The organism is Exiguobacterium sp. s56 (genome assembly GCF_018618255.1).
In the GTDB taxonomy this organism is placed as follows: domain Bacteria; phylum Bacillota; class Bacilli; order Exiguobacteriales; family Exiguobacteriaceae; genus Exiguobacterium; species Exiguobacterium chiriqhucha.
This window is the reverse complement of sequence record NZ_JACSLR010000010.1, coordinates 1-113,635: the sequence shown is the minus strand read 5'-3', so window position 1 is coordinate 113,635 and position 113,635 is coordinate 1. Positions and strand designations below refer to the sequence as shown.

The 113,635-nt window shown below is 49.5% G+C and carries 121 protein-coding genes, 2 tRNA genes, 2 rRNA genes, 1 pseudogene and 2 riboswitches (1 of these 128 cut by a window edge); of the genes and pseudogenes, 40 read left to right on the top strand and 86 right to left on the bottom strand.

The features are described from left to right. A protein-coding gene (locus KNP71_RS10760) for a VanW family protein (protein ID WP_029596119.1) crosses the window boundary here: on the top strand, positions 1–744 show its 3' portion. The gene continues 90 nt to the left of window position 1, outside the view; only the last 744 of its 834 coding nucleotides appear in the window; its start codon lies off the left edge, out of view; it ends in the stop codon at positions 742–744. Positions 745–764: 20 nt separating this feature from the next. Here KNP71_RS10760 and KNP71_RS10755 read toward each other — a convergent pair whose 3' ends face one another. The 6 genes from KNP71_RS10755 to KNP71_RS10730 all read right to left on the bottom strand — a co-directional run bounded on the left by KNP71_RS10755 (position 765) and on the right by KNP71_RS10730 (position 9,117). Beyond that, positions 765–2,126: an NCS2 family permease gene (locus KNP71_RS10755; protein ID WP_035385692.1), complete on the bottom strand. Its 1,362-nt coding sequence runs from the start codon at positions 2,124–2,126 to the stop codon at positions 765–767. 88 nt (positions 2,127–2,214) lie between these two features. Beyond that, positions 2,215–2,316, bottom strand: a riboswitch (purine riboswitch). 137 nt (positions 2,317–2,453) lie between these two features. Beyond that, complete coding sequence (guaA, locus tag KNP71_RS10750) at positions 2,454–3,977, bottom strand: glutamine-hydrolyzing GMP synthase (protein WP_029596121.1); 1,524 nt, start codon at positions 3,975–3,977, stop codon at positions 2,454–2,456. 111 nt (positions 3,978–4,088) lie between these two features. After that, positions 4,089–4,189, bottom strand: a riboswitch (purine riboswitch). Positions 4,190–4,228: 39 nt separating this feature from the next. Continuing rightward, positions 4,229–6,325, bottom strand: coding sequence for a transglutaminase domain-containing protein (locus KNP71_RS10745; RefSeq protein WP_029596122.1), 2,097 nt, complete (start codon positions 6,323–6,325; stop codon positions 4,229–4,231). After that, a complete protein-coding gene (locus KNP71_RS10740; RefSeq protein WP_021065164.1) occupies positions 6,322–7,389 on the bottom strand; it encodes a DUF58 domain-containing protein in 1,068 nt (355 codons plus the stop codon). The genes KNP71_RS10745 and KNP71_RS10740 overlap by 4 nt, the downstream gene beginning before the upstream one ends. Then, complete coding sequence (locus KNP71_RS10735) at positions 7,386–8,339, bottom strand: AAA family ATPase (protein WP_021065165.1); 954 nt, start codon at positions 8,337–8,339, stop codon at positions 7,386–7,388. Before KNP71_RS10735 ends, KNP71_RS10740 begins: the two co-directional genes overlap by 4 nt. 172 nt (positions 8,340–8,511) lie before the next feature. Further along, a complete protein-coding gene (locus KNP71_RS10730; protein WP_214830695.1) occupies positions 8,512–9,117 on the bottom strand; it encodes a flavin reductase family protein in 606 nt (201 codons plus the stop codon). Between the two features lie 261 nt (positions 9,118–9,378). Here KNP71_RS10730 and KNP71_RS10725 point away from each other — a divergent pair, with 261 nt between their 5' ends. Beyond that, positions 9,379–11,217, top strand: a complete 1,839-nt coding sequence (locus tag KNP71_RS10725) for an ATP-binding protein (RefSeq protein ID WP_241764612.1) — start codon at positions 9,379–9,381, stop codon at positions 11,215–11,217. Positions 11,218–11,419: 202 nt separating this feature from the next. Next, a complete protein-coding gene (locus KNP71_RS10720) occupies positions 11,420–11,737 on the top strand; it encodes a hypothetical protein (RefSeq protein ID WP_125318027.1) in 318 nt (105 codons plus the stop codon). A 61-nt stretch (positions 11,738–11,798) separates the two neighbouring features. Here KNP71_RS10720 and KNP71_RS10715 read toward each other — a convergent pair whose 3' ends face one another. Next, positions 11,799–13,061, bottom strand: coding sequence for a helix-turn-helix domain-containing protein (locus KNP71_RS10715; protein ID WP_021065169.1), 1,263 nt, complete (start codon positions 13,059–13,061; stop codon positions 11,799–11,801). Between the two features lie 269 nt (positions 13,062–13,330). Between KNP71_RS10715 and KNP71_RS10710 the strand changes: the two genes are divergently transcribed. The 3 genes from KNP71_RS10710 to KNP71_RS10700 all read left to right on the top strand — a co-directional run bounded on the left by KNP71_RS10710 (position 13,331) and on the right by KNP71_RS10700 (position 15,848). Then, on the top strand, positions 13,331–14,008 hold the full coding sequence (locus tag KNP71_RS10710; RefSeq protein ID WP_081637888.1) for a hypothetical protein: 678 nt from the start codon (positions 13,331–13,333) through the stop codon (positions 14,006–14,008). 62 nt (positions 14,009–14,070) lie between these two features. Next, positions 14,071–14,322, top strand: coding sequence for a hypothetical protein (locus tag KNP71_RS10705; RefSeq protein WP_021065171.1), 252 nt, complete (start codon positions 14,071–14,073; stop codon positions 14,320–14,322). A 197-nt stretch (positions 14,323–14,519) separates the two neighbouring features. After that, positions 14,520–15,848 (top strand): N-acetylmuramoyl-L-alanine amidase family protein, encoded by a 1,329-nt coding sequence (locus KNP71_RS10700; RefSeq protein WP_051627752.1) that lies wholly within the window; start codon positions 14,520–14,522, stop codon positions 15,846–15,848. Positions 15,849–15,871: 23 nt separating this feature from the next. Here KNP71_RS10700 and KNP71_RS10695 read toward each other — a convergent pair whose 3' ends face one another. Further along, positions 15,872–16,396, bottom strand: coding sequence for a GNAT family N-acetyltransferase (locus KNP71_RS10695; RefSeq protein WP_058765662.1), 525 nt, complete (start codon positions 16,394–16,396; stop codon positions 15,872–15,874). Positions 16,397–16,431: 35 nt separating this feature from the next. Next, on the bottom strand, positions 16,432–17,274 hold the full coding sequence (locus KNP71_RS10690) for a CPBP family intramembrane glutamic endopeptidase (protein ID WP_214830694.1): 843 nt from the start codon (positions 17,272–17,274) through the stop codon (positions 16,432–16,434). A 161-nt stretch (positions 17,275–17,435) separates the two neighbouring features. Here KNP71_RS10690 and KNP71_RS10685 point away from each other — a divergent pair, with 161 nt between their 5' ends. Beyond that, complete coding sequence (locus KNP71_RS10685; protein WP_051627753.1) at positions 17,436–19,793, top strand: bifunctional diguanylate cyclase/phosphodiesterase; 2,358 nt, start codon at positions 17,436–17,438, stop codon at positions 19,791–19,793. Positions 19,794–19,869: 76 nt separating this feature from the next. Here KNP71_RS10685 and KNP71_RS10680 read toward each other — a convergent pair whose 3' ends face one another. The 7 genes from KNP71_RS10680 to glmS form a co-directional block, all read right to left on the bottom strand. Next, positions 19,870–21,015: a mannitol-1-phosphate 5-dehydrogenase gene (locus KNP71_RS10680; RefSeq protein ID WP_214830692.1), complete on the bottom strand. Its 1,146-nt coding sequence runs from the start codon at positions 21,013–21,015 to the stop codon at positions 19,870–19,872. After that, the gene (locus KNP71_RS10675; protein ID WP_214830690.1) at positions 21,015–21,446 is read right to left on the bottom strand and encodes a PTS mannitol transporter subunit IIA; all 432 of its coding nucleotides are present in this window, start codon (positions 21,444–21,446) and stop codon (positions 21,015–21,017) included. Before KNP71_RS10675 ends, KNP71_RS10680 begins: the two co-directional genes overlap by 1 nt. A gap of 44 nt (positions 21,447–21,490) precedes the next feature. Further along, positions 21,491–22,912, bottom strand: coding sequence for a PTS mannitol transporter subunit IIBC (locus KNP71_RS10670; RefSeq protein WP_034781590.1), 1,422 nt, complete (start codon positions 22,910–22,912; stop codon positions 21,491–21,493). Between the two features lie 166 nt (positions 22,913–23,078). Further along, positions 23,079–25,106 carry a BglG family transcription antiterminator gene (locus tag KNP71_RS10665; RefSeq protein ID WP_214830688.1) on the bottom strand — a complete coding sequence of 676 codons (2,028 nt, stop codon included), beginning with the start codon at positions 25,104–25,106 and terminating at the stop codon, positions 23,079–23,081. Further along, entirely contained in the window at positions 25,096–25,365 is a 270-nt protein-coding gene (locus KNP71_RS10660) for a PTS sugar transporter subunit IIB (protein WP_021065180.1), read from the bottom strand. Before KNP71_RS10660 ends, KNP71_RS10665 begins: the two co-directional genes overlap by 11 nt. Before the next feature lie 211 nt (positions 25,366–25,576). Further along, positions 25,577–26,617 carry a YaaC family protein gene (locus tag KNP71_RS10655; RefSeq protein WP_214830685.1) on the bottom strand — a complete coding sequence of 347 codons (1,041 nt, stop codon included), beginning with the start codon at positions 26,615–26,617 and terminating at the stop codon, positions 25,577–25,579. Between the two features lie 79 nt (positions 26,618–26,696). Next, positions 26,697–28,493, bottom strand: a complete 1,797-nt coding sequence (gene glmS / locus KNP71_RS10650; protein ID WP_214830683.1) for a glutamine--fructose-6-phosphate transaminase (isomerizing) — start codon at positions 28,491–28,493, stop codon at positions 26,697–26,699. A 411-nt stretch (positions 28,494–28,904) separates the two neighbouring features. Here glmS and KNP71_RS10645 point away from each other — a divergent pair, with 411 nt between their 5' ends. Further along, on the top strand, positions 28,905–29,240 hold the full coding sequence (locus tag KNP71_RS10645) for a hypothetical protein (protein ID WP_021065292.1): 336 nt from the start codon (positions 28,905–28,907) through the stop codon (positions 29,238–29,240). 32 nt (positions 29,241–29,272) lie between these two features. Here the strand turns inward: KNP71_RS10645 and KNP71_RS10640 are convergent, their stop codons facing one another. From KNP71_RS10640 to KNP71_RS10610, 7 genes are all read right to left on the bottom strand, one after another. Next, a complete protein-coding gene (locus KNP71_RS10640; protein WP_214830681.1) occupies positions 29,273–30,031 on the bottom strand; it encodes an endonuclease/exonuclease/phosphatase family protein in 759 nt (252 codons plus the stop codon). A gap of 131 nt (positions 30,032–30,162) precedes the next feature. Further along, the gene (locus KNP71_RS10635) at positions 30,163–30,573 is read right to left on the bottom strand and encodes a P-loop nucleotide/nucleoside kinase family protein (protein ID WP_214830679.1); all 411 of its coding nucleotides are present in this window, start codon (positions 30,571–30,573) and stop codon (positions 30,163–30,165) included. 32 nt (positions 30,574–30,605) lie between these two features. Then, positions 30,606–31,076: a hypothetical protein gene (locus KNP71_RS10630; RefSeq protein ID WP_021065295.1), complete on the bottom strand. Its 471-nt coding sequence runs from the start codon at positions 31,074–31,076 to the stop codon at positions 30,606–30,608. After that, complete coding sequence (locus tag KNP71_RS10625; RefSeq protein WP_021065296.1) at positions 31,069–31,578, bottom strand: hypothetical protein; 510 nt, start codon at positions 31,576–31,578, stop codon at positions 31,069–31,071. The genes KNP71_RS10630 and KNP71_RS10625 overlap by 8 nt, the downstream gene beginning before the upstream one ends. Next, positions 31,579–32,022 (bottom strand): hypothetical protein, encoded by a 444-nt coding sequence (locus tag KNP71_RS10620; RefSeq protein WP_029596141.1) that lies wholly within the window; start codon positions 32,020–32,022, stop codon positions 31,579–31,581. It abuts the gene before it with no gap. A gap of 4 nt (positions 32,023–32,026) precedes the next feature. Next, on the bottom strand, positions 32,027–32,455 hold the full coding sequence (locus KNP71_RS10615; protein WP_214830677.1) for a hypothetical protein: 429 nt from the start codon (positions 32,453–32,455) through the stop codon (positions 32,027–32,029). Then, positions 32,452–32,895: a hypothetical protein gene (locus KNP71_RS10610; protein WP_058765651.1), complete on the bottom strand. Its 444-nt coding sequence runs from the start codon at positions 32,893–32,895 to the stop codon at positions 32,452–32,454. Before KNP71_RS10610 ends, KNP71_RS10615 begins: the two co-directional genes overlap by 4 nt. Positions 32,896–33,093: 198 nt before the next feature. Here KNP71_RS10610 and KNP71_RS10605 point away from each other — a divergent pair, with 198 nt between their 5' ends. From KNP71_RS10605 to KNP71_RS10580, 6 genes are all read left to right on the top strand, one after another. Next, positions 33,094–33,804 (top strand): GntR family transcriptional regulator, encoded by a 711-nt coding sequence (locus KNP71_RS10605; RefSeq protein WP_214830675.1) that lies wholly within the window; start codon positions 33,094–33,096, stop codon positions 33,802–33,804. A gap of 151 nt (positions 33,805–33,955) precedes the next feature. After that, positions 33,956–34,303, top strand: coding sequence for a PTS lactose/cellobiose transporter subunit IIA (locus tag KNP71_RS10600; protein WP_214830673.1), 348 nt, complete (start codon positions 33,956–33,958; stop codon positions 34,301–34,303). Beyond that, the gene (locus KNP71_RS10595; RefSeq protein WP_021065302.1) at positions 34,300–34,608 is read left to right on the top strand and encodes a PTS sugar transporter subunit IIB; all 309 of its coding nucleotides are present in this window, start codon (positions 34,300–34,302) and stop codon (positions 34,606–34,608) included. The genes KNP71_RS10600 and KNP71_RS10595 overlap by 4 nt, the downstream gene beginning before the upstream one ends. 15 nt (positions 34,609–34,623) lie before the next feature. Beyond that, complete coding sequence (locus tag KNP71_RS10590) at positions 34,624–36,030, top strand: GH1 family beta-glucosidase (protein WP_058765650.1); 1,407 nt, start codon at positions 34,624–34,626, stop codon at positions 36,028–36,030. An 11-nt stretch (positions 36,031–36,041) separates the two neighbouring features. Continuing rightward, complete coding sequence (locus KNP71_RS10585) at positions 36,042–37,370, top strand: PTS sugar transporter subunit IIC (RefSeq protein ID WP_214830671.1); 1,329 nt, start codon at positions 36,042–36,044, stop codon at positions 37,368–37,370. Between the two features lie 74 nt (positions 37,371–37,444). After that, complete coding sequence (locus tag KNP71_RS10580) at positions 37,445–37,594, top strand: hypothetical protein (protein WP_158001049.1); 150 nt, start codon at positions 37,445–37,447, stop codon at positions 37,592–37,594. A gap of 37 nt (positions 37,595–37,631) precedes the next feature. Here the strand turns inward: KNP71_RS10580 and KNP71_RS10575 are convergent, their stop codons facing one another. The 8 genes from KNP71_RS10575 to KNP71_RS10540 form a co-directional block, all read right to left on the bottom strand. Next, entirely contained in the window at positions 37,632–38,081 is a 450-nt protein-coding gene (locus tag KNP71_RS10575) for a WapI family immunity protein (RefSeq protein ID WP_029596146.1), read from the bottom strand. A 2-nt stretch (positions 38,082–38,083) separates the two neighbouring features. Then, complete coding sequence (locus KNP71_RS10570) at positions 38,084–38,326, bottom strand: hypothetical protein (protein ID WP_125318028.1); 243 nt, start codon at positions 38,324–38,326, stop codon at positions 38,084–38,086. A 101-nt stretch (positions 38,327–38,427) separates the two neighbouring features. Further along, the gene (locus KNP71_RS10565) at positions 38,428–39,780 is read right to left on the bottom strand and encodes a GH1 family beta-glucosidase (RefSeq protein WP_021065308.1); all 1,353 of its coding nucleotides are present in this window, start codon (positions 39,778–39,780) and stop codon (positions 38,428–38,430) included. A gap of 24 nt (positions 39,781–39,804) precedes the next feature. Next, entirely contained in the window at positions 39,805–40,731 is a 927-nt protein-coding gene (locus tag KNP71_RS10560) for a carbohydrate ABC transporter permease (RefSeq protein ID WP_214830669.1), read from the bottom strand. Positions 40,732–40,734: 3 nt separating this feature from the next. Beyond that, positions 40,735–41,634 carry a carbohydrate ABC transporter permease gene (locus KNP71_RS10555; protein ID WP_021065310.1) on the bottom strand — a complete coding sequence of 300 codons (900 nt, stop codon included), beginning with the start codon at positions 41,632–41,634 and terminating at the stop codon, positions 40,735–40,737. Positions 41,635–41,696: 62 nt separating this feature from the next. Continuing rightward, the gene (locus KNP71_RS10550) at positions 41,697–43,007 is read right to left on the bottom strand and encodes an ABC transporter substrate-binding protein (protein WP_029596151.1); all 1,311 of its coding nucleotides are present in this window, start codon (positions 43,005–43,007) and stop codon (positions 41,697–41,699) included. A gap of 198 nt (positions 43,008–43,205) precedes the next feature. Beyond that, positions 43,206–44,219, bottom strand: a complete 1,014-nt coding sequence (locus KNP71_RS10545) for a LacI family DNA-binding transcriptional regulator (protein WP_214799826.1) — start codon at positions 44,217–44,219, stop codon at positions 43,206–43,208. Between the two features lie 146 nt (positions 44,220–44,365). Beyond that, a complete protein-coding gene (locus KNP71_RS10540) occupies positions 44,366–45,238 on the bottom strand; it encodes a TetR/AcrR family transcriptional regulator (RefSeq protein ID WP_021065313.1) in 873 nt (290 codons plus the stop codon). A gap of 155 nt (positions 45,239–45,393) precedes the next feature. On the opposite strand from KNP71_RS10540, the gene KNP71_RS10535 reads away from it, so the two are divergent. After that, the gene (locus KNP71_RS10535; RefSeq protein WP_214830667.1) at positions 45,394–46,887 is read left to right on the top strand and encodes a DHA2 family efflux MFS transporter permease subunit; all 1,494 of its coding nucleotides are present in this window, start codon (positions 45,394–45,396) and stop codon (positions 46,885–46,887) included. A 43-nt stretch (positions 46,888–46,930) separates the two neighbouring features. On the opposite strand, the gene KNP71_RS10530 is transcribed toward KNP71_RS10535, so the two are convergent. Both KNP71_RS10530 and KNP71_RS10525 read right to left on the bottom strand, forming a co-directional pair. Then, complete coding sequence (locus KNP71_RS10530; RefSeq protein WP_029596155.1) at positions 46,931–47,389, bottom strand: hypothetical protein; 459 nt, start codon at positions 47,387–47,389, stop codon at positions 46,931–46,933. Between the two features lie 93 nt (positions 47,390–47,482). Then, a complete protein-coding gene (locus tag KNP71_RS10525) occupies positions 47,483–48,127 on the bottom strand; it encodes a plasmid pRiA4b ORF-3 family protein (protein WP_214756886.1) in 645 nt (214 codons plus the stop codon). 337 nt (positions 48,128–48,464) lie between these two features. On the opposite strand from KNP71_RS10525, the gene KNP71_RS10520 reads away from it, so the two are divergent. Together KNP71_RS10520 and KNP71_RS10515 are read left to right on the top strand one after the other, a co-directional pair. Beyond that, entirely contained in the window at positions 48,465–48,974 is a 510-nt protein-coding gene (locus KNP71_RS10520) for a glucosaminidase domain-containing protein (RefSeq protein ID WP_251128757.1), read from the top strand. A 173-nt stretch (positions 48,975–49,147) separates the two neighbouring features. Then, a complete protein-coding gene (locus KNP71_RS10515; protein ID WP_214799828.1) occupies positions 49,148–49,690 on the top strand; it encodes a GNAT family N-acetyltransferase in 543 nt (180 codons plus the stop codon). 20 nt (positions 49,691–49,710) lie between these two features. Here the strand turns inward: KNP71_RS10515 and KNP71_RS10510 are convergent, their stop codons facing one another. After that, positions 49,711–50,724: an ABC transporter permease gene (locus KNP71_RS10510; RefSeq protein ID WP_214830665.1), complete on the bottom strand. Its 1,014-nt coding sequence runs from the start codon at positions 50,722–50,724 to the stop codon at positions 49,711–49,713. Beyond that, positions 50,717–51,445 (bottom strand): ABC transporter ATP-binding protein, encoded by a 729-nt coding sequence (locus KNP71_RS10505; protein WP_214830663.1) that lies wholly within the window; start codon positions 51,443–51,445, stop codon positions 50,717–50,719. Before KNP71_RS10505 ends, KNP71_RS10510 begins: the two co-directional genes overlap by 8 nt. Before the next feature lie 171 nt (positions 51,446–51,616). Between KNP71_RS10505 and KNP71_RS10500 the strand changes: the two genes are divergently transcribed. Further along, entirely contained in the window at positions 51,617–52,219 is a 603-nt protein-coding gene (locus KNP71_RS10500) for a TetR/AcrR family transcriptional regulator (protein WP_214799831.1), read from the top strand. A 123-nt stretch (positions 52,220–52,342) separates the two neighbouring features. After that, on the top strand, positions 52,343–53,845 hold the full coding sequence (locus tag KNP71_RS10495) for a phytoene desaturase family protein (protein WP_214799832.1): 1,503 nt from the start codon (positions 52,343–52,345) through the stop codon (positions 53,843–53,845). Positions 53,846–54,090: 245 nt separating this feature from the next. Here the strand turns inward: KNP71_RS10495 and KNP71_RS10490 are convergent, their stop codons facing one another. The 3 genes from KNP71_RS10490 to KNP71_RS10480 are packed head-to-tail and all read right to left on the bottom strand — an operon-like array spanning position 54,091 to position 55,621. Continuing rightward, positions 54,091–54,576, bottom strand: coding sequence for a hypothetical protein (locus KNP71_RS10490; protein ID WP_214799833.1), 486 nt, complete (start codon positions 54,574–54,576; stop codon positions 54,091–54,093). A gap of 15 nt (positions 54,577–54,591) precedes the next feature. Continuing rightward, complete coding sequence (locus KNP71_RS10485; protein ID WP_214799834.1) at positions 54,592–55,071, bottom strand: hypothetical protein; 480 nt, start codon at positions 55,069–55,071, stop codon at positions 54,592–54,594. 58 nt (positions 55,072–55,129) lie between these two features. Then, on the bottom strand, positions 55,130–55,621 hold the full coding sequence (locus tag KNP71_RS10480) for a hypothetical protein (RefSeq protein ID WP_214799835.1): 492 nt from the start codon (positions 55,619–55,621) through the stop codon (positions 55,130–55,132). A gap of 77 nt (positions 55,622–55,698) precedes the next feature. Between KNP71_RS10480 and KNP71_RS10475 the strand changes: the two genes are divergently transcribed. Beyond that, the gene (locus KNP71_RS10475; protein ID WP_214799836.1) at positions 55,699–55,902 is read left to right on the top strand and encodes a hypothetical protein; all 204 of its coding nucleotides are present in this window, start codon (positions 55,699–55,701) and stop codon (positions 55,900–55,902) included. Here KNP71_RS10475 and KNP71_RS10470 read toward each other — a convergent pair. The 9 genes from KNP71_RS10470 to KNP71_RS10430 form a co-directional block, all read right to left on the bottom strand. After that, a complete protein-coding gene (locus KNP71_RS10470; protein ID WP_214830662.1) occupies positions 55,899–56,372 on the bottom strand; it encodes a DMT family transporter in 474 nt (157 codons plus the stop codon). The two genes, KNP71_RS10475 and KNP71_RS10470, sit on opposite strands and share 4 nt — an antisense overlap. Before the next feature lie 12 nt (positions 56,373–56,384). After that, positions 56,385–56,978 (bottom strand): Crp/Fnr family transcriptional regulator, encoded by a 594-nt coding sequence (locus tag KNP71_RS10465; protein ID WP_251131513.1) that lies wholly within the window; start codon positions 56,976–56,978, stop codon positions 56,385–56,387. 77 nt (positions 56,979–57,055) lie between these two features. After that, positions 57,056–57,481, bottom strand: a complete 426-nt coding sequence (locus tag KNP71_RS10460) for a DMT family transporter (protein WP_214716089.1) — start codon at positions 57,479–57,481, stop codon at positions 57,056–57,058. Positions 57,482–57,496: 15 nt separating this feature from the next. Beyond that, on the bottom strand, positions 57,497–58,435 hold the full coding sequence (locus KNP71_RS10455; RefSeq protein WP_214830661.1) for a DMT family transporter: 939 nt from the start codon (positions 58,433–58,435) through the stop codon (positions 57,497–57,499). Between the two features lie 112 nt (positions 58,436–58,547). Further along, positions 58,548–59,033, bottom strand: a complete 486-nt coding sequence (locus tag KNP71_RS10450; protein WP_214799839.1) for a hypothetical protein — start codon at positions 59,031–59,033, stop codon at positions 58,548–58,550. Further along, positions 59,033–59,488 (bottom strand): hypothetical protein, encoded by a 456-nt coding sequence (locus tag KNP71_RS10445; RefSeq protein ID WP_214799841.1) that lies wholly within the window; start codon positions 59,486–59,488, stop codon positions 59,033–59,035. Before KNP71_RS10445 ends, KNP71_RS10450 begins: the two co-directional genes overlap by 1 nt. A gap of 17 nt (positions 59,489–59,505) precedes the next feature. Continuing rightward, entirely contained in the window at positions 59,506–59,988 is a 483-nt protein-coding gene (locus KNP71_RS10440; protein ID WP_214799843.1) for a hypothetical protein, read from the bottom strand. A gap of 11 nt (positions 59,989–59,999) precedes the next feature. Beyond that, a complete protein-coding gene (locus KNP71_RS10435) occupies positions 60,000–60,461 on the bottom strand; it encodes a hypothetical protein (RefSeq protein WP_214830660.1) in 462 nt (153 codons plus the stop codon). Positions 60,462–60,473: 12 nt separating this feature from the next. Next, positions 60,474–60,929 (bottom strand): hypothetical protein, encoded by a 456-nt coding sequence (locus tag KNP71_RS10430; RefSeq protein ID WP_214830659.1) that lies wholly within the window; start codon positions 60,927–60,929, stop codon positions 60,474–60,476. 160 nt (positions 60,930–61,089) lie between these two features. Here KNP71_RS10430 and KNP71_RS10425 point away from each other — a divergent pair, with 160 nt between their 5' ends. Continuing rightward, positions 61,090–62,295 (top strand): MFS transporter, encoded by a 1,206-nt coding sequence (locus KNP71_RS10425; protein WP_214830658.1) that lies wholly within the window; start codon positions 61,090–61,092, stop codon positions 62,293–62,295. A 14-nt stretch (positions 62,296–62,309) separates the two neighbouring features. Continuing rightward, complete coding sequence (locus KNP71_RS10420) at positions 62,310–62,741, top strand: MarR family winged helix-turn-helix transcriptional regulator (RefSeq protein WP_241764615.1); 432 nt, start codon at positions 62,310–62,312, stop codon at positions 62,739–62,741. 44 nt (positions 62,742–62,785) lie between these two features. Here KNP71_RS10420 and KNP71_RS10415 read toward each other — a convergent pair whose 3' ends face one another. From KNP71_RS10415 to KNP71_RS16045, 4 genes are all read right to left on the bottom strand, one after another. Then, positions 62,786–63,826, bottom strand: a complete 1,041-nt coding sequence (locus KNP71_RS10415; RefSeq protein ID WP_214830657.1) for a flavin monoamine oxidase family protein — start codon at positions 63,824–63,826, stop codon at positions 62,786–62,788. A 662-nt stretch (positions 63,827–64,488) separates the two neighbouring features. Continuing rightward, on the bottom strand, positions 64,489–65,244 hold the full coding sequence (locus KNP71_RS10410; RefSeq protein ID WP_214830656.1) for a nucleotidyltransferase domain-containing protein: 756 nt from the start codon (positions 65,242–65,244) through the stop codon (positions 64,489–64,491). Next, positions 65,244–65,612 (bottom strand): hypothetical protein, encoded by a 369-nt coding sequence (locus tag KNP71_RS10405; protein WP_353049149.1) that lies wholly within the window; start codon positions 65,610–65,612, stop codon positions 65,244–65,246. Before KNP71_RS10405 ends, KNP71_RS10410 begins: the two co-directional genes overlap by 1 nt. Continuing rightward, complete coding sequence (locus KNP71_RS16045) at positions 65,579–65,776, bottom strand: hypothetical protein (protein WP_353049150.1); 198 nt, start codon at positions 65,774–65,776, stop codon at positions 65,579–65,581. Before KNP71_RS16045 ends, KNP71_RS10405 begins: the two co-directional genes overlap by 34 nt. A gap of 134 nt (positions 65,777–65,910) precedes the next feature. Between KNP71_RS16045 and KNP71_RS10400 the strand changes: the two genes are divergently transcribed. Continuing rightward, positions 65,911–66,138: a hypothetical protein gene (locus KNP71_RS10400; protein ID WP_214720099.1), complete on the top strand. Its 228-nt coding sequence runs from the start codon at positions 65,911–65,913 to the stop codon at positions 66,136–66,138. Positions 66,139–66,259: 121 nt separating this feature from the next. Beyond that, positions 66,260–66,532 (top strand): hypothetical protein, encoded by a 273-nt coding sequence (locus KNP71_RS10395; RefSeq protein WP_214830653.1) that lies wholly within the window; start codon positions 66,260–66,262, stop codon positions 66,530–66,532. Between the two features lie 26 nt (positions 66,533–66,558). Here the strand turns inward: KNP71_RS10395 and KNP71_RS10390 are convergent, their stop codons facing one another. Continuing rightward, a complete protein-coding gene (locus tag KNP71_RS10390; RefSeq protein ID WP_214830651.1) occupies positions 66,559–67,029 on the bottom strand; it encodes a hypothetical protein in 471 nt (156 codons plus the stop codon). A gap of 72 nt (positions 67,030–67,101) precedes the next feature. On the opposite strand from KNP71_RS10390, the gene KNP71_RS10385 reads away from it, so the two are divergent. After that, complete coding sequence (locus KNP71_RS10385) at positions 67,102–67,530, top strand: DUF4279 domain-containing protein (protein WP_214830649.1); 429 nt, start codon at positions 67,102–67,104, stop codon at positions 67,528–67,530. A 288-nt stretch (positions 67,531–67,818) separates the two neighbouring features. Here the strand turns inward: KNP71_RS10385 and KNP71_RS10380 are convergent, their stop codons facing one another. From KNP71_RS10380 to KNP71_RS10365, 4 genes are all read right to left on the bottom strand, one after another. Beyond that, positions 67,819–69,012, bottom strand: a complete 1,194-nt coding sequence (locus KNP71_RS10380; RefSeq protein WP_214830647.1) for an MFS transporter — start codon at positions 69,010–69,012, stop codon at positions 67,819–67,821. A 347-nt stretch (positions 69,013–69,359) separates the two neighbouring features. Continuing rightward, positions 69,360–69,788: a hypothetical protein gene (locus KNP71_RS10375; protein WP_214799865.1), complete on the bottom strand. Its 429-nt coding sequence runs from the start codon at positions 69,786–69,788 to the stop codon at positions 69,360–69,362. Beyond that, positions 69,785–70,093: a nucleotide pyrophosphohydrolase gene (locus KNP71_RS10370; protein WP_214830645.1), complete on the bottom strand. Its 309-nt coding sequence runs from the start codon at positions 70,091–70,093 to the stop codon at positions 69,785–69,787. Before KNP71_RS10370 ends, KNP71_RS10375 begins: the two co-directional genes overlap by 4 nt. Next, positions 70,090–71,739, bottom strand: a complete 1,650-nt coding sequence (locus KNP71_RS10365) for a DUF2075 domain-containing protein (protein WP_214830697.1) — start codon at positions 71,737–71,739, stop codon at positions 70,090–70,092. Before KNP71_RS10365 ends, KNP71_RS10370 begins: the two co-directional genes overlap by 4 nt. Positions 71,740–71,861: 122 nt before the next feature. On the opposite strand from KNP71_RS10365, the gene KNP71_RS16040 reads away from it, so the two are divergent. From KNP71_RS16040 to KNP71_RS10340, 5 genes are all read left to right on the top strand, one after another. After that, positions 71,862–72,848, top strand: a complete 987-nt coding sequence (locus KNP71_RS16040) for a LytTR family transcriptional regulator DNA-binding domain-containing protein (RefSeq protein ID WP_214830643.1) — start codon at positions 71,862–71,864, stop codon at positions 72,846–72,848. Positions 72,849–72,979: 131 nt separating this feature from the next. Continuing rightward, a complete protein-coding gene (locus KNP71_RS10355; protein WP_029596188.1) occupies positions 72,980–73,828 on the top strand; it encodes an ABC transporter ATP-binding protein in 849 nt (282 codons plus the stop codon). Continuing rightward, positions 73,825–74,532 (top strand): ABC transporter permease, encoded by a 708-nt coding sequence (locus KNP71_RS10350; RefSeq protein WP_029596189.1) that lies wholly within the window; start codon positions 73,825–73,827, stop codon positions 74,530–74,532. Before KNP71_RS10355 ends, KNP71_RS10350 begins: the two co-directional genes overlap by 4 nt. A 1,310-nt stretch (positions 74,533–75,842) precedes the next feature. Then, positions 75,843–77,738, top strand: a complete 1,896-nt coding sequence (locus tag KNP71_RS10345) for a sensor domain-containing diguanylate cyclase (RefSeq protein WP_029596190.1) — start codon at positions 75,843–75,845, stop codon at positions 77,736–77,738. A 253-nt stretch (positions 77,739–77,991) separates the two neighbouring features. Next, complete coding sequence (locus KNP71_RS10340; protein ID WP_214799873.1) at positions 77,992–78,804, top strand: IS30 family transposase; 813 nt, start codon at positions 77,992–77,994, stop codon at positions 78,802–78,804. Between the two features lie 172 nt (positions 78,805–78,976). Here KNP71_RS10340 and KNP71_RS10335 read toward each other — a convergent pair whose 3' ends face one another. From KNP71_RS10335 to groES, 8 genes are all read right to left on the bottom strand, one after another. Then, positions 78,977–80,869 (bottom strand): DUF2075 domain-containing protein, encoded by a 1,893-nt coding sequence (locus tag KNP71_RS10335; protein ID WP_214799875.1) that lies wholly within the window; start codon positions 80,867–80,869, stop codon positions 78,977–78,979. A 3-nt stretch (positions 80,870–80,872) separates the two neighbouring features. Then, positions 80,873–82,147 carry a TIGR02679 family protein gene (locus KNP71_RS10330; protein ID WP_214799877.1) on the bottom strand — a complete coding sequence of 425 codons (1,275 nt, stop codon included), beginning with the start codon at positions 82,145–82,147 and terminating at the stop codon, positions 80,873–80,875. Continuing rightward, a complete protein-coding gene (locus tag KNP71_RS10325; protein WP_214799879.1) occupies positions 82,144–86,238 on the bottom strand; it encodes a TIGR02680 family protein in 4,095 nt (1,364 codons plus the stop codon). The genes KNP71_RS10330 and KNP71_RS10325 overlap by 4 nt, the downstream gene beginning before the upstream one ends. Next, a complete protein-coding gene (locus tag KNP71_RS10320) occupies positions 86,235–87,389 on the bottom strand; it encodes a TIGR02678 family protein (protein ID WP_214830642.1) in 1,155 nt (384 codons plus the stop codon). The genes KNP71_RS10325 and KNP71_RS10320 overlap by 4 nt, the downstream gene beginning before the upstream one ends. After that, positions 87,386–88,861 (bottom strand): TIGR02677 family protein, encoded by a 1,476-nt coding sequence (locus KNP71_RS10315; protein ID WP_214799882.1) that lies wholly within the window; start codon positions 88,859–88,861, stop codon positions 87,386–87,388. Before KNP71_RS10315 ends, KNP71_RS10320 begins: the two co-directional genes overlap by 4 nt. Positions 88,862–89,049: 188 nt before the next feature. After that, positions 89,050–90,468 carry an RNA-binding domain-containing protein gene (locus KNP71_RS10310; protein WP_214830641.1) on the bottom strand — a complete coding sequence of 473 codons (1,419 nt, stop codon included), beginning with the start codon at positions 90,466–90,468 and terminating at the stop codon, positions 89,050–89,052. Positions 90,469–91,002: 534 nt separating this feature from the next. After that, complete coding sequence (gene groL, locus KNP71_RS10305; protein WP_058765593.1) at positions 91,003–92,643, bottom strand: chaperonin GroEL; 1,641 nt, start codon at positions 92,641–92,643, stop codon at positions 91,003–91,005. Between the two features lie 41 nt (positions 92,644–92,684). Further along, positions 92,685–92,969, bottom strand: a complete 285-nt coding sequence (gene groES / locus KNP71_RS10300) for a co-chaperone GroES (protein ID WP_021065365.1) — start codon at positions 92,967–92,969, stop codon at positions 92,685–92,687. A 213-nt stretch (positions 92,970–93,182) separates the two neighbouring features. On the opposite strand from groES, the gene KNP71_RS10295 reads away from it, so the two are divergent. The 4 genes from KNP71_RS10295 (at position 93,183) to KNP71_RS10280 (ending at position 95,036) form a co-directional block, all read left to right on the top strand. Beyond that, positions 93,183–93,878 carry a CPBP family intramembrane glutamic endopeptidase gene (locus KNP71_RS10295; RefSeq protein WP_251131514.1) on the top strand — a complete coding sequence of 232 codons (696 nt, stop codon included), beginning with the start codon at positions 93,183–93,185 and terminating at the stop codon, positions 93,876–93,878. A 16-nt stretch (positions 93,879–93,894) separates the two neighbouring features. Further along, on the top strand, positions 93,895–94,104 hold the full coding sequence (locus KNP71_RS10290; RefSeq protein ID WP_021065367.1) for a YdiK family protein: 210 nt from the start codon (positions 93,895–93,897) through the stop codon (positions 94,102–94,104). Between the two features lie 129 nt (positions 94,105–94,233). Continuing rightward, positions 94,234–94,665 carry a hypothetical protein gene (locus KNP71_RS10285; RefSeq protein ID WP_214799887.1) on the top strand — a complete coding sequence of 144 codons (432 nt, stop codon included), beginning with the start codon at positions 94,234–94,236 and terminating at the stop codon, positions 94,663–94,665. Positions 94,666–94,757: 92 nt separating this feature from the next. Further along, positions 94,758–95,036: a hypothetical protein gene (locus KNP71_RS10280; protein ID WP_214830640.1), complete on the top strand. Its 279-nt coding sequence runs from the start codon at positions 94,758–94,760 to the stop codon at positions 95,034–95,036. Between the two features lie 33 nt (positions 95,037–95,069). On the opposite strand, the gene bsh is transcribed toward KNP71_RS10280, so the two are convergent. The 3 genes from bsh to KNP71_RS10265 all read right to left on the bottom strand — a co-directional run bounded on the left by bsh (position 95,070) and on the right by KNP71_RS10265 (position 96,722). After that, complete coding sequence (gene bsh / locus KNP71_RS10275) at positions 95,070–96,044, bottom strand: choloylglycine hydrolase (protein ID WP_214830639.1); 975 nt, start codon at positions 96,042–96,044, stop codon at positions 95,070–95,072. 118 nt (positions 96,045–96,162) lie between these two features. Then, positions 96,163–96,567, bottom strand: a complete 405-nt coding sequence (locus KNP71_RS10270; RefSeq protein ID WP_214799889.1) for a hypothetical protein — start codon at positions 96,565–96,567, stop codon at positions 96,163–96,165. Beyond that, positions 96,564–96,722 carry a hypothetical protein gene (locus tag KNP71_RS10265; RefSeq protein ID WP_214799891.1) on the bottom strand — a complete coding sequence of 53 codons (159 nt, stop codon included), beginning with the start codon at positions 96,720–96,722 and terminating at the stop codon, positions 96,564–96,566. The genes KNP71_RS10270 and KNP71_RS10265 overlap by 4 nt, the downstream gene beginning before the upstream one ends. A 118-nt stretch (positions 96,723–96,840) precedes the next feature. Between KNP71_RS10265 and KNP71_RS10260 the strand changes: the two genes are divergently transcribed. Further along, positions 96,841–97,176, top strand: a complete 336-nt coding sequence (locus KNP71_RS10260) for a TM2 domain-containing protein (protein WP_214799892.1) — start codon at positions 96,841–96,843, stop codon at positions 97,174–97,176. 39 nt (positions 97,177–97,215) lie between these two features. Here KNP71_RS10260 and KNP71_RS10255 read toward each other — a convergent pair. Beyond that, positions 97,216–97,803: pseudogene (locus tag KNP71_RS10255) on the bottom strand (NADPH-dependent F420 reductase); the annotation flags it as partial. Between the two features lie 156 nt (positions 97,804–97,959). Here KNP71_RS10255 and KNP71_RS10250 point away from each other — a divergent pair. Continuing rightward, a complete protein-coding gene (locus tag KNP71_RS10250; RefSeq protein ID WP_029596204.1) occupies positions 97,960–98,142 on the top strand; it encodes a PspC domain-containing protein in 183 nt (60 codons plus the stop codon). 32 nt (positions 98,143–98,174) lie between these two features. Here KNP71_RS10250 and KNP71_RS10245 read toward each other — a convergent pair whose 3' ends face one another. The 6 genes from KNP71_RS10245 to KNP71_RS10220 form a co-directional block, all read right to left on the bottom strand. Further along, positions 98,175–99,521 carry an FAD-dependent oxidoreductase gene (locus KNP71_RS10245; RefSeq protein WP_214756779.1) on the bottom strand — a complete coding sequence of 449 codons (1,347 nt, stop codon included), beginning with the start codon at positions 99,519–99,521 and terminating at the stop codon, positions 98,175–98,177. A 225-nt stretch (positions 99,522–99,746) separates the two neighbouring features. Beyond that, a protein-coding gene (locus KNP71_RS10240) for an IS3 family transposase (RefSeq protein WP_214830638.1) occupies positions 99,747–101,317 on the bottom strand; the annotation gives its coding sequence in 2 pieces (ribosomal slippage) (positions 99,747–100,678 and positions 100,678–101,317; 1,572 coding nt in all). Positions 101,318–101,402: 85 nt separating this feature from the next. Continuing rightward, a complete protein-coding gene (locus KNP71_RS10235) occupies positions 101,403–101,696 on the bottom strand; it encodes a YesK family protein (protein WP_058765573.1) in 294 nt (97 codons plus the stop codon). 124 nt (positions 101,697–101,820) lie between these two features. Next, positions 101,821–102,609 (bottom strand): twin-arginine translocase subunit TatC, encoded by a 789-nt coding sequence (tatC, locus tag KNP71_RS10230; RefSeq protein WP_058765572.1) that lies wholly within the window; start codon positions 102,607–102,609, stop codon positions 101,821–101,823. A gap of 2 nt (positions 102,610–102,611) precedes the next feature. Further along, complete coding sequence (locus KNP71_RS10225; protein ID WP_214830696.1) at positions 102,612–102,797, bottom strand: twin-arginine translocase TatA/TatE family subunit; 186 nt, start codon at positions 102,795–102,797, stop codon at positions 102,612–102,614. A 32-nt stretch (positions 102,798–102,829) separates the two neighbouring features. Beyond that, positions 102,830–103,486, bottom strand: a complete 657-nt coding sequence (locus KNP71_RS10220) for a redox-sensing transcriptional repressor Rex (protein ID WP_029596207.1) — start codon at positions 103,484–103,486, stop codon at positions 102,830–102,832. Between the two features lie 149 nt (positions 103,487–103,635). Here KNP71_RS10220 and KNP71_RS10215 point away from each other — a divergent pair, with 149 nt between their 5' ends. After that, positions 103,636–105,537 carry an ABC-F family ATP-binding cassette domain-containing protein gene (locus tag KNP71_RS10215; protein ID WP_214830637.1) on the top strand — a complete coding sequence of 634 codons (1,902 nt, stop codon included), beginning with the start codon at positions 103,636–103,638 and terminating at the stop codon, positions 105,535–105,537. Further along, on the top strand, positions 105,534–105,941 hold the full coding sequence (locus tag KNP71_RS10210) for a hypothetical protein (RefSeq protein WP_029596209.1): 408 nt from the start codon (positions 105,534–105,536) through the stop codon (positions 105,939–105,941). Before KNP71_RS10215 ends, KNP71_RS10210 begins: the two co-directional genes overlap by 4 nt. A 47-nt stretch (positions 105,942–105,988) precedes the next feature. On the opposite strand, the gene KNP71_RS10205 is transcribed toward KNP71_RS10210, so the two are convergent. From KNP71_RS10205 to KNP71_RS10175, 7 genes are all read right to left on the bottom strand, one after another. After that, positions 105,989–106,555, bottom strand: coding sequence for a hypothetical protein (locus tag KNP71_RS10205; RefSeq protein ID WP_131472770.1), 567 nt, complete (start codon positions 106,553–106,555; stop codon positions 105,989–105,991). Between the two features lie 14 nt (positions 106,556–106,569). Then, a complete protein-coding gene (gene tsaD, locus KNP71_RS10200; RefSeq protein WP_029596211.1) occupies positions 106,570–107,592 on the bottom strand; it encodes a tRNA (adenosine(37)-N6)-threonylcarbamoyltransferase complex transferase subunit TsaD in 1,023 nt (340 codons plus the stop codon). Further along, positions 107,589–108,050, bottom strand: a complete 462-nt coding sequence (rimI, locus tag KNP71_RS10195) for a ribosomal protein S18-alanine N-acetyltransferase (RefSeq protein WP_131472768.1) — start codon at positions 108,048–108,050, stop codon at positions 107,589–107,591. The genes tsaD and rimI overlap by 4 nt, the downstream gene beginning before the upstream one ends. Next, positions 108,043–108,699, bottom strand: coding sequence for a tRNA (adenosine(37)-N6)-threonylcarbamoyltransferase complex dimerization subunit type 1 TsaB (tsaB, locus tag KNP71_RS10190; protein ID WP_131472766.1), 657 nt, complete (start codon positions 108,697–108,699; stop codon positions 108,043–108,045). Before tsaB ends, rimI begins: the two co-directional genes overlap by 8 nt. Then, positions 108,696–109,145, bottom strand: coding sequence for a tRNA (adenosine(37)-N6)-threonylcarbamoyltransferase complex ATPase subunit type 1 TsaE (tsaE, locus tag KNP71_RS10185; RefSeq protein ID WP_029596214.1), 450 nt, complete (start codon positions 109,143–109,145; stop codon positions 108,696–108,698). The genes tsaB and tsaE overlap by 4 nt, the downstream gene beginning before the upstream one ends. Before the next feature lie 106 nt (positions 109,146–109,251). Beyond that, positions 109,252–109,328 (bottom strand) — tRNA-Met (locus tag KNP71_RS10180). Between the two features lie 25 nt (positions 109,329–109,353). Further along, positions 109,354–109,430: transfer RNA gene (locus KNP71_RS10175), tRNA-Met, on the bottom strand. Positions 109,431–109,569: 139 nt separating this feature from the next. On the opposite strand from KNP71_RS10175, the gene KNP71_RS10170 reads away from it, so the two are divergent. Further along, complete coding sequence (locus KNP71_RS10170; protein WP_131472764.1) at positions 109,570–110,352, top strand: sporulation protein; 783 nt, start codon at positions 109,570–109,572, stop codon at positions 110,350–110,352. Here KNP71_RS10170 and KNP71_RS10165 read toward each other — a convergent pair. Further along, positions 110,347–110,979: a uridine kinase family protein gene (locus tag KNP71_RS10165; RefSeq protein ID WP_131472762.1), complete on the bottom strand. Its 633-nt coding sequence runs from the start codon at positions 110,977–110,979 to the stop codon at positions 110,347–110,349. The two genes, KNP71_RS10170 and KNP71_RS10165, sit on opposite strands and share 6 nt — an antisense overlap. A gap of 51 nt (positions 110,980–111,030) precedes the next feature. On the opposite strand from KNP71_RS10165, the gene KNP71_RS10160 reads away from it, so the two are divergent. Next, positions 111,031–111,408 (top strand): HIT family protein, encoded by a 378-nt coding sequence (locus tag KNP71_RS10160; RefSeq protein ID WP_029596217.1) that lies wholly within the window; start codon positions 111,031–111,033, stop codon positions 111,406–111,408. Between the two features lie 9 nt (positions 111,409–111,417). Here the strand turns inward: KNP71_RS10160 and KNP71_RS10155 are convergent, their stop codons facing one another. The 4 genes from KNP71_RS10155 to rrf (KNP71_RS10140) form a co-directional block, all read right to left on the bottom strand. After that, complete coding sequence (locus tag KNP71_RS10155; RefSeq protein ID WP_131472760.1) at positions 111,418–112,356, bottom strand: coiled-coil domain-containing protein; 939 nt, start codon at positions 112,354–112,356, stop codon at positions 111,418–111,420. After that, a complete protein-coding gene (locus tag KNP71_RS10150; protein WP_131472758.1) occupies positions 112,349–113,203 on the bottom strand; it encodes a GNAT family N-acetyltransferase in 855 nt (284 codons plus the stop codon). Before KNP71_RS10150 ends, KNP71_RS10155 begins: the two co-directional genes overlap by 8 nt. 104 nt (positions 113,204–113,307) lie before the next feature. Continuing rightward, a 5S ribosomal RNA gene (gene rrf, locus KNP71_RS10145) occupies positions 113,308–113,423 on the bottom strand. 114 nt (positions 113,424–113,537) lie between these two features. After that, positions 113,538–113,635: ribosomal RNA gene (gene rrf / locus KNP71_RS10140) — 5S ribosomal RNA — on the bottom strand; the annotation flags it as partial.

The window sequence follows — 113,635 nt, the reverse complement described above, 5'->3', positions numbered from 1 at the left end:
ACGGATAAGAAGCGGTACACTTCTAAACGAGATACTGCACCACTGCCCCACCTCATCTATGAGCACCGCACCCCACTCTACCGAAAATTACGAGATATCGATCTCAAAATGCAACAGAATAAAGTCATTAATCTTAATATCGCCATTAAACAGTTAAATGGCATCATCGTTTCTCCAAATGAAGTGCTCTCATATTGGAAAGCCATCGGGCGACCTACAAAACGAAAGGGCTATGTGGACGGAATGATTTTGCATTACGGAAAGGTCACGACTGGAACCGGGGGCGGATTGTGCCAATTATCCAACTTGATTTATTGGATCACGCTCCATAGCCCACTCACAGTGACCGAGCGTTACCGCCACAGTTATGATGTCTTCCCTGATTCACGAAGGGACCAACCTTTTGGGAGTGGCGCCACATGTTCCTACAACTATTTAGACCTTCAAATCACCAATCGGACGGCACAGACGTTTCAACTCCTTCTATATATAGAGGGGGATTATCTCGTAGGGCAATGGCGGTCCAATATCCCACCAACCGTTCAATATGAGATATATGAAGAAAACCACCACTTCACGAATGAATGGTGGGGTGGAACAGTTCGGCATAACCAAATATTTAGAAGCGTCTTCTCCCAAGATGGCACATTCATCCGAAATGAGTTCATCACAGAAAACCATGCTTTAACCATGTACGACCCCTTCTTACCTGAAAACACTGCATACAAAAAAGCCGACTCATAAACCGAGTCGGCTTCATTTCATTACGCGTGCGGCAAGAATATAAAGTAAGCCAAGAAGATCACTAACATGCCGTACATGATTGGGTGAATCTCTTTCGTCTTCCCTTTCGCGACCATCATGAGCGGATACAAGATGAATCCGAGCCCAATCCCCGTCGCAATCGACGAAGTGAGGGGCATCATCAGAATCGTCATGAATGAAGGAATCGCGATTTCTAGCTTTCTCCAGTCGATATCGAGTAAAGCCGAAGCCATGAGTACTCCTACGATAATCAATGCAGGGGCTGTGACCGCCGATGTGACGACTGCCAAGAGTGGCGAGAAGAAGAGCGCCAATCCGAAGAACAAACCTGCGAATACAGCCGTCAAGCCCGAACGACCACCGGCCGCTACACCAGCCGACGATTCTACATATGACGTCGCAGTCGATGTCCCAAAGATTGCACCTGCCACTGTTGCTGTTGAGTCAGCCATGAGCGCTTTACTCGCACGTGGCACTTTGTTGTCTTTCATGATTCCTGCTTGACGAGCTACCGCTACGAGCGTACCCGCTGTATCAAAGAAATCAATGAAGAAGAACGTCAAGATGACGACTAGCATTTGGACCGTGAAGACTTCTGAGAAATTGATGAACGCTTGTCCGAACGTCGATGACATGCTCGGTGGTGCCGAGATGATGTCTGAGATGGCAGTCGGTGTCGGTACAAGATTGAAGATCATCCCGACAATTGCTGTGAGAAGCATCCCGATGAAGATACCACCTTTTACATTTCGAACCATTAACAATGCTGTCACTACAAGACCGAACACCGAAAGGAGTGTCGTCCCTGTTCCGAGTGAACCGAGACCGACGAGCGTCGCTTCGTTGGCGACGACGATACCTGCATTTTTCAAACCGATAAAGGCGATAAAGAAACCAATCCCTGCCGCGACCGCCATTTTGAGTGGTCCCGGAATTGCGTTGACGACTGTCTCACGAATACCTGACAGTGTTAAAACGATAAAGAACAAACCAGAAACGAGAACCCCAGATAGTGCCGTCTGCCATGGAATACCCATGCCGAGAACTACACTGTACGCGAAGAAGGCGTTAAGCCCCATACCCGGAGCGATCGCAATCGGATAGTTGGCGAACAAGCCCATCATGACAGAACCGACGAGGGCGACAAGACCGGTTGCCACGAAAACGGCGCCCATGTCCATTCCTGCTGCACCTAACACGTTCGGGTTAACGAACAAGATGTAAGCCATTGCCAGGAACGTAGTGAATCCTGCAATCAATTCCGTTTTGATGTTCGTTCCAAGTTCATTCAACTGGAAGTAACGTTCAATCCGGTTTCCTGATGGTTGGTGATTTGGTTCTTGCTTGAGCTGTGTGCTCATTGGTTTTCCTCCTTGGCTCGCCGTAAAACGAGAAAAGGTCCCCGATTGATAACCGGAGACCCCACGCGAAACATACAGGGACATACGTCCCTGATCTATGTCTCGCCGTAGTGAAATCATTTAAGGTGATTTCGTAGAGACTCTCGGGCCATATTCCCGATATTATACGGCAAAATAATTTTTAATTGTTCGGATATGATAAGAACGTTTTTATCTTAACAACGGAAAAATCGAATGTCAACACAAATGACGGATTTTAATCAAATATTTCGATCTATTGTTCGGATTTACCAAATAAAAACAGAGGGGATTTCTCCCCTCTGATGGTTATTCCCACTCGATTGTTGCTGGTGGCTTCGATGTGATGTCGTACAGGACACGGTTGACGTGACTGACTTCATTGACGATACGAACCGAGATTTTCTCGAGTACATCCCATGGAATGCGGGCCCAATCTGAAGTCATTCCATCAATCGAGGTGACGGCACGTACGCCGACCGCATAGTCATACGTCCGCTCGTCGCCCATGACACCAACTGAACGAATTGGTGTAAGGACCGTGAAATATTGCCAAATATCACGTTCGAGACCGGCTTTCTTCACTTCTTCGCGCAGAATCGCATCTGACTCACGCACGATTTCAAGTTTCTCTTCTGTGATTTCACCGAGAACACGAATGCCAAGACCTGGTCCCGGGAACGGTTGGCGCCAAACGATATAGTCCGGTAAACCGAGTTCAGTCCCGAGTTCACGCACTTCATCTTTAAAGAGCGTGTTAAGTGGCTCAATCAACGTGAAGTTCATGTCTTCTGGTAGTCCACCGACGTTATGGTGCGACTTGATTGTTTGAGCCGTGTCCGTTCCACTCTCGATGATATCCGTATAAAGCGTACCTTGGGCAAGGAAGTCCATGTCCACAAGTTTAGACGCTTCTTCGTCAAACACGTAGATGAACTCATTGCCGATGATTTTTCGTTTTTGTTCTGGATCTGAAACGCCGGCAAGTTTCGCCATGAAACGCTCCTGCGCGTCAATCTTGATGACTTTCATATTGAAACCGTCCGCGAACGTCTTCATGACGCTGTCCGCTTCATTTTTACGAAGCAAACCATGGTCGACGAACATACATGTCAATTGGTCGCCGATGGCACGATGAACGAGCGCTGCGACAACCGATGAGTCGACGCCACCTGACAACGCGCAAAGAACTTGCTTGTCACCGACAATCTCGCGAATCTTCTCGACTTCGATATCGATGAAGTTCTCCATCGACCACTCACCTTTGGCACCACACACTTCATAGATGAAGTTTTTCAAGATGTCGTTGCCGTACTCAGAGTGACGGACTTCCGGGTGATACTGTACACCGTACATTTTGAGTTCATCACTCTTGATTGAAGCGACCGGACATGATGGGTTCGTCCCATCGACGATAAATCCTGGCGGTGCTTCCATGACGAGGTCGCCATGGCTCATCCAAACCGTATGTTCCACTGGGAGACCTTTGTAGAGCGCCGACGCTTCCGGTGTCGAGAAGAGCGTCGCTTTTCCGTATTCGCGATGTGCCGCTCGTTCAACACGTCCACCGAAGTGATGCGTCATAAGTTGCATGCCGTAGCAGATTCCGAAAATCGGAATGCCAAGTTCGAAAATTTCCGGGTCACAGCGATATGCGCCTTCCGCGTACACACTGTTCGGTCCACCCGAGAAAATAATCCCGGCCGGAGCCAATTCACGAATCTCAGCAGCGGTCATCTTGTGGGAATGAAGCTCACTATATACGCCAAGGTCACGCACACGACGTGTGATCAACTGGTTGTACTGGCCTCCAAAGTCGAGCACCAAAATCATCTCTTGTTCTATTTTCACAAAATCTCCACCTTTCTGCCTTCTTCTCAAAAAAAGAGCGAGCTTCTCCTACGGATTCACTAAACCGAAGAAGAAGCACGCCCTTTTCTGTGTATACGAAACGTGCTCCTTCATAGTCGGTCCATTTACGGTGGTCCGGTAGAGACTCTCGCGCCAATTCGCGAGTATATACGAAGGAATGCTGTTCAATTATCTAACTAATGCGTCTATCTTACTGTATGCATCCGCCTACTTCAACTCATAATTCGACGAATCATGATTTTCCAATATTCTTTATATTTTGAATTCGGCGTTTTTTCGGCATAGATACTTTGTTCAAACAAACGGGTCAATCTCGTCATTTCCGTCGATTCATAATAAGCATCGACCTCTGCGGCGAGTTCGGACGGCGTGCGCCCGTCGACTTTGAAACCTGCTCCGCGGAGTCGTTTCACTAGATATCGATGCATGGCGACAAGTCGATTTTCATTCAATGGACGCCGTGTCCACCAAAGCATCATGACGAGGCGTTCAATCGATTTTCGGTTCCATACGAGAACGGCGACCGTAAAGACAATCACAATCCAACCCCACACCGGCATATTCCAGTTCTCCGTTGCCGCCTCTCCCGACGTCACATCATCGAGTGCCAAATCTTCTTGCGGACGATTCGTCGGCTCGTCGTCTTGCGACGCTTGTGGATCATTGGCCGCTGGATCGTCTGCATTCGCTTCGTCCTCCGTCTCGACTTGAAGCAAGTTGGCGTCCGAGAAACTGATGGTCGCCTCGAGCGGGACCCAGCCTGCGCCTTCCACGAAATATTCTACCCATGAGTGAGCGTGACGGTTCCGGACCGTGTATTCTTCTTCCCCTTGGATAATCCCGCGAGCATCACCCATCGTGAAACCTTTGACCCAACGCGTCGGCACTCCGCTCGCCCGGAGAAGGACGGCAGCCGAGGTCGAGAAGTTGTCACAGTACCCGATTAACGTATCGAACAAAAATTGATCGACGTAATCCGTATCACCTTCCGGGACGGCTACATCTTCCGTATTGTATTGGAAATCTCCAGATTGGAAGTAGGCTTGGACTGCTTGGGCTTGGTCGTAAGGTGTCTCACTGTCGCCCGTGATATCGGCCGACAAGTCGCGGACCCGATCCGGAAGTGAATCCGGCAATTGTAAGTACGCCTGCCGCTCTTCTTCCGTCAACGTCGTCACCGGCTCATTCAACGCCAGTTGCTCTTCTGTGAAGGAAGGGACACTGTAGCGAAGTTGAATCGTCTGAGGCGTCGTTTGCCCGTCATTGTCGAACACGATTTTCCCGGACGGTCGGATGTGAATCGTCTCGTTCGGAAACGGTTCTTCGATATTCCCGACTCGGAATTCGGTGCCATTGTCCGTCTCCGTCGCCTGTGGGTATTCTCCACCATACGGGACGAACGTTTGGCGCCGGTCAAATCGGAGCAACGCCTGTTCCGGTGTCGTATCGACAGCTTGGTCGACGAGTTGTCCGCGGTTATATTCGGAATCGAGGACCGGGGACTCGACCCAGCCTTTCCCCGTATAAATCTCTTTTGACTCGATGCGCCAATAGCGCGCCGGCACACCACGGGCGATGAAGACGATGCCGTCATCTTGCTCAAACGGTCCGCCGAGTTGTTCATCGTTCACCCCATAGCCGACTCGACCGCTGCCTGAGCCTTCATCGTTCCCAGCATTTTGGAAACTCGTCGTCAACCGATCGGACCAATCCCCTTCAATTGTCGGCGACACGCTCGCGAGCGCCAACACGACCGAAGCGAGGAGCGCGATACTGACATAGCGGACGAGCGATTTGCTCGGTCGTTTCGCCAGGTCGGTGACGAAGAGCAATAAGAGCGATGCTAAAATTGCGAGTAAAATCTTCCCTTCCCCGTCATAAAGCGTCCACGTGTCAAAGTAAGCCATCAGTCCGAGCGTCGAAACGATCATCCCGAGAACGAAGCCATAGCTCGGATACGTGCGTCCGACCAGGATGGCGAACAGTACCCCGATGAGTGCCATCGCCGAGAAGAAAATCGCCTCTTCCGGCAAAGCCCCGCTCAGTACCCCGCTCAAATCCTCTAACCATAGACCGAACCAATCCAGGATACTCCCGTGGTACACGTACAAGACGATAAAGAAATTGAAGACGACCACACCAATGAAACCATACCAAGGCAACAAGCTCGCAAACATCGGAACGAGAAGCAGGAACAAGAACGGCCAATTGACATCAAATGTCGTACTGCCCACAATCGGCTCGACCCAAAATGACAACAAGTAGGCGGCAAGCGCCGTATAGACGATTCGTTTCAACCATGTCGTCATGTCGTCACCTCGTTCGCCGTGTACAAATGATAGCTGCCTTGTGTCTCATTCATGATCTCACGCACCCATTTCGTCTCGAGTGGGCTAATCAAAATCAAGTTCCCCACTTCTTGCGGCAGGTTGCGCTTCACTCGTTCGACAAGGCGCCCTTCCGGCTCCGGTGTCGCTGTCAGCAAGTAATGGCCGACCTCTGCGCTTTGGTCCGGCAAATGGAACAGACGGACCTGCTCTTCGATGACATACAGTTCGAACGGCAGATTTTTCCGCTCGAGTTGTCGGATTGCACCGACGAGAAGCGACAATGAACGTTCGAACGCTTCTTCATGCCCAGCCGTTGTCGATGGGACAAAGACAAGCGACAGTTTCTTCTCCTGCTCTTGGTCGAACGTTTTCGTCATTAAGTTTCCGCGTCGAGCCGAGGCTTTCCAATCGATTCGACCGATGCGGTCCCCGGCCGCATACTCACGGACACCACTCGTCGTATTGGCAACCTCGGTATATGTGCGCGTGCGGCGATACTGTTCGCCTCGCCCACCGACTTGCTCGTCACGCGGTAAGTCGAACGGAAGTTCAGCAGGTGAGACTTCAACGACCGTCTCGAGTCGCAACGTCCGTTTGCGGTCGAACAATCCGAACACGTCTCGCACGTGAAGGACAGTCCGATCGAACACGTGGATGCCGCGTCGAATCTGTTCGATTTCGTAATGGACCGTCTCTGTCCGTCGAAAGAAACGATCGACCGTGGTAATGATGACATCAGTGGATGTCGCGAGTCGCGGCGGCGGTGTCTCTTCTAACGTGACGACCCCGACAAGAAACGGGTATTTCCGCTCCACTTGCAGTTCCACGTCCATCGTTTGGCCCGAGACGAGTCGTTTCGTCGTCACACGGCGCGACACGTTCGCGGCTGTGACCGGATAAATCATGAAAATCGTCCAATAGGCGGCCAGGACGAAAAATGACCACCAGAGCGTCGACGCGACGATACTCCCTTCAATCCGGGCGAATGCGTAAAGTCCGAATGCCGCCGCCCACACAAGGAACAGCTTCATCCAATTTTTCATACTTCTTTGACCTCACGATCCATCGGGACCGGAAGTGTGTCGAGCCAACCTTTGACGAGCTGTTCGGCCGTCTTCCCTTTATAGCGCGCTTCTGCCGTCAGTAAGATGCGATGACCGAGCACACTACCGGCGAGCGCCTTCACGTCATCCGGTAGCACGAAGTCACGGTTGTGGATATACGCCCACGCCTGTGCCGCCTTCATCAAAGCGAGTGTCGCCCGTGGACTGCCCCCGAGATACGTGTTCGGGTCGTTGCGCGACTCGTGAATCAAGCGGACGATATACTGTTTGACGGCACTCGAAACGTGTACATCGCGCACTTCGCGTTGCATCTGTTCGACTTCATGTTTCGTAATGACACTCTGTAACGCCTCAAGCGGTTCTGCTTTCTCAAACCGCGTCAGCAGTGCAATCTCTTCATTGAAAGATGGATAGCCCATCTCGATTTTAAGGAGGAATCGATCCAATTGAGCTTCCGGGAGCGGATACGTCCCTTCATGTTCAATCGGGTTTTGCGTCGCCATGACGAAGAACGGGGACGGTAAAATTTTGACTTCACCGTCGACCGTCACGCTGCGCTCCGCCATCGCCTCGAGCAAGGCCGATTGTGTTTTAGGAGAGGTCCGGTTGATTTCATCGGCCAAAACGATATTACCCATCAATGGACCCGGCCGATATTCGAACTCTTTCGTCTTTTGGTTATACATTGAGATTCCGGTCAAATCAGAAGGCAACATGTCCGGTGTGAATTGGACACGTTTGAAATCCAAATCGATGGCTCGACTGAACGTCCGGACGAGCATCGTTTTCCCGACGCCCGGGACATCTTCTAACAACACGTGCCCTCCGGCAAGTAAAGCAGTCAAACTCTTTGCGATGACATCTTCTTTTCCGACGATCACCGTCTCAATGGCATTGATGATCGATTGAATGGCTGGACGATATGACATAGCCGACTCCCCTTTTTTCTCTGATCGCTGACGCGTTAGAAATTAGAATGTTCTGACTTTATTGTGACACATTCGAGCGCTCGTGTGAAAGAAAACCATCATGCCAATGGGCTCTCCATTCTTTACCCGAAAAAAGGCGCCACTTCTCCGATTCGAGCAGGCGCCATGGCATTTATTTCGGTCGTTCGATTTCGAACGTTTCACCGAGTGTCGCATAAAAGTTTCCGGCGAGTCGACTGACCGGTGCCAATCGTTCGGCGTCGATACGTCCGGCTTCATAAAGCGCCGGGTCAATATGGAACCGCACGACTCGCGCGATCAATAAGTCGGCCGTCACTTTCCCGTCATGCTCAATCGGAACGTGATGGTGCAGTTTACATTCCATCCGGATTTTGGCTTCTTTCACGCCTGGCGTCTCGATGATATCACTCGGTGTGGTCGTGAACGTCGTCCGATCGAGCTCACTTTCCGCTGGCCCTAAATTGGCCGCGGTCTCGTTGACGAGAGCCACGTTCGTCTCATCGACGATATGGATGACGAGTTCTTCTGTCGCGACCGCATTGCGGGCTGTGTCTTTCATGACACCGTTCTTCCGTTGAACCGATATCGATAGTAGCGGCGGCTCGGACGCCACGATGTTAAAGTAACTAAACGGCGCAGCATTGATTGTGTCGCCGTTTCGAGTCGTCACGAAAGCGATCGGCCGCGGAACGATACTCCCGATTAAAAATTTGTACGTGTCTCGCTCGGTTAACGCTGAAGGTTCAATCGATAGCATAAGAGCACCTCTTCCATAGTCATTTCTTCTCTTTCAAGCTATCCTGTTCCCTTCGCATGTGTCAATCGGAAGCACATTTGAATGTGTAAGATGCTGAAATCCGGGGTATATCCGTCTAGATATGATATTTAAACAGAGAATGCTTGATGGCACATTGTTTGAGCAATTCGGTGTTCATCTAATTTTTCTTTTTGTATATTTCCGTTATACGACAATGGAATTGGAGTTGGTTTTTAGTTAAGGAAGGAAGTAGAGTGTATTATGGGCAAGTGGATTGAACAATTGAACAGTCGTCAAATTCTCGGCATCCTTTATGGTGTTTGTATCACCAGCCTCGTTTTAACAGCAATCGGTGCTTGGTTCGTTCGGGACGATACCGTCTCACCGACCGAACTTCTGACGTTGCGTTGGATCTGGATGACCGGGCTAGTCATGTTTATCACTGCTATTTTATTAATTGGACGTCCTTTGATTACACGAATGGTCAGTCAAAACGAAAATATGCGCGCGAAGCAAACAGAGATGCAGTCCGTGCTCGAGGCGTCGAAACAAAACGAGACCAAACTGCAGTATCGTAACGAATTGATTGAAGTACTCGCTTCGAAGGAATCGTTACTCGACTATTCGGCTGTCATCGAAAAAATCGTCTGGTTGACCGAGGCCGAGTTCGGGGCCGTATTGCTCGTCAAAGACGATGAAATCACGTCCGTCGTACCGAAAGGGATGACCACTGAACAACAAGAAGATTTGAAAGTACAGTCGCTCTTACTCAAACGCGTTATGATTTCAAGAACGCTAGAGGCGAGTTCAAAAAAAGTGGCCGACCAGCTTCACGGCTACCCGTACTATATCCATGAGACCGTCATCCCGGTAAAAGATCCATCAGACGGAACGATGATCGGTTGTTTATATTTGGCCTGTTACGATAAGCCGTTCGATGCGAGTGAAACATCAGAGTTGAACGCGTTCGCGAACCAGTTGGCCATTTCGCTCTTACGGACGCGGCTTTATCGCCAGATGCAACAGGATCGTAAAGAGACGGCACAATTAATCAACTCGGTCCGTGAAGCGATTCTTTATTTCAACTATGAAGAAGACACGATTGTCGGCAACCGCGCCTTTATCCGCATGTTCGATGAACTTCAATTCGAATACGCCGGTTATGAGGAACTGACAACGTTATCGATTGATATCGAACCGTTTGCCGAACGTGTCGATCAACAAGACCTTTTCATCAGTTATATCGAACGTGTCTTCGACCAAGAGCCGCCGGAAGACGGTTTATCGATTTCATTGGATCAAGGCGATTGCTTCCTCCAAGTCTATGCAGAGAGTATTTACCGAGACGGGAAGATTCACGGCACGATGCTCGTCTTGCGCGATGTGACGGCCGAAACTGAAATTGACCGAATGAAATCAGAGCTTGTCTCGACGGTATCTCACGAATTGAGAACGCCGCTGTCATCGATCTATGGATTCACAGAGTTGATGCTCGAGCGTGATTTGAAGGCAACCCGCCGCGAATTGTACTTGAAGACGATTCACGATGAGGCGAAACGTCTCTCGTACTTGGTCAACGACTTCCTCGACCTTCAAAAGATGGAGGCCGGAAAACAGACGTTCGAGTGGGAGACGGTCGATTTGCTCGAGCTCGCCCGCGACAGTATCAGCTTTTATCAAGAGACGACCGATTCGCATCATCTACACCTTGATGCCGATGTCGGACAAGACTTTAAAATCGAGGCCGACTTGGAAGGGATGCGACAGTTGCTCGGTAACTTGCTCAGTAACGCCATCAAGTATTCCCCAGAAGGCGGCAACGTGCTCGTCTCGTTGGAACGACTCGAAGGACAAGTCGTCATGAAAGTCCGCGACAACGGGATGGGTATCCCTTCTTCCGCCTTGCCGAACTTGTTCGGCAAATTTTACCGGGTCGATAACTCAGACCGTCGTAAAATCGGAGGGACAGGACTCGGTCTCGCCATCTGTAAAGAAATCGCGAAAGCGCACGACGGACATTTACACGTTGAATCGATTTACGGGGAAGGTAGCACATTTATTTGTGAATTGCCGACATCGAAAGAAGCGATTCATCAATGAACACGACCGGAGTCGTTCCGGTCGTGTTTTTTACGCCTTAGCTTCTATTTTTAGCAGGAATGTTTTGGGATAATCTAGAAAAAGAGTAACATCGAGAAACGAAGGCAACATCGATTTACCCTTCCCATTTTTCTCGCAGGTTAAGTCTAGAAAAAGAGCTATACTAGTAAGGAAGAGACAGACAAGATTGGAGGTCATGAAGTTGGATCACCGCGACCCACCGTTTTCAGAACTAGGCGACTTTAAACAATGGGGACGTTTTGATATAAACGTGCCACTTCAAGGCGGGCAAGCCGAACTGCAAGCTGCCGTATCGATTGTTAGACATCATATTCCTTTGCGGTTGGGTGGGTTTTATATCATCGCGAGTGAAGATGGGATTTTGCGAAGCGGCTCTCACGATGCCAATTTGCAAAAACATATCATTCACCTGCTCCAACAAGTTCAAACGGGCCATGTGGAAGACGAAGCATTGATGAACGAACCGATTTGGACGATTCATTATTTCACCACTCCATAAACGACAAGAGACGATTCGGGCGTCTCTTTTTTTGTGCAAAAAAAGAACGCCTGAGGAGGCGTTAATCTGCTTGGGAGCGTATAGATATAACTTTTTCGTAATATTCGGTAGCGAGTTTATATTTACCATTTTCTCTAAGTTCACGCGCCAACCAAAGAGCATATTTTTCAATATAAACGTAATCGTCGTAGAGTTCGAAATATTGAACTGCCTTTTTTAACGTGTTAATCAATTTGATTTTATCTTGTTCTTGATAACAGTTTTTATAAATTTCGAAATGATGATCAAATTCTTCTAAACCTTCTTTATCGCCTTTTAGTTCATATCCCTTTTGGAGCCAATTTAATATTTCACGTTTATCATTATAATTCGTGTAGCCCTCGATTAAAGAAAGTACGCTAAATAATTTACTTTTAACTTCAATCTTGTATTCAAAACTGCGCATAAAGTACTCGAGTGCTTTTTCTTGGTCTCCGAGAGAAGAATAAACTTCCCCCATATTGTTGTAGAGCATACCATTATAATTTTTTAAATCAGTTGCACTAATAACCTTTACTGCCCGTTGATAATAGGAAAGCGCTTCTGAAAATCTCTTTCTCCGCTTATGTGATAATCCAATTAACAAATGACATTCTACTATTCGTTCTAAATAAAAGTGATCTTGAAAATAATCAAGACCGATTTTGACATTTTCAATAGCTTGTAAGTAATCTGCACATCTATAATAAAGTCCGCCCATAATATACCGCATATCAGCAACTTCCCAGTCAGGGATTCCTGTATTGACCATTTGTTCATTCAATCTTTCCAGAGCATCTAAACCTGCCTCTTTTTCATTTGCTTGAAACAATTTAAGACACTTCAGCAAGTCATACCTGAGCATGTTATCACGGTCTAACTGATCTTCTATCCACCCGATTTCCGTAAAGTATCTGCCTTCTCTACCTGGCATTACGTCAAATCTAGCTAGGACTAGTAATAAACAAATGTATACTTCCTTTGATTGATTCACCACTGGATTAGAAAGATATTTCTCCACTTCTTTTTGTTTATCTATATCTTTTCGAGTTAAAATTGCTTCTTTTAGTAGCCCTTGAATTTCTAATTTCACTTTCTCTATTTGTTCACTTAAGTCATAGTAGAGCGGAACATCAATATTTAACCTGTCAAATATCATTTCTAGTACTTCTTCACTAGGAGAAGTTTGATTATTTTCGATTTTGCTCAAATAAGAAATCGAACAAACTCCTCTGGCTAGTACCGATTGCTTCATATTCCTACGCATACGCTCGATTTTTATTAAGTTACCGTAGTTATATTCCATCTTATGCGATAGCCCCTTCGTCCTAATATCCAATGGTTTTTCATATAATTTTTAGTGAAAATGCAAGTAATCAGGAAACTTTATCTAGAAATCAATTAAAAAACGTGTTTCTCGGCTCCGATTTTCCCAATCAACAACAGTTCGATGGGCGTATTATTCATGATAAGATTTAACTATAAACAGTTAATAACAATGTGATTATTAGGTATAAGGAATCAGCTTAAGTATTTCCAATAAATAATTCATTTATTATGGAGGTGAATACGACAATGGGGAAATTAAATTTTTTACTCGCTGAAGATTACATTAAACCTAAAATCTATTTTCAATCTAAACAAACACCTACATTTAATGCATCTTATTCGTACGCTGATCGCAATCAGTTTGAGGGGTTAGAGCATTTGACCCAATTGTTATTTTCATCAAAAGGATTCATTATTAATGCATTTCAAATCGATTATTATCAAACTTTGCCACAACTAATTACAAGAACCCTTAAAGAAAATCGTTCATATAAAAAACTATACATTCTTGGACCTGAACTGTCTCTCTCTATTCTAAAGCGCAGTTCAAAAACCGTCTATGAGAAACACTTTCAAGAATTCGGCTATATCAATGTGGAACGAGAATTCCAAGGAGTTCTTCGCCAATGCTTAGCTTTATTGCAGGAAGGGCATATCTTATATATTCTTCCGGAAGCATCGATTTGCTGGCGACCAGAATCTTTTCAATCATTAGAAAATCAACTCTCTCCTCTATGCAGCACATTACTCAGTCAAGAAGCACACGTTCCAATCTTATCCTCTTCGACCAAAGAAGGGTCTGACAAAGTCGTGTTACATGAACCGAATGTACCACAACAATATGTCGGAGATTTGGAATCACGTGTTTACCAACAATCAGAATCGGTATATAATTTACTAGAATCTCCAGTTTCTGACTACTGAGTACTATCACACTAGGAATTGAAGCTTTCAACACAATATTATATTTAGCGGAGGGATTCATGATGAAAAAGATTACAGGTCTATTATTTATCGTAGCAGCAGTCTTACTATTAGGTAGTTCAATTAAACCAATGGGTGAAGAACTACCTCGCCTTGGTAAATTTGATGTACAAATTCAACCATTCGGCGAAGAGCTTCCACGTTTAGGTAAACTTACAGTACCAGTAAAGCAATTTGGTGAAGAATTACCTCGTCTTGGAAAAGTAGAAAGTACAATCAAACCACTTGGCGAAGAACTTCCACGCCTCGGATAATTTTTTAGAAAGAGACGCCCTCGTGCGTCTCTTTTTTATTTCCGAAACCCTGGAAATAAACTTATCGAAAAAAAGTCAAACAATTTACATATTAACCTCCATTTTTTTCTTGTTTCCTTATATAATAACGGAGACATGATGACGATTTCATTTCACAGCTACTTCACCTATCTTATGAATAAAGGAGCGGATCTCGATTGAACCAAACGAAATCATCTTGGAACTTGAAACTGTTGCTTAGCTCTTCCCTCGTCATTGGTGGCATGGCCATCGCCCCATTCGACTTGACGCCGAACGGTTTCGAATCGAGCCGAGTCGAAGCTGCCTCTACATACACGACGACAGCGAACTTGAACCTTCGTTTAAGTGCCGCCACATGGAGTCCTGTCCTTTTAACGATTCCAAATGGGGCGACCGTCAAATATGTTAGCAAGTACGGCTCTTGGTACAAGGTCAGCTACGGTGGCAAGACCGGCTACGTCGCTTCGCAATACGTGAAAGTTTCGACTCCCTCGACGATGACGCCGAGCTCAGCCTCGTACTACAAAACGACGGTCAATTTAAACTTGCGATTGACGGCAGCCTCGTGGAGCTCGGTCTTGACGACGATCCCGAACGGCGCCACCGTCAAGTATGTCAGTCGTTATGGCTCTTGGTATAAAGTCAGTTACAACGGAAAGACGGGCTATGTCGCTTCGCAATACTTAACAGCCACCGGAGCCCCGACTACGACGACTTCTACCACGTCCTACCAAACGACGGTCAACTTGAACATGCGCTTGACGGCAGCCTCGTGGAGCACGGTGTTGCTGACTATCCCAAACGGTGCGACCGTCAAGTACGTCAGCAAGTACGGCTCTTGGTATAAGGTCAGTTACGGCGGCAAGACGGGTTACGTCGCTTCGCAGTATTTGAAGCCGGCCACGACGACGACACCAACAACATCAACCGGTTCAGGTCGGACGATCGTGATCGATGCTGGACACGGCGGGAATGACCCAGGGGCTGTGTACGGATCAGTGTACGAAAAAGTCATCGCTTTCGATATCGCCGCACGTCTCGCGAGTACGCTCTCGAATACATATGGCTATAACGCACGGATGACGCGCTCGAACGACGTGTACTTGTCGCTCGCACAACGCGTCGAATTGACAAAATCGTATAAAGGTAGCGCCTTCGTCAGCATTCATAACAACTCGTCGACGAATACGTCTTACCACGGTCACGAAGTCCTCGTCCCGACCGGTGAAAGTTATACGACGAACCCATACATCTCGGCTAGCCGTAGTTTAGGGGCAGCCATCAACCGTGAACTCGGTGTCCGAATCCCAACGATTCGTAACCGTGGTGTGAAATATCAAAACGTTTATGTCGTCGGCAAGAACAGCGTCCCATCGACCCTTGTCGAATATGGTTTCATCAGCAACTCGAACGACCGCTCGCACTTGACGAGCACCACATACCGGCAACGGATGGCAGATGCCACCGCTTCTGGGATTCATCAATTTATGAGCACTTATAAATAAGCAAGAGACCTGATCGCATGCGATCAGGTCTCTTTTTCATTGGCGGGACAACGCCAAATTTTATGATGCGCCCCCGGACCCCAATAGTGCTCAATCGTCACGAGCGGCGGGCCGAGCCGTTTCTCCCAATAGGCTTGTGACGTTGGAAAACCGGCATCCAAATAAAATGCCGTTTGTTGATTCGCCACGAGTTGCCGTCTCATATTGTCTATCAAGAAACGACCGACACCTTGGCGTTGGGCACCAGGTGCGACGTACATGCATCCGATTTCAGGAACGTTCGGCTCGATGTCGACGTGTGCGGTAATGATGTCATTCGGAGGCAAAATCGCGGCCGTCCCTACGATGACGTCGTCTTGGAGCACCACGAAAATTTGAACGGTCTCGTCCTCGAAACTGTCTTGAACGGTCGTATTCAACCGTTCGACTTCCTCATCCAACAAGTCGGCATCTTCAAACTGTTCTCGGCGAATCAAATCACTCAGACTCTCCATAAACAGCCGTTGGAGCGGCTTTACATCTTCACGTTCGAGCGGGCGAAAGTTCAATCTCTCCACTTCCCTCTGTTCCTGAATGATACGTGCTAGTCTTTACCCGCGTCCGCTTCTGGCGTAACGTTCGGTTGATGCGACCCTTCCACCGCCTCGAGCTGCTCGAGATGATCGTAACCGAGATGTCCATGCGTTCTCCAGATGAGGACGATTGCAGTCGTGACGAGCAATAACGTCAAATGGAGAAAGCCGATCGGAAACATGCCCGGCTTCATTAGTGGAATGAGTGCGAACGAGACATTGAACATCGTATGGAGCAAGAAAACGGACCATAAATTCATCGTCGTAACATTGTAGAGCCAAGATATGATGAACGTGAAAGCGAGAATCGCCATGGCGTATGCCCAAAACGGGATGAGCGATTGCCCGGTCCCCTCCATCAAAAAGAGTGGTGTATGCCAGACGGTCCAAATGCCCCCTACGAACAAACTCGCTTTGATCGGGGTCGTCTTCAATTGACACGCGTTGAGCAAATAACCGCGCCATCCGTACTCTTCTTGCATCGTGCCGCCAAGGAACAGCATGTAGAAGAACGTCGGCACGACGAGCCACGGACGCTCAAACAGCAACGCCCCTTCCGCATCGGACCACCAATAGGCAATCAGGAAAACGGAGGGAAGGAACAACAGGCCGAACGCATAGTATCTGCCTGCCATCCGCCACTCGAATCCCCGCTTCCATAACGTCGTGACACCTTCCCAACCGTTCTCCCGGAACGCCATGTAACTCCCGGCAAGACTTGGACCGAACGCTCCGATCAGCACAATCGCTTGAATCGGTAACTCGGTCCTAATAAATAGTCCCCACCACGCCAACCATGAGAACCCGAACGCGATGAGGAGAAATAAGATGATTTCTTTCTTTGTCGGTATCATTCGTCTCCCCTCCTTCTATCCGTAGTTTACCCGCTTTCCGAACGACTTCCCTATTTCATGCAAAAAATATTTTTATTATATGAAGCAAAATGATAGATGGACTTTTGAATTCCAAGGTATAATTGAAATTACAAAAAAATTACATTCATAGTGAGGTATATATGGAACCAGTCGTTGAACACTCGATGAGTCACAATGGGTTTCTCGTGATTCTGTCTTATCTGATTGCCGCCGTTTCTGCTTACGCCGCCATCGAACTGGCCCGACGTGTCAATTCAGCGAACCGTTCCACCCAAAACGTCTGGATCATCGCTGGTGGCGCGACACTCGGTCTCGGCATTTGGTCGATGCATTTCATCGCCATGCTGGCCCATGAGGTATTGCGACCGATCACGTATTCGGTCCCGCTCGTCCTATTGTCCGTCGTCATCGCCATGGCCGGTTGTATGTTCGGCTTCTTGATTGTCTCGCGTCGCACGACTCGACCAGCCCTAATCGGTGCCGGACTAGTCATGGGAGGCAGTATCGCCAGCATGCATTACGTCGGGATGGCAGCGCTCCAAGGCGTCACGACTTCCTACAATCCATGGTTGGCGACGCTATCGATTTTGATTGCGCTCGGCGCCTCGCTCGGCGCCTTATGGATTGGCTTCTTTTCGAAGTACACACAGAAAAAGATGCATATGGAACTGAAGGTGTTCTTCTCCCTTTTGATGGGTGTCGCCATCTTCGGCATGCATTTCGTCGGCATGCTAGCGGCGACGTTCACGTTCGTTGAGACAGACAGACCTTTCGCCAATGCGATTGAGCCTTCACTGCTCGCATGGCTCGTGACGGCGATTACGATTCTCTTGTTCGCCATCTTCTTCTTATCACTCACGCTCGATCGTCATCTCCGCAAACGAGAATTCATTCAAGCGACGATTCTTGATTCGACGACGGATGCAGTCGTCACGACGACGAAAGACGGGATGATTCAATACGCGAACACAGCCTTCTATCGCTTGTTCGATGAAGTCGAGCAGGATGCCTTCTTCCAAGACTATCATCCGTCGCTCACAATCAATCAACCGTTCCATGAACCGAGACGCGTCGATCTCGACGACCGGACGATTGAAGTGACGAGTTATCCACTCAAAGGGGAAACAATGGACCAAGTACTTTGGTTCTTGCGTGACGTCTCGGAGACAATTGCCTCACAGCGGCTCGTCGAACATATGGCGTATCACGATACGCTCACGGATTTACCGAACCGGCATAAGCTCGAACGGATTTTAGCCGAACATATTCAAATCGAAGACCCGGTCGCTTGTCTCTACATCGACATCGACCGGTGGCGTTTCTTGAGTGACATGCTCGGGCATCACGGCTCGGACGAACTGACGATGCAAATCGCTGAGCGTCTGCAAGTGACCATTCACCCGGATGACATTTTGACGCGCGTCGGTTCATCCGAATTCATCATCTTGCTGTTTGATAAGCGGAGCACGCTCGCCAAACAGAAAGCCGAGAAGTGTATCAAGGCGATCTCGCAACCGTTCGATATCGACGGGACGACCGTCGAACTGACGATGAGCGCCGGCATCAGTCATTATCCGAAAGATACGAAGTCGGCCGAGGAGCTCGTGCAATACGCACGCCTCGCCGTCCACGAGTCGAAACGGACCGGTAAGAATCAAATTAAAGAATTCGAAGACGAGTCGAAGCATCAAATCCTTCGTACCGTCGAAATCGAAAAGGCGCTCGCGCAGGCGCTCGACCGAAATGAGTTTTCACTCGTGTACCAGCCGAAAGTGTCACTTACGCAAAATCGACTCGAAGGCGTTGAGGCGCTCCTGCGTTGGAACAACCGCGAGCTCGGTCACGTGTCACCGACAGACTTCATTCCAATCGCGGAGAACACCGGCCTGATTCACTCAATCGGCAGTTGGGTCATGCGTGAATCGTGCCGAGCTTGGGTCCGTTGGAAGAAGTCGGGCGTGAAACCATTCACGCTTTCGGTCAACGTCTCCCCGCTCCAGTTCGCGCGTGAGGATTTTGTCGAGTCGCTCCAGGCCATCTTGGATGAGACCGGGATGGACCCAATGTTCCTCGAGCTCGAGGTGACGGAGTCGTCGATGCTGTCATATGAAGAATCGACGCGAGAGAAACTCACCCAGCTCCATCAGTTCGGGATTTTAATCTCACTCGACGATTTCGGGACGGGCTACTCGTCGTTCCGTCAATTGCGTGAGCTACCGGTCCAAGTGTTGAAAATCGACCGGTCGTTCATCGTCAACTTGTTCACCGATCGGAACCAGGAAGCCATCGTTCGCTCGATGATTCAACTCGGTCATAACTTGGGTATGAAAGTGCTCATGGAAGGTGTCGAGACGTCGGATCAGCTCGAATGGTTACTGAACGAACAGTGTGATTACGTCCAAGGTTATTACTTCAGTCGTCCACTTCTTGAAAAGGACGTCGTGAAACATGTCAAATCGGTCACGACGTACATCGAGTTTGGAAAGACCCGCGCTTGATCAGACTGTAGCCCCTGCGCTGCAGTCTTTTTGTATGCCAAAAATCTCCCATGCCACCAGGCACGGGAGAATCGTTTTACGAGACTTGCGCTTTTTCTTGCTCGCGAATCAAGTGGTATTGTTCGAGGATCAGCTTCGTCAGCGTGTCATCCTCATGCAATTGGAGATATTTTTCTACCGTCGAGACGATTCCGTCTTCTTCGATGGAAAGATTGAGTTCAGAAGATTCTGAATCCTCAGGGTTGTAATAGGTCAAGGCAGCCGCGATTCCGTATGCCAGTTCATTCGGTTCGATGCCGTTATCGATGAGTTCGCGGGCCGGTTTGACGAGCCGGTCACTCGGTCCGAGCTTACGGATCGGTGAGCGGGCGACGCGTGAGATTTCATCTTTCAACTTCGGATTCTCGAACCGCTTGATGATCTTTTGAATGTATTGGCTGTGTTCTTTCGCCTCGAACCCGTACTTCTCGAGGAGGAGCCAACCAGTCTCATACAACGCGCCTTGCACAACTTGACGGACACGGCGGTCTTTGAGCGCCTCGTCGATCGTCGCTTTCCCGAACAAGGAACCGATGTACGACGCGATGGCGTGACCCGTGTTGACCGTGAACAGCTTCCGTTCGATGTATGGCCCAATCTCGTCGACCCACGTCACACCTTGAAGCGGGGGCCGCTCGGCCAATCCTTTCGTCTCGATGACCCACTCGTAGAATGTCTCGACCTCGACGAATAGCGGGTCTGCGTGTTGTTGCAACGGGACGATCCGGTCGACGGCCGCATTCGGGAACGAGGCATTGGCCGTCCCGATACCACCTGACGCTTCGATCGCTTGATGAAGTGATGCGCTACCGCCAATCATGTTCTCGCAAGCAATCACATAAACGGGTGCCGACGTCACGCGTTCACGGAGTCCTTCGCTGATGAGTGGCGCGACTTTCGGCAACAGCGTCGGTCCGACCGCGGTCGTGACGAGATCGGCCTCCGCGATGAGGGCGATGACCCGCTCCGGATCGGTCAAACTGTTGACGCCGCGGACCCGGTCGACGAGGACGTTGTCGACGCCTTCTTCGGCGAATCCGACTTCATAAAATCGCTTGTCTTCTAACGCTTGGATGACGGTATCGTTAATATCGACGAACGTGACCTCGTAACCACTCTGATTGAGCAACAATCCGATAAATCCACGTCCGATATTCCCTGCCCCAAAATGTACGGCTTTCATTACGCCACCTCTTCCATGAATAGCGACAAAATCTCTTCTTTCGTCTTCGCCTGTACAAGACGCTCGACGTTATCCTCATCTGAACAGATGACCGCGATTTGGGACAGGAGTTCCAAATGTTCGTCATCCACACCAGCAATCCCGATGACGAGTTTCGCCGTCTGGCCACCGAAATCGACGCCGGCCGGCACTTGGAGGATGGAAATCCCCGTCTTTTGAACGGCGGATTTCGCTTCCTCGGTCCCGTGCGGAATCGCGACTTGGTTCCCGATATACACGCTTGAGAGCGCTTGACGCTCGTGCATCGCTTGGACGTAAGCCGGAGATACGCAACCGGCTGCTTCTAATACTTGACCGGCTGCGTCAATCGCTTCGGCCGACGTGTTGAACGATTGGTTGAGTCGAATCATCTCTGTCTGAATGAATGGCATTTTAGTTCCTCCTATACCTTAACCCTTGTCTCTGTCTACTTGTGTTATGAGATTTTGCTGCGTTCTGCTTTGATTTCTTCAATCAATTGATCGTAATAGTCGGCGTTCAAGAAGTTCGTGACCGAACGGTGAATCGCATCCGGCACTTGTGCCTCGGCCCGGTCCGTCAAATCCTCGTGGGTGATGATGAATTGAGCGTCTTTCGGCAATTGACTGATTGACGTGTTCGTGACTTTGATTGGCAAATTCGCCTTATTCACTTTATTGCGAAGCACCGACGCGCCCATCGCGCTCGAACCCATACCGGCGTCACAAGCAAAGATGATGTGATCGACTTTATCGAGACGGTCGTGAACGAGAGCTGACGCATACGACTGTTTGCCTTTCATCGCGCTGACGTTTTGTGTCGCTTCTTCGAGTGACACTTCTTCTGCCGCGCTCGATTTCAAGATGACACTTGCCACGGCGAACGTGACCGCTGCCGACAAGAGAATCCCTGTGACGAGCCCGAGGTACGAACCGCGTGAAGCCATTGCGAGGATTGCGAAGATACTACCTGGTGACGCTGGTGCGACGAGACCGACATCGAACAAGACGAATGTGAAGACCCCAGTTGCCCCCCCTGCGATCATCGCAAGGATTAAGATTGGTTTCATCAAGACGTATGGGAAGTAAATCTCGTGAATCCCACCGAGGAAGTGAATGATCGCTGCCCCTGGTGCCGTACGTTTGGCCGCGCCTTTCGCGAACACCATGTAAGCAAGCAGTAAACCAAGACCTGGTCCCGGGTTTGCTTCAAGTAAGAACAAGACCGATTTCCCGGCGTCCGCCACTTGGTCGACACCGAGCGGGCTCAAAATCCCGTGGTTGATGGCGTTGTTCAAGAACAAGATTTTCGCTGGTTCGATGAATAGACTGGCGATTGGCAACAGCTTCGCACCGACGATCCAGTCGACACCGGCTGCCATGACTTTATCAAGGCCGCTCATGATTGGACCGAACACTTCGAAGCCACCGATCATGAGAAGACCACCGATGATACCGACCGAGAAGTTGTTGACGAGCATTTCAAATCCAGCTTTGACTTTGCCTTCGATGAGGCGGTCAAACTGTTTAATGACATATCCACCGAGTGGACCCATGATCATCGCACCGAGGAACATCGGAATGTCCGTCCCGACGATGACCCCCATCGTGGCGAGTACCCCGACGACTCCGCCTCGTACGTCATGAATCAACTTACCGCCGGTGAACCCGATCAAGAGCGGTAACAGATACGTGATCGTCGGACCGACGAGTTCTGCTAATTTTTCATTCGGCCACCAGCCCGTTGGAATGAAGAGGGCGGTGATGATCCCCCAGGCGATGAAGGCGCCGATGTTTGGCATGACCATTCCGCTCAGGAAACTCCCGAACCGTTGTACTTTGACTCGAACCCCGCCCGAGCCAGCTTGCGCATTCGCCATGTATAAAACCTCCAGTCGATTATTGTGAAAGGTAGATTGTTGTAGTGTAGCTAACCGGTTTGTGCTCTACACTCGTATTGTAGTCTCAGCGTAAGCGCTTTCTCAATTCAATCCAGTTCATACTTTGGCAACATTCTGTGCCAAATAAAAAAATGACCACGGCGGGTCATTTCTCGTGCAGCGTGTCTTGAATCATTTTCTTCATACATTCATGAAGCAAGAGACGCAGTTCTTTCTTTGAACCGTTACTGTATAAGTTCATATGTCGTTCGCTCTCAATCAAGGATCCGCTGACGGCACTGAGGAACTGGAGTTCGACGTCCTCTGCCTCTTCCGGTGCGAGCAAGACGAGCAGACGGGATACCGGTTCGGTCGATTGGTCCATCATGAGGAGCGGGATCGATTGATTCAAGTCGAAAGCGAACACGCTCGCCCGTTCAATCGACGCGTGACGTCCATGGAACAAGGCCAGTTTCGTGCCCGGGATCCCGAGCCCCGCCACTTCGTGACGCCGGAGCAGTTGGGCCGACAATTGAATGCCGCTTTGGACGAGCCCCCGTTCTTCTAGATGCGTCCCGATATCGAGCAAGATGTCTTCCAGTCGGTCGCTATTATCGAGCGTGACGAGATCGAACTGCCGGTCCATCCGTTCGAACGTCTCGACGAGAGCACCGAGTTCATTGAAGTCGAGCATCGTTGAGTGGCTCTTCTCTTTCGTCTGGAACGACTGTGGGAGCGATAACAACAAGTGGCGGACGCGTTGCACTTCTTCGTTCGTCAACAGCGGGTTGACGATGAGCGTCGGCACCGATAACGGCGGCAACGGCACGGTCGACAAGATGACGTCATAGTCGTCGAGTCGATGCTGTTCGAGACCGAACAACGACGAGTTGACGACGTCCTGCATCTCTGGAAACTCTTGTTTGACCCGGTTGACGAGCATCTTCGAAGAGCCTAGACCCGCCGAACAGACGACAAGGGCTCGATATTCCCGACGCCGGACCGGTTTGACGAGCGCGGCGGCGAAATGCATCGCCCAAAACACCGTCTCTTCTTCCGTGAACGTGTTTGTCCCGAAGACGATATCGGCCGCTTGTTGAATGGCCGAACGTAAATGCGGATAGTCACGGTCGATGTGCGGACGAACCGTGTCCGTATCAGGGAGCGCTTGGGTGTTCATACTCGACAAGATATGGGCGAGCAGCCCTTTCTCGAGCGCGGCGTCGTCCGTGAAGGCGAATCCGTGGATCAGTGAAACGTGATGGATGAGCTTATGGACACGGATCTGCATGACCCAACGCTCTTCCTCATCTTCTTTCATCTGTTCCTTCAATGACCGGAGCCGATTCGCTTCTTCAGCGAACCAGACCCGCTCCGCCATCGAGAACGGCGTCCCGAGGGCCGTCTCCATATCAAACGCGACTTTCAAGTAATCGTCGGAGCGTCCTTTCGTGTAAATCTCTAGGAAAAAGCCGGCGTCCAGACGGGCTTGTTGCACGCCATAGGCGAACGTCACCCGCATAATCGTCCGGTCGTCCATCCGCTCATACGGATGTTCCTTCAAATAGTCATAACCGTCACGAAGCGCCTCGAGCATGACGTCACACGGAACGGTCTTCAAAAAGGTCGGGATGTAATCATCCTCCCCGCGGACAAAGCGATAGAACGCGAGCGTGTCCCAATGAGCGAGCAGCGCATTGATCATCAGCTTCCGCTTCTCGGCTTCGAGGCCGATCACCCGCGCGCCGACCCCTTTCTTCCGCTCGACTTCAAGGTGATACTCGTCGAACCAACGATCGAGTTTCTCAAGGTCCTGTGTGAGCGTGCTCGGTGAGACGTGCATCTGTTTCGCGACCGCCTGCAGCTTGAGCGTGTCTTTTTCAAACAGCAGTCGCCAGGCAAGCTCGAAGATGCGGTCCTCCGCCGTTGGAATCGCCTCGGCCGACAAAATCAAGTCTTCGCGCAACTGTTGCTTCGCATCGGAACGACCGATGAGACTGAGGCCGTGCCCGCGCTGCCAAGCGAGTTCCAATTCGAACTCGCGCAGGATGCCTTCGAGCAGTTGACGCTCCCGTTGAATCGTCCGCTCAGACAAATTGACCGCTTGCGCGATTTCCGCGAGCGGTGTCGAGGTCTCCGTTGCCAATAGATGTAGTAAAATCGAGCGCTCTCGGGCGCTCCACTCATGTTTCATATGCATTCACCCATTCCTCGACGAGTTGTCGATATTCCGTGAGCGATAACATGTGTCTGACCGAGCGAACGTGCGCGGTCGGATGATCGACCGTCTCAGTCCCGGCTTGATAGATAATCCAATCCACGTCTTCCGGGATGTCTCGATACGTGCCGTGTTGAATCACACACGACAATTTTCCCGAACACGCTTCAGCAAACAGCTTCGCCGCCATCGCGCTCGTGACGAACCCGCATGGACAGGCAATATATACGTTCATGTCAGACCTTCTTTCATCGCTTATCTTTATCTAACCATACGATGCAACCGCTTACTCCACCTACTATTTTGCTTGTTGGCAAAGATATCGGCAAGCAGTAAAAAGCACCTTTCCTCAATCGGAACGGTGCTTTTTACTGCTAAAATCAATGTACCTTCTTCTCTATTGTAGAAGAACAATACAAATAGATTATTTATTCACTTCTTGAATTTTAAATTCCTCTACGTGGAACTAAAAATTCTTCTCCAGTAATTTCAGAAGCTATTTCGTGTATAAATTGATAAGGCGCACTTTGTATAAATTCTGATAACAACCAGTTTTGTTGACTGTTCAAATGCTTCGACAAAGTAATAGGCTCATATCTAGATAATTCACTTAATCTATGCATTGCAGCGAATGTAATTGCTAATGAATTCAAAGAAATACTTTCCTTAATATTTGTTCGTTTAATGTACCATCTACTAGATGCTCCTGCAATGTACTGTACATGCTTCCTAGCTTTTTTATGATAGTTGATAAATTTAGTAGTACTTACAGTTTTATTACCTGTCCACTTCGAACGTTTCTTTAAACGAACAATAAATCTTTCTTCAAAATTAACATCTCTTTCGAAAAAATCGCCTATCTTGTTCATAGTATGTTTAGTTGCATACTTTTCATCTATTTCAGCGCTAAACCAACATTCACTAGATTTATCCTTTTTAACTAAAAAAACATCCTCCAAAGGAATAAATAACTCTTTACTACCTTCAGATTTGTACGTTAAACAATATGTACGATGAATATAAACAAGATTTCTTAATAAATCTTTTAATGTGTACTCAACTTTTGAGTTTCCTGATGATATCTGATCGTCAAAGCATTTACATAATGCAGGCATAATCCCATGCTGTTTTAAAATAATCATTTCATTACTTAAAGCAGGCTTAGAATTTTTTCTATAGCCTGAAATCCCATGCCTATCTGCGAATTGAATACCTCGAATCAATAATAGAGTTTTAGTCGCATTTAAAAAGCAGTAATAAGATGTTAAAGGTGCAGCTGTTAAAGGTAAAGATAATGTTGCTTCATAGAACTGCTTAGCTTGTTGCCAATAAAATAACGCATCGTTATTTTTATTATTTCTCTTCAACCACAATTCTACATATTCCCAGGGATCACTGACTAAAACACTTTTACCACTAAAGTTGGGTTCAGTATATGATTTTTTCAATGTTAGATTTCGACGATTGATTTTTATGACACTAGCCATCAATATCCTCCTAATAAATTCATTCGCTTATTTAATTATAAGCGAATGAATTTGAGGCTTCCATATTTAAACAACTATATTATTCAACCGTCACCGATTTCGCCAAGTTACGCGGCTTATCGACGTCACAGCCACGGGCGAGCGCGGCATAATACGCCATGAGTTGAACCGGTAACACCGTGATGAGCGGGGCGAGAATTGGTTCGACGTGCGGCAAGATGAACTCATCGTTCTCGTGCTCGACGCCTTGCATCGAAATGATACACGCGTTCGCACCACGGGCGACGACTTCTTTGACGTTGCCGCGAATGTTCAAGTTCGTCTTCGGTTGCGAGATGAGCGCGATGACCGGTGTGCCATCTTCAATCAAGGCGATCGAACCGTGTTTGAGCTCTCCGCCCGGGTAGCCTTCTGCTTGGATATACGAGATTTCTTTTACTTTGAGCGCGCCTTCGAGACAGACCGACGCATCGAGTCCGCGTCCGATGAAGAACGTGTTCGGTGTCGTCTTCAAGTAGCGGTCCGACAAATCTTCGAACAGCTCTTTTTGTGACATGATCGAGTCCATGATCGTCGCGACGCGCGCGAGTTCCGGCATCAATTCGAACGGCAACTCTTTCCCGTTCGCGCGGGCGATGTCGTAGGCGAGAATCGCGAGCACGGCGATTTGGGCCGTGTATGCTTTCGTCGACGCGACCGCGATCTCCGGGCCGGCGTGGAGGAGCATCGTCTCGTTCGCTTCACGCGAGAGCGTCGACCCTGGCACGTTCGTCATCGTGAGCGCCTTGTAGCCGCGCTTCTTCACTTCGACGAGGACGGCCCGGCTGTCAGCCGTCTCTCCAGACTGTGACAAGAAGACGAAGAGCGGACGTGAACTTAAGAGCGGCATATTGTAGCCGAACTCTGACGAGACGTGAACCTCGGTCGGGATGCCGGCAATCCGTTCGAGGATGTCTTTTCCGACGAGCCCGGCGTTATAACTCGTGCCACAGGCGACGATATAGATGCGGTCCGCTTCCGAGACGAGCGAGCGCACGCCTTCCGTGAGCTCGATGTCACCGGCGTCGTTCTGGTAGTGCTGGATGATGTTGCGGATGACGGCCGGTTGCTCGTCCATCTCCTTCAACATGTAGTGCGCGTACGTGCCCTTCTCGATGTCTGACGCATCGATCTCGGCCGTGTACGGGGCACGTTCAAGGACGTCGCCGTCGAGCGTCTTGATCGTCGCCGATTCGCGCGTCAAGATGACAATCTCGCCGTCGTGGAGCTCGAGGTACTGGTCCGTCACTTGGAGCATCGCCATCGCGTCAGACGCCACGACGTTGAACGTGCCGTCGCCGAGTCCGACGAGGAGTGGTGACTTGTTCTTGCCGATATAGAGGCGTTCTTTGTCCTCTGAGTCGATCATCGCGATTGCGTACGAGCCGTGGAGCTCAGCCAACGTCTTGCGGAACGCCGCCTCGACGTCATTTAGCACGACGAAGTTCTTCTCCATCAACTGGACGATGACTTCCGTGTCCGTCTCCGAGAGGAACGGGACGTCGAGCGTCGCCTTGATCTGCTCGTCGTTCTCGATGACACCGTTGTGGACGAGCGTGAAGCGGCCCGTCGTGCTCTGGTGCGGGTGGGCGTTCGGGACGCTCGGCACCCCATGTGTCGCCCAACGTGTGTGACCGATGCCGATGGCGCCTTCCGCTTCGACCGGTACGATGTCACGAAGTGCGGCGATGCGACCGACTTCTTTGAATACATGGACATCATCACCGACGAGCGCGATTCCGGCTGAGTCGTAGCCTCGATACTCGAGCTTCTCCAACCCTTTCAATAAAATCTCTTTCGTTCCGACTTGACCAATCATTCCTACAATTCCACACATACAAAAATCTCCTCTATATTCGATTTCTCGAAAAAGGAAACGGGCTTTTTAGAGTGCTGTCAACGTGTTCCTCATTGTCCGTCCGGTCACCCGAACGTTTTAAAAGAACACTTTTAGTCGTGACAGGCGACTAGGAGGCATCCGCCGAAAACTCGATTACCCCCACCTCGTCAACTCCTTAGAGTTCTGGCGCTTTTCCTTCATAGCTGGCCGTTTCTCCAGATACCCTTTCATGCTAGCTGGTCTCGATTGAATCCGAAAGTGTTTATGTCACAACAGAATCCGATACTTTTTTACTGTTCATGTAAAAGTCACCACTTTCACTAAAAAGCTACTTTTTTCAACAGGCTTGTCTCGTCGAGCTGGTTCGGTCATGATGGAAGTATATATAGATGGAGTGGAGGAATGGCTATGAATATCGTCTTTCTCGTCATCGGCATCATCTTATCGACCGCATCCAAATGGCTACAAATTGAAGGACAGAGTGAAGTTGGGGATTTTCTTGTGTTTCCGGCCGCCTTCTTCTTGGCGCTTGCGCTCTTGTTCAGCTTCCCGTTCTTTAAAGAATGGTGGGATGACCCGTCGCTTCGCCCGAAAGCGTATCGCTTTGCTGGACTTGCTGCTGGCGGCGTCTTGTCATTCCAGCTCTTCGCCTGGCTCCTGTTTGGTCAAGGCGAGTGGATCGGAAGTATGTTCTTGATCCCGTTCCTCATCTGTCTCTACTTCGTCATCCGTACGTTTAAATGAGAAAGGGGGAGCGCCTAGGCGTTCCCCCTTTTTTACGTGATGTCGAGGTCGAGTAAGACTCCATAATGATCACTCGGCAATAGATCGGCGTCTGTGACGGACGTCTTTCCAAACACGCCCACGTTCGAGATGAAGGGGACGTCCTCTTCGTCGTGACGCAATAACATCCAATCATAGCGTGCTGGTTGTTTCTGCAAAGAATCCTGCTTCAAATACGGATTGTGTACATAATCCAGCGTCGGCTCATCCCCTCCACGACCACACATGGCGACATCGATCCAACGATGTGCGGTCAAATCACGATAAATCTCCGACTGCGGATTGTCATTGAAGTCACCACATAGCAACTCGTAACGTTCTCCCTCACCGATCCACTCGCGGACCGCTCGCACTTGCGCTTCCCGAATGACCGGCGACCGCCAATTCAGATGGACGTTCGTCAATCCGAACGCGTGACCTCCTGCTTGAAACGTCACCCGCATCGCACAGTAGTTCGCTTCTTCTACCTCGTGGTGCCAAATCGCATCATTCGTATCGAGGGGAATATTACTTAAGACAGCGAGCCCTTCATCGGGTGAGTCCGGATAGGCGAGAAACACGCAAAACGGATAGCCCGTTTCGTGGGCGATCTGCTCGGCTACACTGATGCCTTGCTCCCCTTCCACATGCGTTTTGACTTCTTGAAGCGCCAGCACATCGGCGTCAATCATCTTCACTGTGGCACAGATGGACTCGATCCGCTCCGACCATAATGTCGGATTGTTCCAGAGGTTGAACGTCGCAATCCTCATGTACTGGCTCCACTCTGTTGCAAATCTGTCAGCACGAATTGTTCGCTTTCTTGAAGCTGTTGAATCATTTCGCTCAACTCACCGACCGTGTTGTCTAAATAGTAACGGTCCGGTGCACCCGAGCTTAGAAACTAGTTCCGCAATATGATGACCCGCTCGCCCATCTGCGCATCGCTCGGCCGGTGTTGATCACGTTGGACGTGAACGTCTTGCTCCGCCCATAAGATGACGTAGCGCACTTCGACACCTTGTTCAATCCAGTGAACCGTGTAGCGCTTCACGTCTTGCCAAAAAGCGACCCAGTCCACGACGACGTCATATCCCGCCTCAAGAAAATTATCAGTCAACGCGACGATATTCTTCCAAACCAAATCGTTTGCCCGCTCGGTCTCCCACGGTCTTTCACGACCGGACACCGTCATATGACTGATGTCATCGCCTGACACGTATGCACTCTTCTCCATGCTTTGAGCGAGCCATATCGCCGTCGTCGACTTTCCGACACCAGCCGGACCTGAAATGATCCATACTTTCCGATTCATCATTATCCTCCTTAACATATAAGAGGAAGCGCCTAAGCGCTCCCCCACTTTTGTTCTTCTCGCAATTCGGCTTCCGTGACGTAGTGCTCGTCGAGCTGAGCCATATGCCGCTCATAAAGACGATGCTCAAGAATGGCGAGCATGTAAGCTCCTAGCCCAATCAAAGCGAACGCTTGAAGTGAAATCCAATCCGTGAGCAATGCGTAAATCCACACTAGGAAGAATGGTAGCGTCACGAGCCCAAAGATGGAGTTAAGATGGATGAGCCGCTTTGCTGCATCCGACTTCAAAAATTGTTTTTTAATATTCTCACGTTGCCACATCTTACGAAAATCGGGAAGACCCGCTGCGATGCTGAGAAATATGACTGTCATGGGTGATAGCCAATTATACTCTAATGAGAAAAATAGAAGTGCGGCCAACACCGCTGACAAGAACACTTGTGTGGAATGCTTTCTCTGGTCGAACGCCGTCAATTCACGCATTTGGCTCCGTTTATCCATGACCTTGCTCCTTCTCGATGTCGCGCGCTTCCCGAATCAGTTTTAAATCCTCCCCCGTCAAATAATGGCCGTCATGCTTTTGGATGATGCGATCGAGCCACTTCCCGAAAAAGGCAGCTCCCCAGAAAAAGGCTTGCGACAACAAGAACGCCTGAAATGATTGCGGTTGTGGCGTCTCATAGAATACGACAATCCCGTAGTATCCGATTGCGCTAACCCCAATCAAATAAATCGTATACCGGAGCGTAAGCAATTTCCGTGCCTGTCCATTTTTCACGAACCGACGCCACATGAGAAATCGAGTCGTTTCGATGCTAATCATCAGAGCGAAAACCGACACTAAGAGCACAAGGATAAATGACTCGGGCATGTCCCAGTACGATGCGTAAATTAACATCCCAACGACCGCTGAGAAGACAGTTATACCGAAACCCCAACTCGTCCACTTCTCAAACCGGAGAATCGTATCAATCTGTTGTTTTGATTGTGGTGACAGTTCCATTTAGCTCATCCTTTCCATCAATTCTTCATACGTCGGTGCATGAGGATCATGCTTTTTCAACTGACGTTCAATGAATCGTTTCCGATGATGTTCAGTTAAACCCCAAATCCCAAATAGAAGTCCAATCCCAAATCCAAGCGACTCCGTTGTGAGCAAGGTCGTCATAAACGTTCCCATTAACATCGCGCTAATCCAAGTGTCCGCATATTCGACCTTTAGCCACTGTAAGCTTTTTGAGTGCGTCGAGACATAGCGAAGGAGACGGTATTGTTTATGCCCCATGAAAATAAGGAACACGGCGATGGTCCACATTAAAGGAATCAATAACATCTTTTCGAATAGAAGCGCAACAATCATTAATAGAATGTAGATGCCCAGAACCGCGCCCCCAAAGCGTTGAATTCGTTTAATCGATTGGACTTCTTTTTGAATAGAATATTCCATCCGCTCACCCCCTAAGCTGTTCGTATGTAGGAAGCCACACATCCTCTTCTTTCATCCGCTTTTCGATTCGTATCGTCAACAACCCTGCTACTATAAGCATGAGCAGCCCACCTAGATACAGAACGTTCGACTCAAACAACTCACCACCATTTAAAGCGATAAAGAAGGCAATCGTATTGAAGCAGTCACTTCCGACCTGTCGGCGATAGAGATGCGACAATTTCGGATTCAATGTCCGCCGCATCCGGGACCGTCGAATATACATAACATTGACGGGAACGAGCGCTAGTCCGATATAGAGAATTCCCCAAAACAGATGATCCGTCCATGCTATAACTGGAAGGACGACAATCAAGAATACACCGACAATCCCAAAGATGAGTTGATGGAACGAACGAAACCACGCCCGTTCCTGCTCAATGCGTTCTCTCATCGCGCTTCCTCCAATTCAAGGGCGCGCAAGATTGGATCATGGGCTTGTAACGCCCGGTTCAAGCGGCGCGACACGACTTCGGCAATGATTCCCCAGATGACGACCGCGAACGCCCAATAGATGTTATCTTGACTGAAAATCAATAGCCCGCCGACCATGATGATGAGTACGCTCGTATTCACGATGTCGTATCCTAACTGCCAACGGAGCATTTTTTGTGCGGCGGACTCGAACAAAAACGACCGTCTCATCCGATATTTTGCCACGTCTGAAACGAGCAGGGCGACGCCGACAAGACCGAGCGGGACGGTGATCCACGTTGCCCGTCCAAAGAACATCAAAGCGAACGCCAGAATGACCACCGCCAATAAAGCGTAACCGATGCGTGTATGTCGTCGCTTCCATTCTCGTTCCCGTTCCATCCGAACTGATTGTGCCATGACCTTCTCCTCCTCACTCTTCTCCTTTTCTATACGAATCCCTTTCTGATTCGTTTCGTTGAATTCATTGATTTCCAAAGTAATCGTTCGACGTTTTTCAACAATTGCCGAAGGATTGTCCTCCACCCATATATAATTTCTGATATACTGATAGCGTATTCATACCTACAAATTTTCATGTGAAAGGTGCAGACCCTGATGTCCCCAAAGTATAAACAAGTCGCCGAACAGATTGAGACGGATATTATGAATCACGTCTATCAACATACGAACAAGCTCCTCACCGAGGACGAATACGCCAACAAATATGGCGTCAGCCGCAACACGATCCGAAAAGCGATCGAGATTCTTGTCAACAAAGGCTACGTCTATCAAGTGCAAGGGAGCGGTGTCTTCGTCCGTGACCATTATATGAGCGATTATGTGAACCTCGAGAAGTTGCAAGGTCTCACGAGTGACTTCAGTGGACGGAAAGTCGAGACGTGCGTCCTAGATTTCGAATTGACGACAGCGAACGATGAAGTGGCCGAGCGGATGAAGTGTGATATCGGCACACCCGTCTATTACGTCAAACGCCTTCGTCTTGTCGATGACCATCCGTTCTCGGTCGAGGATTCGTATTTCCGGAAAGACCTTGTCGTCTATCTCGATCGGAACATCACCGAGAAGTCGATTTACAACTACTTCCGCAATGACCAAAAACTCGCCATTGGTTTCGCCGATCGTGTCATTTACGCCGACTTTTTGAACGCAGAAGATGCCAAACTACTCGGGTTGAACGAAAACGATCCGGCCCTCCTCGTCGACAACACCGTCTATTTGACGAACGGTCAAATCTTCGACGTATCGCGCTCGACACATCATTTCCGCCATGTGAAGATGCTCAAAGTCTCAAACATCAAGTCCTAAACGCCCTCGAGAGATTGTTCTCGTGTGCGTTTTTTTATGTTCGCATTTCGGGCAAAAGAAAGGGTTTACATGTAAGCGGTATCGTGCTAATATCATCTTGTATAATTTGTACCTATGAATTTTGGTTATCCATACAAAAAGGAGAGATAATATGGTTTCTGAAACAATTGAAATTACTCCCGAAGATACCTTCGGTTTAATCGCCCTTTCAGGCGACGCGAAAGCAAGCTACCATCATGCGATGCTGTTGATGCAAGAAGGCAAAGCAGACGAAGCGGCTGAAGCGGTCAAAGCTGGTGACGCGACATTAAAAGAAGCACACGCCATCCAGACGAAATTCGTCACACTCGAGGCACAAGGGAAAACGGCTACGGTCGGAGTCCTCATGGTGCACGCGCAAGACCACTTAATGAACACGATCCTCGTCAAAGAGATGCTCGGCTATATGATGAACATGCAAAACGAAATCAACCAAATGAAAGGAATGGATCAAAAATGATGAAAATCGGACTCTTCTGCGCAGCAGGTATGTCAACAAGTATGTTAGTCGAAAAAATGAAAGCGGTTGCCGCTGAGCGAGGCCTTGAAGCCGAAATCGCTGCTTACCCGGAATCAGAAATGGAAACGTACGTGGACAACCTCGACGTCGCGCTTCTCGGACCACAAGTCAAATACTTGCTCGCGAAAGGCAAACAAATCTGTGAGCCTAAAGGCGTTCCAATCGACGTCATCAACACGGTCGACTACGGCATGATGAACGGAACGAAAGTATTAGACCACGCATTGAAACTCGCGAATAAATAAACTGAGGTGACCACTTTGAAAATGCCAAACAATTTCTTGTTCGGCGCCGCATCGGCTTCTTACCAAGTCGAGGGTGCATGGAACGAGGACGGGAAAGGACTCTCGAACTGGGACGTCTTCTCGAAAATTCCTGGAAAAACATTTGAAGATACGAACGGCGACGTCGCCGTCGACCATTACCACCGTTATAAAGAAGACATCGCGCTCATGGCGGAGATGGGACTCGAATCATACCGCTTCTCAATCTCATGGCCGCGTGTCTTCCCGAACGGCACAGGTGAAGTGAACGAAAAAGGACTCGAGTTCTATAACAACTTGATTGATGAGTGCTTGAAGCATAACATCGTCCCGTTCGTGACGCTTTACCACTGGGACCTCCCGCAAGCGCTTGAAGAAAAAGGCGGCTGGAAAAATCCAGAGACGGTTGACGCATTCGTTCGTTTCGCCGATACTTGCTTCCAATCGTTCGGCGACCGTGTTCGTCACTGGATCACGTTCAACGAAGCGGTCATCTTCTGTTCACTCGGCTACTTGACGGGGGCACACCCACCAGGCATCGAAGGCGACGTCAAAGGTTACTTCCAGACGACGCACCACGTCTTCGTCGCTCATGCTCGTGCCGTCGAGTTATTCAAACAAAACGGATACGTTGGTGAAATCGGAATCACGCACGTGTTCAACCCGGCGTTCAGCATCGATGACGCCGAAGAGAACAAGTTCGCTGAAATGCACGCGAACGCTTACTCGACGCATTGGTTCTATGATCCGATCTTGAAAGGTGAATACCCAGCGTACGTGGTGAAAGGACTCGAGGAGCAAGGGCTTCTCCCTGAAATGACAGACGAAGAGCTCGACCTCTTGAAGCGCACGGCTTCGATGAACGACTTCATCGGCCTCAACTACTACAGCCCGCAACGCGTCATGAAAAATGACTCGGCGCTCGTCATGGCCGGTGGCCGCGAGAACTCGACAGGCCGCCCGGGTAACCCATCATTCGATGGCGTCTACAAGACGGTCATGATGGATGACAAAGTCTACACGAAATGGGCTTGGGAAATCTCACCGGAAGCGTTCCTTGACGGCATGCACATGCTCAAAGATCGTTACGGCGATGTGAAAATCTACATCACAGAGAACGGTCTCGGTGATGTCGACCCGATCGTAGACGGAGAAATCGTCGACGACGCTCGCATCGAATACATCGAAGGTCATATCCGCGCCGTGAAACACGCTGTTGAACAGGGTGTCAACGTCGCAGGTTACTACGCTTGGTCGGCTATCGATCTTCTCAGCTGGCTCAACGGATATAAGAAGCAATATGGCTTCATCTATGTTGATCACGCTAACGGGCTTGCTCGTAAGAAGAAAAAATCGTTTTACTGGTACAAAGACATTATCGCTACTCGCGCTGAAAACCTATAAGGAGGTTCCCCATGAGCCGCTTAGAAACCGTATTTGAAAAATTCACGCCAGGGTTCGTTCGTTTCGCGAACGCCAAGCCCGTCCTTGCGATTAAGGACGGGTTCATCCTGACGATGCCGATGACGATCATCGGATCATTGTTCTTGCTCATCCTTGCTCTCCCAATTCCAGGTTGGGCTGACTTCATGTCAGGATTGTTCGGAGCCGATTGGACGCTTCCGCTCACGCAAGTCGTCGGTGCGACGTTCGACATTCTCGCTTTAATCGGTGTATTTGGCATCGCTTACTCATACGTGAAAAATGAGAAGATCGAAGGCGTACCGGCTGGTATTCTCGGAATCATCTCGTTCTTGATTATCACACAAGCGTCTGTCCTCTCTGAAGGTGGAGAAACAGTCGGCGGAGTCATCCCGAAAGTATGGACAGGCGGACAAGGTGTCCTCGCTGCCATCGTCGTCGGATTGGTTGTCGGATTCATTTATTCGCAGTTCATCAAACGCGGCATCAGCATTAAAATGCCTGACGGTGTTCCACCAGGCGTATCGAACTCATTCTCAGCACTCGTTCCTGGCCTTGCGATTATCTCACTTGCGGTCGCGACGTTCGCGATTTTCCAAGCAGTTTCCGAGCGTACGTTCACAGAAGTCGTTTATGACGTGCTTCAAGCACCACTTCAAAACTTGACAGACACACTTGCCGGAGCCGTCATCATCATGGTGCTCATGTCAGTCATGTGGTGGTGTGGAATTCACGGTGCTGCCATCCTCATGGGGATTATGGGACCACTCCTTACAGCTAACGCGCTTCAAAACCAAGCACTCCTCGATGCGGGTGAAACACTCGTTGCCGGTGAGAACGCGAAAATCGTTACAATCCAGTTCCTCGACGTGTTCACGAAGCTCGGTGGATCAGGCATCACAATCGGGTTCATTATCGCAACACTCATCGTCGCCCGCTCGGCTCACTTGAAGCAACTCGGTAAGCTCTCGCTTGCACCAAGTCTCTTCAACATCAACGAGCCGGTCATCTTCGGGATGCCGATTGTGTTCAACCCGATCATGTTCGTACCGTTCGTCATCGTTCCTGCCATCGCATCGTTCATGGTGTACTTCTCAATCCTTTGGGGCTGGGTCGACCCGTTCAACGCGCTTCAAGTGCCATGGACGACACCACCAGTAATCTCTGGTTTCTTAATCGGCGGATGGCGTGCAGCGCTCTTGCAGATCGTTACGATCGCAATGGCCGTAGCCGTCTACCTCCCGTTCGTGCGCATGCAAGACCGCGTCTCGTACGGTGAAGAGTTAAAAGCACAAGAAGACGCAGACAAAGCGTCAGCCTAAGCTCAAGACAGCCCTTCTCATCACAGAGAAGGGCTGTTATATTTAGGAAAATGAGTATGAGAGTTGGTACATACATGAAACGACATTATACGGTCGCGTTCTGCTCACTGATGAGCGCCTCGTTCCTCGCCGGCATCGCCCTAGAATCTGTCATCCCGTTCGTACTGGGAATCGTCTTCCTGTTCGCAGCCGGGGTTCAAGCCAGAAAAGAAATTATTCATTAAAAACAGCCAGCCTATTCGTAGCGCTGGCTGTTTTCGATTACATATCACGAATCGGATACGCGTTGGCAATGGCCTGTAATCCTTCCATAAAGCGCGCTACATGGCCTACAGACGTCTCAAACGTGAACGCAAGCTCCTCAGACTCCCCTTCAAGCGGATGTTCGACATACCCCTTCACCGTGACCTCATCTCCATCTCCGTCTCTTCTCGTCACCGTCAAGCAAACGAATGGTTCGGTCGGCTCAAACTCGACTTCAGACAAATCGCCCGCTACGAACGACTCAAACATCGGTATGTAGTGAGCCACGAGCAGACTGTCGAGCATGACGTCATCGAAGGTGATGCGATGGTCCGGCGTATGGAGCCCGACCCAATTACGATGCCAGGCCGCGTCATGGATGTTGTCGGCGTCAGGATAGGCATACGCATAACTCTCGATTGTCACATCACAGGACTCGTCTCGTGACATCAGTTTGGCAATGGGCATCGTTATCCGTCCTTCCTGAGTGAATAACCGTCAATCTCCTGCAGACGCATCCGTTTCTGATCGACAGCCGCATGGACGATGACCGTCACGCCAGGGTTGAGCTCCATCATCTTCTTGATTTTCGTCAAGTCACTTCCTCGAATTTCGACTGGCAGGATGAACTCGCCTTCTTTCAAATGGATGAACTTGATTTTTCCTTTGTCGTCATAGCCTGTCACTTCGTACGTCGCGTAGTTGCGTTTCATTTGAACGGCCCCTTTCATTCGTTGTCCTCTTCTATACGTTCCCCGCCTGAATCGGTTCCACACAAAAAATCCATCCCTGTAGCGGCAGGGATGGATCCATCTTACGCCTCGACGCTATCCGCGTGTTTGGCTTTATGATCGCCGATGACTCCAGCGTACCATTTCGCGCTGTCTTTCCAGACGCGCTCTTGCGTGTCGAAGTCGATGTAGAGAATGCCGAAGCGTTTCTCATAACCGAAGCTCCATTCGAAGTTGTCCATGAGCGACCAGAGATAATATCCGGCGATGTTCATGCCTTCGTCGTTCAAGTCGGATACGGCTGTGAGGTGCTTTTTAACGTAGTCGATGCGTTTCACGTCATGGACTTCGCCGTTCTCAAGCACGTCGTCGTAAGCCGCGCCGTTCTCTGTGATGATGATTGGAAGGTCTGTGTACTCGTTACGTAAGCGACGGATCAGGTCTTTGAATTCGTTCGGGGCGATATCCCAGCCCATGCCCGTCTTGTCGTAATCGGAGTACGCAGCCACCGTCATGAAGTCGTTCGCCGCGCTGAACTCAACGAGTCCGCGGCTGTAGAAGTTGATGCCGAAGAAGTCGCACTCTGTCGAGATCGTCTCCATGTCACCTGGTTTGATGAAATCGTACGTGTGAACGTATTTCGCGAACAAGTTCATCATGTCTACCGGATATTGACCTTTAAACACTGGATCGAGGAACCAGCGATTCGAGTAACCGTCCGAGTTGTTTTGTGCGAGTCGGTCATTCACCGAGTCCGTCTTCGCATAGACCGGTGACAAGTTGAGCGTGATGCCAATTGGCGTCGTCGACTTCAACTCTTGTTTCAACAGTTCGACCGCTTTCCCGTGCGAGAGAAGCATATGGTGCACGGCGCGGACCGCTTCGTTCATGTCGCGATGGCCCGGTGCGTGGACACCGACGTGATAGCCGAGGAATCCAGCACACCATGGCTCGTTGTGCGTGATCCACGAGTCGACGATGCCGTCGAGTTCATCGAAGCACACTTTGGCATAGTCGAGGAACCAGTCGACCGAGTCGCGGTTCACCCAGCCGCCTTCATTGTGGGCCCACATCGGGAGATCCCAGTGGTAGAGCGTGACGGCCGGCTTGATGCCTTCCTCACGGAGGCGTGTCGCCAGCGTCTTATAGAACGCCATCCCAGCCGGGTTGAACTCCCCCTTTGCAGGGAAAATACGCGGCCAAGCGATCGAGAAGCGATACGTGTCGACACCGAGCTGTTTGATATGCTGGATGTCTTCTTCGAAGCGATGGTAGTGGTCACACGCGACGTCACCGTTATGCTTCTCGAACACACGTCCGTCGATATCGCAGAACATGTCCCAAATCGACGGAGTGCGCCCGTCCTCGTTATGCGCGCCTTCAATCTGATACGACGAAGTCGCGGTCCCGAAGACGAAGTCTTTGTTAAACTGCATAGTCAATTCCTCTTTTCTCTCTAGTTATTCTTTGACCGCACCAGCCGAGATACTGCTGACGATGTATTTCGACAAGAACAAGAAGGCGATCATGATCGGTACGACCGAGATGGCGATACCGAGGTAAAGGGCACCGAGATTCTCGGCGACTTGTGAACCTTTCAAGAAGCCCATGAGGACCGGCAACGTGTATTTCTCTGGTGAGAACAAGAGCACGAGCGGCATCAAGTAGTTGTTCCATGAGCCGATGAACGTGAAGATCGACATCGTCGCAACGGCCGGCATCATCATCGGGAGCGCAATCGTATGGAAGATGCGCAGTTCGCTCGCTCCATCGATGCGCGCCGCTTCAATCATACTGACGTGCAGCGTCGCTTGCGTGTACTGACGGATGAAGAAGACGACGAACGGACTGGCGATTGACGGGATGATCAACGGGATGAACGAATCGAGAATTCCGAGCGTTTTCGAAATCTCGTAGAACCCGATGAGTCCAAGTTGCCCTGGGACCATCATCATGACGAGCATGAAGATGAACATCACGTTTTTGCCTTTGAAGTTATAGAACGCGAATCCGAACGCGGTCATCGCTGAGAAGTAACCAGAGAGCAACGTCACGAGCACCGCGACGATCAAACTGTTTTTAAAGCCGGTCCAGATGTTGATATAGTCGCTCAAAATCGCATAGTTGTCGACGAGCGCCGGTCCAGGGATGAGCGAGAAACCAGACATGATTTCACCGTTCGTCCGTGTGGCGTTGATGAGCATCATCAAGAACGGGATAAAACAGATAATCGTCAAGACAATCAAGCCCGTGTAAATCAAGCTACGGCTAAACCATTTCTTTTTCTGCTTCTTTACTGGCGGTTCCACGCGAAGCGGTTTCTCCTCGCGCGGCGGCTGAACTTCGCTGTCGGCGAGCATACGCCGTGATTCTGCATTTTGTTCCATTGCTTATGCTCCCTTCTGCGCAGCGCGTTCTTTACGGAACATCCCTTTGAAGACGATCGCCGAGAAGACGAGTGTAATCAAAAACAAGCCGTAAGCGACCGCTGCCGCATAGCCATAGTTGTTATACTTGAATGCTTGGTTGTACAAGTAGAGAACCATCGTGTTCAGTGAGCCGTCCGGTGCGCCGATTCCATCTGTCAATAAGAGCGGAAGATCGAACAGTTGAAGACCACCGATGAGCGATGTAATCATGATGTACAAAAGAATCGGTTTGAGTAATGGGACCGTGACGTTCGTGAACATCTGCCAACGGTTCGCGCCATCGATATGGGCGGCTTCGAAGAAATCTTGTGAAATCCCCGATACACCGGCCATGACGATGATGAACGAGTGACCGAACCACATCCATGTCAAAATGAGTGAGACGGACAGTTGTGCCGTCACCGGTTGCGATAACCAATTGATCGGGTCAGAGATGATGCCGAGTTTCAAGAGCATCATGTTGAGTGATCCATGCTGCCAGTCGAGCAAGATGCCGAACAAGAGCGCGACCGAACTGATTGTGATCAAGTTAGGAAGATAGAAGAATGAACGGAAGAACGCGAGGCCCTTCAACTTCAAACGTAAATCTGAGAACAAGAGCGCGAGTGCCAGTGCGAGACCGATTTGCAAGACAAAGTTTATTCCCCAAATCTTGATCGTATTGACGAACGCCTCGATGAAGTATGTGTCTGTCAACAGGCGCGCGTAGTTCGCAAAGCCGACGACCTCTTCTCCTTGGCTGCCGGTATAGTTGGTGAAACTGTAGTACAGGGTCAAGAAGACCGGGTAGATACTGAATGTCAAAAAGACGACCCAAAATGGGGCAATAAACGCATAGCCGTAACGGTCTAGTTTTTTCACGTCGTGTTACTCCTTCCATAGCAACCCTTAAGGGGGGAAATCCCCCCACGGGTTAGCTTGCTTCAGTCAACTGTAATGTCTGGGTAAGCGTTCTTCGCTTGTTTTTTGAACTCTTCGATTGCTTCTTCTTTCGACTTCTTACCTTCTACGTACTGAAGGACTGAAGCGCCGTAGAGCGTGTCGAGCTGTTGGTCGTATTTCGTGACGATTCCTGGTGTGATTTCATCCGCTTGGTCGAGGAAGAAGTCATAGTTGTTCTGTCCGCCGAGGAACTCATCGCTGAAGTCGTCTTTGATTTTGTCGGTAACTGGTTTGTAAGCGAGGACGTCGCCTGTCTCTTCAGCCCAGCCAGTCAAGAACTCTTCGTCTTGTGTCATGAGCTTAACGAAATCATAAGCAGCTTCTTTATTTTTCGATCCTTCATAAACGCCGAGCCATGTGCCGCCCCAGAAGTACGGGCTTGGACCGTTCGTGACTGCCCAGTCACCGGCTGTGTCTTTCGCGCTGTCTTTCAAGACGCTGTGAAGACCCCATGTTGGAAGAACGTAAGAGAAGACTTGTGTCTCTGTCTCTTTGCCGCCTTCTTTAACTTTGATTGGCTTCGACATGCCTTCGAACCAAGATGGTGACCATTCTGGAGCGAGTGCCGTGTATTGTTTCTCACGAAGTTCTTTCGCGTAGTCCATGTAGTTGATCTTGTCTTCTGTCAACACGAGTTCGTTCTTGTCGTTTACCCATGCTTCTGGGTTCGCGCCTTGTGAGAACCAACGGATCGCGCCTTCGTCTGGGAACATCTTGTAGCCTTTTTGCTTCATCTTCTCAGCAACTTCGAAGACGCCGTCCATCGAGCTCATCATGTTGCCGATTTCAGTCGGATCGTCCGTACCGAGGACTTCTTTCGCTAAACTACGTTTGTAGTAGACGCCACCTGGTGTCGTTTGCCATGAGAGAGCGCGCACGTTGCCATCTTTGTCTTTCCCGAGGTCGAAGACGTAAGGGATGTAGTCGTCTGAGATTTCATTGACGTTGTAAGGCTCGTCTGAAAGGTTTTCCCAGTAGCCTGCGTCAACCCATTGCTTGAGGAACGCGATTTCGCCTGTGAAGACGTCCGGTGCCCCAACGCCGCTTTCAAGTGCCGGCTTAAGTTTTGTCGGATAGTCCGCGATTGGAACGATGGTCAATTCGACCTTGACGCCGTTCTTCTCTTCGTATGTTTTGATTGGTTCTTTGAGCTCATCCGTGAACGACCAAACTTTAAGTACGTCGTCTTTGCCGTTTGACGATTCTGAAGACCCTTCGTCATTTGAGCATGCGCCCAAGACACCGACTGATAGTGCTCCGATAGAGAGTAAGCTAACTAATTTTTTACGCATGTGTGAACCATCCTTTATAAGTGTTTTTGAGAAAGCGTTTACAAGAAGAGGCAAATAATTTTCGAAAGCGCTTTCGAAAGAATCGAAATAAAATATCGAAAGCGGTTTCGATTTGGGGTGAATGATTTTCGAAATCGCTCTCTTCTCTCCATTCCGCTGAAGCGAACAGAGCGACTTCGAAACATCATCGTGACTTGTTTACTTTTTGACTGGCGCGCACGATGCCCGTTCAATCAATGTGACCGGGATGACGCGACGTTCAGTCCGTCGTTCTTTGGCTGTCATCTGCTCGATGAGCAGCTCGGCCGCCGCCTCTCCGATTTCGTCCGTGTCTTGCCGGATTGTCGTCAGTTTCGGCGTGATGTACTTGATCATCTCGATGTCATCGTAGCCGATAATCGAGATGTCTTCCGGGACCCGGAGACCGTGTTCATGGACGGCTTCGATTGCCCCGATTGCCATTTGATCGCCTGCCACAAAGACAGCCGTCGGCGGTGACGCCAATTGTAACAACTTCTCCATCGCCTGCTTGCCTTCTTCGACCGAGAAGAACCCGGCGTTGACCAAGTATCCTGGCTGAATCGGCAAGTCGAGCGTTTGCATGGCGAGCTCGTACCCTTTCACCCGGGCCGCCCCAGCGTCAATCGACGTATCTCCGGCGATGTGAGCGATGTGGCGATGGCCTAACTCATACAAGTAGTTCACAGCCATGCGGGCACCTTCCGTATTGTCCGAGTAGACGACGCTACAGTTGGCGCTGTCCATGTCGACCACGACAATTGGGATGTCGCTTTGCATGAGTTCTTGTACTTGTTCGTCCATCCGGTCCGAGCAAATGACGACGATGCCGTCGACCGCTCGATGTTTGAAGTGTTCGAGGTAACTCATGTCACGATTCCGGAGGTTACGCGAGGCGAAAATCAAATCATAGCCGTGCTCCTCGGTCGCGTGACGGAAACTTTCGATGATGCCGTTAAAGAACGGATGTTTCATTCCGACTTCATTCGCTTCTGAGAACATGACCCCGATCGCCCACGACTTTTTCGTCGATAACGACTGCGCGTGCGCGTTCGGCAGATAGTCCATCTCAGCCGCGGCTTGTAATATTTTGGCTCTCGTCTTTTCGCTGACGTCCTTGTAGTTGTTCAACGCTTTGGAGACGGTCGTAATCGAAAAGCCGGTTATTTTTGCTAAATCATAAATCGTACCCATGTCATTCTCCTCTTCCCGAAAGCGCTTTCGGTAATTTGATTGTAGCGCATGAATTTGTAGGAATCAATTCTTTTTCGTGGAATATTTTGAGATTTATTTTCGTACCGTGTTTCTTCTATATTACAGCAACCAATCTTTTTTTGTCGTTAGTGTGTCCGTGTATACAGCCAAACGAGATTCGTAAATTTCTGAACTTCGGTCTCCCCCGTCACTCCTTTGAACAGACGTTGGAACGGCTTGAGCAATTGCTCGATGACAATTTTACGAAGCCGGTCTTGATGCAACTCATACGTGATTGCCTCAAACAAATCCGCTTGTTCTTCGGTCATCTTGACGTGTGCGCGAATCCGTTCCGCCATCTCAATCAGTTCGTCTTTTGTGACGAGGTTTTTATCAGTCGTACCACGCATCTGATCGACTGTGACCGGATTTAAAATATGCTCGTTCGTCTCGACCATACGGGCCGCCATCAGCTCGACGTAGGCGTATAAGTTACGAATCAGTTTCTGAATCGAATAGGCCGTGTTCGTGATGCGGAGCGTGAACAAGATGTGTTGCAACATCCCATTGAAGAGCACGGTCAACTCGACCGAGTACGGACGAATCTCCTCACCGATAATCTCGGTCAAACGCATGGCGAGCCACTCGATCTCATAAACACGGTGCTGCAAGACGAGCTTCTTCAGCTCGGGCTCATTCGCCGACATGATCGACTCAAATAAGGCGTGGAGGTTCCGCTCTTCATTTAATTGAATGAGGATGGAAATCTGCTCGATAAAGACGTCCTTGTCACGCTTGTCCCGCCCCATCTGCATCTCGATGCGGCGCTGGCCGGCGTCATAGCGCAAGTTCTCAAGGATATTGGCGACACAGTCCGTCTTCGAGGCGAAGTAATTGTAGAACGTCCCTTTCGAGATGTTCGCCCGTTCAATGATTTCTTGGACCGACGTCTGTTGGACCCCGTTCTCAATGAAGAGGTTCATGGCGACATCGGCGACTTTTCGTTTCTTATCTTTCATATCATTTCCTGCTCCGTTCTGTTTCATTTATAGATTCAGTATATCATTTTGAACTGATAGTACAAAATGGTTGATTTATTTATACGACGGGTATAAAATCACTACATTGACACTTACTAGTATATAACTATTCAGAACATAAAGGAGCAACTCGTATGAAACCAGAATTCCAAAAGAAACCGCCGTATCTCATGCTCGCGGTCCTCTTTGCCGGGGCGTTCATCGCCTTTCTCAACAACTCTTTATTGAACGTCGCACTCCCATCGATCATGGTCGATTTGGAGATTGCCGACTACTCGACCGTCCAATGGCTCGCGACTGGCTTCATGCTCGTGACGGGTGTGCTCGTCCCGGCATCAGCCTACTTGATCACCCGGTTCTCGAACCGAAGCCTATTCATCACCTCGATGGCGATTTTCGCTGTCGGGACGGCCATCGCCGCCTTTTCACCGAACTTCGGCATCTTACTCGCCGGTCGGATGATTCAAGCGGTCGGTGCCTCGACGATGGGGCCACTCCTTATGAACGTCATGCTCGTCAGTTTCCCGCGTGAAAAACGTGGAACAGCGATGGGGATTTTCGGTCTCGTCATGATCTCCGCACCAGCCATTGGACCGACGCTTTCAGGTTACATCGTCGAGTATTACGACTGGCGCGTCTTATTTGAGATGATTCTCCCGCTCGCCATCATCGGTCTCGGTCTCGCCATTTGGAAAGCCGAGAACGTCATGGTCCAAAATAAAGAGCAATCGCTCGACTATTTGTCACTCGTCTTATCGACGCTCGGTTTCGGTGGCGTCTTGTACGGAGTCAGCTCGGCGAGTTCGGATGGCTGGGACAACCCGATCGTCTTGACGACGATGATCGTCGGATTCGTCGCGTTAATCGCCTTCGTCATCCGTCAGCTCAACATGGAGAAGCCGCTGCTCGACCTTCGGGCGTACAAATACCCGATGTTCGCACTCGCTTCCATCATTGCGATCGTCAACGCCGTCGCCATGTTCTCCGGCATGATTTTGACACCGGCCTATGTTCAAAGCGTCCGCGGCATCTCGCCGCTCGACTCTGGGCTCATGCTGTTACCGGGTGCCATCATCATGGGGATCATGTCACCGATCACAGGGAAACTGTTCGATAAGTTCGGACCGAAGTTGCTCTCGATCACAGGTCTCACCATCACAGCGATTTCGACGTATATGCTCGCTAACGTTCAACTCGATTCGACGTACACGTACATCGTGACGACGTACACGCTCCGCATGTTCGGGATGTCGATGGTCATGATGCCAATCATGACTAACGGTCTCAACCAGTTGCCAACGAGTCTCAACCCGCACGGAACGGCCATCAACAACACGGCCCAACAAGTATCCGGTGCAATCGGGACGGCAGTCCTCGTCACCATCATGAACTCTGTCACGAAAACAGAAGCCGAGTCGCTCATGACCGGCGTCGACCCAGCGACACTCACCGAGAGTGCGATGGGCGCGTTGACGCAACAAGCGTTACTGTCAGGAATTCAAGTTTCATTCTATGTGGCACTTGGGATGAACCTACTTGCGCTTGTACTGGCATTTTTCGTAAAACGAGTCGATGTACGCAAGCTCGACTTCAAGGAAGAAGAATCCGAACTCAAAAAAGCGAATTAACACAACAAGCCGTCCTGTTCGAACAGGGCGGCTTGTTTTCTGTTTATCCTTTTGTAAAACTCAAGTCATGCCGACTCGGATGTTCCGGGTCGAGCTGGCGAATCTTGCGTTCGTAATACATCGTCGTCGCCGCTTGGCCCGCGACCGCACCAAAGAAAATCATCATCCATAAGAACAGATTTGACTGGAATCCGTTCTTAAACAACAAACAGAACCCGATGGCCCCGAACAACGAGACAGCGTTGCGGCCGAGATACGTGCGGCGAATGAACTTCTGGACGGATGGTTCGTCTGTCAACCGTTGCATGAATTGGCTTTCGCGCCACTCCAAATAAATCAACACGACGAGCGCCGCTAAGAAGACGATCCCATAACCCGTTTGAAACTCATTCATAACCAATAACGCAAACGACATCCCGACCGCGATGACGACGGATACGTGCAAGGGCATCCATCTTTTTTGATACGATTGAATCGAACGCATCCGTGCTTGTTTCTCCATTCCCATCACCTCGTTTCTATTTACGTAAGCCAACTGATTTTAGTTTCCTTAAATCGTGGGGTTTTTATAGAGATATTCACTCCGCCGCTTTTCTCATTTCACTCTCTTCACAGTCACATATTCTTGCAATAGGAAATTGATTTTATCCTTTTGATAGAATTGTACTTCTTTAGACGCTTCCACATACTCCTCGTGTTGCGGATGAGACGTATCGTTTAGGATGTCTTGAATCATCTGATTTCCAGTCATCCCGCCCACGTCTTCGAATGGCGTCTCCCCTTCCCATTCTGTCACCATCGGATATGGATACGGATAGTCGTCGATGACTTTCTCTAACGTCAGTTTATGCTTCCAGTCGTCCCCGTAGTCATACGTATAGTAAAGTTTCGGATTCGACTCGATGACGGTCGGCAATTTTACGTTCTTCATCTGGCGAATGGATAATTGCCGATACATTTCATAAATCTGTTGTTCGAATGCTTGTAATTGCGACTTAGACTTGAAGTAAGACAACCGAGCCTTATGCTCCTCGGCTTCATCTGAAGATAAGACGAACCGGAACGTCGGCTTTCGTAAATCATTTTCAAACTTTGCCAAGTGAGAGTCGTCCCACCACATAACGATTTGAATCGCGTCATGGAGCCGTTTGAAGTTCGTCTCGGCCGGGATGCTAAAGCGGCGCCAGACCGGTGTTGGGCTGTCGAGAAGTTGAATGTGGAACTGATACGCTTTGAACATAAAGTCGATTCCTCCTAATTTCGTTTCGGTCGCTTCTTTTTCTGATGATGATTCTTCCTGTTTCAAAAATACCTGAATGAATGGAAACTCGCCACTTACAAAATAGCACTTCACGATTTAGTTGCATAAATTTGGATGATTCCTCCCGCTTAATCAAAATGAAATAATTAAAAAGCCTAATATATGGTATTATTTGCATAGTTTATTTATTGAATAGGGAGGAACAAGGATGAAAAACGTGTTCGTTTATTCGATCGGAATTGCTTTAATCCTATTTTCGTTGATTATATCGATGCCATCTGTTTCAGCTGCGTCAAAAAAAGAAAATCGTGCTATTATGGGAACGTCAGCATTAACACCTCAACAGATGGCGGACTTTGTCAAAAAGAAAAATCCGAAAAACGTCCGGCTTCAAGGTGTGACCGTCGAAGAGCTCGCCAAGCTGTTCGTCGTCATCGGAGCAAAAGAAGGTGTCCGTGGCGATGTCGCGTTCGCGCAAGCGTTGAAGGAGACCGGCTACTTCAGTTACAAAGGTGACGTGCTCCCGAGGCAACATAATTATGCGGGCATCGGAACGGTCGGTAACGGGGTAAAAGGTCATACGTTCCGCTCGCCTTTCCAAGGCGTCACGGCCCATATTCAGCACCTGAAAGCATACGCTTCGAAAGACAAACTGAACATGAAGCTCGTGGACCCTCGCTTCCGTTACGTGAAACGAGGATCTGCACCAACTTGGCCTGCCCTTCAAGGCAAATGGGCGATGCAGCCGAGAGGCAACTATGGCAACGACATCCTTGCAATCTACAAAGAGATGGAACGGACAAAACTTCGCGTCGCCAAAAAATGAACGACTACAATGACTTACAGGGGTGAAAGATAGTGACTTGCAACCAAGTACGATTGTTTAGCGGACTCGCACTTCTCGTGACCGGCGTCGCTTTACTACTTAAACGTTAAGCTGCATCCGGGAATGCCCGGATGCTTTTTTGACGCAATCAACAATAAAGAGGAGCTACCTCAATGAAACCACGCACGTATATCCGAGAGGGTCAACGATGTACCGTTCGACTGGCCGAGACGAACGATGCGAAGCGACTTGAATTGATTCGTCTTCAAATCGACAGCGAAACCGAATTTTTAGACCGCGAGCCGGGCGAGGGCTATCTCGACGCTCCTGCGTTCAAACGACTCATTCAACTAGACCGCGAAACAGCCAACCGTGTCTTCCTAGTCGCCGAAGTCGATGGAAACCTTGTCGGGTTTGCCCGTTGCGAAGGCAGTTCGTTGAAACGGAAAGTGCATGCCGTCGAGTTCGGCGTCGGGGTGTTGCAAGCCTATTGGGGATTCGGCCTCGGCTCGGCACTATTGCGCGCTTCAATCGATTGGGCCGAGACGAACGGAATTCATAAAATCAATTTGAGCGTCATCGAGGCGAATGAAAAAGCCGTCGCACTCTATGAGCGTTACGGCTTTGAAGAGGAAGGCAGATTGCGTCATGACAAACGCCTGAGCGATGGTAAGTACTATGACACGATAATGATGGGACGGTTGAATCGGGGTTGAGCAAATGGCTCAACTCTTTTTTAATGCCCCCGATACTTCCCGAGCGCCCGCATGTTGAGCAAGTAGAGTACCCCGGCATAGACAATCAAGCCGAGCACGTAGCCCCAGATGCCGGCGAACCCGCTACCGTACACCATCACTTCTTTGATGGCCGTCGCCCCGTAAAAGATGGGCATGACGTAGCTCAAGTTGCCAAGCCCGTATGGAATCAAGTCGAGCGGGATCAATCCCGAGAAGAACACTTGCGGAATGATCGTGAACGGAATCATTTGGACGACTTGGAGTTCCGAACGAGCGAACACCGAAATCGTCGCGCCGAACAAGACGGCCGTCCCGGCCATGAGCAGCATGACCAACATGACCCAGCCAATGTTTCCAAGTGACGTCAGCCTAAGCACGTAAATCGTATACAGGACGATGAAGACGGACTGGACGACCGCGAATACGCCATAGCCGAGCGTATACCCCAAGATGACCTGCCCGCGTTTGATTGGAGTCATCAAGAGCCGTTCGAGCGTGCCGCCGCTCCGCTCTTTGACGAGCGCCATCGCCGACAGGATGAAGACGAAGAAGAACGAGAACAGCGACAAGAACACATAGCCGAACGAATCGAACGTCGATTGGCCAGCTTCCCCATATACGAAAGCCGTCGTCCCTTCCGCCGAGGGCATGACCATGTTCAAGCCGTCTCGTATTTCTTGCACCGCTTTCGATGATTTGGTCGACGGTTCTCGAAGCATGAGGAACGTCGAATTCGGCGTTTTCAGAAGGACAGCGTCAACGTTCTCGTGTTCCTTAAGATACGCCTCCGGGTCCTCAAGATCCACGATAATCACTTCAAGTGTCTCCCCTTCTAGCGCATCGACGATTTGCTCAGGCATGGACGCATCGACCGCGACGACCGGCACATAATCCGAATCCCCGAGCAGGAAGTAGACGAGCGTCAAGATGAGGAGCGGCGCAATCAAAATCAAGGCGACACTCCGCTTATCATTGAGCGTCTGAAAGATGACGCGCTTCGCCAAGTTACGCATGATCCGCCCCTCCTTCTCGACCGGCGATGAGGAACAGTTCCTCAACGCGACCGTTGTCCGTCTTGTCTAACAGATGTGGCACCGTATCGTAAGCAATCAAGCGACCGTTATAGATGAGCGCGGCCCGGTCACACTCGAGCACCTCATCCATGACGTGCGTCGAGACGATGATGGTCGTGCCGTTCGCCCGAATCGCTTGAAACTGATCCCAGATTTGGCGACGTAAAATAGGATCGATTCCGACCGTCGGCTCGTCTAAAAACAAGACGTCCGGCTGATGCAGGATGGCGATGGCGAGCGACAACCGTTTTTTCATCCCGCCTGAGAAGTTTCGGACGAGCTTCTTGCGGTCGGCCGTCAAATCGACGAGCGTGAGCACTTCCGTGATGCGTTGCTGCAGTGCCGTCTTGCCGAGCTTATAGATGGAGCCGAAAAACTCAAGATTCGCCTCGGCCGACAAGTCGTCGTACAGCCCATCGTTCTGTGGCATGAAGCCGATGTTGTGCAGCATGCTCATGTTCGGCATGGCCGTCTCCCCGATGCGAATTGAGCCTTTGTCTGCCTTCAAGGCACCAATCATCAGCCGGATGAGCGTCGTCTTCCCCGAACCGGATGGACCAAGCAGACAACAGATGTCCTCTGAGTTGATGGTAAAGCCGACGTGGTCGATGGCCAATTGGTCACCGAACGATTTACTGACGCCGTTCAGTTGAATGTCCATAGCGATTCTCCTTTTCGATGCCCGATTCATATACACTTGACTAATAGACACCGTGTTGGTTTATATGTTCAGTATAGACCTCGTCCGAAAGCCCAACAATCGGCAATATCGGGCATCGTGTCGGTTATCAGACAGTTTTCACTCAAGTGTTGGATAAAGGAGAATATTCAGATGGGACATGAAGATTTACGCATCACACGAACGAAACAATTGATTAAAAGTGCCTTCCTCGAGTTGATTGACGAGCACGGGTTCGAGGCGGTCACCGTGAAAGCGATCACCGAACGGGCCGGCATCAATCGCGGGACATTTTACAGTCACTATGTGGATAAGTTCGACTTGATGGAGAAGTCGATTGAAGCGATTTTCCATGAGGCCGAACTTAAACTCGTCAAAAACCTCCCTCACGTCTTCGGTGAAGAGCGTGGTGAATCATCCTATCAATTGCTCGTCCCGTTCATCCGTTTCATCGAAGACAATAAAATCTTGATGAAGCCGCTCCTCAGACCGAACGGGGACCCGCAGTTCCAGGCCCGGCTCCGGTCGTACATGCATGCGGCGCTGTTCCATCGTTCCCCGACAGTCTTATTCGACGAGACGAAGGCGCTCGTGCCGGCCGATTATCTCGTGTCCTATATTTCCTCGGCCCATATGGGGGTCATTTACGAATGGCTGTACAACGACCGACCCGAAACGGCCGAGGACATCGCCCGCATCATCTATATGATCACGTTCGAAGGGCCGCTCGTCGCGGGTGGTCTCCGTGCACATTGAAACTTTTACCGTTCCCTCTTGTACGTTAATATTTGGATAAAATACTTCTCGAATGGGTATGTATACGGAGAAGAATGTCTTAGATTTATAAAATTTAACTGGCGAAAGAAGGGCGGCTCGTCTATGCAAAATGTGAACAAGTCTGTGATTGTGATTGGCGGTGGGCTCGGCGGGATTTCCGCGGCCATCTCGCTCACACAAAAAGGATACGACGTCTCCTTGTACGAAAAGAACGACCATATCGGCGGGAAAGTGAATCGGCTCGAACAAGACGGCTTCGGCTTTGACCTCGGCCCGTCGATTTTAACGATGCCACAAATTTTCGAGAAGCTGTTCGCAGGTAGCGGCAAGCGGATGGAAGACTACGTGCCAATCAAACGTCTCGATCTCGAGTGGCGTTCGTTCTTCCCGGATGGCACCGTGCTCGATCTCTATCACGATTTGGACAAGATGGAGCGCGCCAACCCGACACTGTCACGCAAAGACATGCACGAGTACCGCGAGCTGTTGAAATACGCTGAGCGGATTTATAACACGACAGAGAAGGCATACTTGAAAGAGGGGTTTGAATCGCCGCGCGAAGCGGTCGCGAAGAACGGTCTCTTCTCGACGTTGTTCGGATTCGATTTGACGTCGACGATGTACGACGGCATCGCCAAACGGATTAACAACCCGCATTTACGGACGATGCTGTCGTATTACGTCAAGTACGTAGGATCATCCCCGTATAGCGCGCCGGCCGTCCTCAACATGATGATTTATATGCAACACGCCCAAGGCTGCTGGTACGTCGAAGGCGGGACGCATAAACTCGCGGAAGGACTGACGAAACTCGCGGAAGAGATTGGCGTTCAGCTCCATACCGGGCAGGGCGTCGTCCGCGCGCACACGCTGAATGGTCAACTGACGGCCATCGAGCTCGAGGACGGAAGGCTCCGCTCGGCCGACTATTTTGTCTCCAATATGGAAGTCATCCCGTTCTATCAGAAGATGGTCGAAGCCGACGAACAGTTCGTCGACAAGCTCGTCGAGAAATATGAACCCGCCAGCTCCGGCTTCGTGCTCCACCTCGGCGTGAACAAAGAGTATCCGGCGCTCGGTCACCACAACTTCTTCTTCTCGGAGAACTTGCACGAACAGATGGACAAGATCTTCGAGCAGCACGAGTTGCCGGACGACCCGACGATTTACTTGGTGAACGTCAATAAGACCGACCCGACACAGGCACCGCCTGGGCATGAGAACATTAAGATCTTGCCGCACATCCCGTACATCCAGGACAACCCGTTCACGCCAGAGGACTACGCCGCCTTTGAAGAGCGTGTCCTCGATAAGCTCGAGCGGATGGGCTTGGACGGGTTGCGGGAACATACGGTGACACGTGACGTCTGGACGCCGCATGATATCGAGCGTACGTACGGCTCGGACCGAGGCGCGATTTATGGGACCGTCGCCGATAAGAAACAGAACGGCGGCTTTAAGCACAAGAAGCAGAGCGAGCTGTACGACAACCTCTACTTCGTCGGCGGCACGGTCAATCCCGGCGGCGGCATGCCGATGGTGACATTGAGCGGCCAGCAAGTGAGCGATAAGATTGCGAAACGCGACGGAGTCACAAATCGATGACCGACTCGTTTTGGGAACGACACCGCTTCAAGTTCTATACGATTGGCATGGTCATCTGCGGAATCTTGGTGGGCATGTTTTCATGAAAAGAAGCATCTGACGTCGCGTCAGATGCTTCTTTTAGTTGCCTGTATTCGATTTTCCGACAATCAGCTTCAATACAAAAATGATTCCGCCTAACACGACAGCGTAGGTCCCAAGTGACCAGAGCATGTCAAACACTCGCATATCCATCAGATGCCTCCTTATTTGAGCTGGCGTTTCGCTTCATCGCGATGCGCCGTCCGCAGCTCATGGTTTGTCACGTGTTCTGGATCAATCAATTCAATCTTCCGATTCACCCACACTGATAGGAAAATGAATGGGATGAACAACGCGAGCAACATGATGGCGAAGACGACGAGCGAGCCTTCAATCGCCCAAGCGATGGCGATAAAGATGCCAAGCAGGATAATGTTCGCGAGGACGATGCCGAACTCGAGGCGTACGAACTTTTGATAGCGTGCGTCGTCATTGAAGGTGAGCAGTAAATTCATCCGGTGCCATGCCCGATAGAGACTTGGCAGCTGCGTCGCCATGATGATGACGGCAAACGTCAATAACGAGATTTCTTGCGTGAAGATGAAGTAAAAAGCGATTCCTAAAATCGCGAACGTGAGCAGGAGTGCCGTCCGGTTCACTTTACGGTCGTTCTCGACCATTTGTTTTAGTCGTTCATTTTTATTAACCATAGTAAAGTACTCCCATCATGATGACTTTCGTTTTTCGCGCTCGAGTTGCGCCTTACCAAGCTCCGTCGCGGTCACGTGCTCCGAGTCAATCGTTTTCAACTCACGGTCGATGCGAATCCCAAGCGCCAGAAATGTGATCAGACCGACGATGATCACGATGATGAATGTGAGCAACGTAATCCATCCGAGCATCGAGCTCGCAATCAACAACAAGAGAAACACGATGTTCCCGACGGCCAAGCCGAACTCGGACCGTACTTTCTGTTGGTAGCGAGCATCCTCGTTGAAGGTGAGCAACAACTTCATCCGGTGCCATCCTTTGTACAGCACGGGTAGCTGTCCGACCAAGATAATCGGCAACAGTAAGAGGACGTCCGTCATCCAAAAATAGATAATGAACAGTGCAATGATTCCTATCGTCGGATACAACATTTGTCTTTGACGCTTTCGATCGTTCTCCATCATGCGTTCAAGTCTCATGTTATGGTCAACCATCCAATCCCCCTAATCAAATCTCGTTACCTTCTTTTACGAAAGAAGAAGGTAACAGGTTTCACATTTTGTCCCACCCTCTCTTCAACCGCTCACGTTTCGTAAATCCAAGCAAGCTATCCGCGACATGCTCGTGATCGATCCGAAGCAAGCGGGTATCGAGCCACGTCTCAACCACTAACATGCCTGCAATCAACACCGCCGACAGTCCGCTGAATACCGGCAATCCGAAGTATCCTGATACATACCCGCCCATCAGACCGAGCATGACCCATAACATCGCAATCGCGATGACGCCTTTCGCCCGAATCAACCGTTTGTAGGATCGACTTTCATTGAACGTCACAGATACGCGTGTCTTTTTCCAAGCTACATGACTGAGCGGGACAGCCGTCATCATCAAAAAGGAGAGTATGGCAAGTAGTGGCAACGACGCATTGGCGTAAATCCACCACCCTAGCCCTAGTCCAGCCGCGGTAGCCCATAATAATTTAAAGACCCCTTTTTTCGGTCGTATCTGTAACTGCTCGATTCGTTCTTCTCGCGTCATCATCATTTGTTCCTCCTTGAAACCAATTCGGACATTTACCGTATATACAAGTAGCATACCAATAATTAGGAGGTATTTCGATGGATATTCTGATTTTAGTCGTCCTGCTCGGTATCGTCGGCTTCATTGTGACCCGCTCTTATACCATCTATCCGTCATCGTTTGGCGACCGCTCCCCCATTCAACCAAGCGCCTCGCTCACAAAAAAATGCCCGCATTGCCAAACCGTCGTCAAACGGCAGGAACACGGGCAAACTTGTTCAACTTGTCGAAAATCGTTTTAACCGACCTGCTTTGCTTTTTGATAAGCCGTCTCTTTTTTTCCACTCAATTGGAACAACAACACCCCACCCACAATCAATACGATGCCAAGCGCTGTCTTCCACGTGAACGGGATGGCTTCGAGCCCGAACCAGCCGAGCGTGTCCCACAGGAGCGCGAAGAGGATTTGCGACACCATGACAATCGAGATGGCGTGGCTCGGTCCGAGCTGTTGAACGCCTTGCGTCACACTCATGACGACGCCGACCCCGATGATGCCGCTGAACCAGTACCACGTCTCCATCCCTGTGACCGCGAACAGAGCCATTCCTTCACTGATCAATCCGACGAACAGTGACGCCAAGAAGCCGAGGGCGAGCACGAGCGTCGTCGTCGCCCATGCCCCGACCTGTTCTTTCACTTTGGCGTTGAACGTGTTTTGCACACAGACGAGCATGCCGCCCATGACCGCGAGCATCATTCCAAGTGCCATGACGTGTCCTCCTCATTCATAAATACTCTCCCCGGTGACGGCAATCAATCCGGCGCGATCAACGATGGCAATCGACCGACGATCCCGTTCAATCAACCCCTGTTCCACGAACCGCTTGAGCGTCCGGTTGACGTGGCGATAGCTCGTCCCAATCAAGTCGGCGATGTCGGTCAACTCATCGACGGTCGACCCGAGTGTCGTCTCTTCCGGTGTCATCGACAACAGATAGCTCGCGAGCCGCACATCGACCGGATAAAACAAGTTGAAACTCATCGACTGCGACTTCATCTCAAACTTCTTCGTGATCCCTTCGAGCAGATAATGCAGCCACGTGACATCGTCTTGGGCGTGACGCGCGAGATCCTCGAAGCGGACGACGAGCATCTCGACCGGCGTGACCGCCTCGACCGTGTTCAAGAACGGCGTGCGGCGGACGTATTCGATGTCGCCAATCAAGTCGAGTGGATATTTGAACGACAAGACGAGCCGTTTCCCGGCCGCCGACGTGTGGGCCACCCGAATCTTTCCATTGACGAGAAAGTGGAGCTGCTCGGCCTCAGCGCCTTGGATGCAAATCGCCTCCCCCGGTACGTAACGGACGTGCATGAGATGGGGACGGATGATGGGAGCACCTCATTTAGTCCATATTGCTTCATGTAACGCTCAATCTGTTCCATCGCACGTCATCCTTTCAATACGAGAATCCCGACAATCATCATGACGACCCCGAGCAGTTGCGTCCGGTTCAAGTCACGGCGCAACATCCCGAACCAGCCGCGCCAGTCAATGACGAGCGCGAGGGCAAGCTGGGCAATCAAGAACAACGAGATGGTGAGGGTGACGCCGAGCTCATGCACGGCCGTCATATTGCTGAACAAGATGAACGCGGCGAACGCGCCCCCTGACAAATAGAGCGGCTCGACGCGACGCATGTGGACGTACGTCCGGTCGCGGACGACGAGCATGATCACGAGCGCGACGAGAAAGCCCGTCAATTGCGTCAACGTCGCAGCCTGCCACGTCCCGATACTTGAACTGATGCGAGCGTTGGCGACGCTCTGCAGTGTCAAAAAGAAACCTCCACTGATGGCGAACAGTACTCCGCGCATGATGCCTTTCCTCCCCTATGACAAACGAATCAGCATGATCCCGATGACCATGACGAGTAAACTGACGAGTTGAATCCCGGTGACCGGGTTCTTCGCGGCCCCGAACCAGCCGAAGCGGTCGATGAGCAGACTTCCGCACAGCAAGCCGACAATGACGATGACGACGGCGATGCCGGTCCCGACCATTGGCACGATCAACACATTACCGCCGATGAACAGTGCCCCGATGATGCCGCCGAGCCAAATCCACCACGGCTGCCCGCGTAGCCCCCCCCTTTCGACGTTCGGCCGCAAGACGAGCAAGATGAGCAGTAACGTCACCGTCCCGACGACGAACGAGACGAGCGCCCCTTTCAAAGCCGATTCGAGCACCGTTCCCAAATAGCCGTTGATGGCCGTCTGCGTCGCACTCATCATCCCGGTCCCGATTCCGACGAGGCGCCAGACGTTCAAATTGCCGGTTCCCGTCTGCGATGGGGCGACGAGTTTGCCGCGGCGACGGTTAATCCAGTCCGTAAGTGCGACCGTCCCGACGACGCCAAGTAATACGAGCAAGGCCCCGAACACGCGCCACGGCGTGAGGACGTTGACGGCCGAGTTGAACCAACCGAAGTGGTCAATCAACAGTCCCATCAAAATCTGTCCAAAAATCGGTATGATGACAGTCTGAACGCTGCCGAGCCTTGGAAACAAGAGGATGTTACCCGTTAAAAAGATGACCCCCAACAAGCCGCCCGACCACATCCAAAGCGGTTCTGCTCGGAAGATGGACGATTCAATCCCGAACGACTGCCCGGTGAGTAATAACATAAGTGTTAAAAAGGTCGTCCCGATCGCGAACGACAGGAACGACGCGACGAACGGTGACCCGACGATGGTGCGCAGACGTGAGTTCACGCTCGTCTGCATCGGCAACAAAATCCCGATGACGAGTCCAATTACAATGGCTAACATAGTCTCTTCCTCGATTCTCTCTATATACTGTGTACGTCTCAAGCTTACGCCTCGAGCGCTCGAGCCTAAAGGACCGATGTCCTGAAATATCAAAAAAGACGAGTTCCGACTATCAGGAACTCGTCTTTTGATGTGTACGGCGCTCAGTTTTCGCTTCGTCGAACATCCGATTCGTGACGTGATGTTGATCAAATGTCAGAACGATTCGGTTGACCATGTATGAAAACAGTAACCCGCCAATCGTCCCAGTCACCAACATGACCATGAGTGGCCAAATCGTGAGAAGGCCCGTGTGATAGGCAGCGAGTAGACAGATGAACAGCAAAAAGATGAACCATTCGACGATGAAATCACTGTAAATCCAACGTCGATAGCGAGGATCCGGATTAAATGTCAGCAACACTTTCGTCTTGCACCACGCGACACACAATTGGGGAAAATACACAGCAAATAGGATGAGCGGTAAGTAAATCGATGTCTGATACGAGATGAACGCGACAGCGACAAGGCTGAAGAAAAGGCCCCAGTAGCGCCAGTGCCACGTCGCATCCTCATGCGCAAGTAATCGCTCGATTCGTTCTTGTTTCGTCAAGATCATCACATCAACCCCCGCGTCGTCATCAATTCAGATCGGACCGGTTGGGCTGTATCTGCGCTTTGGACAGCTTCGTTGAAGCGTTTATACAAAAGCGGCAACGTGACGGCAATCCCAATGGTGAGAATCCACGTCCACCATGGAGCCTCCAATTTATAACTTGCCACGCTACCGATGATAATGACGTACCATCCGCTTAACACCCAGTAGACGTTTCGCGTCGCGACTTGCGCTTTCCGTTCCGCAGACAGATTGGCGAGCGCCTTGCCCTCTTGTATTACATATACAATCGAACCGATTGCGAATATACTCATCAAACCTGCCCATACCCACCACAGTTGATCGGCGAGCAGCGTGACAAACAATAGTCCAGGGACAGGAGCGAATAGCATGTCTCGCCGCCGCTTCTTTTGCTCACGGTATCGGTTCATTTCGTCAATCCGTTGTTGTTTCGTCATACGATTCCATTCCTTTTCTAATCATTGATTCCGTCAAGTCGACGCTTCAGCTTCTCACGATTGGCTTTAGCCAGCATGTTTGACGTGACGTGTTCCGGGTCGAGTTTGAGCAGTTTTCGGTCCATCCACAGCGGCAACAACACAGACGGTGGTGCCCCGATGACCATCGCCCACATCAACACGTCCGGATGAATCTGCCCCGTCAAAAACAGGGTGATGAGACTGAACAACGTGAGGAAGGTAGCCACCAAGATAAAGAATTGTCCTTTCACGAGACGCCGATATGTCCAGTCGTCATTGAACCGAAGATACAGGACGGTCTGTTTCCATTCGAAAAACAGTGTGGGCACAAGACTGGCCACCGCAATCATGCCAGAATATGTCGTGTGCATCATGAAATAAAGCGCGCTCACAAAGATGACGACACTGCTTCCAATCATGAAACGACGATACGTCGTGTAGATTTGTAACAATGCCTCAGTCCGGGCTTCTCGATCCATCTCATCCCTCCTCAGTCTCTGACGTTGTCGAGCCGTATCTCACGAAGCATCGGATGCTCCGGATCGATGTTCATCAACCGCTCGTCTTGCTTTCGGATCAAACGATACCCGACATAGATGACACCGACCGCTACACCTAATATCCACGCGTATGTCCACCCTAGCTTAAGCGTCAGGACAAACGACAAAAGGAAAAGTACGAACAGCGCAAAGACGAATCCGTTCCGACGGACGATCATCGTTTTGGCTTCCTCTCGTTCGGTCAACTCGGTCTCGAGTCGGTTCGCCTTGAAGAAGATTCCGCCTAATAGCAACAGACAGACGAACGCTCCGACCACGTACCAACCGTTCCATGAATCCGATTCGATCAATCCGACGAGACAGAACACCATTGGAAACGTGAGCAGACTTTGAAGAACGGCCGTCTTTATATTGGTTTTATAAATCAGATTGATGCGTTCTTGCTTGGTCATCAAATCCCCCCCTTAAAAACTTTCTCGCTTGACGTCTCGACGCGTCGGTTGCTCAGGATCAATCAGCTTTACTTTCTCATCAAGTAACCGCTCGACAATCACTAGCGCTAACGCTGTAAAGGAGAAGATGAAGAATGGGACCCAACTGATTGTTTCGAGCTTCATGAGCAACGGGAAAAACAAACAGATAAAGACGACCATCATGTAGTCGAACACATATTGGATATGGATGACTCGCTTCGCTCGAATGTGGTCTGTGAAACTGCTCATGAATCGACTTTCCCGTCCAATCATCACGCCGTATATCAGCAACGATGCAATCATCAAACTGCCATACAAGATTGATCGTGTCTCGGTTTGTAAAAAGAAAAAGAGTAATACTCCTATTGGAATCGCAAAGCCAAGTCGTACGAGAAGCCATTTTCGGTTTGCGGTAACCATTTGCTTCAAACGCTGATGTTTACTCATCTTGTTCACCTCTTATCTCACTATACGATTCCACCAGAAAAAAGTTCCGTTTTTTTACAATTAATTCGTGATAGGTCTCTCGATTGACGAACAACATGTTTTCTTCTATAGTTTAGTTAACTTAACTTTATTAAAAGGTAGAAAGATTGAGGTTTTCTTTATGAATTTGCTACAAAATCCACGCTTCATATTCACCTGGTTATCCGGGATGACGCTCACGCTCGGCTTCTCGATTTTCTTCTTGAGCGTATCGTGGCTCACAATCGATGTGCTGAAGCAACCGGCCCTCCTCGGGATTATCATGACCGCCGTCTCGTTGCCGCGTGTCGTGATGATGGTATTCGGCGGCGTGTTCGCCGACCGATTCCAAAAAAGTCGCCTCTTGTTTTTGACGAACCTCGGGCAAGGTCTTCTCATGGTCGCAGTCGTGGCACTGCATCTTGCGGACGCGTATTCGGTGTCCGCCTTGATTATGATTTCCATCGTGTTCGGACTCCTCGACGGCATGTCCTATCCGGCGTTGTCTTCCTTAATCCCGTCGCTCGTCAAACAAGAAGAGTTGCAACGCGCCAACTCACTCTTCCAAGGGACGCTCGAGCTCATGTTCGTGTTCGGACCGTTCCTCGCCGGAGCGTTACTGACATGGGGCGGCTTCGGGCTCAGCTTCGGGACGGCAGCCGTCTTGATTTTCATCGCAGCTATCTTGATTATGCCGCGCTTGATTCGTGACTCGATTCCGCTCGCCCGTGCGATGTCGCTCGGTGATGTCATCTTCGATTTGAAAGAAGGCATCCGTTACGTCTCGAGCACACCGATTTTACGGAGCGGGACGTTGTCGATCGCCATCGTCAACTTGTTCGTCATGGGACCGCTCATCATGAGCATCCCGATTCTCGTCGGTGAACGGGGCGGCAACGCATTTGATTTGAGTCTGATTGAAGGTGGACTTGCCGTCGGGACGTTCGTGGCTAGTTTTCTCGTCCTGTTGTTCCGCTCGGTCCATCGTGGACGCTTCGTCTTCCGCGTCCTATTTTTGACAATCGGGGCCTTCTTCCTCTATACGCAGGCGCAGTCCATCACGCTCCTTGCCTTGGCTGCGGCCGCGAGCGGATTCATGTTGATGCTCGTCTATTTGCCGACGGTCACGCTCATGCAAGAACATAGCGACCACGATAAGATCGGACGCGTCATGAGCATCATGGCGCTCGCCGCATCCGGATTAGAGCCGATCGCGTTCGCTGTCCTGTCGATTTTGGTCGCCTTGGCCGTACCGATTCAAACGTTACTCATCTCGTTTGGTATAATCGGATTAATATTCAGTATCGTGTTATACGTGCGGAGCCAGACGTTCCGTGACACGCGATGAAAGGAGAACGACGATTGAACGATACACGCAAACAGCAAGTCATCGAGATGTACCGTCAAATTGACGAGCTCGACTTGTTGTTCACTAAATATTTTACCGAGTTGAACGAATTCGAACTCAGTTACCAGCAAGAACAGATGTTACTCCTGTTCAAACGACAAGACACTTGGACGACGACCGAGATTGCCGCGAAGATGAATATCTCGAAAAGTGCGGTCAGCCAAGTGCTCAAAGTGCTCGAACAACGTGAGTTCGTAAAAAAAGAGAAGAACCCGGACAACTTGCGCGAGAGTTTCATCCGTCTCGGTCCGATCGGTATGGAGTATTCGAAACAAATCGATGCAATCGAGGAACGGCTCGCCGAAGAGATGTTCTCCGTGCTCGAAGATGACGAGATGACGATGATCAATCGCGCCCTTTCGTTGATGATCAAGAAGTTCAAATAAAAAAATGCGTATCGTCCCTAGCTTGGGATGATACGCATTTTTGGTTAGAGGTGCTCGACGACACGTTCCGCTGCCCGGAGCGCGCCTTCAATATGACCGCCGAACAACGAATCCGTCTCCGTCCCGGCGAGTGAGAGCCGTCCTTCCCAAGCTGGGTCGAGCGCGATCGGCTGATAAAGAGGGAAATCGATCAACGGTTCCCCGTCTTGGACCGTGGCCGTGTGCCGATCACTCGACCAATCGACGTATATAACTTCACGCGGCTGCCGCGCCTCTTCCCCGAACAGTCGCACGAGTTGATCGATGACGCGACGATTCAGCTCGTCCCGGTCGAGCACTGAGCGTTCGGCAGCTGATAATCGGAAGAAGCCGAATAACGCGGCAAGTCCATCTGGTTGCGAGGCATCATGGATTTCCTGCAACACCCCGGCCCAGCTCATGCCTTGACCAGATAAACCATTGTCTCGCCAAAATGGACGGTCGTAGACGGCGAGTACTTTCGCCTGCCCGGCCATCCAGGTCGGCGTGTTTTCCAGCTTCTCCTTCGTCGTTTCAGACAGTTCCGGTTGGAAGCTAATGCGTGAGACGAGTCGTGGCGGGATAGCTAGGATGATGTGTTCGAACGTTGCTGTCCGTCCGGCTTCGAGCTCGACCAATATCTCGTCTTCAGTTTGTTGAATCGAGATGACGGTCGACTCGAGTTGAATTGTCCCTGCCGGTAGTGTCGAAGCGAGCGCCGTCGTCAAACTGGCCATGCCCCCGACGAGTCGCATCGATGGAACAGTGTGACCTGGCGGGAGCGTATGGCGTTCGATGACACCGAACTGCCGCTCGAGCACCAAGTCCCCGCTCGTGTGTTGAGAGAACGTCGGAAGGTTGAGCCGTTCGATCAGTTGCGTGATTGTCGTCTCCGTCTCTGGCCAATACCAGGTCGGGCCGAGGTCGAACCCGTCTTGGCTCAACAACCGTCCCCCGATACGGTCGCGCGCCTCGAACACGGTGACGTCATAGCCTTTCTCAGTGAGGAGCGACGCGGCATATAAGCCGCTCACGCCCGCCCCGATGATGGCGATTGATTTGGTCATATACATACTCCTTCTCTATACGTGGTGCTCCCATTATACTGAAAAAGACGAATATACATAATTCGGGCGCACCGCTCAGGAAAGGGCGTTACGACGTGAAGCGATTCTTTTATTTTTTTCTATTTCCCGTTCATCTTGCTGATACGTATATTATATCGGTTCATTAAAACAGAATCGGTGATGACGTTTGCGTTATTTGTCATCGTGACCCCATTGATGGTTTTGATATTAGGTGATTTTATTCAATTATCGCTCTATTTAAAGACGTTTGCCTCGGTCTATATTTCAACGGCCATGTATACAACGTTTCATTATTTTGATTCGGATGTCAGAAGGCGCCGTATAAAAACTGACTACATCTCACGCACTGGGCGATGACGTCTTAGAAAGGATTTACCAAAATGCCCAATACAGTCAAGACGCTACTCTATCCATTTCTCGTAGGCATTCGCCTGTTTTCTCGATTTCGAAGAGGTAAAACATTCATGTATTTTCTTACCTTGCTATGTATGTTCGTATTCGAGGGCTTATGTTTTTTGAAGTCATCTATATTCCGATGTTGCTTAAGTCATTGATTCAGTTATACGTTTTAGTAGGAATGCTTCATGTCGAATTTCATTTTGATGATTTAGAACGGAAAGAGTCGCTTTGATCGATGACTATCACCGTGGAAGGAACAACGATTCATATTGCTCAATCAACTTACCCAACCAGTCATCCTGTACTTCTTCTGATTCCATGCCTCGCTCTAAGTCATCTATGATTTCACTGTTCGGAAAATAAAGGCGTAACACAAACAGACTGTCTGTGATCGTCGATACAAAACTTTGATCGTCGACGTTGATGGTCAAATACGCGCCTCGAATCATCCGTTTGACGAGTGACCGTTTTTCGTTTCCCGTCATACGTCTTGTCTTCAATTTCACTTGCGCTTCTCGTAACTGATCGAACAAATCTCGATTCAACACTCGGCTGATGCGCTCGTCAGGTTTCATGTACGGAAAACGATGAGACAAGTCAGTCCCGTCAACACATGCACACATGTGACGTAACCAAAATCCCCATTCAACATGATTAGTGGGCTCAAGCACTGTATCCAACAGCCCGATGTCATAATCAATTTTGATTACTTCCGGATGTTCCTGCAACAGAAGCATAGTCCGTCGCTTTAATACGTCAACGTCCACTTCCCGTTTGACGATGACCGTCACGTCTAAATCGGACCGTCCGGCCACAGCAGTCCCACGACCGACGCTACCGTATACATATACGCTATGTAGCGCTTCTGCGAATTCTTCTCGCAACAACTGAATCACTGCATCGAGCACTGGCCGAAACATCGGTTGAATCCGTGTCACGTCTGTTTGATTGATGACGTAACCCGCCTCGTCTGTACCTAGTCGCGTTGGTCGCTCCATCACACACCCTCCTCAATAAACGTCGTCACGTCGAGCACTTGCTCGAGATCAACCCGAGCGACGAGATAGTGATATTTCGTGTTCGTCCCCGGATACTCGTTGACAATCGATTCGCACCAGTCGCGGTCGAACATTTTCTCCCACGATTGTTTCAACTCTTCTTCGCTTTCGGCTTCCCGATCTTCAAACGAGAGAAAATACCGATTCAACGCGAACGTCCAGTAACCGGCCTCGACTGCGAGCACATGTGCGTCCGGCAGCTCAACGGTCAGCACGACGCCCGGTTCTCCAGGTTCCAAGTAGCCACCTCGTGCGACGTCTGGCCTTGTTTTGCTCAACCAAACCGGATAGTTTCCACGAAGCGAGATTTTCGTCCGTTGCTCATATTGTCCCGCGAGCCAGTCGTAAGCAGGGCGATGTACGCGTAGTCCTCGTCTTGAAAAATGCCGTACGCCGGATTCCCAAACAAGTAGCCACATGTATTGGCGGCTTCCCAGGCGCCCGCATGTTGATATGTATAGTAAATGGCCATAGGTCCACCCCTTTTTAAGAAGATACTGTTAGCATAACTGACCTGCTGTTTCCTTATCCATCATGGGAATCGTTTGGATTTGTCTGAATTTGGAAGTATACTAGCCGTATGGATTACATAAAGGAGGAAAAAGCATGAATGTTTTAATGACGTTACTATTTAGTTTATTGGCAATACTTGTCCCACTCGCGTTACTCATCGCGGTCATCGTGATGATTGTTCGATTTATCGGTCGCTACGAGACGCGGGCGGACGCGCGACTCGAGTTGGATCGTCAAACCGCGGCTCATCAGCAGCAACAGTTCGACGTCTTAGTGGAGCGCCTCGAGCGAATCGAAGAAAAAATAGAGACACGCCCTTAATGTCGACATCACTCACGATGTGGACGAACAACAGCTCAGTTATAAGTTGATCATCCATAACCCGCTCACCAATGCTTACAGTTTCGATATCATCGATGATTAAGTCGAAAGGAGTGGTTGAATGGATTGGAACACGATCATGTTGACTGCCTCATTGATTTTGAACGCCTTCTTGATCAATATCATTGCGCAACAAGCAAAGGATATGAGTGCATTGAAACGAAAACAACTCCATACCGAACCAATCGTGCAAGATGCTGAATTTCATGCGTCGATTAAAGAAAAAATCAATACGATTGGCGTGGTCCCGACCGTTAAATTCTTACGTGAGACATATGGCCTGTCGCTGCTTGAAGCGAAACAATTGGTCGATCACGTAAACGAAAAGGAGTAGCGCGCGCTACTCCTTTTTGACTGCCTTTATTTTAGAAAGAAGCCGACTTTACCGCGTTCATAGGCTTTATGCGTCACATGTTCCGGGTCGATGGCGGCAAGCTTTTGATCAATCTTAGAAGAAGCCATCCACGCAAATAGATTGAACGCCACAACGAGAATCAAAATATTCGCTTGTTCGGGACGTAACAGCAACGTCACAATCAATATACAAAAAATCGCAATCACGGCCATCCCACTCCAATATTCATACCAGACGAGACGCCGATAATCAGGAGCCTCGTTAAACGTGAGCAGCGTTTTCGTCCGCGCCCACACTTTGACGAACGAGACGACCGGAATGAACAAGACGAACCATGCCAGTTCAGCGAGTCGACGCTCGCCTGTGAACCAAAAGATGACGCCAAGTAAGACGATGAACACTCCAAGAAGAAGTGCTTGGCGGGTGGAACGTTTCCCTGCCTCATAAAAATGATCAAACCGTTCGCGTTGGGTCATATTCATATTCCTTTCTTACGATTGCATCGTTTATATTCAAGTAGACTGTCATACAAAGAAAAGAGGGTGTTCATGAATCCTACACAAACCGAAGTCCTGGTCTATTTCCAACTGCTTGCCGATGATTTCTCAATCGAAGATGTGACGCGTCGGCTAGGAATCATTCCTACAGAAACCTTCAAACGAGGTGAAAAAGGCTATTCTTCCCATCCTCGCGAACATACATCGTGGTCACTCGGTACGGGCTATCAGCCTTCATTTGATGTGAACAATCAGCTGCAACATATCATTGCTCAACTTCGTGAAAAAGAACCAATTTTAGATGACATTTACAGTACGTATGACGACATCAAAGCGCGATTCATCATCGTGATTATGATTGAAGAAGGACAAACACCTGCACTTGTGTTTGATTTGAAGACGATTCAATTCGCCCATCGGATCCGTGCCGAGTTTGACATCGATTTATATGCGAACCCATATCAGGATGAGGGGTATTAGACTTCACCGGACTAACATTCATTCGTCTAAGGACACTTCCTGTTCTTGTCTCGCTAACAGAATCTGAAACCCGCACAGCAACAGCGGGAAAATCATACGGAAATCCCGTGAAGGATGGCGAGCCCCTACCACATTTTGGTTCGTGCATTCACTCTCTTGATCTCCTTTTGATATGGATCATTTATGATGCTCCACAATTTTTCGCATGTTTTTCGCCTTCACTGTTCGACATGTTGATTTAACAAAGCACCGTACAGTCTTTTTCGGAAAGGCTGTACGGCGTCTGCGTCACACAGCTTGATCGTGCATCGCAATAGAAGATTTCAAAAAAGAATTTCTCAAAAAATAGCGGCTCATACCTAATAAGGTAACTGCCCCGACGAGATACAGTAATCCGTTTCCAACCCAGTCCGCGAGCGCTCCACCGAGTAAATAACCGAACGGAGCCAATATTCCTTGAAGGGCATAGACAACGGTCAATACGCGTCCTAAATAATCAGGTTCGATTTGACGCTGAAGAAGCGTTTGAAATTGAATCCCCATCATCCCAATCGCCACCCAAGCCATACTAAAACAAATCAACGTCACGCCAAAATTACGATTCAACCAAAATGCCGAGATGCACCAAGCGACTCCACCGAATCCGGTTGCCAAGACGAATGTCCATCGTAACGAACGAACGCCAAATCGAATCGATAAGCCGCTTCCCAATAACGTACCAATCGAAATGGCTGCAAGCCATAAGCCGTATTCCTGTTCCGTCGTCGCCAAAATCGGGAGGACGCCAAGCGAGATCGAAATCATGAAGTTAAGGCACGTGAAGACAAAAATCAACGTACGAAACGAACCGAGTTTCCATACGTAACGAAATCCAAATTGTAAATCAGCAAAATACGTAAAATCACTTGGTGTGTGGGCCTTTGTTTCGTTGATGCGTAACAAAAAGCCAATCCCCCCAAATAAAAACAGATAGAGGATGGCGTTACTCGTATAGACGAGACCGACACCAATAAGCGCCAGCAAAATCCCAGCAATCGCATTGCACAAGATATCGAGACTATGATTGGTGAACGTGAAGAGTGCATTGACTTTTTGTAGGTCCGCCTCCCGAACGAGAGTCGGAACGAGTGCATACTCCGTTGGATAACTCAATTCGCTCGCCAACGTCGCGACGAACAAACCGACAATGACGACCCCCACCGACAGTTCATCTATTACATATAAACTCGCGAGGATTGTGAAGACAGTCGCCTGCACTGCCATTGCCCAAAGCAATAACTTCTTTTTGGCGTAACGATCGATCAACGGTCCATATAGCACTTGAAACGCAACCGGCACCATTGCCACAAACGTCGTGACGCCAACCCAAAAAGACGAGTCCGTCATGTCTTTGACGTACCACACCGATGCTAAAAAATAAAAACTGTCCGCGAAATTCGCAATCACACGTACTGCTAACAAAACTACTATGTTCCGATTCATATCATCCGCTCCTCATATGATTTGTCTAGTAAGTTCGAGACAAATCATAAGGCGGTCCGCGAATATAAGGTTATATGTCGTTCAGATAATGATACATGACGAGCTCCTTTCGAATTTATTTTATCTAGATGCTAGGCTTCAGCCGTTTTTTTATTGAATCGTCTCTTGTTTCATATGTCTCCAATGAACGAAAGCATTCGCAAACCAAATGATCGTCAATAACGGAAACATGACGAGCATCCATGTTGAACTCTCGTTTTGAAAAAGCGGCATCATAAGCAAAAGGACGATGTTCAATAGACCTACACTGAGATACATGAGAAAAAGGCGTCGATGTTTCGCTCTCATTATGAGTTCTCTCCCTTCTCTTCATAACCACTAATCCAAAACTCAATCTTCAAGTTTGCAAGTTTCATCAAGAAGTCTGGGTCAAACCCCAACTTTAAATCACCATAATAAATGACACCTAAGTCGATATAAATATGGTCGGCTCCACAAGAACGAAGGGTGTCGATATGTTCCGTAAGGGTGTCTACCATCCAAAAGAGTCCGATATACGGATTTTCCATTTGTTGAAATTCCAGTGGTGGTTCAAATGACGCATGACCGTGCGTAGCAATCAGCTTTCCTATGCGCTCCATCTCCCCGACTTCGGTCTGGGTATAAAACCGAATGCCTGTTTTCTCCGATGCGACGCGAGGTGAGAAATTCTTTCCGATTAAATGGCAAGGAATCATAAATTGATCTGGAGGATACCTTTCGAGCGTTTCACTCATGATTGTGGACTCGGATATTTCACCGCATTTTTCTCGAGCTTCTCTTCAATCGCCTGCGACACATCAATCCCCGCCGCATACGCGAACGTCAGCGCGTAAATGAGGACATCTGCGAGCTCTTCTTTCATCTCGACGTGTTTCGTCTCGAGCGCTTCTTCGCTCGACACCCATTGGAACAACTCCAACAATTCGCTCGCCTCGAGCGATAACGATAATGCCAAGTCTTTCGGGTTATGGTGGAACGCCCAATCGCGCTCGTCACGGAATTCAATCACTTTGTCCATTAATCGTTGTACTTCGTTCATATCTGTACCTTCTCTCTTTGAATGTGTAACAGCTTATCTCGCAACGCTTGATTGCTCGCATACAAGTAAAGTCCTCGGACGCCACGCTTCATCAACACATTGATGGAGTTCAACACGATTTGTTCTTTCGCCAACTCGACATCTTTGACACCGTCAATTCCCGCATATGCTCCGGTGTCTTTATAGAGATTCGTGTCGATCACCAAGCAATCCTTCGTCTCATCGTACGTTACCGAAGGACCTAACACGACGCCGACGTAGTTCAAGTCAAAGCCTTGAACTGTATAGATTGACCCGGCCTCAGCAATCGTCTCTGACTTCTCGGCCCACGTCGTCTTGCCGCCCGTCGTATTCCACGGCATCTTATACTCCCCGTTCGACCCATAGACGTAATACGTTTCTCCATCCTTTTTATGAAGATAATCAAACGTCGACACGACTCGACTGAGTCCATGTTTCTGATCTTGTTCGATAATCATTTGATGCATCTCTTCCAACGTTTCAAACACGCGCAAATCATAGTCTGTAGACGACGGGAATGCCTGTATCTGCTTAGCTTTAAAAGCGTTGATCCAATCGATGACATCCTCATCCGCCTGCATCCGAAACTGATTCGTCAGTTTATATGTTTTCAAACACTTCGCTTTTTCTTTAAACTCATCCAACTTGCTTTGGTCCCACCGACTCTTCAGCTTTAACACTTGGTCTTGATCGAAGATGACAATGACAACCTTGGCGATCTTCATCAATTCTTCGAGATGATTATCTGCCCGAAAGTTGTTGTATGCATCTGACTTTGTCAATAGAAGGTGCGCCTCGTCGACCAAAATGATATCGACCTTCTTATCTTTTAACTTGTTAAGGAGCGGCGTCGGTTTGACGAAATTGACAGCCTTCAAGTGTTTGACTTGTTTGGCAATCCCTTTATACGTCTTCAGCATCTCCTCATGATTGACGACCAGATAGTTCTCCGTTTTATACAGATTCGAACCCGATTCATTCGTTCGCGCCTGAATCGTATTGAAGATGGAGCTCAGTACAACACTTTTGCCGACACCGGCCTCTCCTTCAATGACATACAAGTCTCCATACGTGTCTTCGGGCTTGGCCTTCGCAATCCGTGTCTCACAGAATTCAAGCACACGCTCTTTTAAATCCATCTGTTCCACAGATAGTTCTTTGAACGGCGACAATTTGAAGATGTCTTTGTTCTCGATGGCGTGCAGGTCGTTTTCGACGAGCCCATTCTTATATAGCACACCCCATAACTCAGGAAACAGCTCATTGTCGTAGAACGATTTATTGTAATAATTGTGTGTGAAGTCGCTTGCCGTCTTGCTTTTGTTTTGTAAGGTGTACTTCTCGTCCCCTAAAAAGTAGTTAATCAATTTCGTCTCAAGATGGAACGTCGCCGACCGATTGAACGTCTCATGCTTCACGAGATTGATTTGGTCCACATTCTTCCGGTCTGCTTGTTTCAGTTTCAAATGCTGTTTCATCCGTTTTTGGAAATGCACCGTCTCCCCGATATACGCTTCCTTCTGTCCGTTCAAAATATAAATCACCGGATAGTTCAAGTAATCAGCTGTCCGATCAATCTCATCTATACTCGTTTTATCAAAATCTAAAGGAATGACCTCAATCATCTTCACCGACACACCCTCATCTAATTTCAAATTATCTCCAGTTTAGCATAGCCTTATTCCAATTCGTTACTCAAGTCTTCTATGAATCAATGGTATAATCCCACTAAAAAGGGAGGGATTCGGTGCTTACTTTCGACAACGTCTCTGTTCGCCAACAAGACACGCTCATCCTTGAACATATCTCGTTCACCATCAATCCGGGTGAAATCGCGGCCATCCACTGCGGCGTCACTTCCCGGGAAATATTGTTCGCATTATTGACGGACTCGCACGCGAACTACTCGGGGACCATCGATACAGCGAATCGCACGCTTTCGGTCTTCTCCATCCGTGACGGCTTATACGACCGGTTGACGGTCGAGGAGTATTTGCGTTTCACGCACACACTCTATGAATCGACGGAATCGCTGGATGCCGTCCTACAAACCGTTCAACTCACCCCATACCGGAACAAACGATTGAACCGGCTCAGCTTGTCGCTCGTCCGGCGCGTCCAATACGCGGCACTGCTGCTACATAATCGCGACATCTACGTCCTCGAAGAACCGGATCAAAACGTCGACCAAGAGACACGGCACTTGTTCGCGACCGTCTTGCTGCAACTGAAGCAACAACAAAAAGCCATCCTGCTCCTGACGAGCAACATGGAGAGCGCCCTGTTCGTCACGTCGACCGTCTATCGCATCGACCACCGACACTTGCGCCTACTCGATGTGGAGCCAGATGAACCGGAGGCGAACGAAGACGTCACGCCGGACGTCATGCACGTCCGCTTCGAGAAGATTCCGACGAAAGTGAACGAGAAAATCGTCTTGCTCGACCCGCCGGAAATCGACTACATCGAGAGTCAGGACGGACAATCCGTATTGCACAGTCAGTCCGAGCAATTCCCGAGCGTCTTCACGATGAACGAGCTCGAGACGCGTTTGACTCCGTACGGCTTCTTCCGTTGTCACCGGTCGTACATCGTCAATCTTCAACGGGTGCGGGAAGTGATCACGTACACGAAGAACAGTTTTAGCCTCGTGCTCGATGATTCGGCGAAGACAACGATTCCCCTCTCGAAGACGAAAATGGCCGAATTGAAGACGATGATTGGGCTGAAATAGGCTCCATTCACAGTCCGATTCGCTCCACTCAGTCCTCAAGAAGCGCCATTTATGGCCATTCTAATGCGCCCGCCTCTTCCTCTCGATATGATGTAATCAGGAAATACGACATCAACAAGGAGGAACGAGCGATGCAGGATATTATCACCGTGAATCAATTGAAAAAGTTGTTCGGGAACGAAGAAGCGTTACGAGACGTGACCTTTTCTGTAAAAAAAGGAGAGGTGTTCGGGTTCCTCGGACCGAGTGGATCCGGGAAGACGACGACCATTAAAATTTTGACGTCGCAACTCGCCCAGACATCAGGTGACGCCACCGTGTTCGGCGTCCCGGTCTCGGAGTTGAAACAAGAACAGTACCGGAAGCGGATCGGCGTGTTGACCGACAACAGCGGCCTATACACGCGCCTCTCCATCGAAGAGAACTTGCAACTCTATTGCGACCTATACGACGAACCACGCACACGCATCGATGATGTGCTCCAAACGGTGAACTTGACCGGGGAACGTAAAAAACGCATCTCTGCCTTATCACGCGGGATGCTGCAACGGGTGACACTGGCCCGGGCGTTGTTACATGAACCGGAACTGTTGTTTTTAGATGAGCCGACGTCGGCGCTCGACCCGGTCAACTCGCGCCACATCTATAAAGGCATCGAACGGTTGAAGGCAAAAGGGACGACGATCTTCTTGACGACGCACGACATGAACGAGGCCGAGGAACTGTGCGACCGCGTCGCCTTCTTACATCAAGGGGAGATTCAATTGCTCGACGCCCCGAAACAATTGCGCCGGAAATATGCGAACGGCTCGATGCGCGTCGAACTGCATGACGGGGAAACGGTGGACTTGAAACAAGGAAAAGACGGGGCCGACTGGCTCCATGCACAAATGCGCGACCAAAATATCGCGGCCATTCATTCAAACGAGCCGACGCTCGGGGATATCTTTATCGAAGTGACGGGGAGGAAATTATCATGACATTTTCAATGAAACGGGCACTCGCCATTTTCCAGAAAGACTATAAAGACTTGTCACGGAACTTATTCGTCTCGTCGACGTTGATTATGCCGCTGTTCTTCGCTGTCTTCTATTCACAGCTCGGCGGCGAAGGCATCGACGTAACGTACTTCGTCATCAATATCACGTTCAGCCTCGTTGCGACGTTCGTCCAGTGTGCTTTGATCGCCGAAGAGAAAGAAAAGAACACGCTCCGTGGACTGATGTTGTCGCCAGCGAGCACGCTCGACATCTTACTCGGAAAGAGCGCGCTCACGTTCGTGACGACGCTCATCCTCATCGCGGCGTGTGCCTTTATCATGGGATACAGCCCGGCGAACCTTCTCGTCATCTCACTCGCACTCATCGTCTCGACGTTCTTTTATATCGGGATTGGAACGATTCTCGGATTGATGACGAAGACGGTCATGGAAGCCTCACTCATCGTCATGCCGGCGTTTTTCTTCTTCTCGTTCTCACCGATGCTGTTGGTATACGAGGACCGCTTCTCCATCATCGGTCTCCTCGAGTACTTGCCGAACATCGTCTTGATCGACCTCGCGCATCAAATCGAGGCGGGAGCAGGACTTGGCTCTACATGGGTGGAGCTTGCGGTTCTGTCGGCTTGGGCACTTGTCGTGTTCGTTGGAAGTATTGTGATGTATAACCGGAAACAGACAGACTAAAAAGCGACGATATTACTCGTCGCTTTTTTTGAAGCGTTCTTTTAAATCCATTCCATAAAGAACTACGTATAAAATACACGACGGCAGCACGGTAAACAACGGTACCTTTCTACGAAACCCTAACCCTTCATCGTGAATCCCATGATCGAGGGCCCAATACGCTAAACCAATAGATAAACATAGTCCTAGGAATTTAATCATCTGCTTGCGTTCTCATCGTTATCACTTAATTTAATCCAAAATAGGATAAACGGAACGAATACGAGGCTTAAGTATCCCAAGGTCAATAAACTTTGAGTTTCAGCAGAAATGAACTGTTTTTGACCACAATTTGGGCAGTCTTTTCCGTCCCTAGAAAAACCGAGTGCTAAAACTTCTTTTATTCTCCATTTGTAGTGACAATTCGTGCAACGTGGCGCCATTATCCCCCTCCCCTTTCTCACTTTCGTTTACGTGTCAGCACTACTTAAGTTTCGTTTTAACAAACGAACAGTTTGAACCCTATTGTATCGGTACTCGAGAATGGATGAGGTGAACCCGAAAAGAGCGACGAATTGAATCGTCGCTCCTGCTATTTTAAAAACTTCGTACAACTATCCTATTTGCTACATTCATCCCTTTTTCGTCAGCAAATTAATCAGCGTTTTTCTCGCTTCTGGATTTTTTGCTAATACCAATGCGGCACCACTGACTCCGGCTACAATCGATGCACCCATCCATCTCTTGAACTCCGAATCTTTTTGAAATGACTTATCCACCATTCGCTCAATCCGATCATTGAGTTTGTCTCTAGTTTCATCCGTTAGGTTGTCGTCTTTGAGTTGTTCGGAAAAGACATCAATCGCTTTATCGATCGTACTTTACACTTTGTCTTGCGACTTCTCGCCATAAAAAACACTCCCCAATAGAATAAACAGATTTGTTATTTCATCTGTCTACCTATTGGGGAGCATATCATGGCCTGTGCTTTTCGGTTAGGATTATTACATTAATTCTCAACCTATTTAGTATTTTTATCATTAAATGAGCGTTAAAAGAAGAGAAAATTGTAGATTTGAATTAATAAACACTTGGTTTCAATATAGTTGTAGAATAAGTATAATTAAAGAGACTGTTCAAAAAGAATTCTTAACACTTCAATTTATTCATCAATTGAAAACTATCTATTTTTGCCATGTTTTCTTTATTTCTTTGTTATATGAAGTCCATTTCGTTTGTTTTGTTTAAAATATATGTACTTACTGTATATTTATACTTTGTTTTTGACGTCTAAAGAATAATCGCACCAAAAGACGAGTGGAGAGATAAGTATGGAAAGAATTAAAAAATTCCTTTTATTATTGTTTCTGATGGTGTTTACTTGTTTGACAGTTGCTCCAACTGTTAATTTTGCAGTTCATGGTAATGAGATAACAGCAAAAAATGGGGTACTTGATTTACGTGATATAAATTTTGAAGAGCACAATTATATAGAGATGAGTGGGGAGTGGGGTTTATATTGGAACAAATTCCTCAAACCAGAAAAAGTACCGGATAATCCCTCAACTTTTGTTTCATTTCCTCATAGGTGGATGGGTTCTGAAATGAACAATGAGACATTACCAGGTGAGGGACATGCCACATATACACTTAAAATAAAAGTAAATGAAGAGAGCTTATCAACTCATAAGGGCCTTTATGTACCGCTTATTTCGAATGCATCGAAACTATGGATCAATGGGAAATTAGTGAGTCAAATTGGTGAAATTGGTATGAGCTCAAAAGATGAACGTCCAACCTATAATCCACAAGTCATCACTCTTGATTTAGATAAGCCAGAATTTGATCTAGTTTTACAGGTTTCCAATTACTCTGCACGAAACGGTGGAATTTGGGGAGAGTTTTTATTCGGAAATGCAGAAGAATTAATAAGTATGGCTGAGAAACGAATGCTTAAAGAAATGTTTATTATTGGTGGTTTAACTATTTTCGGATTTTACCATTTTGTTATTTATATTCTACGTAGAACAGATCGAGCTGCTCTCTATTTTGGGATTCTTTGTTTACTAATTGCTCTTCGCTCGCTGATAGTCGGCGAGGTAGTTTTAACCGATCTACTCCCTAATTTCTCTTGGGAATGGCACAGAAAAATCGAATATTGGACGATTTCAATCGCGTTTCCAGTATTTTTATTGTTTCTTAATGCAATGTTTCTTAACTATATAAAAAAATCCATTTTACAAATGTCCTTTTTTATAAGTTTACTTTATTCTTTATTTGTCTTATTTACACCTGCTAAAGTTTTTTCGTATACGATTAACTTTTATCAACTGATCATGACAGCGATGATGTTGTATGTACTTTTTGAATTGACCAAAGCGTGGAAGCGAAATGTTCCAGGTGTAAAGGTTTTATTGATCTCAACCGTCATTTTTACTGGTACAGCCTTAAATGATATCCTTTATTACAATGAATGGATTCATACAGGTGATTTTACAAGTGTTGGATTATATATCTTTGTCTTTGCTCAGTCTATCGTTCTTGCTATTAAATATGCATCTACCTTTCAAAAAGTTGAAACCTTGTCTATTCGTTTAGGAGAACTAAATAACACCCTTGAGGAAAAAGTGCAAATAAGAACTTCTCAACTGGAGCGATCACAAAATGAACTAAAACAACTGAATCAGAAGCTCGAAATTCTTTCAAACATTGATACTCTAACAAATGTTCCGAATAGACGGTCACTCAACCAAAATTATGAAGAGGTTTGGGAGATGAACAAGGATTTATTGAAACCAATTACGGTATTTATGATCGATATAGATTGTTTTAAGCTTTTTAATGATACATATGGTCATCAAAAAGGTGATGAGGTACTAAAATTAGTCGCTCAATCATTGAAAAATAGATTGGATATGGTTGGAGGATTCTTTGCAAGGTATGGCGGAGAAGAATTCTTTGCTTTATTAGATGGGAAATCCGTTGAAGAAGCCGTTGATATAGCTAAAGATATGAATGATGTCATTCATAAATTAAAAATCCAACATAAAACTTCAACGGTTGCAGATACAATAACAATTAGTATCGGAATTGCCCATTCTACTTCTGCAAATCTAGTAGAAAAAGAGCAACTAATCAGTAAGGCTGACGAAGCTCTTTATCGTTCAAAACAAATTGGCAGAGATTCCATATCATTGTTTTATCAGAATGAAATTAAACATCTGTAAGTATCTCGATATTGTGGAGAAAATCTAACATAACAGACTAAATTATATTGGAATTCACAAATATATCCCATAATATCTCGCTTGAAAAAGCATAGAGTTTATGGATCTGAGCTTTTCCAAATCTCTATCCTAATCTTTATATGATGAATTATAAAATTAAGTGCAACACCTGAACGTGAACGCAAAAAAGCCCATAGCGACGGCCTCGTGTAGAATGAAGTTACCACACAAACATTCAGACGGAGGAATCGCTATGAGCTACACCCATCTTACCACAGCCGAACGCGTGAAAATAGAGACCTATCTGGAGCTCGGGATGTCCATCCGGTCCATCGCGAGACGGCTCGGGCGACAGCCCTCGACCGTCTCGCGGGAGATCAGGAGGAACCCCGGGTACAAGTCGGAACGTGCACAGGAACACTACGTGAGGGCGAAAGCGAACTGCGGCGCCAAGACGAAGCTCGACGAAACGATGCGTCGGACGATCATCAGGAAGCTGCGGGCGACCTGGTCCCCGGAACAGATCGTGGGGCGGCTCTTCGACGGAAGGATCGCCTTCTCGACCATCTATCGCTGGATCTACTCGGGGCTGATCGACGTGCCGACGACCGCGCTCCGCCAGAAAGGCAAGCGCCGGAAACCGGTGGAGACACGCGGGAGGTTCAACGTCGGGCTGTCCATCTCGAAACGGCCTTCGGAGGTCAGGGGGCGCCAAACGTTCGGGCACTGGGAGCTCGACACCGTCGTCTCCGGACGAGGGAAGTCGAAGGCCTGCGTCGCGACGTTCGTCGAGCGCAAGAGCCGGTTCTACCTCGCCCTGCCGATCGCGGACCGTAGCGCGGCCTCGATGGAGGGGGCGATCCACACGGTCCACGCCGCCTTCCCGGAGGGCACGTTCAGGACGGCGACGACGGACCGGGGCAAAGAGTTCAGCTGCCACGAGAACGCCAACGGCCTCCTGCGCGAGTTCTTCCCGAAAGGATCGGACTTCGCGACGGTCGGCCAAGGAGAGATCGCGGACGCGCTCGCCAAGATCAACGGGCGGCCGAGGAAATGTCTCGGCTGAAAGACCGCACACGAGGCCTTCGCGGAGGAAGTGTTGCGCTTAATTTGACAAACCGTCGCTTTCTAAAGACGCTAACATTAACGAAAAAATGTTTAAGGCATTAACACGACCCGTTTACGTTTACTTAATTGATCAATGTAAATTCATAACCAAAACGAAAGTGTAACTAGAGTCAGATTCCTCTAGTTACACTTTTGTATTCATGGCTAGTAGAATCTATTCGCTGCTTCATATACTTTTGCAATTCAGGATCGCAACAATACACGTAACAGCCCTTCATCCCACGAGTCATTAATGTTCGATACGTATTTTTCACGAGTTTTTCAAGAGCGTCCACTTCATTCTTCTTCGGTTTTGCAGGTCTTGCCCCGCTATCTTTGAATTCTTCCCGTCGCACAATCAATTGTCTTGATTGTGGATCATATCCTAAATCCGGTCCGATAATCACACCTGCGTATGTCATTTCTAATCCTTGTACTGTATGGATGCATCCAATTTGTTCTCTTCCATCTGGATGAATGGCCCAGTCCAGACGTTTTGCATCATTCCATGCCATTGCAAAATCATGTTCAGGAATCTGAACATCTGGAACAAGTTGTCCATCTATTCGTTCTTTCGTCCAACTCCATGCATAGCCTGCAGTCACACGACCATCACGTTTTGATACAACCTCATCCATCAATTGTTGTGGCGAATCCAACACTCGAATATCATATGATCCATCTAATTCAGTCGTTGCTTCATTATTAAAAAGTTCGCTTAACCATTGGATGTAGTTACCTGACCCGCCACATCGAAATTGAGAATCTAGTGTTAATTCATGAATAATAGCGTCTTGTCTCTTAGCTTCTTCTTTGATTAACGTATATGATCCAACGTCTTTCTTTGAAATCATTTGCTCATCGTCAATGAAGAAGACACTCATTTTCGCACTCCGAATAATTTGAGTCGCTTGATTCTCTCCTGCAATTTTCCGTTGCATATGTCCATGATTTTTCAAACGGTGTGCCTCATCACAAACTAATACGTCAATTTTATTCGCTTGAGTATCCACGTAAGAACCAGAACCTTTGAACATATCTCGAATTTCAATCATACTCTTTTGTCTTACAAGTTTTTTTCTCAAGACTTCTCGGAAAGCTGCATTCGGCGTAATATACTCGACTAATGCCTGTTCATTCACTAGTGCCTTTAGAGCATTTAAACCGATTACGGATTTACCGGTTCCCGGTCCCCCTTTAATTAATACAACGTGCTTCTCGTCCGTATGTAAAACGTGCTCAGTATAGATCGTTAAAATTTGTTCATAGGCTACTTTTTGTTCATCTAGTAATATGAACTCTTCGTTCCCTTCAAACATCAGATTTAACGTTTCTACTAATTTTTTGGAAGGTCTCAGTTTCCCGGTTTCAATTTCTCTGGCAATTTCTGCGCCTTTACCGGCCCCAACCCGCTTTGTGACGTAATCAGCTAAGCGCAAATCATCCATTTTGAAATAAATCGGTGCTTCCTTATAGTAGTGACTGTATCTATCATTCAATAAAGGTTCAGCTTCATTTTTTCTTGACCGAATATAATTATGTAAATAAGCACATGAATCAAGCGTTATATCAGACTCGGTCGGATCTACCGATTCGAGATAATTTTCTAAGTACCGTCGATACGATAAAGCTTGATACGAAGGGTGGACTGTCGATTGGGTTCTTCCGCGAAATGCGGTTTGGACAATACCGTCTCCGTCAGCAAGTTCCGCCTTCGTCCATTGCTTTAGTTCTACAATAATTGCATTTTTTTGACCATCTTCGTCTTTCCCCGCAATAATGAAGTCAATTCGCTTTTGAGTTGATGGCAAATTAAACTCAAGTAGAATATTTACATCATCAGGTATCGATTCTCCTCGAATGACTCGCATCATTTCTGAAAGTGAATTTTCCCATGAGGTCATTTCGGAAGCACTAACGCGTCGATTCATCTTTTCTTCAATGTTCTTACTAAGGACGTAACTAATTTCTTTTTCTAAAATATGTTCAACAAAAATATTTTTAGGTTCGTTGTAAATAATCATAGTTTACTCCTTTTTCATGTATAGTGTGGATACCATATTTCCTATTAACGCCTCCTGATACCCCGCTCTCCCTCGCCGCTTCATCTCTTCCACCACGTCTTGTAACTCAACATCCGTCACCCGATCTAGCTTCACCAATCGTTCCTCAGCCAACTCGACGTTCGACTCGGACGCCACGTAACTCTCCAAGTCCATGCACCAATAATCGAGCTTGTCGCCGTATCGTTCTTTTAACCGTGCCGCCATCTGCAGTCCTTCCGGATCGAAATCACCGGCGTATTTCAATTGACAACCCGATGCGACGAGCATATCAAGTAACCGATAGGCCGCAAGTTTGAACTGACCGTGTGTACAGACGAGCGGTGCATCTGGCACGTCATCGAGTAAGCTTGAGAACACACCGGAGTTCTCGACGATCCATACGGTATGTCCTCGGCTTGGTCTCACCCGGTCTACGTTCAACAGCTCACGCATCGGCACGTTCAAGACGCTATGCATTGCTGCCGCTCCATGCCACATTGCATGCTCCGTCCCCTCACGCTCCGCCGTCACATTCGCACATGTCACAAAATTAGTAATGTCGTCCCGTAACAACTTAAATTCCAACAACAAGTCGTTTACCCGTTCCGTATCGCTCGGTGGTGCTCCAATCTGTCCCCGTTTAATATGCAACGCATGGATGAGGAGCTTCCCGAGATCTGTTGTACGGTCGAACGCATGTGGATTGCCGAGGATACGTTGCCCGAACACTGGCAGCCGCTCATAATCAAGTGGCAACCGTTCCATCGCTTGCGACAGTTGCTCGCAAGACACGTCAAATTTATCCGTCTCAACCATCCGATTGATCCAGTGCGTGTCTGCCGTACGCCCCTCTAAATAAGTGAACCAAAACGTGAGGGTCGGATACGTCAGCTTGAGCTCACGAAAACGCTCCGCTCGCTGTCCTTCCATTTGGGCAAGCGCTTCTTGTTTCGTCACAAGCGCTTCTCCGAAATACGCCTCGAGCAACTCGAGCAACGTCACGCCTTCAAACTTGGTCGTCTGAAGTTTCTTCTCGAACGCTCGAAGTGTCACCGTCTTCTTCAACCGGATCGTTGCGACGTCTTCTCCGAAGAAGCGGGCAATCGCTTCAAGTTCATCATGTTTAAATGATTGAATCGAAACCGATCCACCAACTTTTCCGAGCGAGGCATACTTCTTCCGGAACTGTTCAAACAGACGCGAGAAGCCTGTCGATGCTTTGAAGTAGTGTACGGCTTCGTCGACTAACGACTTCATAACAACGTCTCTTCTTTCGCATGCCGTTTCTCGCCGTCCCACACGTAATGGAGGACGGTGACGTAGTCGGCGTTTTTCGGACGCAACAGCTCACAAATCGACAGCGACGAAATCGTATCGTAATCGCCCCACAGAATTTGCGAGTTCATGATATAGTCGAAGCCGAGTTGCTCGACAATCTCGAACATCTCACGGATGTTGTTCTCGTCGACTCCTGCGAACGCCTCGTCGAGCGAGATGATATACGGCGCAGTATCGGCCGCTTCTTTATATCGGGAATAACACGCTGTGAAGAGAGGGATGTACATCGCCATCGCTTTCTCCCCGCCGCTGAACTTATCGAATTTATTGTTCGTCAGCTCGCGCTTCGGTTCATTCGTTCGATCGAAGTACAAGACGAATGAGAACCACTTCCGGTAATCGAGCACTTCACGGAGCACTTGCAGGAGCGTCTGTCCGTCTCCGTCTTCTTTAATCATCCGCTTCGCCTTACTCAGTTTCGACCGGAAGTGGGCCGTGATCCGTTCGAAATCCTCGTCCTTCAACAGCTTCGCATCTTGTTTCAAGATATGGACCAAGTCTTTCGTATCGAGCTCTTCCTCGCTCTCCGCTGTACGTGGCCGCCATTTGATTGAAAACGTAAGCCCAGACGACGTGTTCCGGCTCTCCATCAACGCGTTCATTTCCCCCGTCCATTCTTCGGCCCGGCGGATTCGCGAGCGGAGTTTCGTCCCGACCGATTTGAAGAGGATTTCTTCATATAGTTCCTTATCACTCTCGTTCAAGACGCTCTCTTGCCGGGCGAACTCTTCCTCGACCGTTCGCTTGACCGCTTGCGGGCTCGCCTGTTGGCCCCGCAAGTCGAGCGAGATGATGCGGCGTGTCGTCTTCTGTTGCCACATCTCGACTTCTCGTCTGAACCGGTCATCGACGTCTCGCATCCACGCTTCAAGCGGCACTTCTTCGGTGAAGTTACGCATCCGGTATTCCATCAAATCATTTTGCTGGTCGATGAACGCTTTCGATAGATGTTCGTCGGCTTTTGAGGCGCTGTTCGTGAGTCGTTTCCCGTACATCGCTTCAACCGTTCGGGACAATGTTTCGGGATCACCCCCGTCTACGTCGAGTGAGACGATTCCTCGTTTCCACTCCGTTTTCAAGGCCGTCTCCCATGCTACTCGCATCTGTTTTGACAACGTGTGGCTATGTTGCTTCTCGTGCAACTTGTTCGCGTCCGCATCAAGTTGCGCCTGGCGCGTCGCGACAAGCTGTAACGATTGGCTCCGTTCATGTTCAATTCTTGCCAATTCAGCTTGGACGTTTTGGATTTGTTGACGGATGTCGTCAGCGCCCTCTCTCGCCAGTTGGTCCTCGATTTGCGCAATATTTTTTTGAACCCGGACCATTTTGTCCTCGAGCTCATTCAATTCACCCATGAGTTCGAGAATGTCTTCTTCCGCTTCCGCAAGGGCCGCCTCCATCGTGGCGAGCCGTTTGTTCGAGGCGACCGCGTTGTCGTGCTCCCGATGTGTGTCGAGTAGTAAATCTTTATAGCTCACCACCGCCCGCTTCGCTTGTTCAAACGCGGCTTGCGTCTTTTCTAGTTCGAACGGCTCAGCCAGTGTATATACCTCACGCTTCAACACGTTGAACCGCTCACTCGTCTGTTTCAACATGTCTTCGATTTGACGGCAACGTCGCTCCAAACTCTCGATCTCAAATCTGATCTTTTGGATTTCTTGATGACTCATCCGCAAATCCCGGTCAGACGGGAATGCCTCCCACGCCGCTTCAGCCGATTGGATGTGTTGACCCAACTCCGCCTGCTCACCACGTAGCGTCACGCGCTCGAGTTGAAGTTGTTCGATTTCGTGCTGTAACTGTTCAATCTTTGCTTCCCGATATCGTTGACGGGCAGTTCGCCCAAGGAAACGGACGTGTTCGACCGGTACCGCATGTCCGTTTAATTGACCGAGCCGATACGTCCCGTCTTCTCCGATGGACGTCTCGCCATCACCGATGAGGATACTGCGGAGCACGTCGTCGATTCGGTCCGAAGCAATTCCCGTATCTACTGGGCTCGGCTTCAAATAATCGGCCAACGTATGCGCCATCATCTGTGGCGCCGGCAACAAGACCCGGTCGTATGTGACGTCCGCCTCGGTGACGAGAGCGTCTAACATCCCGCTGTCCATGAGCGCGGCTTCAATCCGTTTTTGAACGTCTTCCTCCACTCCGTCCACGAACTCGACGAGTGCATATAACGGAGCGAACACGACGCCGTCGGCCCGCATCTGTTCCCGGGACGCTCTCGTCATCGGGTCGATGTCCGGTTCGGGATCGGTCTTCTTTTTCCACTCGGCAAGTGAGGACTCTATGTTTTGAATGTTCGTATCAATCACGCGTTCGGCCGCTTTCTTCGAGGCCGCTTTTTCACGTAGCCGGTTCTGGTAACCGACCACGTTTGGTCGAACGAGACGCAACACATCCTCATACGTTGACGGGTCATAGTCGTTTCGAAGTGTGCGCTCGATGTGACCCATCGTCTCCCCTTCGACACCAAACTCAGGATGCTCCTCGGTCCACCGATATACGTCTGCGAGATGACGCTCCAAGTCTTGGTCGAACGTCTTTTGCCAATCGCTCTGCTCGTGCTTTTTCTGATCACGCGCTTGTTGCTCGTCGGCGAGTTGCTTGTTTTCCGTTTGAAGTTTCCGTTTCGTCTCTTCGAGCGCGCGCATCCCTTCCGCCACTTTGCCGAGCCGTTCCATATGTTCCCCTACTTCGCGTTTCCACGTCAGGAAATCAAAGTCTCGATTCAGGCGACGATAATCGGCGACGTTCAACTCATGACGGTCGAACGCCGCCTGTTCTGCGTCGTACGCCATATCATCAATCAGGTCATCGATCGTTTGGAGTGTCGTGCGATGGACTACCTGTTCTTCGTCTTGCCGCTGTTTCGCGTCATAGATTTTTTGAGCGGTCTTCGCGCGTCGCTCGTCCTGCCGTCGATAATCAGCCGTGATGTGCTGTAACGCATCTACCTCTTTCTTCAACTCGTCTTCTAAGTTCCAAACTTTATGGGACGCCAAACGTTGCCTTTGACGCTCTGCCGTCGCTTTGTCTTGGTCGAGCTGTTGAATCAATTGCTTCAGCGTCTCGACCTCATGCGCCCTTGACGTCTGGAGTTCACGTAAATTTTCAAGCTCTTGCGCTTCCGTTGTCTCTCGTTCGGTCGCCATCCGGTACTCGACGGCGAGGTCGGCCACATGACGCTCATTGTACGCATCGTACGTACGGCTCAATTTCTGCAACGCGATGAGCTCACGCTCGAGCTGCTCGAGTTGTTGCTTCGTTTGATCCATCTGTTCAATCGTGTCGGACAAGTGGCGTAAGTCATCATCTGACAACGGTGGCAACGCTGCCTCGAGAATCTCGTAGATGACGGTCGGCCTGAAGTCTTTCGACAGTTTCGGGCTCCGCAACTGGATGAGCAACTTGATCAACTCTTCATAGGCATCGATTGACTCGAAGCCGAAGACGTGTTTGTTGACGAGCTGCATATACTCGCCTTGTGTCGTAACGACTTTTCCCCCATCCCCGATGACCCGTTCGAGCTCGACCCGTGAGTACGGGATTTTACTCGTCTGTGTCCCTTGGCGGTCGAGTTTATACAACTCGATGTCGATGTTAATGCGACGATTGTCCGTGATGACGAATCCCCAGAATTTGAGGGGCTTCCCACGCTTCGCTTGAAGCCCGATCCCGGTCGTCACATATTGATTCGTCTCGGCCTTCTTGTATTCGATGAACAAATAGCCTGTCCGCTCTTCCCGGTCGACGATTTCTTTCTCGCCGAGTAAATAGTCTTCCATCTTGCGCGCTCTCGAACCGAACGGGTCGAGCCGGTCCGGTGACTTCTTCCCGTCAAGTAACACGGGCAGGAAGCTCTGCATCGTCACGGATTTACCTGATCCGTTACTCCCTCGAAGCAACAGCTTCCCGTCCGAGAAATCGAACGTTTCTTCTGTGTAATACCAAAAATTAAGCAAGCCTGCTCGGTTCATTTTCCAGCGATTTTGCGCCCTCATTTCGTCAGCTCCTCTATAAATTTTTCTGGGTAATATCCAACGGTGCGACCGAACCCGGACTGGATGACAAGGATTCCTGAATCGGTCTCCACATATCCGAACTCCCATTCAAGGAGGAGCGAAACGAGTTCTGCCGCCACTTTTTTCGGTGTGTCTTCACGATATTGTTTTGCCCAACCCGGTCCCCACTCAAGCTGAACCGCCTCGACCATCCGCTCAAATTCGAGCAACGTGACCCGGATCTCGCCCATCTCGTTGACCGGCAGTTCAAGTTTCCTAAGATGACTTGCCACATGCAAAGCGATGCCCGTGATTCCTTTTTGATTCGGGAACAATGTGTAGCGCTGTTTTTGGTCAGGAAGGACGAGCATGGCCGCATTTTTGAACACTTCTAACCGGAACGGCGTGAACTTCTCGAACTCATCCCCGAGCCGGTTCCTGAAGTTACGGATATAGGCGAAGTCTGGATCGTCTTTTGACTCCCGATACACGATTGGCGAGAACATGAGCTTGCGGTATACGCGTTTCCGCCGCTCATCTTCTTTTTGACGGCTCCACTCGCTCGTCAAGATATCTTGAATCGTCTCGTAATTGAATAAGTCCTCTGGGTAAGACCGCATGAAATAGCGGGCATGGACGCTCACTTCGTACAACACTTCTTCCGTCTCGCTCATCGCGAACGAGTCGACGTCCCCGTCGACCGCACGAATCAACTTCAGCTCATCAAGTTGTTTGAGCGCGCGGACGAGCGATTTGCGATGACGGTAGTTCGTCCAATCGAGCGGCAAGTCTCCAGGGTACATCTCTTGAATGTCTTCCGTGATATGGGACAGCAAGAACTGCTCATCGACCGACTTGCTTTCTGTAAATGCGAGCGCGCAACAGAAAATTGCGTAGTCCATCGGTTCGGTGAACGCTTGGATGCCCATCCATGGCTTTGGGTCGACCGGGAGCTTCTCAAGTTTGATGAAATGTTGATGGACGATCAAATCAAAGCCGAATTTCTCGGTCACGTAACGTTTCAGTTGATGTTCACGTTCTCGGATTTTTTGGTAGATGGGCGGTTGCTCCGCTCGTAATACCCAAAACTGTTCGAAGAGGATTCCGAGCGCCTCAACCATCCGTTCATCTATTTTTGTTTCCTCACTCATGACGTCACTTCCTCATCGATGAAGTAATATTCCACGTTCGGCATCTCAAGTGTCCCGTCGGTCGCACGCAAGATGACACGCTCTTCCTCGAGCGTCACCCGCACGCGGCGGCCGTACTCCGTTTTGATGACCCGATCTTCCCGTACCATCGCTTTACCGAGCCACGACAGTAACAGCTTTCGCACATGCGGTTCGATGACTGGGAGCACCTTGATCGAGATGACGCCCGCTTCGATGTATCGTTCGATGGCTTCTTTCTCTTCTTCGAGTTGCTTTAAATGAAGTCGGCGCATCTCCGCAATCTTATCAGATCGGTCAATGATGGCCCCGGCTTTCGTCGATTCTTTAAATTTCGTAGTTCGTGGTTTCGTCTCGTGTTCGATTGGTGCCTCGTCCCACACGTCGACGTACATGTCGTCGGTCGGAACATGGTCCCCGTAAAGGTGACGCGTATGGAACACGCCGAACACGACCGATGACAGTTCATGGGCCGTTTCGATCGTCTCCATCCCATCGAACCACTTTGCCAAATGCTCGTAATCACGGCGCCGGCTCCGAAATTGTTGATGCCGTTCGCTCATGCGTTGAACGATGCGGGTGATGCGGCGGATAGCCTCGTTCGTCCGTTCTTGCAGACGTTCAAACTCGCTCTCGCCGTGCGTCGTCCCGAGAAACCACGCTCTCAAGTTACGCCACTTTTCGACTAAGTCGATCATCGGGTCCATGTCGTCTTCTTCGAATCGGAACGCCTGATGCTGATGCCGGACAACTTGTTGAAAGAACGGTTCGAGCCGCTTCGTCGTGAGCGACGTCAGCAAGTCCTGAATCTGCATCGCCGTCCGCTGTAACGCGATGATGAAGTCGCGCAAATACGTCGTGAAGCGGTCCTTATAGACGAGGAACGCTTCCGTCTTCATCTTGTCGACGACTTTTTCACTATGGATATAGGCGATATAGTCCGACGTGTTCTGCGTGATTTGACGGAAATAGAGCATGGCATCTTCCCAAAGCTGTGCACATTCGGCGTCGGGCTTTCCGTCTGCCTGAGCGATCGCGTCAAGGACGTGATAGAGCCGCTCGAACTGTGTCTTCTCGAGTGAGCCGCCGAAACTGTCACCGAGCTGCTCGAGTTGAATCATCATCCGCTCAAATTCGACCGTGTACGGCGTACATTGGTAGCGGAAACTTTTCTTTTTGTATTCTTCAATCGTCTTCGCCTTTCGGTGTTCTTGACTGGCAATCAAGTTGCCCCATTTGACGAGCGACTCTAAATCCTGATGCAATCCGTCCATCGTGTATTCTTGAAATTCTATGTATTGCTTCAAGTACTCATAAATCTCTTCCGGATATAAAAATTCACGCATTCGTTCATGCTGGATGTAGAAATAACGTAAAATCGGACGATAGCTCCATGCCTTCTCCGCCGTCAAATACGTCGCTTCTTTGATTTTCTTTTGCAGCCCTGGTTGCATACGGTTGCCCCTCTCTGTGTTCTCCATGATTAAGCATAATACAGATCCGTGAGAGCGGAAATAGACAATTCCTATTTTTGGAAGGTGATAAACAATTCTGTAGTCGGTCTATGAATGACAAATAAAAAAACCTAAAAATTCAGCATTGAACTGAATTTTTAGGCTATCCCAACATTAATTCTGTTTTATCAAAAGTATTCTTTATTGATTTTATATTTTTGGTTAGGACTCGTCGGCTTTCCAGGAATCGTTCGATTGACGAGTCGTAGTTCAATTAAAGGATTTAAAACACTTTTTCTAAAAGTTACAGGATCTTTTAATCCAACGACTTGCATAAGATATTTTGAAGTATACGCTTCGCCGTTTTCTAAATAGTGCACTAACGCTCTCTGAGAATCACTTAAGTGAAGCAGATTCAACATCGCGTCTAAATCTCCTTGACCATCAATTTGCACTTTAAAGATGTCTTGATTCGAGATGATAGGGGATGATCCATACATGATTTTCGTGTATTTAAAAATTTTGTTAACACCGGATCCTAACTCATCAATCAACCCTAAAATGTTAAAAACTCTGGCGATAGTCGGATTTTTTGGATATGGGGCAATCATTCCTTCAGTGATGATGCCTGGGTGAATCGGTTTGTTCGCATTCTCAAAGGTTAAATGATCTTCGTAGACAGTGATTTTCGATACAAAAGCATTCGAATATTCCCGATGAACAAGCATATTTACTATCAGTTCTCTGAACAAAATGTCCCGGATATTAATTCGCTGGTCACCCTCTAGATGGAATTTGTCAGACGTATGCTTTTTAATAAAACTCATCAATCGACTATAGCTCTCAATCAAATTTGTTCTTATATTCTCACGATCGTCGTATCGTTCTATGTCTTTCTTTTTAACTAGAGCATCAATTCTAAAATATGGTAGTACAGCAGAGATGACTTCGTCTTTACCGAATGTGATGACAGCTGCCAAAGTAAAGCCTTCTTCACCAGTTGTATAGTCTTTACTATACATACCTAAAGATTTAAGGATTTCAAGGTGATCAAACGTTGTCCAGGCTCTATAATCTTCTTGTGCTAATGCCGTTTTCCTCAGTTGCTCAATCAAATCTATTCTTAAGTCTTCCATGCTCACATGAGAAAAGATTTTTCTCTCGGTATAGTCAGCTTGTTTTCGATTATACATTTGTTGTACTTGAGTCGTATTATGTGTAATGTCGATATCAGCGTCTTCATTCCGGTCGTAAATTTTCGTACGATTCAATCGATGAACTTGAGAACTACTCGGTACAAAAATATGTAAAATCATTTTATCCTCGATTTGATACTCTTGTATATCAAGGTAGAGAGGCGGTTCTATCTTTTGAGCTGACTGAGTGGTTGTTACAAAATCTTTTTTCATTTGTGCAACTGCTTTGGGGTCAACGCCAGTGATATCACCCTCATCAGATACTCCTAAATAAATATTTCCCCCTTGTCGATTAGAAAAAGAGCAAACTGTATCATATAGACTTTTTGGAAGTTTGTTATGCGCCTCTTTGAATTCAATAGTAATACTTTCATTGCCCATACTAATTTCATCTATTAGCTCTTTCCTCATCTTCCGCTCCCCTTACCTATTTCTGTGTTATTTTTCACGAATCATAACCATCGACGCAAGACTATTATACCTTCAATTATTTTACCATTGAGTTCGCAAAAGTTTAAAATCTTCTTATTTCCTCTAACATAAACCGATTGTCATTTAACTTAATTGGGTGAGTAAGTAAATGATAGCTTGGTGAGGCTTTAAGGGAACTTGATGGGTGCTTTGTTCATCTTAGTGGGGCTTAATGGGAGCTTAGTGGCTCCTTTGTTCAGCTCAGCGGGACTTGATGGGAGCTTGGTGGCCCCTTTGTTCAGCTCAGCGGGACTTGATGGGAGCTTGGCGGCTCCTTTGTTCAGCTTAGCGGGACTTGATGGGAACTTAACGGCTCTTTTATTCAGCTTAGTGGGGCTTGATGGGTCCCACTAAGCCGAACAAGAATTTTATGACTGTAACATGAATTATGTTAAGGTTAGAATTTTTATGTTAAAGACAAAAAACCACCCATCAGCTTTTCGCTGATGAATGGTTTCCATTAGAGCGTATGACTTACATCATACCGCCCATTCCACCCATGCCGCCCATGTCAGGCATGCCGCCGCCAGCGCCTGCTGGTTCTGGCTTGTCTGCGATGACCGCTTCTGTCGTGAGGAACATGGCTGATACGGATGCTGCGTTTTGAAGCGCTGAGCGCGTCACTTTCGCCGGATCGACGATTCCGTGAGCGATCATGTCGACGTACTCGCCAGTTGCGGCGTTGTAACCAATGCCGACCGATTCGTTCTTGAGTTTCTCGACGATAACCGAACCTTCTTCACCCGCGTTTTCCGCGATTTGACGGACCGGTGCTTCGAGGGCACGGAGGACGAGTTTGACACCTGTCGCTTCATCCGCTGTCACTTCTGCAAGCAACGCACGAACGGCTGGGATGACGTTGATGAAGGCTGTACCCCCACCTGCGACGATGCCTTCTTCGACGGCTGCGCGTGTCGCGTTGAGCGCGTCTTCGATGCGGAGCTTACGTTCTTTAAGCTCTGTCTCTGTCGCTGCGCCAACTTTGACGACGGCTACGCCGCCTGCGAGTTTCGCGAGACGCTCTTGGAGTTTCTCACGGTCGAAGTCAGACGATGTCTCTTCGATTTGGTTGCGAATCGTTTGAACGCGTGCTTTGATTGTCGCTTCGTCTCCAGCACCTTCGACGATCGTTGTCGTGTCTTTCGTGACGACGACTTTCGATGCGCGTCCGAGCTGTTGAAGCGTTGCCGACTTGAGCTCGAGGCCGAGGTCTTCTGTGATGACTTGGCCGCCTGTGAGCGTCGCGAGGTCTTCGAGCATCGCTTTACGACGATCGCCGAATCCTGGTGCCTTGACCGCGACCGCGTTGAACGTACCACGGAGTTTGTTCAAGACGAGTGTCGCGAGCGCATCGCCTTCGATGTCTTCCGCAACGATGAGGATCGGTTTCCCTTGTTGCACGACTTGCTCGAGCACTGGGATGATTTCTTGGATGTTCGAGATTTTCTTATCGGTGATCAAGATGAACGGGTTGTCGAGCACCGCTTCCATCTTGTCTGAGTCTGAGATCATGTATGGTGACAAGTAACCACGGTCGAACTGCATCCCTTCGACGACGTCGAGTTCAGTCGTGAAGCCGCGTGACTCTTCGATCGTGATGACGCCGTCGTTACCGACGCGTTCCATCGCTTCAGCGATCAACTCGCCGACTTCTTCGTCTGCTGCCGAGATGGCCGCGACTTGGGCGATCGCTTCTTTCGACTCGATCGGTTTCGAGATGAGCTTGAGCTCTTCGAGTGAACGACGAACCGCTTTGTCGATCCCTTTACGAAGGATCATCGGGTTCGCGCCTGCTGTCACGTTTTTGAGACCTTCACGAATCATCGCTTGAGCGAGGACTGTCGCCGTAGTCGTACCGTCCCCTGCGACTTCGTTCGTCTTCGAGGCGACTTCGGCAACGAGCTTCGCGCCCATGTTTTCGAAGTGGTCTTCGAGTTCGATTTCTTTCGCGATGGTCACGCCGTCATTCGTGATGAGCGGTGAGCCGAACTTCTTCTCGAGGACAACGTTGCGTCCTTTCGGTCCGATTGTGACTTTTACCGCGTCAGCGAGTGCGTCGACACCGCGAAGCATCGCGTGACGTGCGTCTTCTGAGAATTTAATTTCTTTTGCCATTGTTCATTTCCCCCTAAAAAGTTTTTGAAAAATGGTGAGTCTTAGCCTACGATTGCGAGAATGTCGCTCTCTCGAACGATTAAGTATTCTTTGCCTTCATGCTTCACTTCGGTACCCGCGTACTTCGAGTAGATGACCAAATCATTTTCTTTGACGTCGAGCGCGATTCGCTCACCTTGGTCCGTGACGCGGCCTGTACCGACTGCAAGGACGCGTCCTTGTTGCGGCTTTTCTTTCGCCGTGTCAGGAAGCACGATGCCTCCGATCGTCTTTTCTTCTTTCTCCACGACTTCGATGATGACGCGATCGCCTAGTGGTTTTAACATAGAAAAAACCTCCTCCGAATATGAATGATGTATCGTTGAATCGTAAGTTTTAGCACTCATCAAAAAGGAGTGCTAACATTGATTAGTGTAGTATGAGACGCCTGAAAATGCAAGCGGGAACATCGAAAAAATGCTCCCACTCGCGGTCAAGAGACCTTATTTGTTACAATAGTTAAAAGGAACGTTGACTCTTAGGAATAAGGACGTGTTGAATTGGCTACACTAAACTCAAACCAATCGATAAATACCCGTTTTTCGATGGCGCCTAACATTCGGATTCGGCATATCATCCCGATTCTGCTATACGCGTTTGTTCAATTCTTTCCGGTATTGATCAGCGAAGTGCGTCCGGAATGGATCACGCCGACGGCAACTGGACTTTGGTTCGCCATCGGGTTCAGCTTGACGATCATCATCTCGATTTTCTTGCTCTGGCCCGACTTGAAGCTGTATAAACAGCAAGGCATCCAATCAAATCTGAACGACACGGTCAAATGGATCGGGCTCGGGATTCTCATGCAATACGGGCTCGTCATCGTCGCCAACTTGATTGAGACGTGGATCTCGGGTGATGTCATGGGGTCACAGAACACCGAGGAAATCGCGGATATCGTCCGTCTCGTCCCGGTTATGACGCTCTCAGTCGTCTTGCTAGGCCCAATCATGGAAGAGATTCTGTTCCGCCACATCTTGTTTGGTAACTTGAGCGCCCGCTTCGGGTTCTGGATCGCCTTCGCGGTTAGCTCGCTCTTGTTCGCGCTCATCCATGGTGACAACAAGATTCTTGTCTATGTCGCGATGAGCTTCGCCTTCACGGTCGCGTATGCCAAGACGCGTCGCTTGATTGTGCCGATCGCGATTCACGCGTTTAACAACGCGCTCGTCATGGTCGTATTATTCTTAATGTAGAAATGAGGTGGCATTGATGCCGCGACACTTAAAAGTTATGTTTTTGTTCAGTCTCTCTTTCGGGATTCTGTTCACCGTCCTCGCCTACTACTCGGTACAAGAGTACGGCTTCAGCTTCTGGACGTACTTCATCATCGCCGTAGCCGCGTATGACTTCTTCAAGGTGTATCAGATTTTGACGCTCGCCCGAAAAGCGAAAAAAGAAAAGACCGATAAATCGGCATAACGAAAAGACCAAGCGCGCAGCTTGGTCTTTTCTTATGGATCACTTTCTCCCAAACCAAGGATTCAAGATTGTAAAATAAAGGTATTAATCATTTATAGTAGTATAAAAATGGTAAAGGGAGCTGGTTGTATGTTTAAGAAGATGATGAATAAAGTAGCGGTCACAGTCCCACTCGAGGCGTCCAAACTTCAATCGTTCATAAGTCCAAAAATCCCCGAGCTGTCGGATGTGACCGTCGAGATCACAAACGGACAATTGATTTTAGCAGGGTCAAAGAAAGTCGGGGTCGCTTTCTTCTCGAAAGATGTTCGGATGAAACTGACATTGGTGCCAAAAGAGATTCACGGGCGGAAAATTGTGTTCACTGTCGTAAAGGTCGAGCCGACGGATAAAGAAATCTTCAACGACAAGTTTTTAAACCACTCGCCTTATATCACTTACGATGCTCGAACACTGACGCTCGACTTGAGTGCGATCGGCCCGCTCCAAAAAGTGAAAGTCGGCAACATCAAGTCACTTGCGTTAGAAGAAGGACGTGTCGTTTTAGTCATCGGCGCATGAACATCCGCTCTGACTCATCCTGGCTCTTTTTTGAAAAAGAAATCAATCTGCGTTATATTTGATAGGTTAACTATCAAATAAGGAGAGGTATGATGAAGAAAGCAATTCTCGCGATGGTCGCTTCCCTGTTTCTCGTCGCCTGCTCAAACGAAGACGACTTGTCTACATACGAAGAGTATGGCGTGCTCGAGGAGACGATTGAAATCGCACAGTATGAACCGAAAGTCGAGACGGACAACGACGGCAACCGCGTCATCTTGTTCTATGCAGGTGAACGTGTCGCCTATAAGAGCGTCTACGTGAAAGAGGAGCGTCATTTGAAAGTCATCAGCACGAATGATGAGGCCCCGCTTTATAACGACACACTATGAAACACAGCCCTCTTCACACGAAGAGGGCTGTTCTCAATTCTCATAATGAATTTGTTGTTGGTGTTGTAGAGGATACGTAATCAATTGCTCACTGTCTAACGGTTCATGGAACAGTGACACGGCCGTGATTTGGTTGTTGTCATACGTCCGATAGTAATAGATACCATCATCGACGTTACAGCACGAGGAATAGATCGTGTACTCATACGTCCCGTCCTCGGCCTCGTTCAAGCCACGTGTTTGCATCACCGTATCCAACAGCTTGAAAAATTGCCCGACCGCGGACGCCTCGGTCGGTTCGCAGACCGAGTTAAATGTGGCGAACGTCGCCCGGACGAAGCGTGATGTCGACGATAAGTCGCCCGGCAAGCCTTGTCCGCCTAAACCGAGACAATAGGCATCGAGACTCAATGTCGGCGCGAACGTATTGGCCGGCAGTTTCGTCGAAACGTGCCGATAATCGTTCAGATTGAACAGCTGGTATTCAAAAGATGGATTATTCGTCAAGACCCCGACTGGATTGTCGTACACGCGCAACCCGTCCGTCATCGGCTCGACGACGATCGAGGTATCCTTGTCGGCGATCATCCAGTGCAGCGGGTGAAGCGGGAGCGCGTCGCTGAAATTGAGATTAATCAGATGAATCGTCGCCAGTCGTTCTTTCACTTCCTCGATTGTCGCGCACTGGCCGAGGATCCACGGGATGAACTCGAACGGGGAGACGTTGTCTCGTCCGTCGACTTCCGGCTTGAACACGGCATTCCCCGGGAAGTTCAACCCTGCCATGCTCAGTCCCTTCTCATTCGTCGCCTCGTAATAGAGAGGATAGTCTTCCACGACGGTCGCCATCCCGATCATCGCGTAATGGTTAACGTTCTCGCCCATCCGTCTGAAGTTAAACGGATAGTTTCGGGGCGTGATCGTCACTTGTTCGTGATAGGACACGTTCAAGTCTAAGTTTCTGCCGAAGTAGTGGGCGTGCGGAGCGTACGTGATTGCTGTACACATAACAAGACTCCTTCCATTCCAATGCATACAATAACAGCACTCTTTGTCCTATTCACGTTTTCGTCTGACATCAACCATAAGAAAAAACGATGAGGCGTGTGCCACATCGTTCTTCATATTAATTCAGTTCGGTTTCGACCGTTGTGTCCGGCATGAAAAACCAAAGTCCCATCCCTTTTAATCCGAATACGAACGCCAACCCATAATACATGAGTGCTTCGAGCGAGTAGGTCAACGTATCCATGAAGAACGAGACGAAGAGTCCAATCATCAAGGCAACGACGACACCTCGTAATGTCAGTTCACTTGATTCGCGTCCGATGGCACGAGATGCTTCCTCACCAAGTGTCGCCGCGATGTCACGGCGCCAAGCATAAAACAGAGTCGCAGCCAGCGCCAACGTCATATCTGGCACGTTACCACCTAAGACATCCATGATGGTGAGCCCGAGCATAATGAACATCCCGAGTTTCAATGCATCTTCATTTGTATAGGTCACTCGAGGTTTCAAGAAGTTGTTCATAGGACGATGAACCCCACCGTCAACAGACCATATACGAAACCGAGCACGATCATACTGATGGCGATCGATTTATATTGCGGATACTTATGTAAGACGACCGCTCCGGCGATAACGTGAATAAACGCGACGATGAACGTCACAATCGCAAAACCCATTCGGTTGTTCCTCGCTTCCAAAAATAAATAATAGAAAATCATGGGAATTCATCCGTTTCCCGGTACAATAAAGACTGCATTCATTATATCAATTTTTGGAAAGAAGGCACATCACATCATGAATTATTCACGTACCGATTTATCGACAGAGGAAATGCTCCTCGTCAACAGCGAAGTCGAGAAAAAGAAACGCAGTCTCGTCGTCGCGTACTTGCTTTGGTTCTTCCTCGGCGCGTTAGGCGCACACCGCTTCTATTTCAAGAAGACCGGGACGGGCATCGCTATGCTCTTAATGGTCGTCTTGACGATTGGTTTCGGTGCTATCATCACTGGTATTTGGGCGCTCGTCGACGCGTTCCTCATGCCAGGGTGGCAACAACGCGAAGTCGAAGCAATCGAACGCGAGACGATTGAGTCGTTGAAAACACGCTCTGAGCGTCAAGCTGCCTTTTAACGACCAGACGGTCACGCCAACGCGTGACCGTCTTTTCTGTTAGAAACTATTCTCTTTCAAGTAAAACGCAAAGTTCCGGTGCTTCCGTTCTTTCGTCGCGTAATGAATCCATAACCACGCGAGCGACTCGAGTTCTCGCGCCAGTTTCAAGTGACGCAGCGTATGGGCGTCGAAACCAATCTTCGAGGCAAGGTCTTGAACGGCTCGGACCGACTCCTGCTCGTCACCAGCGATGAACATCATCGACATGTTCGGGTTCTCCAAGTTCTCGACACCGGTCTGGTTGAACGCCTTGACGATGCGGACGTGCGGCGCAAGTTCCTGCAGATGCTCGGCCCCCGATTTCCCTTCCGGCCGCTCAATCGAATCAAACTCTTTGGCGATCGGATTCGTCACGTCGATGACAATTTTGTCGTCCAAGTCCCGAAGCGATTGAATCAAATCGATTGCCGCCGCGAATGGCGTCGTCAATAAAAGAATCTGTGCGTTTGACGCCACTTCTTGGAGCGACATCGTCCCCTCGCGCTCCGAGCGCGTCCCGTACAACACTTCATAGCCAACGTCCTCGAACTTGCGCCCGAGCGTCCGTCCGACTTTCCCTGCTCCTAAAATACCAATCTTCATATAGTCCGACTCCCCTTCACAGTTCTTCGTCTGCGTGCCGTAGCCTTTCTCTTACCCCTTCCCCGGCTTCAGACGAAGAAAAACCTGTGTGCATTGTACGCTTGCCACCAATTTATATGGTAAAATTTTCATATCATATGTGAGATAGGAGCCATGCTTATGCAACGTCCGCTTCGCAAATCCGCCACGAACCGCTCACTCTTCGGTGTCTGCGGCGGCATCGCTGAATACTTCGAATTATCCCCGCTCGGCGTTCGTCTGCTCTTTTTAATCGTACCGGGGAACGTCCTCATCTACATGATTCTCGCCAACTCGATGAAGGACGCCCCACGCTATCTATAAAAAAACTCGGAAGCCGCGGCTCCCGAGTTTTTTTATGCGTTGACTTTATCTTTCATCGCCGCGAGCGCCCCACTGTTGATGAAGTGCCATGGCTTGTTGTAGTGCGGTTGGAAGAAGAAGTCGACATAGGCAAGCTCTTCAACCGTCATCTCGTTTTGGATGGCGAGCGACAACGTGTTGACCGCTTGCGTCATGTCCGCTTTCGAGAGGACTTGTCCTCCGACGACGCGGTGTGTGCCGACTTCATAGACGAGTTTGAACTGAACCGGTTCCGCTGTCGGCATGAACTCCGGACGGTACGCATCCTCAATCATGACGCTCTCGACGTCAAGACCGAACAGGCCGGCCGCTTCTTCCGTGAGACCTGATGAAGCAATGTTCCAATCGTAGAGACGGAGACCTGACGTTCCTTGCGTCCCTTGATAACGGACACGCGGTGCAATCAAGTTCTCAGCGACGAGCGTTCCCATGCGGACGGCATTCGTCGCGAGCGGGATGTAGGCGTGTGTGCGCGCCGGGTTGTAATAGACGGCACAGCTGTCACCAGCGGCGAAGACGTCCGGGTTGCTCGTGCGCATATACTCGTCGACGATGATGGCGCCGTTGCCGAGCATGTCGACTTGGCCTTGAAGGAGTCCCGTGTTCGGGCGGAAGCCGACACAGAGGATGACGAGGTCAGCCTCGAACTCACCTTTATCGGTCACGACGTGCGTGACGTTTCCATCTGTCCCGCGGAACGCTTCGACCGTCTGGCCGAGCTCGAGGTCGATGCCACGTGACGTCATGTCCGCTTCAAGTTGATCCGTGAACGACTTGTCGAGGTACTTGTTCAAGATGCGGTCGGCGCTATCGATGAACGTGACGTGTTTGCCGTACACTTCGAACGCTTCGACGAGCTCGACGCCGATATAGCCGGCACCGATGACGGCGATGTTCGTCGCGTCTTTTGCCCGCTCGATGATGCGTTGGGCGTGGCCATAGTTTTTGCAGAGCTCAATCCCAGTCATCTCGATGCCAGGAAGCGTCGGGACGATCGGCCATGAACCAGTCGTGACGATCAAACGGTCGAACGTGTCATAGACGTCTTCTCCCGTGTCGAGGTTTTTCGCATGGACCGTCTTCGCTTCCGTGTCGATGTTCAATACGTCGTGCTTCATGCGCATCGTCGCGCCGAGTTCTTCGAGCTCTGTCGGTGACGCATAGAAAAGCTCTTCCGCACGTTTGACGACACCACCGACGTGAAGGGCGATCCCACACGAGAGGAAGCTGACGTTGTCGTTCCGCTCATACACCGTGATATCGAGATTGTCGTGCTTGGCGAGTAATCCTTTGACTGCTGCTGTTCCTGCGTGTGTACATCCGATGACTGCGATTTTCATATGGTTGTCTCTCCTTTGAGTGTTAGGCAAGTTAGCGTTTGTGATAAATATCACATTTACTTTCTGAACTTAGTGTACTATTTCACAAGAAGGTTTGACAATCCCTTTGCTCACTTTTTCACGTAATTATGTCTAAAGTTTGAACGGCTGATGTGACAACAAAAAAACCGCTCCGCAACTGAACTGCTCCCCGTCAAGTAGACAGGGCAAATAATGAAAACCAACCTAGGCGGCTTGAGACCTGTATTCGACAGGGCTCAAGCCGTTTAGTCGTTTCTGGAGACGCTCGTGGTTGTAGAACGATATGTATTTCTCGATGGCCGTCGTGAGTTCGTTATAGGCCTGGAACTGACGCAAGTAGTACATCTCAACTTTCAAGGTGCCCCAAAAACTCTCGATCGGGGCGTTGTCGATACAACGTCCGACCCGGGACATGCTGTGGGTCAGTCCCGCGTCTTCCACCATTCGCTTGAACCCTCTCGAGGTATATTGGAACCCTCGGTCGCTATGGATCATCGGACCCGCTCCTGACCGGAGCCCCGCGATGGCTGGCATCATCGTCTGGAAGACGAGAACGTTGTTGTTGGACCTCCCGATACGATAGGCGACGATCGAGCCGTCATACAGGTCGATGATTGCGCTGAGATATGCCTTTTTTCCGGAACCATATTTGAACTCGGTGACGTCGGTGCACCATTTCTCGTCCGGGCGGGACGCACTGAACTCTCGGTTCATCAGGTTCTCCGCCACATGCTGTGGCGTCGACTTCTTATGTTTCTTCCGCTTCCGGCGGATGATTGATTGGATCCCATGGATATGCATCAAACGATAGACTCGCTTTTCATTGAACGGGGACAGACCTTGTTGCCGACGCAGCCGATTGATTGTCATCGTGATCCGACGGTATCCGTATGTGCCGTTCGCCTGGTCATAGAGTAGAAGAATGTCCTCCAGAAGCTCCTCGTTCTCTTCTTGACGCACCGGTATGGTGCGATTCAACCATTTGTAATAGGCCGCCCGTGAGATGCCAGCGACCCGACAGAGGAGGACGATCGAAATGGCCTCCTCTTCGTATAGTTCTTTGATGGCGGTGTATCTTTGCTGTAGCCGTACCTGGCTGATCACGACCTCCTCTCGATCTCCTCTAACTTTTTTAGGTACAGGTTGTCTGCACGAAGAAGTTCGTTCTCAAGCTCCATTTGCCGGATACGGCGTTTCAGCTTCTCTTCTTCACTTAGTTCGTCCTCTGGCTTCGTACGCCCACGGCGGTCTAGGAGCGCTTCTGCCCCGTTCGTGTCATACTTCTTGACCCAGCCATAGACCTGGGCATAGGACACCTGAAATTTTTCCGCGGTCTGTTGGTAGTTGCGTCCATTCTCCAAACAGTATTTCACGATTTCAAAGCGTTCTTCGAATGTAGTTTTTCTTCCTTTTGTCATAGCTCGATCCATCCCTTTCCTCGAATCTGTTAACTCGCTATGACTAGTATACTTCTTAACCCATCTTCGAAGAACAGACCAATCACTGATCTGATGTTTGGAGAGAACTTCCATAGTAGTGATCCCATCTAGATAGTCGCGGACGGCCTCAATCTTCTGTTCCTTGGTGTAAGGTCTCCATGTCTTCGATTCCTTCAACGCATCGATCCCACCGGTATCGAATTTCACTTTCCATACCCGAAGGGTATGCTTAGAGACGTGATGGGCCTCCATGATTTCCTTCCAAGTATATTTTTCTTCATTCATCATGCGCAGCGCGCTCAGTTTTTGTTCGATCGAATGCCGACTTCTCGCCATAAAAAAACACTCCCCAATCAGATAAACAGATTTGTTATTTCATCTGTCTACCTATTGGGGAGCATATCAAACCGGAACGGTTCATTCATGAATGGGTCGTGCGTCTTGCTTTAAACCAGTGGTAAGTGACGACGCTGATATAGGTGAGGAGGCCGATCACGTACAGACTGAAGCCAATCAAAATCCAGCCCAGCGCGTCCCAACCACGGACGAAGACGAGTCCGATGATACACGATACGTACCCCACGACGAGCAATGTCAACGAGAAGGCGAGTCTCCGCTTGAATCGCGACTTCAGAAAGTTCAGCACGGCAATCAACAAAATTGTCGTCAACACGCCGATGATGATGAGTTCATCCCCGTAGTACTCCCAAGCCATCGCTTCTCCCCCTGACTGATGTTTAAGTAGTTTCATCGTATCACATGGGTCCAGTGTTTATCTTGTTGTTAAAAACATTTATTCCCAATCACAAAAAAAGCATCGTCCCGTTAAAGAACGATGCTTACTTCTCATTCATTTGTTTCATCAAATCGACTTGCTCTTTCACCATCGCCTCTTTCTCACGACGGAGCACGCCCCGGTACGTGATGCGTGAAATCGACAAGCTGATTTCATACAAGAAGAAGAGCGGCAGCGACACCATGAGGTGCGACGTCAAATCCGGCGGCGTGATGAAGGCCGCGATGACGAACAAGGCGAAGTACGCATATTTCCGAATCGATGACAGGAAGTACGGTGTCACGACACCGATGCGCGTCAAGAACATCGTCACGACCGGCAACTGGAATAACAGTCCGAATGGGATGGTCAGTTGCAGCAAGAACGTGAAGTAGTTCGACGCCCCGATGATTTGCGTTAGCCCGAGGTCTTGCCCGAGGTCCGTCGAGATATCGAGGACGAGCGGGAACAACCAATAATAGGCGAACGCGAGACCGATCAGGAACAAGATGAAGATGATCGGGATATAGGCGAGCGTCGCTTTCCGCTCGTTCGGATGCAGACCAGGTGCGACGAACGCCCACAGTTGATACAGTAGAAACGGACCGGATGCGACGAGCCCGATGACGAGCGCCAAGTTCAAGTAAATCATGAGCGGGTCCGCGACCCCAAAGGCGTTCAGTTCGAGCCCTCGTTCGACGAGGTCCGCCTGCAGATAGGCGAGCACGTATTTGACACTCGGCAAAGCGATCAAAAAGAAGGCAAAGACGACAAATGCCGACAGCATCAGTCGTCTCCGCAGCTCTGTCAAGTGATCGGACAGCGCCCGCTCTTGATCAGGTTGATGATTCATGATTACTGCTCTTTCTTCTCAAGTTCTTTCTTATCTTTCTCCTCATGTTCGTTCATCATGCCGTTTGTGGCATTTTTGAACTCACGGAGCGTTTGTCCGGCGGCGCGTCCGAATTCAGGCAATTTCTTCGGCCCGAAGATGATAAGCGCGACGATGGCGATAATGAAGATACTCGCTCCCCCAGGAATACCGACGACGAGCAACGATGATAGTAATTCCATTATTGATGGACCCCCTCAGCAGATGGATAGTGTTGCATAAAGTAAATGAGCGACTGGAGTTCGATCGACAAGTCGATGTGATGGACGCGGACCGTGTCCGGCACAGTAAGTCTGGCCGGTGTGAAGTTCAAGATGCCTTTAATACCGAAGCGGACCAAGTCGTCCGCGACCGGTTGCGCATAGGCAGACGGCACCGTGAGAATGGCGACGTCAATCTTGTTTTGTTTCATGATCTGTTCCATCTCATCGACGTGATGAATCGGGACACCGGACATCGTCGTGCCGACTTTTGTCTCGTCTGCGTCGAACCCGACGACGATATGTGTGTTATTGTTTTTAAGGAAGTTATAGTTGACGAAAGCTGTCCCAAGATGACCAACCCCGACTAAGGCGACGTTCGTAATCTCGTCCTGATTCAGTGTCTTACGGAAAAAGTCTAACAGATACTGTACGTTATAGCCATATCCCTTTTTACCGAGCGCACCGAAGTACGAGAAATCGCGACGGATCGTGGCCGAATCGACCTTGACCGCCTCGCTCAGTTCAGCAGAAGAGACACGCTGTTTTCCTGATGAATGTAGGCTTTGGATAAACCGATAGTATAGTGGCAACCGTTTGGCTGTCGCTTGCGGAATCTTTGGTTCGTTTTGACTCAACGGAAAGAGCCTCCTTTTTACGACGCGTTTCAAACGAATCTAATTTCATACACCTTGATTGTAAACGAATTCACATGACCACTCAATGAATATACCTGAAAAGGGGAAGAAATAAAGTATACTAAATAGAGAGAAAGGGGTTTTTTCACTTGATCCTACTGCAAGTCAATAACTTATCGAAATCATTCGGCGTCGAGCCGATTTTAGAGAACGTCAAACTAGAAATTCAAGAAGGCGAACGTGTCGCCCTTGTCGGCCGTAACGGTGCCGGCAAGTCGACATTGCTTAAAGTCATCGCCGGGGAATACAACTATGACTCGGGCGACATCATGAAGCCTAAAGATGTCACCATCGGCTATCTCGCCCAAGATTCAGGGTTAGAGTCGAACGAGACGATGTGGAACGAAATGTTGACTGTCTTCACCGATTTAATTGAACAAGAAAAGACGCTGCGCCGCATGGAGCAAGACATGGGTTCTGAGCGCATCTTGAACGACCCGGCCGCCTATGAGCGCCTCTTGTCGTCTTACGATGAAGAACAGCATACGTTCAAAGACCGTGGCGGCTATCAATATGAGGCGACGATCCGCTCTGTCCTTCACGGGATGCGGTTCTATCCGGACGACTTCGAACGCCGCATCGATACGCTCTCCGGCGGACAGCGGACACGTCTCGCTCTCGCGAAGATGCTGCTCCAAAGTCCGGACCTGCTCATCCTGGATGAGCCGACGAACCACTTGGACATTGAGACGCTCGGCTGGCTCGAGAAGTATTTGAGCGGCTATAAAGGCGCCGTCCTCATCGTCTCCCACGACCGCTACTTCCTCGACCGCGTCGTCTCGGTCGTCTATGAGCTGTCACGCCACCGGAGCCGTCGCTTCGTCGGCAACTATACGAAGTATCTCGAACAGAAGGCCGCCATCTACGAGCAAGAGAAGAAGCAGTTCGAGTCGCAACAAGAAGAAATCGCCAAAATGCAGGACTTCATCCAGCGTAACATCGCCCGGGCGACGACGACGAAGCGGGCCCAGAGTGTCCGCAAGCGTCTCGAGAAAGTCGACCGGATGGAAGCGCCGGACGGTGATGAGCGCAGTGCCGTCCTCTCGTTCTCGATCAAGCGCCAAAGCGGGAACGACGTGTTGAGCGGGAGCGACCTCGCCATCGGCTATGAGGAACCGATTGCCCAGCAGCTCCGCTTCCAATTGCAGCGCGGCGAATCGGTCGCCCTCGTCGGCCCGAACGGGGTCGGCAAATCGACGCTTTTGAAAGTGTTGACGAAACAACAGCCGGCCCTTCAAGGGGACATCCGCTACGGCACCGGCGTCGAGATCGGCTACTATGACCAGGAGCAACAGAACTTGTCGGACGCCAACCGCGTCATCGATGAGATTTGGAACGACTGGCCGCTCATGCGCGAGCAAGAAGTGCGGAGCCTGCTAGGCCAGTTCCTGTTCAGCGGCGACGACGTCATGAAGCGCGTCCATGAACTGTCGGGTGGAGAGCGGGCCCGTTTGACGCTCGCGAAACTGAAGCTCGAACAACCGAACTTGCTCATCTTGGATGAACCGACGAACCACTTGGACCTCGACTCGAAGATGATTCTCGAGAACGCCCTCGTCGACTATCCGGGCACGATCCTATTCGTCTCGCATGACCGTTACTTCATCGACCGGCTCGCGACGCGCGTCTTAGAGATCACGCCGAACGGGATTGACGAGTACCTCGGCGATTACTCGTATTACGTCGAGAAGAAAGAAGAACTCGAAGAGCTGGCCCGACTCGCCCGCGAAGAGACGAAACAAGTCATCGTCAAGAAACAGCGCGTCGACAAGGAACAGCAACGCGAGGAACGCCGGATGAAACAACGGATCGAGGAAATCGAGCTCACGATCGAACAACACGAGGCCCGCCTCGAGGAGATCGAGCAACTGTTGTGTGAACCGGACGTCTTCAACGACTTCGCTCGGGCGCAAGAACTGTCGACCGAGTCCGACGCGACGAAAGAATCGATCACGGCACTGTACGCAGAATGGGAGGAGCTCCATTCATGATGCGATTCCGTGCGATGCGAATCGAATGGATGCACGCCTTTCTTACCGGTCTCGCCTATATCGTGCCGACGGGGACGGAATTCGTATCCGAGCTGATTCGCGGGGAACCGACGATCGTTCCGTCGTTCCTGTTTTATTTCCTGCCGGTCGTCATCGGCTTCATCATCCAGACGTGGAGCGGGATTGTGATCAGTTTGTTGAGCGGCCTGCTTATGAGCACGCTGTTCATCCGCCTCGTCGTTTGGCCGGTCGACGTGACCGTCCACAACTTTTACACCCCAGGCTCGGTGTGGGGACACTTCTATCAGTCGACTCTCCTCATGTGGGTGCTCGCCCTGATCGTCTTCATCGTGAGCTGGGTGAACATGTGGTACAAACAGAACAAACATCATCCGGACGTATAAAAAAGGGAAGCCGTCTCCAACGTGGAGACCGGCTTCCCTTTTAACAGTTAGAAATAACGTAGCGGCTGGAATCCGCGTGTATGGAAGTCGAGCTTGAGGCCGTCTTCCGTGATAAAGAACACGTACTCGTTCGTATCGACATCACGGACGAACACTTTATAAAACGTGAGTGTCTCCTCACGGTTCGTCACATACTTCGCCTCATGCGTCGAGATCACTTGCGCGAACAATTGCTCTTCGTCAAACTCGTTGACGATATCCTCGAACTTCGCCGCTTCTTCTTCGGTCGCTTCTCGTCCCGGCGCAATCTCGTAATATGCGTCGCTCGCTTTCGGCTGAACGCCGAGGTTGCGGTCGACGACGATGACGCTCTCGATATTTTGATCGTCTAAGCTCTTATAGCCGTACAACGTCTCGACGAGCGTGTTCTCACCCGTGACCCGGCCGATGCCTTCGAGCGATTCCGCTCCTGTGAGTGAAAGGACGCGTGTCGCTTCCGGCACGATTTCTTCTTGATAGGCGATATTATAGGCGCGGATAATCTCCCGTACTTGCAAAAACGTCGCGACGACGAGCAGTACGACCAGACCTCCAATAATGATGCGTTTCGTCATGTCTCTATTTCCCCCTAGACTGTCATGCTCTCTTCTAAGGATAACCCAGGAACCGCATTCATCGCCAGTGTATCGCGCTTTCCGCGCACATACGCGTGATGTGCCGCCACCCCGATCATACCAGCATTATCTCCGCATAGATCAAGTGGTGGGATGACGAGGCGGATGCCTTCGCGGTCCGTCGCTTCTTGAAGCGCAGTACGGAGTCCACGGTTGGCCGCGACGCCACCTGCGACGAGCAATTGTTTGGCTCCTTTTTCTTTTACGGCACGAATCGCTTTTTCGACGAGCACTTCGACGACGCTCGCTTGGAAGCTGGCCGCCAAGTTTTCAGGGATGACCGTCTCCCCACGCTGTTCGGCATTGTGGACGGCGTTGATAACTGACGACTTGAGCCCGCTGAAGCTGAAGTCAAAACTTCCTGCCTCGAGGCGAACCCGTGGGAACTTATACGTGTCTTCCCCGTTAGCCGCGAGACGGTCGATGGCCGGGCCGCCCGGGTAAGGCAGGCTGAGCGTTCGTGCGACTTTGTCGTACGCTTCTCCGGCCGCATCGTCACGCGTCTCACCGATGACTTCGAACACACCGTGCTCGGGCATATAGACGAGCTCTGTGTGTCCGCCTGAAACGACGAGACAGACGAGTGGGAACTCCATCTCCTCGACGAGTTCGTTCGCGTAAATATGTCCGGCGATATGGTGGACGCCGATGAGCGGTTTACTATGGGCGAACGCGAGCGCTTTGGCCGCACTGATGCCGACGAGCAGCGCCCCGACGAGACCAGGTCCTTGTGTGACCGCGACGGCGTCGACGTCTTGCATCGTCACGCCGGCTTCACTGAGGGCGTCATCGATGACGTACGTGATTCGTTCGACGTGGTGGCGCGAGGCGACCTCGGGCACGACCCCACCGAACCGTTTATGACTTTCAATCTGCGACGAGACGACGTTCGATAAGAGCGTCTTGCCGTCACGCACGAGCGCGACCGACGTCTCATCACAGCTCGACTCAATCGCGAGAATGAGCGATGTGTTCATTCTGATTCACTTCCTAACTTCGCCCAGTAGATATAGGCGTCTTCATTATTGTCTTGATAGTACCGTTTCCGGCGACCGGCGTTTTCAAAACCGAACTGTTCATACAGCTTTTGGGCACCGATATTCGAGACGCGCACTTCGAGCGTGAGCGCCGCCAATGACTTCGAGCGGGCGAATTCAACGAGTTGCGTCAACAGCAGATTGCCGATACCATGCCCACGATATTCCGGCAAGACGGCGATGTTCGTGATATGTCCTTCGTCCACGATTTGCCAGACACCGACAAATCCGACGACGCGGCGTTCATGGACGGCGACGAAATAGACGGCCTGCTCATTCTTGAGCATCTCGTTCATGAACGCTTCTTTCGTCCATGGGATGGCGAACGACGCTTCTTCGACTTTGGTCACTTCCTCGACATCGAGCCAGTTCATGCGCCGGATTTTAATGTCAGCCATGGTTTTGTCCCTCGAGCCATTTCGCTTCCGCTTCAGCAAGACGGAGATATTCAGGCTCAAACGCATGAACATCGTTCGTGACGTCACCTAACGCGACGAGATCGCTTGCCCGGCCATAGCTATGCGCGGCCGGTGCTTCGGTATAGTCGTAAGACGCGAGTACGTCACGGAACGGCTCGACATCACCGACGACGACGAACGGTCCTGTGATAGTGGCTTCAAGCCAAGCAGCGACCGATGCGTGACGGTCGGGCGTCACAGCCTCGTTCTGCTGATAGTGACCGATATACGCATTGCCACGACGGGCGTCGATGAGCGCAACGACCGGGAGCTCCGTATTCGGGGCCGCCGCCATGAGACGGAGCGCCGAGACCCCGACGAGCGGGAGTTGAAGCGTGTAGGCGAGCGTCTTCGCGGTCGTGACACCGATGCGGATACCCGTATACGATCCAGGCCCCGTCGTCACGACGATGCGCTCGAGCTCGGTCGGTGTCCATTTGACCGCGTTCATCAGTTGTTCAATCATCGGCATGAGCGTGACGGCATGGTTTTTCGAGACCATGACCGTCGCTTCGGCTTGGATTTGTCCATGTTCGCTCAAGGCGACAGACAAACGAGTCGTCGACGTGTCCATCATCAATTGCTTCATGCGAGCACCTCCTTCACGAGCGCATCATAGACGTCGCCGACGGGCGCGAACGTCAGTTGACGTTCCTCGTCCCCGATTCGCTCGATTGTGATGGCGAGCCGTTCCGTCGGAAGTGATGACTCGATCAAGTTCGACCATTCGACGATGGCGACACCATCGCCGTTGATGTATTCTTCGAGGCCGATATCGTCCCCCGTATCTTCGAGACGATAGACGTCCATATGGTAGAGCGGCAAGCGCCCTTGATATTGCTTCATGATCGTAAACGTCGGGCTGTTGACGTTGCGCGTCACACCGAGGCCTTTACCAAAGCCCTGGGTGAACGTCGTCTTACCGGCACCGAGGTCGCCGTTCAACGTTATGACCGTCCCGGCTTTGACAAGTGTGGCCAACTTCTCTGCCACTGCCTGCGTCTCAGCCGCAGAATGGGTAATCAATGTATACATGATGTTTCTCCTTTAGTCGATTCTAGCGATACGTACTCATTGTACACTCAATTTTACGCAAAAAAAAACACGAAACGTCATCGTTTCGCTATCTCATTTAAAAAATTGGTTGCGGGGGCTGGATTTGAACCAACGACCTTCGGGTTATGAGCCCGACGAGCTACCAGACTGCTCCACCCCGCGACGACATATGAAATTAAATAAAAATTGGTTGCGGGGGCCGGATTTGAACCGACGACCTTCGGGTTATGAGCCCGACGAGCTACCAGACTGCTCCACCCCGCGATGGTTTGAATTGTTTCGACATCCTCTATAATAAGTGAAGTAGTTATATAATGCAACCTTTTTCTTCATGTTTTTTCAGAATTGGAATCGGGAACATTTAAAAGAGTGCAATCTATAAGAGAAAAGGAGCGCGACCGTCATGTCGAAATGGGGTAATCGCTTTAAAAAATGGTTCTTTTCCGAACTGGACGCATCCGTCTATTTTCACACCGTCCCGTTCATTCCGAACGAGACCGTCCATGGAACGCTGCGGGTGTTGAACACCACTTCGCATGTCGTGCGCCTGCAAGAGTTGACGCTCAATTTTATGACGACGTTCAAAGATATCACGCTCGAAGGCAATGAATTCAATCGGGAGGCCGACTTGCAAGAAGTTCCAATCGCCCTATCGGCCGTGCTCGAACCAGGTGCTGAAGAACACATCCCGTTCACGTTCGATTTGACGATGTATGCCCCCTCCACCGCCGGAGCTCCATATAGCGTCGAAGCGACCGTTTGGGACACCGATGGAAAACGGGTCTGGTTCGATGTCATCGAGAAAGTCGAAGTCGAACCGCTCCCTGCCTTGAAACGATTATTGGAGGCGACTGAACACGCCGGGCTCGAGCTCATGTTCGTCCGTAACGTTATCGACCCGATCGGAGAAGAACGACCGTATCCGTTCGTCGAGAAGTATGGATTCAAACCGGTCGGTGACTGGGCCGACGAGTTCGAAGTCGTCAAATCGTTCTGGCGGGTCGACGAGGACGGGGTCGACGTCTATTACTGGCTCGACAATATCGAGAAGCAACGTACACTCGAGTCAATCGCCAATGACGTCACGATGCGCCATCGCTCGCTCACGTGGGACCAACTCGAACGCGAGCAAGACCGGCTCGGCCTCGGCATTCAAGAGACGTTACGTAGCCACCGTTCTTCATGAGCGGTGGTTTTCAATTGTCCAAACATCGTTACTCGTCGAGACGATCGTTTGGAACTTTTCGCGCTGCGGATGCATGAACAGCTCGTATTGGAGTCGACGCTCGTCGTGTGACGCCTTTAAGTACGCCACGTCCATTCCTCGTTGTTGGACGTCACGCACGGAACGTCGCGCAAACTCGGTGTCGCTATCGGTATATAGATAAACCGACACATCCCACCAATCAGATGCAAGAAACGCGACGCTCATGCCTTCGATGATCGTGATCTGCTTTGTCGGGTCGATCCATGTTCGTTCAAGGTATGGAACATCAATCGTATAGAAGCCGATGCCTTCACGTACCATGCGGACATCACGCTCAAGTGACAGCAAGTGATGTGCCGCCGGATGACAGGCTGTCATCTTGTAATGATGTGCCTGCCCGTCGATCGTGTAATCGAGCATAGCGCTCTTCCGTAACGTCGAGTCCGTAATATACGGGTCGGTGTTAATGTGGTTCACGTCCCCAAGACGCGCTCGTAAAGCGTCTGCAAATATCGTCTTCCCGGCACCCCCGTGTCCCGAGATGGCGATAATCGTGCGCTCCTCTCGTTCGGCCTGGGCAACCATCATATCAATCAATTCATTCATAATGCTCCCCCTTTTGGTACACTTCATATAGAAAGGAAGTGTACCAATCCGATGTCAACTTGTCCATTTTGTCATCCTCAACTTGACCCGTCTCAGACGATCGTCGCCGAGAATGAGACATGCTACTTCTTGATGCACGACCGTGAGCAGGACTTGCTCGTCGGCTCTGGCGTTATCGTCCCAAAACAACATCGGGCGACGACGTTCGATCTCACGCCTTCGGAATGGCGCGATACATACGAGTTACTCCACGAAGCAAAGTCCTTCCTCGAGAAGACGTATGGTCCTGATGGGTATACGCTTGGCTGGAACGTCGGAACGGCGTCAAACCAGACCGTCCCTCACGCCCACCTGCACGTTATCCCTCGATACGCCGACGGACCGCACGCGGGTAAAGGTTTACGCCATTGGTTGAAACGACCAGAATAACCAAACAGCTCATCGTGTGAGGATGAGCTGTTTTCGTTTCGTTTCTATTTCTTCGAGTTGTTGTTCTAGACGTTCTACTTCTCTCGTCATTTTCTCAATCAGTTGAGCGATTTCACGATCGAGTCCTTTTACCTTGTCTAGCGAATCATTGATTCGTCCATGCATCGTCCACTCAGAAAAGATGTCATCGAGGAAGTAGTCAGCGAATTGAATGAGCGAACCGCGTTCGATTTGTAAGCCACTGACGACTCCTTTCACGTCAGCCAACTCCCGCGAGAAGCGCTCGAGCGCAGCTTGAAGTTCATGCATCTTCCGTTCCGAAGCATCGATGGCATCATGTTTCATCGCTGTCGCAATCAAGCCGCCTCCAAAGAACGTATCATACGTCGACCAACCTTTCGCACTGTCGAGATGTTTAAGTGTTCTCGAGATGGCCGTCCGTGCTGAATTTCCAGCGACGATGGCTTCTTTATATTCAACAAGCACCTCATTCATTTTTACCTGTTGATCCGTGAGTCGATATAATTCTTCCCTAACAGTAAAATCTTGCTTCAAATGAGTTTCCTTCTCTTTTAGGAAGGTCTCCCATTTCGCGTCGATTCCACGATACGTCTCAAATGTTTCATATAAGTCACGACGCTCAAGCGCTAACTCATCCACCATCGCCTCATGTTCCCGTAACTTCAATTCGGCCCGGGCCGCCTCTTCTAATTCAATCGTTTTTTGTTCGTTGAATGTTCCCCTTAGCTTACGCCATGCGTTGACGAGCGAGAATGAATCTAAGTCATAGACATCGCGCTGTTCCTTCGTAAACGAATTGAGAAGTTGCTTTCGCACAGCTTCATGTTCGGCAATTTGCTTGTCGAGTGTTTTTAATTTACGGGCGAGTCGGTCCCGTTCTGCCATCTGTTGTTGTAAGTCGTGTTGGGTTTGGTAGAGATCACTCATAACGTTTTATTCCTCCAGTTTCTTTTCGATAATATTCTAACAGGTCTTTGACGTGTACCCCGTCAATCGATGAGTCCTTGATTTGGACACCATCGAGCCGACAGTTTTCAAAAAATGTATTCGTCAGGTTTGTATGGAAGAACGTCGTCGGCCTCCCTGATTCGTACATGGTGACGAAACGATACTGAGAACCAGATAGATTCAAATCATCAAACTCCGTCTCTCTGAAGTTGATATTCCGAAATTGGCTCTTCGTGAAATTACAGTTGTGCGCCTGAAGCTCTGAGACGTTACTATTCGTGATGGAGACACGACTCGCATCCATCCCATACGCTTGAGCACCTGTAATGGAACGCTCTTCATAGCGCAATATCATGTGATCTGTCCGTTGCTTCACTCGTTTGACGAAACAAACTTCCTGATCTGATTCGAAGACGGATTGGTAACCAGCTGCTCGATAAAATGCCACGTTGTTAGGTTGGGCTGTGGATGTCTCCAACTCCCAAATTCGAACAGTCGGATGAAGCTCCTCGATTGATTGTAGTGCCCGTTTCCCAATCCCTTTACCTTGTCTATATGGATGGATAAAGATGCGGTCTATCCGGCCATAATCTTGCCCTGTCAACGTCACGACGGCTCCCCCGACGACTTGTCCTTCAAGCTCGATGACGTAGCATGTCAATTGTTCAATCAAGTACAGGCTCATCGCCTCGTCATCATAACCGGGTGGTTCAATATTTAAGTCTCGATATGGTAGTCGGAGACGGTCTGCCTCTTGTTTAAAACTTGCCCGTGAAACCTCAGTGAATATCGTCTGGTCCGAGGTTGTAGCTTCACGAATGTGCATGATGATTCCCCCTCTTCACGTGTTTATACGCAAAGAAAGAATTAAAGGTTTCGAGAACGACAAAAAAGGATGATCGAGCATTTGCTCAATCGTCCTTTGCGTTGGCCTAGCAACGTCCTATCCTCACAGGGGGAGACCCCCAACTACTTTCGGCGCTGAAGTACTTAACTTCCGTGTTCGGCATGGGAACGGGTGTGACCACTTCGCTATCGCCACTAGACAATTATTATATTAACATACCGATTAGGATAAAGCAATACTATTAGGTAATTTTGTTTAAAATAATCACATAAAGAAAGACGACCGAGCGGATGCTCGATCGTCTTTCGCGTTGGCCTGGCAACGTCCTATCCTCACAGGGGGAGACCCCCAACTACTTTCGGCGCTGAAGCGCTTAACTTCCGTGTTCGGCATGGGAACGGGTGTGGCCGC

Excerpts from the sequence above, each read along its gene's own strand:
- KNP71_RS10595 (WP_021065302.1), top strand. The coding sequence starts at position 34,300 with ATGATGAAAATCGGACTCTTCTGCGCAGCAGGTATGTCAACAAGTATG.
- tsaB (WP_131472766.1), bottom strand. The coding sequence starts at position 108,699 with ATGAAGCAATTGATGATGGACACGTCGACGACTCGTTTGTCTGTCGCC.
- KNP71_RS10735 (WP_021065165.1), bottom strand. The coding sequence starts at position 8,339 with ATGTCATATCGTCCAGCCATTCAATCGATCATCAATGCCATTGAGACG.
- KNP71_RS10475 (WP_214799836.1), top strand. The coding sequence starts at position 55,699 with ATGGATATTCTGATTTTAGTCGTCCTGCTCGGTATCGTCGGCTTCATT.
- KNP71_RS10380 (WP_214830647.1), bottom strand. The coding sequence starts at position 69,012 with ATGAATCGGAACATAGTAGTTTTGTTAGCAGTACGTGTGATTGCGAAT.
- KNP71_RS10430 (WP_214830659.1), bottom strand. The coding sequence starts at position 60,929 with ATGAGTAAACATCAGCGTTTGAAGCAAATGGTTACCGCAAACCGAAAA.
- KNP71_RS10205 (WP_131472770.1), bottom strand. The coding sequence starts at position 106,555 with ATGACGAAACGCATCATTATTGGAGGTCTGGTCGTACTGCTCGTCGTC.
- KNP71_RS10715 (WP_021065169.1), bottom strand. The coding sequence starts at position 13,061 with ATGGAATATAACTACGGTAACTTAATAAAAATCGAGCGTATGCGTAGG.
- KNP71_RS10745 (WP_029596122.1), bottom strand. The coding sequence starts at position 6,325 with ATGACGACATGGTTGAAACGAATCGTCTATACGGCGCTTGCCGCCTAC.
- KNP71_RS10580 (WP_158001049.1), top strand. The coding sequence starts at position 37,445 with ATGAAACGACATTATACGGTCGCGTTCTGCTCACTGATGAGCGCCTCG.
- KNP71_RS10615 (WP_214830677.1), bottom strand. The coding sequence starts at position 32,455 with ATGAGAGAACGCATTGAGCAGGAACGGGCGTGGTTTCGTTCGTTCCAT.
- KNP71_RS10725 (WP_241764612.1), top strand. The coding sequence starts at position 9,379 with ATGGGCAAGTGGATTGAACAATTGAACAGTCGTCAAATTCTCGGCATC.
- KNP71_RS10330 (WP_214799877.1), bottom strand. The coding sequence starts at position 82,147 with ATGAAGTCGTTAGTCGACGAAGCCGTACACTACTTCAAAGCATCGACA.
- KNP71_RS10285 (WP_214799887.1), top strand. The coding sequence starts at position 94,234 with ATGTTTAAGAAGATGATGAATAAAGTAGCGGTCACAGTCCCACTCGAG.
- KNP71_RS10345 (WP_029596190.1), top strand. The coding sequence starts at position 75,843 with ATGGAAAGAATTAAAAAATTCCTTTTATTATTGTTTCTGATGGTGTTT.
- KNP71_RS10465 (WP_251131513.1), bottom strand. The coding sequence starts at position 56,978 with ATGCACGTCCGTTACGTACCGGGGGAGGCGATTTGCATCCAAGGCGCT.
- KNP71_RS10425 (WP_214830658.1), top strand. The coding sequence starts at position 61,090 with ATGAATTTGCTACAAAATCCACGCTTCATATTCACCTGGTTATCCGGG.
- groES (WP_021065365.1), bottom strand. The coding sequence starts at position 92,969 with ATGTTAAAACCACTAGGCGATCGCGTCATCATCGAAGTCGTGGAGAAA.
- KNP71_RS10320 (WP_214830642.1), bottom strand. The coding sequence starts at position 87,389 with ATGAGTGAGGAAACAAAAATAGATGAACGGATGGTTGAGGCGCTCGGA.
- KNP71_RS10355 (WP_029596188.1), top strand. The coding sequence starts at position 72,980 with ATGCAGGATATTATCACCGTGAATCAATTGAAAAAGTTGTTCGGGAAC.
- KNP71_RS10630 (WP_021065295.1), bottom strand. The coding sequence starts at position 31,076 with ATGGATAAACGGAGCCAAATGCGTGAATTGACGGCGTTCGACCAGAGA.
- KNP71_RS10470 (WP_214830662.1), bottom strand. The coding sequence starts at position 56,372 with ATGGCACTTGGAATGATGCTCGCGGTCATGGGCGGCATGCTCGTCTGT.
- KNP71_RS10490 (WP_214799833.1), bottom strand. The coding sequence starts at position 54,576 with ATGGTTAATAAAAATGAACGACTAAAACAAATGGTCGAGAACGACCGT.
- KNP71_RS10710 (WP_081637888.1), top strand. The coding sequence starts at position 13,331 with ATGGGGAAATTAAATTTTTTACTCGCTGAAGATTACATTAAACCTAAA.
- KNP71_RS10400 (WP_214720099.1), top strand. The coding sequence starts at position 65,911 with ATGAATGTTTTAATGACGTTACTATTTAGTTTATTGGCAATACTTGTC.
- KNP71_RS10440 (WP_214799843.1), bottom strand. The coding sequence starts at position 59,988 with ATGGATCGAGAAGCCCGGACTGAGGCATTGTTACAAATCTACACGACG.
- glmS (WP_214830683.1), bottom strand. The coding sequence starts at position 28,493 with ATGTGTGGAATTGTAGGAATGATTGGTCAAGTCGGAACGAAAGAGATT.
- KNP71_RS10545 (WP_214799826.1), bottom strand. The coding sequence starts at position 44,219 with ATGGGTACGATTTATGATTTAGCAAAAATAACCGGCTTTTCGATTACG.
- KNP71_RS10150 (WP_131472758.1), bottom strand. The coding sequence starts at position 113,203 with ATGCACATTCGTGAAGCTACAACCTCGGACCAGACGATATTCACTGAG.
- KNP71_RS10350 (WP_029596189.1), top strand. The coding sequence starts at position 73,825 with ATGACATTTTCAATGAAACGGGCACTCGCCATTTTCCAGAAAGACTAT.
- KNP71_RS10245 (WP_214756779.1), bottom strand. The coding sequence starts at position 99,521 with ATGAAAATCGCAGTCATCGGATGTACACACGCAGGAACAGCAGCAGTC.
- KNP71_RS10625 (WP_021065296.1), bottom strand. The coding sequence starts at position 31,578 with ATGGAACTGTCACCACAATCAAAACAACAGATTGATACGATTCTCCGG.
- KNP71_RS10340 (WP_214799873.1), top strand. The coding sequence starts at position 77,992 with ATGAGCTACACCCATCTTACCACAGCCGAACGCGTGAAAATAGAGACC.
- KNP71_RS10290 (WP_021065367.1), top strand. The coding sequence starts at position 93,895 with ATGCCGCGACACTTAAAAGTTATGTTTTTGTTCAGTCTCTCTTTCGGG.
- KNP71_RS10390 (WP_214830651.1), bottom strand. The coding sequence starts at position 67,029 with ATGACCCAACGCGAACGGTTTGATCATTTTTATGAGGCAGGGAAACGT.
- KNP71_RS10160 (WP_029596217.1), top strand. The coding sequence starts at position 111,031 with ATGTCAACTTGTCCATTTTGTCATCCTCAACTTGACCCGTCTCAGACG.
- KNP71_RS10235 (WP_058765573.1), bottom strand. The coding sequence starts at position 101,696 with ATGGCTTGGGAGTACTACGGGGATGAACTCATCATCATCGGCGTGTTG.
- KNP71_RS10600 (WP_214830673.1), top strand. The coding sequence starts at position 33,956 with ATGGTTTCTGAAACAATTGAAATTACTCCCGAAGATACCTTCGGTTTA.
- KNP71_RS10435 (WP_214830660.1), bottom strand. The coding sequence starts at position 60,461 with ATGACCAAGCAAGAACGCATCAATCTGATTTATAAAACCAATATAAAG.
- KNP71_RS10445 (WP_214799841.1), bottom strand. The coding sequence starts at position 59,488 with ATGACGAAACAACAACGGATTGACGAAATGAACCGATACCGTGAGCAA.
- groL (WP_058765593.1), bottom strand. The coding sequence starts at position 92,643 with ATGGCAAAAGAAATTAAATTCTCAGAAGACGCACGTCACGCGATGCTT.
- KNP71_RS10515 (WP_214799828.1), top strand. The coding sequence starts at position 49,148 with ATGAAACCACGCACGTATATCCGAGAGGGTCAACGATGTACCGTTCGA.
- KNP71_RS10170 (WP_131472764.1), top strand. The coding sequence starts at position 109,570 with ATGTCGAAATGGGGTAATCGCTTTAAAAAATGGTTCTTTTCCGAACTG.
- KNP71_RS10525 (WP_214756886.1), bottom strand. The coding sequence starts at position 48,127 with ATGTTCAAAGCGTATCAGTTCCACATTCAACTTCTCGACAGCCCAACA.
- KNP71_RS10585 (WP_214830671.1), top strand. The coding sequence starts at position 36,042 with ATGAGCCGCTTAGAAACCGTATTTGAAAAATTCACGCCAGGGTTCGTT.
- KNP71_RS10315 (WP_214799882.1), bottom strand. The coding sequence starts at position 88,861 with ATGCAACCAGGGCTGCAAAAGAAAATCAAAGAAGCGACGTATTTGACG.
- KNP71_RS10645 (WP_021065292.1), top strand. The coding sequence starts at position 28,905 with ATGAATATCGTCTTTCTCGTCATCGGCATCATCTTATCGACCGCATCC.
- tsaE (WP_029596214.1), bottom strand. The coding sequence starts at position 109,145 with ATGTATACATTGATTACCCATTCTGCGGCTGAGACGCAGGCAGTGGCA.
- KNP71_RS10495 (WP_214799832.1), top strand. The coding sequence starts at position 52,343 with ATGCAAAATGTGAACAAGTCTGTGATTGTGATTGGCGGTGGGCTCGGC.
- KNP71_RS10210 (WP_029596209.1), top strand. The coding sequence starts at position 105,534 with ATGATGCGATTCCGTGCGATGCGAATCGAATGGATGCACGCCTTTCTT.
- KNP71_RS10675 (WP_214830690.1), bottom strand. The coding sequence starts at position 21,446 with ATGCCATTCATTCAGACAGAGATGATTCGACTCAACCAATCGTTCAAC.
- KNP71_RS10570 (WP_125318028.1), bottom strand. The coding sequence starts at position 38,326 with ATGAAACGCAACTACGCGACGTACGAAGTGACAGGCTATGACGACAAA.
- KNP71_RS10460 (WP_214716089.1), bottom strand. The coding sequence starts at position 57,481 with ATGCGCGGAGTACTGTTCGCCATCAGTGGAGGTTTCTTTTTGACACTG.
- KNP71_RS10510 (WP_214830665.1), bottom strand. The coding sequence starts at position 50,724 with ATGCGTAACTTGGCGAAGCGCGTCATCTTTCAGACGCTCAATGATAAG.
- KNP71_RS10740 (WP_021065164.1), bottom strand. The coding sequence starts at position 7,389 with ATGAAAAATTGGATGAAGCTGTTCCTTGTGTGGGCGGCGGCATTCGGA.
- KNP71_RS10375 (WP_214799865.1), bottom strand. The coding sequence starts at position 69,788 with ATGAGTGAAACGCTCGAAAGGTATCCTCCAGATCAATTTATGATTCCT.
- KNP71_RS10620 (WP_029596141.1), bottom strand. The coding sequence starts at position 32,022 with ATGGAATATTCTATTCAAAAAGAAGTCCAATCGATTAAACGAATTCAA.
- KNP71_RS10415 (WP_214830657.1), bottom strand. The coding sequence starts at position 63,826 with ATGACCAAATCAATCGCCATCATCGGGGCGGGCGTGAGCGGCTTATAT.
- KNP71_RS10550 (WP_029596151.1), bottom strand. The coding sequence starts at position 43,007 with ATGCGTAAAAAATTAGTTAGCTTACTCTCTATCGGAGCACTATCAGTC.
- KNP71_RS10560 (WP_214830669.1), bottom strand. The coding sequence starts at position 40,731 with ATGGAACAAAATGCAGAATCACGGCGTATGCTCGCCGACAGCGAAGTT.
- KNP71_RS10565 (WP_021065308.1), bottom strand. The coding sequence starts at position 39,780 with ATGCAGTTTAACAAAGACTTCGTCTTCGGGACCGCGACTTCGTCGTAT.
- KNP71_RS10660 (WP_021065180.1), bottom strand. The coding sequence starts at position 25,365 with ATGAACGTATATATTGCCTGTCCATGCGGGTTCGTCACGAGCGCGATG.
- KNP71_RS10670 (WP_034781590.1), bottom strand. The coding sequence starts at position 22,912 with ATGGCGAATGCGCAAGCTGGCTCGGGCGGGGTTCGAGTCAAAGTACAA.
- KNP71_RS10370 (WP_214830645.1), bottom strand. The coding sequence starts at position 70,093 with ATGAACGAAGTACAACGATTAATGGACAAAGTGATTGAATTCCGTGAC.
- KNP71_RS10535 (WP_214830667.1), top strand. The coding sequence starts at position 45,394 with ATGAAACCAGAATTCCAAAAGAAACCGCCGTATCTCATGCTCGCGGTC.
- KNP71_RS10480 (WP_214799835.1), bottom strand. The coding sequence starts at position 55,621 with ATGATGACGCGAGAAGAACGAATCGAGCAGTTACAGATACGACCGAAA.
- KNP71_RS10610 (WP_058765651.1), bottom strand. The coding sequence starts at position 32,895 with ATGGCACAATCAGTTCGGATGGAACGGGAACGAGAATGGAAGCGACGA.
- tatC (WP_058765572.1), bottom strand. The coding sequence starts at position 102,609 with ATGAATCATCAACCTGATCAAGAGCGGGCGCTGTCCGATCACTTGACA.
- rimI (WP_131472768.1), bottom strand. The coding sequence starts at position 108,050 with ATGGCTGACATTAAAATCCGGCGCATGAACTGGCTCGATGTCGAGGAA.
- KNP71_RS10280 (WP_214830640.1), top strand. The coding sequence starts at position 94,758 with ATGAAGAAAGCAATTCTCGCGATGGTCGCTTCCCTGTTTCTCGTCGCC.
- KNP71_RS10325 (WP_214799879.1), bottom strand. The coding sequence starts at position 86,238 with ATGAGGGCGCAAAATCGCTGGAAAATGAACCGAGCAGGCTTGCTTAAT.
- KNP71_RS10310 (WP_214830641.1), bottom strand. The coding sequence starts at position 90,468 with ATGAGGAAAGAGCTAATAGATGAAATTAGTATGGGCAATGAAAGTATT.
- KNP71_RS10250 (WP_029596204.1), top strand. The coding sequence starts at position 97,960 with ATGCAACGTCCGCTTCGCAAATCCGCCACGAACCGCTCACTCTTCGGT.
- KNP71_RS10605 (WP_214830675.1), top strand. The coding sequence starts at position 33,094 with ATGTCCCCAAAGTATAAACAAGTCGCCGAACAGATTGAGACGGATATT.
- KNP71_RS10635 (WP_214830679.1), bottom strand. The coding sequence starts at position 30,573 with ATGAATCGGAAAGTATGGATCATTTCAGGTCCGGCTGGTGTCGGAAAG.
- KNP71_RS10730 (WP_214830695.1), bottom strand. The coding sequence starts at position 9,117 with ATGCTATCGATTGAACCTTCAGCGTTAACCGAGCGAGACACGTACAAA.
- KNP71_RS10335 (WP_214799875.1), bottom strand. The coding sequence starts at position 80,869 with ATGATTATTTACAACGAACCTAAAAATATTTTTGTTGAACATATTTTA.
- KNP71_RS10455 (WP_214830661.1), bottom strand. The coding sequence starts at position 58,435 with ATGTTAGCCATTGTAATTGGACTCGTCATCGGGATTTTGTTGCCGATG.
- KNP71_RS10395 (WP_214830653.1), top strand. The coding sequence starts at position 66,260 with ATGGATTGGAACACGATCATGTTGACTGCCTCATTGATTTTGAACGCC.
- KNP71_RS10665 (WP_214830688.1), bottom strand. The coding sequence starts at position 25,106 with ATGAAACATGAGTGGAGCGCCCGAGAGCGCTCGATTTTACTACATCTA.
- KNP71_RS10680 (WP_214830692.1), bottom strand. The coding sequence starts at position 21,015 with ATGAAAGCCGTACATTTTGGGGCAGGGAATATCGGACGTGGATTTATC.
- tsaD (WP_029596211.1), bottom strand. The coding sequence starts at position 107,592 with ATGAACACATCGCTCATTCTCGCGATTGAGTCGAGCTGTGATGAGACG.
- KNP71_RS10410 (WP_214830656.1), bottom strand. The coding sequence starts at position 65,244 with ATGGAGCGACCAACGCGACTAGGTACAGACGAGGCGGGTTACGTCATC.
- KNP71_RS10500 (WP_214799831.1), top strand. The coding sequence starts at position 51,617 with ATGGGACATGAAGATTTACGCATCACACGAACGAAACAATTGATTAAA.
- bsh (WP_214830639.1), bottom strand. The coding sequence starts at position 96,044 with ATGTGTACAGCAATCACGTACGCTCCGCACGCCCACTACTTCGGCAGA.
- guaA (WP_029596121.1), bottom strand. The coding sequence starts at position 3,977 with ATGATTTTGGTGCTCGACTTTGGAGGCCAGTACAACCAGTTGATCACA.
- KNP71_RS10165 (WP_131472762.1), bottom strand. The coding sequence starts at position 110,979 with ATGAATGAATTGATTGATATGATGGTTGCCCAGGCCGAACGAGAGGAG.
- KNP71_RS10690 (WP_214830694.1), bottom strand. The coding sequence starts at position 17,274 with ATGATACCGACAAAGAAAGAAATCATCTTATTTCTCCTCATCGCGTTC.
- KNP71_RS10155 (WP_131472760.1), bottom strand. The coding sequence starts at position 112,356 with ATGAGTGATCTCTACCAAACCCAACACGACTTACAACAACAGATGGCA.
- KNP71_RS10540 (WP_021065313.1), bottom strand. The coding sequence starts at position 45,238 with ATGAAAGATAAGAAACGAAAAGTCGCCGATGTCGCCATGAACCTCTTC.
- KNP71_RS10485 (WP_214799834.1), bottom strand. The coding sequence starts at position 55,071 with ATGGTTGACCATAACATGAGACTTGAACGCATGATGGAGAACGATCGA.
- KNP71_RS10260 (WP_214799892.1), top strand. The coding sequence starts at position 96,841 with ATGAATTATTCACGTACCGATTTATCGACAGAGGAAATGCTCCTCGTC.
- KNP71_RS10450 (WP_214799839.1), bottom strand. The coding sequence starts at position 59,033 with ATGATCTTGACGAAACAAGAACGAATCGAGCGATTACTTGCGCATGAG.
- KNP71_RS16045 (WP_353049150.1), bottom strand. The coding sequence starts at position 65,776 with ATGGCCATTTACTATACATATCAACATGCGGGCGCCTGGGAAGCCGCC.
- KNP71_RS10655 (WP_214830685.1), bottom strand. The coding sequence starts at position 26,617 with ATGGCTAGTGTCATAAAAATCAATCGTCGAAATCTAACATTGAAAAAA.
- KNP71_RS10365 (WP_214830697.1), bottom strand. The coding sequence starts at position 71,739 with ATGATTGAGGTCATTCCTTTAGATTTTGATAAAACGAGTATAGATGAG.
- KNP71_RS10575 (WP_029596146.1), bottom strand. The coding sequence starts at position 38,081 with ATGCCCATTGCCAAACTGATGTCACGAGACGAGTCCTGTGATGTGACA.
- KNP71_RS10385 (WP_214830649.1), top strand. The coding sequence starts at position 67,102 with ATGAATCCTACACAAACCGAAGTCCTGGTCTATTTCCAACTGCTTGCC.
- KNP71_RS10705 (WP_021065171.1), top strand. The coding sequence starts at position 14,071 with ATGAAAAAGATTACAGGTCTATTATTTATCGTAGCAGCAGTCTTACTA.
- KNP71_RS10270 (WP_214799889.1), bottom strand. The coding sequence starts at position 96,567 with ATGAACAACTTCTTGAAACCTCGAGTGACCTATACAAATGAAGATGCA.
- KNP71_RS10505 (WP_214830663.1), bottom strand. The coding sequence starts at position 51,445 with ATGGACATTCAACTGAACGGCGTCAGTAAATCGTTCGGTGACCAATTG.
- KNP71_RS10755 (WP_035385692.1), bottom strand. The coding sequence starts at position 2,126 with ATGAGCACACAGCTCAAGCAAGAACCAAATCACCAACCATCAGGAAAC.
- KNP71_RS10265 (WP_214799891.1), bottom strand. The coding sequence starts at position 96,722 with ATGGGTTTTGCGATTGTGACGTTCATCGTCGCGTTTATTCACGTTATC.
- KNP71_RS10640 (WP_214830681.1), bottom strand. The coding sequence starts at position 30,031 with ATGAGGATTGCGACGTTCAACCTCTGGAACAATCCGACATTATGGTCG.
- KNP71_RS10520 (WP_251128757.1), top strand. The coding sequence starts at position 48,465 with ATGGGAACGTCAGCATTAACACCTCAACAGATGGCGGACTTTGTCAAA.
- KNP71_RS10685 (WP_051627753.1), top strand. The coding sequence starts at position 17,436 with ATGGAACCAGTCGTTGAACACTCGATGAGTCACAATGGGTTTCTCGTG.
- KNP71_RS10530 (WP_029596155.1), bottom strand. The coding sequence starts at position 47,389 with ATGGAGAAACAAGCACGGATGCGTTCGATTCAATCGTATCAAAAAAGA.